62 protein-coding genes and 2 pseudogenes (1 of these 64 running past the window's edge) are annotated in these 115,343 nt (G+C 39.0%); 38 read left to right on the forward strand and 26 right to left on the reverse strand.

The features are described from left to right. The 3 genes from OLW01_RS14715 to OLW01_RS14725 all read left to right on the forward strand — a co-directional run. Nucleotides 1–175: the 3' end of an SLC5 family protein gene (locus OLW01_RS14715; RefSeq protein WP_268076689.1), read on the forward strand. 1,259 nt of this gene lie to the left of the window's left edge; 175 of the gene's 1,434 nt are visible here — the last part of the coding sequence; the start codon falls outside the window, past its left edge; the stop codon is at nucleotides 173–175. Between the two features lie 1,209 nt (nucleotides 176–1,384). Next, on the forward strand, nucleotides 1,385–2,509 hold the full coding sequence (locus tag OLW01_RS14720) for an ABC transporter ATP-binding protein (RefSeq protein WP_268076690.1): 1,125 nt from the start codon (nucleotides 1,385–1,387) through the stop codon (nucleotides 2,507–2,509). Nucleotides 2,510–2,660: 151 nt separating this feature from the next. Further along, the gene (locus tag OLW01_RS14725) at nucleotides 2,661–4,064 is read left to right on the forward strand and encodes an MFS transporter (RefSeq protein ID WP_268076691.1); all 1,404 of its coding nucleotides are present in this window, start codon (nucleotides 2,661–2,663) and stop codon (nucleotides 4,062–4,064) included. 685 nt (nucleotides 4,065–4,749) lie between these two features. On the opposite strand, the gene OLW01_RS14730 is transcribed toward OLW01_RS14725, so the two are convergent. Beyond that, a complete protein-coding gene (locus tag OLW01_RS14730) occupies nucleotides 4,750–5,700 on the reverse strand; it encodes a carbohydrate kinase family protein (protein ID WP_268076692.1) in 951 nt (316 codons plus the stop codon). 135 nt (nucleotides 5,701–5,835) lie between these two features. Continuing rightward, a complete protein-coding gene (locus OLW01_RS14735; protein ID WP_268076693.1) occupies nucleotides 5,836–6,843 on the reverse strand; it encodes a LacI family DNA-binding transcriptional regulator in 1,008 nt (335 codons plus the stop codon). 172 nt (nucleotides 6,844–7,015) lie between these two features. Here OLW01_RS14735 and OLW01_RS14740 point away from each other — a divergent pair, with 172 nt between their 5' ends. The 10 genes from OLW01_RS14740 (at nucleotide 7,016) to OLW01_RS14785 (ending at nucleotide 26,244) form a co-directional block, all read left to right on the forward strand. Continuing rightward, on the forward strand, nucleotides 7,016–8,257 hold the full coding sequence (locus OLW01_RS14740) for an extracellular solute-binding protein (RefSeq protein WP_268076694.1): 1,242 nt from the start codon (nucleotides 7,016–7,018) through the stop codon (nucleotides 8,255–8,257). 105 nt (nucleotides 8,258–8,362) lie between these two features. After that, nucleotides 8,363–9,364 (forward strand): carbohydrate ABC transporter permease, encoded by a 1,002-nt coding sequence (locus OLW01_RS14745; RefSeq protein WP_268076695.1) that lies wholly within the window; start codon nucleotides 8,363–8,365, stop codon nucleotides 9,362–9,364. Nucleotides 9,365–9,392: 28 nt separating this feature from the next. Beyond that, nucleotides 9,393–10,223, forward strand: coding sequence for a carbohydrate ABC transporter permease (locus OLW01_RS14750; protein ID WP_268076696.1), 831 nt, complete (start codon nucleotides 9,393–9,395; stop codon nucleotides 10,221–10,223). A 217-nt stretch (nucleotides 10,224–10,440) separates the two neighbouring features. Then, nucleotides 10,441–13,269, forward strand: coding sequence for a glycoside hydrolase family protein (locus tag OLW01_RS14755; RefSeq protein ID WP_268076697.1), 2,829 nt, complete (start codon nucleotides 10,441–10,443; stop codon nucleotides 13,267–13,269). A 184-nt stretch (nucleotides 13,270–13,453) separates the two neighbouring features. After that, nucleotides 13,454–15,505 (forward strand): glycoside hydrolase family 32 protein, encoded by a 2,052-nt coding sequence (locus OLW01_RS14760; protein WP_268076698.1) that lies wholly within the window; start codon nucleotides 13,454–13,456, stop codon nucleotides 15,503–15,505. Between the two features lie 204 nt (nucleotides 15,506–15,709). Continuing rightward, nucleotides 15,710–16,720: a LacI family DNA-binding transcriptional regulator gene (locus OLW01_RS14765; protein ID WP_268076699.1), complete on the forward strand. Its 1,011-nt coding sequence runs from the start codon at nucleotides 15,710–15,712 to the stop codon at nucleotides 16,718–16,720. Nucleotides 16,721–17,097: 377 nt separating this feature from the next. Continuing rightward, entirely contained in the window at nucleotides 17,098–19,185 is a 2,088-nt protein-coding gene (locus tag OLW01_RS14770; protein WP_326498607.1) for a glycoside hydrolase family 32 protein, read from the forward strand. A 155-nt stretch (nucleotides 19,186–19,340) separates the two neighbouring features. Then, nucleotides 19,341–22,304, forward strand: coding sequence for a SusC/RagA family TonB-linked outer membrane protein (locus OLW01_RS14775; protein WP_268076700.1), 2,964 nt, complete (start codon nucleotides 19,341–19,343; stop codon nucleotides 22,302–22,304). A gap of 61 nt (nucleotides 22,305–22,365) precedes the next feature. Then, nucleotides 22,366–24,129 carry a RagB/SusD family nutrient uptake outer membrane protein gene (locus tag OLW01_RS14780; protein WP_268076701.1) on the forward strand — a complete coding sequence of 588 codons (1,764 nt, stop codon included), beginning with the start codon at nucleotides 22,366–22,368 and terminating at the stop codon, nucleotides 24,127–24,129. 156 nt (nucleotides 24,130–24,285) lie between these two features. Then, nucleotides 24,286–26,244 carry a hypothetical protein gene (locus tag OLW01_RS14785; RefSeq protein WP_268076702.1) on the forward strand — a complete coding sequence of 653 codons (1,959 nt, stop codon included), beginning with the start codon at nucleotides 24,286–24,288 and terminating at the stop codon, nucleotides 26,242–26,244. Between the two features lie 354 nt (nucleotides 26,245–26,598). Here the strand turns inward: OLW01_RS14785 and OLW01_RS14790 are convergent, their stop codons facing one another. Both OLW01_RS14790 and OLW01_RS14795 read right to left on the reverse strand, forming a co-directional pair. Further along, the gene (locus tag OLW01_RS14790) at nucleotides 26,599–28,956 is read right to left on the reverse strand and encodes a P-loop NTPase fold protein (RefSeq protein ID WP_268076703.1); all 2,358 of its coding nucleotides are present in this window, start codon (nucleotides 28,954–28,956) and stop codon (nucleotides 26,599–26,601) included. A gap of 604 nt (nucleotides 28,957–29,560) precedes the next feature. After that, nucleotides 29,561–29,692, reverse strand: coding sequence for a hypothetical protein (locus OLW01_RS14795; protein WP_268076704.1), 132 nt, complete (start codon nucleotides 29,690–29,692; stop codon nucleotides 29,561–29,563). Between the two features lie 324 nt (nucleotides 29,693–30,016). Between OLW01_RS14795 and OLW01_RS14800 the strand changes: the two genes are divergently transcribed. Next, a complete protein-coding gene (locus tag OLW01_RS14800; RefSeq protein ID WP_268076705.1) occupies nucleotides 30,017–32,998 on the forward strand; it encodes an alpha-L-rhamnosidase-related protein in 2,982 nt (993 codons plus the stop codon). Between the two features lie 458 nt (nucleotides 32,999–33,456). Further along, complete coding sequence (locus OLW01_RS14805) at nucleotides 33,457–33,663, forward strand: hypothetical protein (RefSeq protein WP_268076706.1); 207 nt, start codon at nucleotides 33,457–33,459, stop codon at nucleotides 33,661–33,663. Between the two features lie 147 nt (nucleotides 33,664–33,810). On the opposite strand, the gene OLW01_RS14810 is transcribed toward OLW01_RS14805, so the two are convergent. After that, entirely contained in the window at nucleotides 33,811–38,457 is a 4,647-nt protein-coding gene (locus tag OLW01_RS14810) for a GH32 C-terminal domain-containing protein (protein WP_268076707.1), read from the reverse strand. A gap of 259 nt (nucleotides 38,458–38,716) precedes the next feature. Between OLW01_RS14810 and OLW01_RS14815 the strand changes: the two genes are divergently transcribed. Both OLW01_RS14815 and OLW01_RS14820 read left to right on the forward strand, forming a co-directional pair. Further along, on the forward strand, nucleotides 38,717–43,504 hold the full coding sequence (locus OLW01_RS14815) for a GH32 C-terminal domain-containing protein (protein WP_268076708.1): 4,788 nt from the start codon (nucleotides 38,717–38,719) through the stop codon (nucleotides 43,502–43,504). Nucleotides 43,505–43,663: 159 nt separating this feature from the next. Then, entirely contained in the window at nucleotides 43,664–43,876 is a 213-nt protein-coding gene (locus OLW01_RS14820; RefSeq protein ID WP_268076709.1) for a GH32 C-terminal domain-containing protein, read from the forward strand. 286 nt (nucleotides 43,877–44,162) lie between these two features. On the opposite strand, the gene OLW01_RS14825 is transcribed toward OLW01_RS14820, so the two are convergent. The 5 genes from OLW01_RS14825 to OLW01_RS14845 form a co-directional block, all read right to left on the reverse strand. Beyond that, nucleotides 44,163–46,532 carry an AAA family ATPase gene (locus OLW01_RS14825; protein ID WP_268076710.1) on the reverse strand — a complete coding sequence of 790 codons (2,370 nt, stop codon included), beginning with the start codon at nucleotides 46,530–46,532 and terminating at the stop codon, nucleotides 44,163–44,165. Beyond that, complete coding sequence (locus OLW01_RS14830) at nucleotides 46,525–47,211, reverse strand: ABC-three component system middle component 1 (protein WP_268076711.1); 687 nt, start codon at nucleotides 47,209–47,211, stop codon at nucleotides 46,525–46,527. The genes OLW01_RS14825 and OLW01_RS14830 overlap by 8 nt, the downstream gene beginning before the upstream one ends. Further along, complete coding sequence (locus OLW01_RS14835; RefSeq protein WP_326498609.1) at nucleotides 47,204–48,556, reverse strand: ABC-three component system protein; 1,353 nt, start codon at nucleotides 48,554–48,556, stop codon at nucleotides 47,204–47,206. The genes OLW01_RS14830 and OLW01_RS14835 overlap by 8 nt, the downstream gene beginning before the upstream one ends. 414 nt (nucleotides 48,557–48,970) lie before the next feature. Next, the gene (locus OLW01_RS14840) at nucleotides 48,971–52,210 is read right to left on the reverse strand and encodes a glycoside hydrolase family protein (RefSeq protein ID WP_268076713.1); all 3,240 of its coding nucleotides are present in this window, start codon (nucleotides 52,208–52,210) and stop codon (nucleotides 48,971–48,973) included. Between the two features lie 65 nt (nucleotides 52,211–52,275). Further along, on the reverse strand, nucleotides 52,276–55,638 hold the full coding sequence (locus OLW01_RS14845) for a glycoside hydrolase family protein (protein ID WP_268076714.1): 3,363 nt from the start codon (nucleotides 55,636–55,638) through the stop codon (nucleotides 52,276–52,278). A 721-nt stretch (nucleotides 55,639–56,359) separates the two neighbouring features. Here OLW01_RS14845 and OLW01_RS14850 point away from each other — a divergent pair. From OLW01_RS14850 to OLW01_RS14865, 4 genes are all read left to right on the forward strand, one after another. Beyond that, the gene (locus OLW01_RS14850; RefSeq protein WP_268076715.1) at nucleotides 56,360–57,301 is read left to right on the forward strand and encodes an ABC transporter substrate-binding protein; all 942 of its coding nucleotides are present in this window, start codon (nucleotides 56,360–56,362) and stop codon (nucleotides 57,299–57,301) included. Nucleotides 57,302–57,306: 5 nt separating this feature from the next. Further along, a complete protein-coding gene (locus tag OLW01_RS18440; protein WP_326498608.1) occupies nucleotides 57,307–59,292 on the forward strand; it encodes a methyl-accepting chemotaxis protein in 1,986 nt (661 codons plus the stop codon). A gap of 232 nt (nucleotides 59,293–59,524) precedes the next feature. Then, nucleotides 59,525–59,914 (forward strand): MbcA/ParS/Xre antitoxin family protein, encoded by a 390-nt coding sequence (locus OLW01_RS14860; protein WP_268076716.1) that lies wholly within the window; start codon nucleotides 59,525–59,527, stop codon nucleotides 59,912–59,914. Further along, a complete protein-coding gene (locus OLW01_RS14865) occupies nucleotides 59,898–60,581 on the forward strand; it encodes an RES family NAD+ phosphorylase (RefSeq protein WP_268076717.1) in 684 nt (227 codons plus the stop codon). The genes OLW01_RS14860 and OLW01_RS14865 overlap by 17 nt, the downstream gene beginning before the upstream one ends. A gap of 187 nt (nucleotides 60,582–60,768) precedes the next feature. Here OLW01_RS14865 and OLW01_RS14870 read toward each other — a convergent pair. The 7 genes and pseudogenes from OLW01_RS14870 to OLW01_RS14900 all read right to left on the reverse strand — a co-directional run. Further along, nucleotides 60,769–60,957, reverse strand: a pseudogene (locus OLW01_RS14870) (IS3 family transposase); the annotation flags it as partial. 18 nt (nucleotides 60,958–60,975) lie between these two features. Beyond that, nucleotides 60,976–61,824: a transposase gene (locus OLW01_RS14875; RefSeq protein ID WP_268076718.1), complete on the reverse strand. Its 849-nt coding sequence runs from the start codon at nucleotides 61,822–61,824 to the stop codon at nucleotides 60,976–60,978. Nucleotides 61,825–61,826: 2 nt separating this feature from the next. Beyond that, a protein-coding gene (locus OLW01_RS14880) for an IS3 family transposase (protein ID WP_268074538.1) occupies nucleotides 61,827–62,938 on the reverse strand; the annotation gives its coding sequence in 2 pieces (ribosomal slippage) (nucleotides 61,827–62,677 and nucleotides 62,677–62,938; 1,113 coding nt in all). 56 nt (nucleotides 62,939–62,994) lie between these two features. Next, entirely contained in the window at nucleotides 62,995–63,231 is a 237-nt protein-coding gene (locus OLW01_RS14885; RefSeq protein ID WP_268076719.1) for an IS110 family transposase, read from the reverse strand. Between the two features lie 192 nt (nucleotides 63,232–63,423). Beyond that, nucleotides 63,424–64,388, reverse strand: a pseudogene (locus OLW01_RS14890) (IS3 family transposase); the annotation flags it as partial. Between the two features lie 445 nt (nucleotides 64,389–64,833). After that, nucleotides 64,834–66,579 (reverse strand): sulfatase family protein, encoded by a 1,746-nt coding sequence (locus OLW01_RS14895; protein WP_268076720.1) that lies wholly within the window; start codon nucleotides 66,577–66,579, stop codon nucleotides 64,834–64,836. A 93-nt stretch (nucleotides 66,580–66,672) separates the two neighbouring features. After that, nucleotides 66,673–68,142 carry a sulfatase family protein gene (locus OLW01_RS14900; protein WP_268076721.1) on the reverse strand — a complete coding sequence of 490 codons (1,470 nt, stop codon included), beginning with the start codon at nucleotides 68,140–68,142 and terminating at the stop codon, nucleotides 66,673–66,675. A gap of 661 nt (nucleotides 68,143–68,803) precedes the next feature. Here OLW01_RS14900 and OLW01_RS14905 point away from each other — a divergent pair. The 3 genes from OLW01_RS14905 to OLW01_RS14915 all read left to right on the forward strand — a co-directional run bounded on the left by OLW01_RS14905 (nucleotide 68,804) and on the right by OLW01_RS14915 (nucleotide 74,143). Next, entirely contained in the window at nucleotides 68,804–70,174 is a 1,371-nt protein-coding gene (locus tag OLW01_RS14905) for a sulfatase-like hydrolase/transferase (protein ID WP_268076748.1), read from the forward strand. 184 nt (nucleotides 70,175–70,358) lie between these two features. After that, complete coding sequence (locus tag OLW01_RS14910) at nucleotides 70,359–71,606, forward strand: glycoside hydrolase family 88/105 protein (RefSeq protein WP_268076722.1); 1,248 nt, start codon at nucleotides 70,359–70,361, stop codon at nucleotides 71,604–71,606. Between the two features lie 152 nt (nucleotides 71,607–71,758). After that, complete coding sequence (locus OLW01_RS14915) at nucleotides 71,759–74,143, forward strand: PVC-type heme-binding CxxCH protein (RefSeq protein ID WP_268076723.1); 2,385 nt, start codon at nucleotides 71,759–71,761, stop codon at nucleotides 74,141–74,143. 277 nt (nucleotides 74,144–74,420) lie between these two features. On the opposite strand, the gene OLW01_RS14920 is transcribed toward OLW01_RS14915, so the two are convergent. Further along, on the reverse strand, nucleotides 74,421–76,031 hold the full coding sequence (locus OLW01_RS14920) for an IS1634 family transposase (protein WP_428980204.1): 1,611 nt from the start codon (nucleotides 76,029–76,031) through the stop codon (nucleotides 74,421–74,423). A gap of 355 nt (nucleotides 76,032–76,386) precedes the next feature. Between OLW01_RS14920 and OLW01_RS14925 the strand changes: the two genes are divergently transcribed. From OLW01_RS14925 to OLW01_RS14950, 6 genes are all read left to right on the forward strand, one after another. Next, nucleotides 76,387–77,886, forward strand: a complete 1,500-nt coding sequence (locus OLW01_RS14925) for a sugar ABC transporter ATP-binding protein (protein WP_268076749.1) — start codon at nucleotides 76,387–76,389, stop codon at nucleotides 77,884–77,886. Nucleotide 77,887: 1 nt separating this feature from the next. Continuing rightward, a complete protein-coding gene (locus OLW01_RS14930; protein ID WP_268076725.1) occupies nucleotides 77,888–78,871 on the forward strand; it encodes an ABC transporter permease in 984 nt (327 codons plus the stop codon). Further along, the gene (locus tag OLW01_RS14935) at nucleotides 78,868–79,833 is read left to right on the forward strand and encodes a sugar ABC transporter substrate-binding protein (protein ID WP_268076726.1); all 966 of its coding nucleotides are present in this window, start codon (nucleotides 78,868–78,870) and stop codon (nucleotides 79,831–79,833) included. Before OLW01_RS14930 ends, OLW01_RS14935 begins: the two co-directional genes overlap by 4 nt. A 10-nt stretch (nucleotides 79,834–79,843) precedes the next feature. Further along, on the forward strand, nucleotides 79,844–80,785 hold the full coding sequence (locus OLW01_RS14940) for an ABC transporter permease (protein WP_268076727.1): 942 nt from the start codon (nucleotides 79,844–79,846) through the stop codon (nucleotides 80,783–80,785). A 22-nt stretch (nucleotides 80,786–80,807) separates the two neighbouring features. After that, on the forward strand, nucleotides 80,808–81,929 hold the full coding sequence (locus OLW01_RS14945; RefSeq protein WP_268076728.1) for an aldose epimerase family protein: 1,122 nt from the start codon (nucleotides 80,808–80,810) through the stop codon (nucleotides 81,927–81,929). A 313-nt stretch (nucleotides 81,930–82,242) separates the two neighbouring features. Then, a complete protein-coding gene (locus tag OLW01_RS14950) occupies nucleotides 82,243–84,042 on the forward strand; it encodes an alpha-amylase family glycosyl hydrolase (protein WP_268076729.1) in 1,800 nt (599 codons plus the stop codon). Nucleotides 84,043–84,220: 178 nt separating this feature from the next. Here the strand turns inward: OLW01_RS14950 and OLW01_RS14955 are convergent, their stop codons facing one another. The 6 genes from OLW01_RS14955 to OLW01_RS14980 form a co-directional block, all read right to left on the reverse strand. Next, entirely contained in the window at nucleotides 84,221–85,174 is a 954-nt protein-coding gene (locus tag OLW01_RS14955; RefSeq protein ID WP_268076730.1) for a class 1 fructose-bisphosphatase, read from the reverse strand. Between the two features lie 3 nt (nucleotides 85,175–85,177). Beyond that, nucleotides 85,178–86,260, reverse strand: a complete 1,083-nt coding sequence (gene fbaA, locus OLW01_RS14960) for a class II fructose-bisphosphate aldolase (RefSeq protein ID WP_268076731.1) — start codon at nucleotides 86,258–86,260, stop codon at nucleotides 85,178–85,180. A 527-nt stretch (nucleotides 86,261–86,787) separates the two neighbouring features. Continuing rightward, nucleotides 86,788–87,051, reverse strand: a complete 264-nt coding sequence (locus OLW01_RS14965; protein ID WP_268076732.1) for a hypothetical protein — start codon at nucleotides 87,049–87,051, stop codon at nucleotides 86,788–86,790. Between the two features lie 175 nt (nucleotides 87,052–87,226). Continuing rightward, nucleotides 87,227–89,218: a glycoside hydrolase family 88 protein gene (locus OLW01_RS14970; RefSeq protein WP_268076733.1), complete on the reverse strand. Its 1,992-nt coding sequence runs from the start codon at nucleotides 89,216–89,218 to the stop codon at nucleotides 87,227–87,229. Between the two features lie 106 nt (nucleotides 89,219–89,324). Next, nucleotides 89,325–92,330, reverse strand: coding sequence for a TonB-dependent receptor (locus OLW01_RS14975; protein ID WP_268076734.1), 3,006 nt, complete (start codon nucleotides 92,328–92,330; stop codon nucleotides 89,325–89,327). An 823-nt stretch (nucleotides 92,331–93,153) separates the two neighbouring features. Next, nucleotides 93,154–94,098 carry a LysR family transcriptional regulator gene (locus OLW01_RS14980; protein ID WP_268076735.1) on the reverse strand — a complete coding sequence of 315 codons (945 nt, stop codon included), beginning with the start codon at nucleotides 94,096–94,098 and terminating at the stop codon, nucleotides 93,154–93,156. A 132-nt stretch (nucleotides 94,099–94,230) separates the two neighbouring features. Between OLW01_RS14980 and OLW01_RS14985 the strand changes: the two genes are divergently transcribed. Together OLW01_RS14985 and oadA are read left to right on the forward strand one after the other, a co-directional pair. Next, nucleotides 94,231–95,646: an acetyl-CoA carboxylase biotin carboxylase subunit gene (locus OLW01_RS14985; RefSeq protein WP_268076736.1), complete on the forward strand. Its 1,416-nt coding sequence runs from the start codon at nucleotides 94,231–94,233 to the stop codon at nucleotides 95,644–95,646. A 53-nt stretch (nucleotides 95,647–95,699) separates the two neighbouring features. Further along, entirely contained in the window at nucleotides 95,700–97,514 is a 1,815-nt protein-coding gene (gene oadA, locus OLW01_RS14990) for a sodium-extruding oxaloacetate decarboxylase subunit alpha (protein WP_268076737.1), read from the forward strand. Between the two features lie 75 nt (nucleotides 97,515–97,589). On the opposite strand, the gene OLW01_RS14995 is transcribed toward oadA, so the two are convergent. Further along, nucleotides 97,590–99,368: a glycoside hydrolase family 43 protein gene (locus tag OLW01_RS14995; RefSeq protein WP_268076738.1), complete on the reverse strand. Its 1,779-nt coding sequence runs from the start codon at nucleotides 99,366–99,368 to the stop codon at nucleotides 97,590–97,592. Between the two features lie 305 nt (nucleotides 99,369–99,673). Here OLW01_RS14995 and OLW01_RS15000 point away from each other — a divergent pair, with 305 nt between their 5' ends. From OLW01_RS15000 to OLW01_RS15010, 3 genes are all read left to right on the forward strand, one after another. After that, nucleotides 99,674–103,264 (forward strand): glycosyl hydrolase, encoded by a 3,591-nt coding sequence (locus OLW01_RS15000; RefSeq protein WP_268076739.1) that lies wholly within the window; start codon nucleotides 99,674–99,676, stop codon nucleotides 103,262–103,264. A 10-nt stretch (nucleotides 103,265–103,274) separates the two neighbouring features. Beyond that, the gene (locus OLW01_RS15005; protein WP_268076740.1) at nucleotides 103,275–104,546 is read left to right on the forward strand and encodes an alginate lyase family protein; all 1,272 of its coding nucleotides are present in this window, start codon (nucleotides 103,275–103,277) and stop codon (nucleotides 104,544–104,546) included. A 588-nt stretch (nucleotides 104,547–105,134) separates the two neighbouring features. Then, on the forward strand, nucleotides 105,135–107,024 hold the full coding sequence (locus OLW01_RS15010; RefSeq protein ID WP_268076741.1) for a putative bifunctional diguanylate cyclase/phosphodiesterase: 1,890 nt from the start codon (nucleotides 105,135–105,137) through the stop codon (nucleotides 107,022–107,024). A gap of 377 nt (nucleotides 107,025–107,401) precedes the next feature. Here OLW01_RS15010 and OLW01_RS15015 read toward each other — a convergent pair whose 3' ends face one another. Next, the gene (locus OLW01_RS15015) at nucleotides 107,402–108,397 is read right to left on the reverse strand and encodes a zinc-dependent alcohol dehydrogenase family protein (RefSeq protein WP_268076313.1); all 996 of its coding nucleotides are present in this window, start codon (nucleotides 108,395–108,397) and stop codon (nucleotides 107,402–107,404) included. A 177-nt stretch (nucleotides 108,398–108,574) separates the two neighbouring features. Here OLW01_RS15015 and OLW01_RS15020 point away from each other — a divergent pair, with 177 nt between their 5' ends. The 3 genes from OLW01_RS15020 (at nucleotide 108,575) to OLW01_RS15030 (ending at nucleotide 115,201) form a co-directional block, all read left to right on the forward strand. After that, entirely contained in the window at nucleotides 108,575–109,504 is a 930-nt protein-coding gene (locus tag OLW01_RS15020; RefSeq protein WP_268076315.1) for a LysR family transcriptional regulator, read from the forward strand. Between the two features lie 695 nt (nucleotides 109,505–110,199). Continuing rightward, nucleotides 110,200–113,532 carry a TonB-dependent receptor gene (locus tag OLW01_RS15025; protein WP_268076316.1) on the forward strand — a complete coding sequence of 1,111 codons (3,333 nt, stop codon included), beginning with the start codon at nucleotides 110,200–110,202 and terminating at the stop codon, nucleotides 113,530–113,532. Between the two features lie 130 nt (nucleotides 113,533–113,662). After that, the gene (locus OLW01_RS15030; protein ID WP_268076317.1) at nucleotides 113,663–115,201 is read left to right on the forward strand and encodes a VCBS domain-containing protein; all 1,539 of its coding nucleotides are present in this window, start codon (nucleotides 113,663–113,665) and stop codon (nucleotides 115,199–115,201) included. Nucleotides 115,202–115,343 lie beyond the last annotated feature (142 nt).

Consider the following 115,343-nt stretch of genomic DNA (forward strand, 5'->3'; position numbering starts at 1 on the left):
TGCGGTTGTATCTGGTACTTTGTTGTATGCTGCATTTGTATTTGGGCTTGATGATAAACCTTTCCATTACATCCATATGATGTTTATCACGCTAATATTTTCGGTTACGATTTCTCTTTTCGTCAATCGTTTTGTTTTTGGTAAGCGAGCAATTTTAATTTTTAAAGAACATTAAAAAATCAGTTAGACGCAAATTAAAGGAACAGGCTTCACCAGTTTCTTTAATTTGGATAAGTAACCTTGACTCGGTTTAATGAAAATAAATATGTTTCGAACGACCTTTTTTCACGGTGACTGCGTCAAATTACTTTACATACAATCCTATGGAAGGGGGAAGTAGAGCAGCGTTGGAACTCAAGCCTAGCTATTGGCGCGTGAATATACCTTATTTACGCAAAAAAATTTTCGTTAGAAACCATGAAGAGCTATAAGTTAAAATAATTCAATTAGTTAGAATACCTCTTAGCGCAAGGTTAAGTACTAAATTAGCAAGGATGCTGCCTTCAAAACCACTAATATAAGCTTTATGTAAACTCCAAAAAAGTAAAAATACCCACTTAAATTAGGTGTGTTTTTGTTTAAAATAGAGAATAGAGTCGAGTTTGATAAGGTCTAAAAAATAATTTTGTTTTTTAATGCCGCTTCTTATGCAGTTTTGACAACTCAAATATCTCTAATTTATATCGTCACAGCATTTGTTTGGATCATTTCTTGAACTTCAGCCTCGGCATGCATTGCTAAAGCAAAATCGACAGAACGATTCACCCCCAATAGTAAAAAAGGGCTTTTTTGTGAAAATTGAATCTATGAGAGTGAATAAACTTACTTTGTGTTAAATGAAAGATGGGTACCGAGTAATTAATATCCAAATTTAGTGTAAAGGGGGACAAAAAACGGTATTGGGGAAACATAAACGATATTCTTAAGTATAAATGTTAGATTTTCTGGTTTTATATTCGCTTAAACACCTATTTGTATGTTTTTTACTCTATTTTGCTTTATATACCGAAAAAATTCGCTTTTGTTTCCACCTTGATTAAGCATACGTTCAATATTAAGTTTTTTTGCTTTCTAGGTACGAAACACAAAATAAATAATTATATAATTTTATCACAAGCGATAGTTATAGCTTGCTTTGTTCGCATTTTTTAAATTAATCCCAACACGCAATATTGTTTGAAATGTAAGTATTTACTTAACGATTAATTATAATCTCAGATAATCTAAATTATTCTTTTATCAAGAATATCGGGTTCATTTATCGTTAGCCTTTGTGACCATATTTGAAAAGAAATTTGCTTATTGAGTGCCGAAGAGATAAATTCTGGAACATAAAACAACATTGTTTCAGGACTTTTCATGCATACACAAATTTTAAATAACGATGACTGCTATTAAATTAAATCAAGTAACCAAAACATTTCCTTCCAATACCTTAATTTTAAATGAGATTAATTTATTAATTGAATCTGGAGAACTAGTTGTATTTATTGGTTCTTCTGGTTGTGGGAAATCAACATTACTCAGACTAATTGCGGGGTTGGATACCCAATCGGGCGGTGATATTTGGTTTGATGATCACCTGATGAACGAAGTCCCCCCTGGTAAACGTGAAGTTGGTATGGTTTTTCAGTCGTATGCTTTGTATCCTCATATGACTGTTAAAGAAAACTTATCTTTTGGTCTGAAACAAAAAAAAATATCCAAACTAATCATTGAAGAAAAGATTAATCAAGTCGCACAAACGCTTGAAATTGACGGATTACTCGATTTGAAACCAGACGCTCTATCTGGCGGTCAACAGCAAAGAGTCGCGATAGGTCGATGCATAGTTCAAACCCCAAAATTATTTTTATTTGATGAGCCTTTATCAAATTTAGATGCTGAGTTAAGAGTAAAAACGCGAAGAGAGATCAGAGGCCTACACAAAAAATTAAACGCCACTATGATTTACGTCACGCATGATCAAGTCGAGGCAATGACGCTTGCTGATAAAATAGCTGTATTTGCACCATTATCTGAGTATAACTCGGTAAATTTGCAACAATTTGGATCGCCTTTGGAGCTTTACAACCAACCTGCTAATAAGTTTGTTGCAGGCTTTTTAGGAACGCCAAAGATAAATTTTATTTTAGCTACAATAAGCCAAATAACAGCATCAGCATTTGAAATTAAGCTGCAAAATAGTGAGTTTTTAATTGTTAAAGCAAGAAATGAAATAAATACCGATGAATTGGAAATTGGGCAAACGGTGGAATTAGCAATTCGACCAGAGCATTTATTTTTAGATTCTAACCAAGGTGATACTTCAATAAATGCAGATTATGAAACAAGGGAGCTATTAGGTGCGGAAACGCTTATCTACTTTAATTTTGGTGGGACGTCTATCGCGATAAAGTGTCCTGACCAAATTGTTGAATTAAACCCTAACAATAAAGAAGTAGCACTCTACTTCAATTTAATAAATTGTTTTGTTTTTGATCAAATATCAGGCAAGCGGCTAGTATAACTCTTTTTTATACGGATAATTATTTACTTGTTGAAACAGCTTATCTATAAAATTTTAACTTGCATTTAAAGACAACGTTGTTATTATATCTTTATCGGATTTAAAATCTAAGCATATTTTCATGCTTTATTGATAAATTAAGAGATAAGTTATGTCGAAATTATTGTTATGGTCAGTTACGGTTGCTGTGGCTGGCTTTTTATTCGGTTTTGATACTGCGGTAATATCGGGGGCAGAGCAAAAAATTCAAAATCTTTGGCGATTATCACCATTTGAGCATGGTACATTTATTGTATCATCGGCTTTATGGGGGACGGTAATAGGTGCGTTAACCGGGAGTATCCCATGTGATAGATTAGGTCGAAAAACAACTTTGATTATCATTGGTGTTCTATACGCATTGTCGGCTTTGGGTTCAGCGTTCGCCACAAACGAGTATATTTTTGCGATATTACGATTTGTCGGAGGGGTAGGTGTTGGTATGTCATCAATAGCTGTGCCCGCTTATATTTCGGAAGTTGCGCCAGCTAAACATAGAGGACGTCTAGTTGCACTCTATCAATTTCAAATTGTCTTTGGGATTTTAATTGCATTTGTTTCAAATTACTTTATTTCAGGGTTTGCAGATTGGGATTGGCGATTAATGCTAGGCATAGAAACTCTGCCGGCCTTAGTTTATTTGCTTATGGTATTTCGAGTACCGGAAAGCCCTAGATGGTTGATTTTGCATAAAAATGATGTGCAAACTAGTCGAAAAATTTTATTGGATATTGGTGAAGAAAACATTGATAAAGTGATTGATGAGATTAAACAAAGTAAGACATCTACTTCCGATATTGTTAAAACTAAACAGGTTCTGGAGCAGGTTGAATTACACAATGTTGAACACGAAGTTAAGGATATAATTGAAGAAAAAAAGGAAAATTCAGGTAACCGTTTATTTAAGAAAAAGTATTCATTTCCAATTATGTTGGCTTTTTTACTCGCGTTTTTTAATCAATTATCGGGCATTAATTTTATTTTGTATTATGCACCGAGAGTATTTGAAATGGCGGGTTTAGACGCTAGCGCATCACTACTATCTAGTACAGGAATTGGATTGACCAACTTAATTTTTACTATGGCCGGGCTTTATCTAATTGATATGGTAGGGCGTAAAACCTTGATGCTGATTGGTTCTATTGGTTATATTTTGTCATTAGGGATTGTGGCTTGGGCATTTGCAGGTGGGCACGGAGGATTAATTGTCGTGTTAGCTATATTTGCATTCATTGCATCACATGCTATTGGGCAAGGCGCAGTCATTTGGGTCTTTATTGCTGAGATATTTCCCAATTCAGTTAGGGCTAAAGGTCAGGCGCTAGGTTCAGGAACACACTGGGTATTTGCAGCCTTAATTAGTTTGCTGATGCCAGTGGCATTGAGTGCATTTAGCGCTAGTACCATATTTGTATTTTTTGCCGGAATGATGGTTCTACAATTGTTATATGTACTATTGCTAATGCCTGAAACTAAGGGTAAAAGCCTAGAGGACATAGCGCACGAATATAAATAACATCTAGATTTAGGTTAATATAATACAAGCGGCCTTGGAGACAATCTAAGGCCGCTTTTTTTTACAGTATTAGTATTCCCTCACCGATAAATTTATCGGGTCTGTGTGTATTTAAATGTCAGGAGAAGTGTTTGGGATCTGAAATTATAATTGTTTTAGCTGAAGCTGAGTCGTTAGCAACTTCATCACTCAGTTGTAGCGAATTGATTTGGGGTAATGGGCTTAGTATATAAACACCTCTGATATACTAATGTTAAAGCATGTTTTAACATTAGATTTAAACGATATATTAAAAATTGCCTGCTTGAACTAAGGTATGTGGTCCATCATGTAATTCATTGTGGTCGATAAATCGCCTTAGGTGGGTCAATTTTACTCCGGCGTTTTAAGCGTAAAGTGGGGCAATTTTAAAACGGCGTAGACAAAATAAACTATAGCCAGTGGTATGATTAGGTTTTTTAATTTCGAAATAAAATCATTTAAATAAAACACTGACAGCTGAACATATGCATAGCTAACTACAACGAAATAAGTCTAATCCCTTTTATTTAAAAATAAAAAGTGAATTTTTAAGTTATTCAAATAAGCTTTTAGTCAAATTTACAGAGAATAAAGTATCTCGCAAGTGTTTAGGTTCTTGAATGAATCAAAGCACTCACGAGATAGATAATTCTAGAGCGGTTAATTAAGCCTTTAACTTTCGCTCGGTATTACTAATGGTTTGATAATCGCTTAGTCCAGTCATTGGGCCATAGTGTTCACAAACTAAGCCGCTTACTTTATTCGCAAACTGAATATACTCAGCAATTTTTTGATAGTCTTGAGTTGGTTTTTGCGCCAACTGATAAAGAAGCGCACCAATAAATGAGTCACCAGCACCAGTGGTATCAATTGGCTTTATTTCATAGGCTGGGATGATAGACTTTTTCTCTTTGGTAGACAGATAACAACCCTTTGAACCTATGGTTACAGTCACTACCGTGACTCCTTGCTCGTGTAAAAGGTCACACCCCATTTGGAGATCACTATGCTTGGTTAGCAGCTCTAGCTCTTCTTCACTGACCTTAACGATATCTGCCATCTGGATAAACTCCAAACTTTTTTCAATAAACTCATCGAGTCTACCTGGCCACAAATCAACTCTGTAATTTGGATCAAAACTAATGAGCTGGCCTTTTCGTTTGGCTGTTTTAGCGGTTTGCAAATAGGTATCATAAAGTTTACCACCTAATAGCGCGGTAGCTGCTCCTAAATGCAAAATAGCATTATTTAGCATTTCGTCTATTTCTGGTTCAATTAAACTATAATCACCGTCTGCACCACGGTTAAAAACAAACTCTCGCTCTCCATCAGCCATTAACGAAATAAATGCGAGCGTTGTTGGCTTGACACTGCGTTTTAAAAAAGTCGTTTGTACACCATATTGCTGTAGTTCATTTTCTAAACTGTCACCAAAAGGGTCTTGACCAACAGCGCCTGCAAACAGGCTTGAACCGCCTAATTTTGAAACGCAGGCGGCAACATTTGCAGGTGCGCCGCCAGATTTTTTTATAAAATGAGTTGAATCAGCCATGCTGGTTTGCTCATCCGTACAGACAAAGTCGATTAGGGTTTCACCCATACAAACAACATTCATCGTTTTACTCCTGCGATATAATTAACTAGGTTATTAAAGATGATAGATGATTATGCATCATATTTACATCTTAGACAACGTTGTTATTTGTAAATTGAATATATATTAATTAAAATAAGCTTGTTTTTAATTAACCTAGAATGATTTTCTGTCACAAAGCAAACAGGAAACTTTATGGAGTGTTTGGGTAGTAAAGGAAGATGTTTGCTTCATGGTTAATAATTGACTAACTGCTAATCGCCCCATTTCATAATAGGGTAATGCCATTGTCGATAGTTGAGGGTCTAAAATTTCAGGAATGTCGTGCCAATTGTCGAAACTCGCAACTCCAATATCTTTACCTACTTTGAAACCGAGCCTTTCAATGGCAAAATATAGATTAATTGCAGCTAAATCTTTACCACATAAAACAGCATCAGGTTTAAAAGTTTTTAGCACGTCTTCGGCTACTTCTCGCGTAATATTAATGGTTTTGTCGTCAACTACCTTTTCAATTGTCGCAATATGGTAATCAGAATTGTTCAAGCCAAATTCAGTTAGTGCCTTTAAAAAACCACGTTGTCGCTGCTGAGCGGCAATAATATTTGGATTTAAATTTAAAAACGCGATACGGCGATAACCCTTGTATAAAAGCTGTTTGGTAACATAGTAACCCGCTTGTTCATCATCGGGCACAATAGATAAAAAGTCATCTGCTGTGCTAATGCAGTTAACTAAAACAGTAGGTAATGACTTAAATATATCTGAAAAGGTAACTGCTTGGTGATACATAGCGCCATATATAATGCCTTCAGCCCTATGTTGTAGACACTCTTCATAAAGTTTATCTTTGTTTGGTTTTTTGGGATCAAGATTAAAAACCATTAAGGTTTTTCCTTTCTCCCATGCCATATCTTGTGCGCCTTTTAGTATAGCAACCGAAGCTGGTGTTGTTGAAATTTCGTCTGAAATAAACCCTATAATGTTGGTTTGCTTTTTTCTGACCAAACTAGCAGCTCGATTGGGGCGATAACCCAATTTTTTGATTGCTTTTTCAACCTTGGCAACATTTTGGGGTTTAACACCTGGTTCTTTATTCACCACACGTGAAACCGTTTTAAACGAAACTCCGGCAATTTCCGCTACTTGTTTTATTGTGACCATTGAGTTGGCTAATGAATGAGTAATATTAGTGCATTAAATACTAAATTAAATAACGTTGTCAAATTAACTGATTTGAGAGTGACATTTTTCCTCTGTCATGCGAGTATGTTGGGTATTTTAATGATTTGTGTTTTTATTGTAAATGAATAAGGTACTACTCAGTATACTGGTTATGACTTTTGCTTCTTTTAAAGCGGTTGCAAAGCCAATAGAGATCTGGCGCACTTTGACTGCTCCAGATGAAATGAAAGTATTTGAACAACAAGTAAAACGATATAACCAGCGTAATCCCAACTCAAAAATTAGTATTGAGTACATTCCTCATGGAAGCTACCGCGATTCTGTTATTGGAGGCGCGTTAGCTAAAGACTTACCTTGTATTCTTGCTGTCGATCAACCTGATGTGGCAAATTATGCTTGGGCTGGGCTGATTCGGCCACTCTATAGACAAACTGAAGGTGAATCTCAAAGCCAAAATTCTCTAATAAAAAAAGAAACAATAGATAGGATCAATCCTAGTGGGGTTGGCTCATACAAACAGGCTGTTTATTCGCTTGGGCCATTTGACATTTCGTTGGCGATATTTAGTCGTAAATCTCTTTTTAAACAATTAGATGTCAGAATACCTAGTGTTGAACAACCGTGGTCAGTCAAAGAGTTTAATCAGGTTTTAGCAAAGTTACGAAGCCTGAATACTTACAAGTATATTTTAGATTTAAATTTGTTAGGTGTAGGTGAATGGCCTGCCTATGCGTTTCTGCCTATGCTATATAGTAGTGGAGCTGATTTAATTGAACGTACTGACTATCTTAAAGCTGAAGGAGTATTAAATAGTCCGTCTGCAATTCAGTGGGGGAATTGGCTTCAAGGTTTAATAGAAAAAAATTTAGCATTCGTTCGGGTCGGTGAGCATGCACTATTTGAGCGGGGGTTACTGGCTCTTGATTACAACGGCAGTTGGGTGTTTGACCGCTATAAAAAAGCCATAGGTGACGATTTACTTATTTTACCGACCATTGATTTTGGTCGGGGGGCCTATATTGGTGGGGGGAGTTGGCATTATTCGATAAGTCACCAGTGTCTTCAGCCAAAGTCGGCAGCGAATTTTATCGAATTTATTATGTCAGATCATGAAATCCAATATTTTAGTGAAAAAACGGGCTTCATTCCGACTTCGAAAACGGCGGCTGAAAATACAATTTTATATCGTCCAGGAGGCGAACTCTTTCCACTTTATAAGATGTCAGCTAATCATGTCGTGATGAGACCTGCAACGCCTGCATATCCGGCTATTTCTAGTATTTTCTCGCAAGCACTTAGGAGAATAGTTGATGGAGAGAATGTTGAACAAGCATTGGATCGCGCGGTTGATGAAATTGAGCAAAACATAAGTGATAACCGAGGGTATAGGTAATAGGCAAACATGACTAAATATGAACAGCAGATAAAGCATGAGTTTGCATATACAGGTATTGCAAAAGAGAAATTAAAAGCTCAGCTGCTAGCTTTGCCAGCGTTAGTGTTATTATTTGTATTTTTGATATTACCCTTTTTGGTGGCTGTAACGACTTCATTTACGGATAAGCGACTTTTGTCACCAAATCAGGTTGAGTTTATTGGTTTTGATAATTACGCAAGATTATTGAGTGTTAAAACCTTGTCTTTCCCTTTAAATAGGCAAAGTTCGTCCGATTTTGAGTTAACTTATGATGGTAAAATTTATTTGAAATTAAGAGATTTATTACGAGATAACGCTGAATTTGAAGGTTATTCTATACTTTATCAATATCAAATATTTGAACAACAAAAATATATATTAGCGAAAGACCCACTGTTTATAAAATCTTTGTTTAACACATTTAAATTTGTTTTCATGGTTGTACCAATCCAGGTATTACTTGCGCTGATGCTTGCACTAGTGCTACAAGGAAAGGGTAAACTAAAGGTTGCTTTTAGGATGCTATTTTTTGCACCAGTTGTGACTTCTATGGTTGTTGTTTGTGTTGTCTGGAGTATGTTATATCAACAGGATGGAGGATTATTTAATCAAGTCATTGCTAAATTTTTTGATGATTATCAGGCTATCAACTGGTTAAGAGATCCACAATGGGCGTTATTTTCAATTGTTTTACTATCTGCGTGGCAAGGGGTTGGTATTCAGATGCTGATCTTGCTTTCTGGTTTAAAAAGTATCCCTCACAGTTTATATGAAGCATCAGTTTTGGATGGTGCCAATAAATGGTCGCAATTCAGATACATCACACTCCCAAGTCTTAAAAATACGTTGATCGTTGTGATTATATCCACCTCAATTTTTGCATTTTCTTTGTTTGTTCAAGTCGACGTAATGACTCAGGGTGGACCAAATGATTCAACATCTACCGTTTTATTTTACGCAATTGAAAAAGGATTTCGCCAACAGCAAATTGCTTACGGAGCTGCCATTTGTATTTTTTATTTTGTTTTGATCGTGTTTTTTACGGTTTTGCAAAAAAGGCTTATTAGTAATGAACAAACTTAATGTTAAGCTTTGGCTTAAATGGAGCCTGATGAGTAGCCTGGGCCTTATATTTATCTGTCCACTGCTATTTATGGTATTTGCGTCATTTAAAAGCGATAGTCAAATTTTTTCTCAACAAAGTATCTTGCATACATTCAATCCGTTTAACGGTGTGGGTTTTAAAAACTATCAAGATGTGCTTGGTGCCACTCCCTTTGTCAATTATTTAACTAATTCGCTAGTTGTCACCTTTTGCTCAGTTATCTTTTCTGTGTTGATTAACAGTATGGCTGCTTATGCGTTGTTAAGGTTTCCTTGGCGCCATAAGCAAGTTATTTTCACCTTCTTGTTGGCGTTGCTCGTTATCCCATTCGAAGCGATTATATTACCCTTAGTATTTATCGTGACCAATTTACCTTGGCTTACGTTTGAAAGTGGTCAGCTTAATTTAACCATGTCTTGGTTTAATAGCTTACATGTACAAATTATTCCTGAGTTGGCCAATCCGTTTTTTATCTATCTCATTTACGCATATTTAAAAAGTTTACCCAAAGATTATGAAGAAGCGGCGTTACTGGAGGGCGCTTCAATTTGGAAAATCTATTTCTTTATTGTGGTCCCTATGGCTAAACCTATGCTAGCAACCGTTGCCATCTTAACTTTCTTACGTAGCTGGAATGCTTATTTGTTACCGATACTGGTCGCTCAATCTGAAGCTGTACGACCGCTCATGCCGGGCATGCAGCAATTTTTTGGTCATAGCACTAGTTGGGGCAGTATTATGGCTTATGCCACGTTAATTACTGTACCGATTTTAGTTGTGTTCTGTATTTTGCAAAAATATTTTGTTTCTGGGATTAAAATAGGAATTAAGCATTAATAACAGGGTTTTACGGCTTCAATCGGAATAATTTTTCAGGAGTTTTGTTAAACTTTTTATATATTTTGTAAATATTATTTGATCGTTAACCTATATTAATGCTATAAATAGACAACGTTGTAAATTATAAGTTGAGTTTTCATCGTTTATTTAGGTTTTTTTTAAACCCTAAAGACAACGTTGTAAAAAATAAAAACAGACACACGAGGCTAATAAAATGCTGAATCGCTTTAAATTAAACAAAATCATGATCCACTGCGCACTGTTAACTAGTGTCAGTGTGTTAACTGCATGTGGTACAGGCTCTGCTGATCCTAAAGGTCAAAATAATCACAATAAAGATGTTGAGGTTATTGTTCTGGAAGAAGGACAGACAGTTGATGATGTCTTAAACCCAGATGATGGTGGCGATGAGCCGGATGACGGGGGCGATGATACACAAGTTGAATTAACTACAGATCCGGCCAATGAAGGAGCCAGTTTATTTATTCGCAGTGAAGACCCTAATCAGAATATCGCTGGATTTGAATTTTGCTGTGGTGGGTTTGATAGCTATCAGGAACATGGATTTACTCATGCAACCGGTGATTTTGTAAAATTAGACGGCGGATTCTGGGGCGCTGATGTGGGCGGTCATATTGATGAGCGCGTATTCTCAAGTTATGGTGACGGTTTTGATAATGATGCTGATACCTCTGCAGCGCAGGTGGGGCCGGGTGCTACCGGGTCAATTCGTTCGCCTGAATTTACGGTTGAAAACGACTATATCAACTTTTTAGTTGGCGGTGGCAGCAATGGCTATGGCAGTGCTAATTCAACTGCACTCACTCTGGTTGTGGATGAGCAGGTGGTTCGTCAGGCCAGTGGCACAAATGAACATAATAATATGAACTGGCAAACCTGGGATGTAAAAGAATATCAGGGCAAAACCGCGTTTGTTGAGTTTATTGATATGCATGCAAATGATAACTCAGATTCGAGTCTGGCTTATATCGTCGCTGACCAGTTTCGCGCTGCAGATAAAGCTGCGGTCATGCCGGATAGCTCAACTGAGGTGTCAACAACAGCAAGTCTGACTAGTTCGCCTGATTCGGCCGGTATGTCTGCATTTGTTCGTCAGGCTGATTTAAATAAGAATATTGCCGGATTCGAATTCTGCTGTGGTAAATATAATACCTATCAGGCACACAGTTTCCGCGCAACTGGCGATATGATCTTTTTAGACGGTGGTTGGTGGGCAGCCGATGTAGTCAATCATGTTGGTGACAGGGTTTTTTCAAGCCGAGCCGATGGCTTTGAGGCCGATGGTGCAGCACTCGGCTGGATAGGTGATTCAGCAACTGGCAGTTTAATCAGTCCTGAATTTCAAATTGAAAATAACTACCTTAACTTTTTGATTGGTGGTGGCACCAATGCTTACCATTTCGAAAAAGCAACGGCCGTAGTATTGCGTGTGAATGGCAAAATCGTTCGTCATGCAAGCGGAAATGGTGAAGAAAATAAAGTCGACTGGCAATCGTGGGATGTCTCCTCTCTAATTGGCGAAACAGCCGTATTTGAAATTATTGATCAGCATGATGCAGCCGAAGATGATGGTTCACTCGCTTTTATTTTGGTCGATGAGATCCGACAGGCAGACAGAGCTGCTAACCAGCCGTCAGCTTCATCTGTGGTCACTTCTGATGTGGGTCATCGCCAAGAGCTAGTATTAGATTTAGGTGATCCGAATCCGTTTTACGATAATGGCGAATACTATATTTATTACCTTGAAAACTATGGTTTTCATTCATGGGCGGTTGCAAAAACATCTGATTTACTCACATCCAGCTTTCCGCAAACTGTACTGCCAGCTTCTGGTGATGCTGCTAAAGCTGATCAGTGGATAGGTTCAGGCAGTGTGATTAAAGCGCAAGATGGCAGTTATCATTTATTTTACACAGGCCATAACCAGAATTTATCTCCGGTAGAAACCGTGATGCATGCAACCGCAGATGACAATACGTTAACTAACTGGACCCCAGTTGAAGCTGATACATTCACAGGTTCAAATGGTTACAGCGATTATGATTTTAGAGATCCGCTCGTTTTCTGGAATGAATCAGAAAGCCAATACTGGATGCTGATTACCACACGTTTTGATAACAAAGCGGCTATTGGTTTATATACATCAGAAAATTTATCAAGCTGGACTGCGCAAGATCCGCTCTATACTGAAGTATCTAATTTGAACTTAGAAGTAGCTGATTACTTTGAACTAGATGGCAAACCTTTTATTGTGTATTCAGACCAGCGAGACAATTCTCGTCAGGTTAAATATTTAACCAAAGACGGTGATAACTGGGTGACAGCGAATAATGATGCATTAGATGGCCGTGCCTATTATGCAGCACGAACGGCTGGTGCTGCAGATGAACGTTTATTATTTGGCTGGGTTGCACATAACTTTGGTCGAAAAGACGGCAATAATCCGGATTGGGGCGGTGATTTAATGATCCACCAGGTTAAACTTAACAATGGTGAGCTGGCCGTTGAACTGCCGGAAAAAATCCGCACAGGTTTAATGCAGTCTATGCCAGTTGAGTCTGTTTTCACTGAGGGTGGTGCCACAGCAACGGCAAATGGCTTTAGCCTGCCGGCTCAAAGCGCGGTCACTTTAGCGGCTTCTTCCGTTAAAAATCGTTGGGCTTTCAGTGTCGACAGTGCGAGCGCGAATGCTGAATTTGGCTTGTTGTTTAGAAAACCACTTGAAGACGACGCAGACAAACGCGCACATTTAGAAGTGGATGCGGCTAACAATCAGGCAACTTTTTATTTTGCAGGCGATGAAGATAATCAGTTTAATCCGGTTGTCACTATCCCACTGGATGCATCTACCGGGATTGATTTTGAACTGATAGCCGACCCTAAAGCTGGAGTTGGAGCTCTGTATATCAATAATACCCGCGCGTTGAGTTTTAGATTATACGAAATTGCAGACTATGAAATTGGTTTTTATAGTCAGTCAGACGCGATTAACATAAATGAATTATCGCGTTATTCAAAATAATGAATAACGCGTAACAGTTTATCTGATCCCCTTCTATTTCAGAAGTTCAGATAAGGCGTTATCGGAGAGTGCCGACTCTGGTAACGCCATTTACTTTACCTTTGAACTCGCGTGAATAAAATTGTTTTTGATATCACGTATCAATAAACCGCCTGAGTGCAAGCAAGTTGAATAGCAGGTTAAAATGAAATTGAAACACTTAAGCCAGATAGTTATTTTATGTGGGCTGGTTGGATTGCCAGTATTTGCACAAAATTCAAATTCTGAAAATGAACATGAAAAATGGGTTGATTACCAGCAGCATCACAGGCCACAGTTGCATTTTTCGCCAAAGCAAGGTTGGATGAATGATCCAAATGGCATGGTTTATCACAATGGTGAATACCATTTGTTTTTCCAGCATTATCCGGATGGCACGCAATGGAACACCATGCATTGGGGCCATGCAGTTTCTAAAGATTTAACGCATTGGCAGGAACTGCCAATTGCGCTTCATCCCGATGAAAAAGGTTGGATTTATTCTGGCAGCGCCGTGCTAGATAAGGATAATACTTCAGGCTTAGGCACCACAAATAATCCGCCTCTGGTTGCAATTTTTACCTACCATGACAAAAAAGCTGAAGCTGTTCGGGGCGATAATGTTCAAACTCAAGCGTTGGCTTACAGTTTGGATAATGGCCGTAGTTGGCAAAAATATCACGGCAATCCTGTATTAGAAGGCGGTAACATAGCAGACTTTCGCGATCCCAAAGTATTCTGGCACGAGGAATCAGAGCAGTGGGTGATGGCGTTAGCTGTACAAAACCGAATTGGCTTTTATGGTTCAGAAAACTTAAAAAATTGGCAGCATTTAAGCGATTTTGGTGCTGAATTTGGCGCACATGGTGGTTATTGGGAATGTCCTGATCTGATTAAAATGCAGGTTGAAGGCAGTGACGAAGAAAAATATGTATTGCTAGTTAGCTTAAATCCGGGCGGGCCTAACGGCGGTTCGGGTACTCAGTATTTTGTTGGCGACTTTGACGGTAAAGTTTTTACATTGGACACCGAGTTTGAAAAAAGTGTGACAAAAATTCCGGCTCGTTTTCCGCAAGATACGATTTTTGAGAATTTTGAATCTGACTTGAGTCAGTGGCAAAAACAAGGCAATGCGTTTAATCAGTCGCCTGTTGTCGCTGATGAAAATCAGTTCATAGGTAAATTTGGTGCTAAGTTAGCCAACTCATTTAATACAGGTGACGACTCAACTGGGAAACTCATCAGTCAACCATTTACAATTGAGCAAGCCTTTATTAACTTTGTGATTGCTGGCGGCAAATATGCTGACGATGCAGCGATTAATTTGATCGTGGATGAAAAAACCGTTGCATCAGCAACCGGTAATAATTCAGGCGCTATGGTGATAAAAAGCTGGAATGTTAGCCAGTGGCAAGGTCAGACTGCACATTTAGAAATTGTTGATAATGCAACCGGCCCTTGGGGGCATATCTCGGTTGATCAAATTGTGTTTTCCGATACTCAGGCTAAACCAGCAACCGAGCCTGCCGTTTGGCTGGATTATGGAGCGGATAATTATGCCGGTGTTACCTGGTCGGGTATTGAAGACGACCGCCATTTATTTATTGGATGGATGAATAACTGGGCTTATGCTAATGAAGTGCCGACTGATCAGTGGCGCGGTGCTATGACTTTGCCAAGAGAACTCAAACTGGCTAAAACACCCTCCGGATACAGGGTTAAATCTTTACCCCTAAATGAACTAAAACAGGTTGCCAAACAGTCTGCTGAGGGGAAAAATTTAAAATTAAATAACGCGGTTTCACTCAATCAACTGGCTAATATGCAAGCTGAGTTATTTGAACTAGATTTGACCATAGAGATGCGCTCAGCCACTCAATTCAGACTAGAGATTGGCAATCAACTTAATGAAAAAGTGATACTGTTATTGGATACTGATAAACAGACAGTATCGCTTGACCGACGTTTTGCCGGCCAGCATAGGTTTGATGAAGATTTTGCTATGGTACAGTCAGCGCCGCTTGCTATTGAAAATCAGTACCAGATTAAACTGATACAGGATGTGGCATCTACCGAGATATTTATTAATCAGGGCGAAGTCACCCTGACTTCGTTGGTTTTTCCGAATAAACCTTTAAGCTTGATTAAACTAGAATCTGATAAAGAGAGTTTGATAACACAGTGGAAGTTGACTGAGTTGTCCTCTATTTGGCGCTAACGCATCATAATAAAGTCTAACCAAGCTAAATTTAGCTTGGTTAGACTAAACCGAAAAGCTTAAAAGTCATTCTTTATAGAATCGTTTTGTTTTTTTAACTTGTCAGCTCTGGATGAATTATAGATAATCCACAACCCGTTTAAATTAAAGCTAAATTTAGTTGAATGTTTTGTGAGTTGAGCACAAACATTTAAAAGGATATTCATGGTTACAATAAAGCAGGTTGCACAGAGAGCTGGCGTTTCGTTTAAAACGGTTTCGCGTGTAGTAAATAATGATCCCACAGTCAAACCCGAAAACCGTGATAAAATTCTAGCGGCTATTGAAGAGTTGGGTTATCAGCCAAATATTGCAGCACGAATGATCCGCAAGAAAAACTCAGATATTATTGGTTTTATTTCAGATGAAATCTCAACCACACCATCGTCTGTTGATATTATCCGAGGCGCTCAGGATATGGCCTGGGAAAAAGGTAAAACCTTAATGGTTTTTAACCTGAATCAAAAAGATGCTAACCCGGCTCAGCTCTTTGATGAGTGTACTCAACACAGAGCCGAAGGCGTAATTTATGGCGCTATGTATCACCAACCCGTTAGTTTACCTAAATCTTTTGAAAAACTGCCGACCGTAATGGTTAACTGTTTTGATCCTGGGCAAAAATACCCAGCGATTGTACCGGATGACGAGCAGGCCGCTTATTATGTAACCCGTCAGTTATTAGCAAAAGGTTACCGGCGGATAGCCTTTTTAAATCTAAATCCGGATATTATCGCGGCTCAGTTGCGATTAGCAGGTTTTGAGCAAGCATTAACCGAATACGGGATCACAGAAGATAATTATATTGTAAAAACCATAGAGCAGGTTAAAGGCGACAAAGTTATTGACGTTACGCGAGATATGACGCTGGATGTGCTTGATAACTTTAAACCGGATGCGATTTTATGCGGTAAAGATTTAGTCGCAGTGCGCGTTTATTTTGTATTGGAGTCACTTAAAATTAAAGTGGCTGAAGATATAGGCGTAGCAAGTTTTGATAACTGGGATGCTATTCCAGATATTTTAGTTCCGGGTCTGTCGACCATGAGCTTACCTTATTATGAAATGGGTCGCCGGGCGGTGCAAAAAGTAATAGAGACTAGCGAACACAAACGTAATACTCAGTCTGGGGAACCCGAGAAAATTACGTGTTTGTTGGCAAGCAGGGAATCATTTTAACGACTTAAGCTTTAACCAGTGTGAACTAGATAAAATGATCGCGTTTTTCGCAATAAAAATATGACAACCATTTAAGTCTTCCTTTGCCGTCTGTAACAAAAACAGGTAAGTGGCTTACTTAACACTATGTATTTCGATAAAGTGTTAAGTTTTCTTTAGCAGAGTTTTATTGTCTTTGCTTATTAATCAATTTTATTTTCAGAAGATCTCACTCGGCAATACTCATTTGTTTGCCAAGATCTTCAAACAAATGAATGTTACCAATAAAACTATTTGTTTTTTTTTTGTAAAAAATATTGAAAACAACGTTGTTTAAGTCTATAGTTTAGACAACGTTGTTAAGGTGAGTTATCTCACAATCAAAGGTACTTAAAATTATGAAAGGTTTGATTTCAATTCTGGCGGTGGGGTGTTTATCAGCTTGCAGTCAATTTAATTCGAATACGCAAGCACTAGGGACAAGTTTAGGAGGCGAGAAAGTGGATATGGCGCAACATCATTATCAAGAACATCACAGGCCGCAGTATCATTTTACGCCTCGGGCAAACTGGATGAATGACCCGAATGGTATGGTGTATTTGGATGGTGAATATCACCTATTTTATCAATATTATCCAGATGACAATGTATGGGGACCAATGCATTGGGGGCACGCGATTTCAACCGATATGGTGAATTGGGAGCATTATCCAGTTGCATTATTTCCGGATGAACATGGTTGGATTTTTTCGGGCAGTGCGGTATTTGATAAAAATAACACATCTGGCTTAGGGACTAAAAATAACCCGCCTTTAATCGCAATTTATACTTATCATAATGACAAAAAAGCTAGAGCAGGTTCTAAAAACTTTCAAACCCAAGGTATAGCTTATAGCTTGGATAAAGGACGAACTTGGACACCTTATGAAAATAACCCAGTTTTGATCGGCCCAGATATCCCTGATTTCCGTGATCCTAAGGTAAGTTGGTATGAGCCTGAGCAAAAATGGGTAATGGCATTAGCAATTGATGATCATATTGGTTTTTATTCTTCTAAAAATTTAATTGATTGGAAATTTGAAAGTAACTTTGGCATTGATGCAGGCACACATGCCGGTGTGTGGGAATGCCCTGATTTAATTAAAATGCAGGTAGAAGGCTCTAATGAAGAAAAGTATGTCTTATTAGTTAGTATTAATCCGGGTGGGCCTAATGGTGGTAGTGCGACTCAGTATTTTGTAGGTGACTTTAATGGAAGTGAATTTATTTTAGACGAAAAAATGGAACAACAAGTGTCTAAAATTCCGGCTGAATTTCCACAAGGGCATGTGTTTGCAGATTTTGAAAGTGATTTTTCTGGATGGACAGTAGAGGGCGATGCTTTTGCACTTGGCCCTGTTACAGGCAACATTCAAGGTCAGAGTGGAGTATCAAACTTTGTTGGTAAACGATTAGTTAACTCTTTTAATAAAGGCGATGCAACTACTGGTGAAATAACATCGCAATCGTTCACAATTGATCGCGACTTCATCAATTTTTATATTGGTGGTGGCCAGCATCCCGGCAAAACGGGTATCCAGTTAATGATTAATAACAAAGTTGTGCGTAGCGAAACCGGTCATAACTCTGAAAAACTGGATGTGGCAAGCTGGGACGTTTCCGAGTTCATTGGTCAAACCGCGCAATTAAAGATTGTAGATCACGTAACTAGCGGTTGGGGACATATCAATGTTGATCAAATTGTATTTTCTAACAAACCGGCATTACCTGTGCGTGAACCCGCGATTTGGTTAGATTATGGTACAGATAATTATGCTGGTGTAACTTGGTCGAACGTACCTGAGTCGGATGGTCGCCATTTATTTATCGGTTGGATGAGTAACTGGCTATACGCTAATGATGTGCCTACTGATGAATGGCGCAGCGCAATGACCATTCCAAGAACATTAACTTTGAATAAAACTGATATGGGTCTTCGAGTTTTTTCAAACCCAGTGAATGAGTTACAAAGCTTACGCGTTGAATCAAATCAGCGCCATCAGGATACAGTAACAGAACGTATTAATTTAAATCAGTTGGCTGGGATTCGTGCAGCACAGTTTGAATTGGATTTGACCGTCACCGCAAATCAGGCTAAATCGTTTACGATTGAAATTAGCAATGATATCAATGAAAAAGTGAGCCTTATATTCAACCGAGCAGATAATCAGCTGGTATTAGATAGAACTCACGCAGGCAAAAGCCGATTCCATGATACGTTCGCCACTGAGCAAGTAGCGCCTTTGAACGGCGATGCCGAGTCGTATCGAATCCAAGTATTTCAAGACGCGTCATCAACCGAGTTGTTTGTCAATCAAGGTGAAGTGGTGATGACAGCCCTGGTTTTTCCAAATCAAGATTTATCCAAGATAGATTTAATCGCTGAGAGCGATATCGAGCTCAGCCAATGGAGCTTACATAAATTAGCATCTATATGGCAGCAGTAACTGGCAAGTATATTTAGTCGGGTTAGGAACAGTCGACTATTTTGAATATATCAATGATTCAGATAAAAGGAATTTAATCTGAATCATCATTAAAAAACACACACTTAAAACAACGTTGTAATTTTAGGTGTGATAAAAGTTATGGGGACACACGAATGAAGCAATTCAAGTTAAATCCATTTAGTACATCAGCCAGATTGCCGATCGTCTGCAGCTCATTATTTTTGCTGCTACCGACTATGGTTCAGGCTGCTGAATCCGAAGCCGAAAATACAGACAAGCCAGAAGTTGAAGAAACCATCATTGTGACTGGTTATAGCACACAAAGAAAAGAAGACTTAACTGGTGCAGTAACTGTGGTTGAGCTGGAAGATCTTGAAGATCAACCAGCCGGTAATATTATGCGTAATTTGCAAGGTCGCATTCCAGGTTTATCGATTACCACTGATGGCAACCCAGGGCAGGGAGCGACTGTGCGTATTCGTGGACAGGGCTTAGGTGGATTGGGTAATAACGACCCTTTATATATTGTAGATGGCGTGCCAACTAAATTGAGTTTGCATCAGCTTAACTCGCGGGATTTTGAATCCATTCAGGTATTAAAAGATGCGGCTGCAGCCAGTATTTATGGTGCACGTGCTGCCAATGGCGTGATTGTTATCACCACTAAAAAAGGTAAAAAGGGCAGTGTTCAGTTTAATGTTTCATACAATGAAACAATTGAAGACTTTGACTATGATTTACGTCCGCTGAATACTCAGGAGCGGGCTCAGGTTGTGTGGCAAGCTGCGATTAATGACGGTACAAATCCTAATAATGCCAGCCCGCTTTATTCTTATGACTGGAACGGTGACTATGACAACCCGGTACTTAATAAAATTGTATTCCCAAACAAATTAGATGCAAATGGGACAACATCGCCGGCTATCCCAGGTACAAACTGGTTTGACGAAGTAACCCAGCAAGCTAAAACCCGTGATCTTAATTTCTCAGTTAGCGGTGGCTCAGACAGAGCAACTGGTTTTATGTCACTTGGTTTTTTTGAAGCCGAAGGGATTGTCAAAGAATCACATTTTGAGCGTATATCTTTTCGCGCTAATTCTTCATTTGAAGTCATTGAAGATAAATTAACAATTGGTGAAAACTTGACCATTTCGCGCCAATCGTCAAATCAAGTTAATGGCGAAGCGGGTAATATTTTGGGGTTAGCACTAGAGCAACAATCTATTGTGCCTGTATATACGGATGATGGTTCTAAATTTGCTGGCCCGGCAGCTGGTATTACGGACCGTGATAACCCATTTATGCTGATTGAACAAAATAAAGATAGCGAAGATATGTTTACGCGTCTTATGGGGAATATTTTTGTTGAATACAAACCCATTGAAACCATCAAACTCAGATCGAATGTCGCGCTGGACTATGGTAATTTTTATTACCGCCGTTTGGTTCGCACCGTTGATGCGGGTACTCAGCAACGTGAAGCTGAACTGTTTAATGCCAACGCTTGGACTCAAAATTTAACTTTCTCTAATACAGCCGAATACTCAGACACTTTTAACGATAAACATAATTTAGTCGTGTTGGTGGGTACTGAAACCATTGATTATGAAGCTGAAGATTTTAATGTCCTAAGTACAGGTATCGCTGTTGAAGACTATGATTTTGCATTTCAGGGAACAACCACAGGTGAAGTATTAAAAGGTGGTTTAGGAGATGAATGGTCTTTGAATTCTTATTTTGCCAAAGTCGATTACAACTTTGATGACAAATACTTAGTCTCGGGTACGATTCGTCGTGATGGCTCATCTCGTTTTGGTGCAAATAATCAATATGGTAATTTCCCAGCTGTTTCAGCCGGCTGGAATGTCAGCAATGAAGATTTCTTCGATGTCCCTTTAGTATCAACGTTAAAATTAAGGGCGAGCTGGGGTAAAACCGGTAATCAAGAAATTGACTCTCGCGCTAAACAAGATATTTTTGAACCTTTATATGCGACTCAATCATTGTTTACCAACGAGCAGGATAACGGGACAGCCTATGATATCGGTGGTAATGACACAGGGACTTTGCCTTCGGGTTTTAGAAAAAACCTGACCGGTAACCCGGATTTAAAATGGGAAACCTCAACTTCCGTTAACTTTGGTGTGGATTATAGCCTGTATTACGGCACGATTTATGGCACCTTTGACTGGTATAAAAAGAAAACCTCAGACATTTTGACAGTCACCACACCACTGGCAACCCTTGGTGAAGGCGCTGCTCAGTGGGTTAACGGTGGTGATATTGAAAACTCCGGGCTTGAATTCAGTGTTACTTATGACGACTACATCGAAATAGACGGCATTGGCGAATTTCAATTTGACATTACCGCCAATATTTCAAGCTCTAAAAATGAAGTGGTTGCCTTACCAGACAATGTGAAAAATTCATTTGGCGGTAATGGTGCAGACAAGACCATTTTAGGTCGTTCGGTGAATTCAATTTATGGTTTGGTGGCGGATGGTTTATTCCAGAGTCAAGAAGAAGTTGATGCACATGCCGAGCAAACGGGCGCTGCCCCGGGCCGCATTCGCTTTGCAGATACTAACGGCGACGGCTCGATTTCAGATGCGGATAAAGTGTTTTTCACTGAACGCGATCCGGACTTTGAATATGGTTTAAATATTAATATCGCATACGAAAACTGGGATTTCAATATGTTCTGGCAGGGTGTTGAAGGTGGTCAGAACGATAATTATTTCCGTCGTTTCACTGATTTTACTTCACTTAATGTGGGCTCTAACTATGGCAGCCGCACTTTGCATGCATGGACACCTGACAATACCGATTCAGACGTGCCTGCTTTAAGTCGACTTGATAATAATGGCGAAGGTCAACTTTCTAGCTTTTATTTTGAAGATGCATCTTATTTAAAACTAAGAAATGTGTCTTTGGGCTATAGCCCAAATTCAAAGGTATTAGGCGACTGGGGCATTGAGAGTTTGCGTTTTTATGTACAGGCCCAGAACCTGATTACAATTACGCCAGACGGTACGTTAAGTCAGGATCCGGAAGCGCCGAATAATGCTTTCCCAATTCCAAGACGTTTCACTCTGGGCTTCGATTTAGGTTTCTAACTTGAGTGACACAGCGAAAACGTATTGACTGAATTTAACCAGAATTATTGAGAGTAGAGAAATGAAAAAATTAACAAGCTTATTAACAGCATCAGCACTGGCAGTTGGCCTTTCAGGGTGTGGTGATTTAGATAAAAATCCCAAAGGGGCGCTAACCGAAGAACAGGTCACAGCACCTGAGCAAATCGACCAATTGGTTATCGCTTCTTATGCATTTTTAGGTAATGACCATTACACCATTCCGCATTCTTTCTGGGCGACCGGTAACTTACGTTCCGGTGATGCGCACAAAGGCGGCAATGGCCCAGGCGATATCTTTTATTATCACGCACTATCCATGTTTACCCCGCTGATCCCGGATATGGCGTCTTATCCGCCTGATTTTGCCGATATTAACGGCAATATGTGGGAACGTTTTTACGCTGCAATCTCACGAACCAACGCGGCATTGAATGCGGTTTCTGAAGCTGAGTTAAGTAACAAAGCACAGGTACAATCTGAGCTCAGATTTGTCCGCGGGATATTCTATTTTTGGCTAAAAATCCATTACAAGCATATTCCATATATTGATGAGACTGTCAGTGTGGATGAAATTATGCAAATCAGTAATGCTGATTTAACCGATCAAGAGTTGTGGGAAAAAATAGCAGGGGACTTTGAGTTTGCAGCGGCTAATTTACCTGAACAACAAGACGATGTGGGTCGAGCTAATAAATATTCTGCGCAGGCGTTTTTAGCCAAAGTGCGTTTATTTCAGGCTTATGAGCAAAACGATCAGAACGAAGTCGTCAATATTAATAAAGAGTTATTGAGTCAAGTTGTTGAGTTAGTTGATTCAATTGAAGCATCCGGTCAGTATGAGCTCAATGACGATTATGCGAAAAACTTTTTACATGAGTTTGAAAACAGTAAAGAATCTGTTTTTGCGATTCAGCGTTCAACAGATGACGGTACGCCGGATGGTAAAGGTAACTTTGCGTTTGCGTTAAATGGCCCGCAAATCAATATGGATGTGTATTATGGCTGTTGTGGGTTTCATATTCCAACTGATAATTTAGTTAACGCATTTAAAGTTGATTTAAACGGCTTGCCGCAATTTGATACTTTTAATGATGAGCTTTATCAAAAAAATAGCGATATAGTAGATCCGCGTTTAGACAGCACTGTTGGTATGCCTGAGAAACCGTTTAAATACGATCCTAACTTAGTCGTTGATTTAGATTGGGCAAGGGATGCCAATAACTATGGCACCTATGTTTCAATGAAAGAATTAGAGACTCCAGACTGTAACTGTTTAAGCAAAAACGGCCCGTTTACGATTTCGTCTTTAAATACAGACTTAATTCGCTACTCAGACGTTTTATTATGGAAAGCCGAAGCCTTGATTCAACTTGATCGCTGGGATGAAGCTTTGCCTATTATCAATAAAATCAGAAAACGAGCTCAAGACAGTATTGCTAAATTTCAAAATGCAAACGGCAGCAAAACAGATATTGGCGCTAGTGCTGAATACCGAGTCGGTTTATATGACGCTTTTGCTAATAAAGACGAAGCATTTGAAGCACTTCGCTGGGAACGCCGACTTGAATTTGCAATGGAAGGTTTCCGCTTTTTTGATTTAGTTCGCTGGGGTGTTGCAGCTGAAACTCTCAATGGGTATCTAGCCGTTGAAAAAACACGTAAACCTTATTTAGCCGGTGACCCGGAAAAAGAAAGTGATGATGCGTTTTTTGTTAAAGGCAAACACGAATTTATGCCGATTCCGCAAGAGCAGATTAATTTAAGTCAGCAAGGTGCGGTATATATTCAAAACGCAGGTTATTAAAACCTGACACATGTAAACAGCAAAACCAAAGCGAAGTTTTGGTTTTGCTTCCATCCGGTTGAATGAGTTTAGGTCGGCACACTTAAACTCTGTTTTTTCGACAAAAAAAATTTACTCGACATAAACAACGTTGTTTATGTGGGAAGGGGATTAGATATGAATAAAAATATGATTTATTTAGCTTGTTTATCGGCTTTATCTTTTACGATTTCTGGCTGTAAAACAGAACCGGAGTCGCCTAAAGGTGAATACAGTATTGCGATTTCATCTGATTTTTCGACAGAAATTGAGCCGCCACCAGAGCCGCCAAAAGCATCTTATCAGGAGACAAACCTTGATCAGACAGTGAGTAATGTTAATGTGGCGCCTGATGCGTTTACTCAAGTGATTGGCAGTTTCGACAATGCGACTGCAACTTTAGATGCCGGTTGGAAAGCTAGTGGTGCCTTTGATAACCCGGCAAGCGCTGCAAGCTGGGCGTTTTTACCGGACAACCAAATTGATAATGAATCAGAGCCAACTGCATTTGTTGGTTTACATGGCGTGTCTACCTGTGAAATTAATGAGAACGCAGAGGGCTGTGATGCCCCTACAGGCACATTATTGTCACCCTTTTTTAAAGTAGACTCAGCCAGACCTTACTTACGCCTACTATTATCAGGCGGTAATGCTGAAGCCTCAAATGATGTAGGTATTCGGGTTTTGAACGAAAGCGGTAACGAAATCACCCGGCTTAATCCGGGTAACTGTGGCGGTGCTTGGAACAAAGGAAACGATGACTGGCAAACGATAGATTTATCCGCGAATGCGGGTGAGTATGTTCAAGTTGAAATGTATGACAATGAATCCGAAGGCTGTGGTTTTCTTGCATTTGATCATTTGCATATGAGTGCATTTGCTTCATTGGTAACCGATTATTCAGAAACAGATGTTGATCAGTCTTTATTGAATGTTAGCGTATCGAACGACTCATTTAGCCAAGTTATCGGTAGTTTTGATGATGCACAGGCTATGTTAGAAAACGGCTGGAGTGCTACGGGCGCCTTTGCATCACCTGCCAGTGCAACCAGTTGGTCTTTTTTACCGGATAAATTTATGCAAGGAGAAGAGGTTATCGCCGGTGTTGTTGGGTTACACGCCGCTTCGACCTGTGAAATCAATGAAAATGAAGCTGGCTGTGATGCGCCAACAGGCGCACTAACATCGCCGCTATTTTTAGTGAACGAAGCACGTCCTGTGTTAAATATGTTGTTATCCGGCGGCAACGCGGAAGGCAGTAATGACGTTGGCATGAAAATATTAGCGGCAGACGGCAGTGAAATTGCCAGTTACAACCCTGGAACTTGTAGTGATGCATTTGTAAAAGGTGATCACAACTGGGTATCTCACGATTTAACCGATTTTATTGGCCAGAATGTTAGAGTTGAAATTTACGATAATGAAGACGCTGGTTGTGGTTTTATTGCCTTTGACCATTTACATATGAGCGCCTCAGCAGGGCCGGCAAATGATTATAAAGAGGTAAATCCTGATCAAAGCGTTGCTAATGTTACTGTGGCAGACGATAGTTTTGCCCAGGTTATTGCCAGTTTTGACAACCCAGCAGCAATGATAGCCAATGGCTGGCAGGCAACAGGTGATTTGATCCCGGCTGAAGGCACATCAGGCTGGACTTTTTTACCGGATAATCACTCAGGTGATAATGGAGAAAAAAATGCTCAGGTTATAGGTTTATCAGCCGGTTCAACTTGTGAAATAAACGACAACGCGAGTGGTTGCGATGCACCTACTGGTACACTCACGTCACCACAATTTGTGGTAAACGCAGAACGTCCTTATTTAAATGTTAATTTAGGCGGTGGCGATGCAGGCAAAGCAGTTGGCTTAAAAGTGTTAAATGCCAATGGTGAAGAGGTAGCTATTACCCAGCCGCAAACTTGCAACCAAGCTTGGTTAGGCGCAGGTGGGGTAGTGGACACCAACTGGCATACATTGGACTTGTCTGACTATATTGACCAAAGCGTACAAGTTGAGCTATTTGATAACGAATCGGGCGGATGTGGTTTCCTTTCATTTGACCACATTCATATGAGTGCAACTCAGCTCGCGCAGTAGTACACCTCAGCACGGGACCAAATTGTGTTCCGTGCTTTTAATAATAGTGGGCCTAGCCCGCTTTGTTTAAAACCTATCTTTTTACAATTCTGTTGTTTAATTAAACGATTTTAAAAGTGGGCGTGGCCCACTCAGAATTAGCTTTCAGCGAAAACCAATTCTTTATTCTATGTAAGTATGGCGCAGCACACCTAACATTTTTTAATTCCAGTCTGCATTCTTTGGCTGCTTTGAGCGAATTGCGGAAGTTCATTCAAACACGTTTTTGGACAGAAACAATTTAGAGTCGAAGGACGGCTTTGTGCTGCCAATAGCGGTCGTTGGCTCGGCTAAAGAACAGCAACGCTGATTCCATTAATTTAGCTCATTTGTTCTCATTATGCTTTCAACAAATGATATGGCTTTTTGTTTACTGGTTCTGAAACTGATATCGATATCTTCTCTAATATTATTTTGATTAATCATCATTAAGCGTTCATAATCATGGCGATAACGATCATCACCTAACTCAATGTCCTTAAGTGTATTTAAAAGTAAATACAAAGTATTTTTTTCAAGTAAGAAAGCAGTTTCTTCAGGTTTAAAAGTACAAAAGATAAGTAAATTGAGATGACCTTGTCTATCACTATTTATAAAACGTTTTACGATCAAATTTAGATACTTTTCAACTGGTGCTGGTTCAGCATTGTTATAACTAAAGTAAACACTGAAAATTTTAAAAAAGGTATCAAATTTAAAATTTGACCTTAGGCTAAAAAGATCCTCTACAGCAGCCTCCGAAAATAGATAACTTCTTAAACCACTATTGGGGTTATTAGATAAATTTTCTCTTATTTTCAAATTATCAAGTAGACAACGAGAACCTTCTTTTGAATCCAGACTAATTGCACGATGAACTAAAGATTTAGCTGTATTAACACCTTCGATTTGATTATGTAATATAGCCCAGCCGTATGAATTTAGTGAGCCAATCCAAAACTGTCGATTTCCTTCATCTTCAAACCCGTTGCATAAAGTTCCCAAAGCACTCTCATTGCCTTGTACAACTTGAGAGATAATCTCGTACACCATAACTTGCTTAGGTTCTTTACCATTAATAAAACCAGAAAATAGAATACTTTGAATTCGTTCGTTATTTAGAGAGAACAGATGATTATCAATGTTTTGTAAAGAAATAACTCTACCTAGTGTTTCATTTTGGTCATCTGGGATTCCAAATAACTCGATAAAATTAAAGTGCTCAAGTGTATCCTTTACAATCGTTTCCATTGGTAGGTTAGAATTAGGAAAATACCTATCGATGAATGCATTAAATCTTATTTCTTTTTCTTTCTTGAGTATGTCGCCATTTAACATCTGATATAAAACGTCATAAAGTTTTGGCTGATTATTTTTTAAAGCCTGAATTAATATAAAGTCAGAGAGTAACACTTCACCTTTGATATTTTCCCATGAGGATTCGATTTGGTGTTTTAAGGTCTGAAAGTCTCTATAAGAAGGCAGAAGCTTATTAACTAATTCTGCTGGGCACTCTTTTGGCTTATAATCTAACAGCACATCTTGATAATACTTTTTTAAATCTTGATCAATTAACTCACCTACCAAATTGATTACATCATCTGTGAAATTTGGTATTGGGAAATCTAACCTTCTAGGACAAATACGAAGTAATGTATCGGAAAATTGAGGGGTGTTTTCACCTGCAAAAATATAATCAATTCCTTTAAATTCTTCCAGCCTATCAAGGAGGTCAGCTAGCGCAACAAGGCTCGCTGAAGCCTCTTTATTTCGATCGAGATCTTGTATTGTTACTAATAGCCTCAAATTAGCAGCGTTAATTACATTACTTATACTTTTTAAAATCACATCTGGTGAAGTTGGCTTATGTATAAATGCAGCAATTACTTTAGATGACGTGTTACCAGCATTCATGGCTGAAATATAATGCGAAGGCAAAGACCTAAACTTGCACATATCTATTTCTTTACCTAGCGCAATTAACACTTCATCAAGAACATACTGAATAATAGACTCCGTCTCAACGCCCCATAACTCGACGTTACAATGAACTAACTTTGGGCGCTCTTTTTTAGATTTTATTGTTTCGATAGCCGAGTTTATAGCGGTTGTTTTACCCACACCAAACGGCCCACACACGGCAATACGTATGCTTTTTCCTAATTTGTTATTTAAAGCAGAGGCAATCTCATCAGAGATATCTTTTGTCGAGCTATGGAGTTGGGGGACATGTTCATCCGAGCTTTGACGTAGATTTTTGAGAAGGTTTTGAACAAACGCAAGAAAAGGCATGCATATTAACCCCAGTAGTAGAGGAAAATATGTGAGCATTAGTTCGTAACTTAACACTCTATAATTAGACATAAGATCATGAACTAGCCAAATTGAGATACTGCAAATTACAGATAGCATCAACGATGGGTAGCGCCAATTAAATTGCCAATACCTTGCCTGATCATAAACAGAAAAATTTTCTGCAATTTTATTTACTGTTAGACCACCTAAAAACAAAAATACAGCGTAACTATGAAAGTTCGCTAAGTTTGAACTAATTAATGTTTTTTGAAGAAGGTTAGACCAACCCAGCCAAAGTGTTTGGATACTCGTTACCGATGAAAAAATTGAAAATATAAAATAGGTTATGAAACCATATAAAAACAATGTCGCATAACGAGAAAAAGTTACTGTAATCATCCATATACTCAAAAATCACTTTTTTGTATGCTAACACGGTCACGTAAACTAGAACACATTACGCATACATAAGAAAACGATAATTATTCATTAGTAACAAACAATCGGCTTAAAAAACACGATAAAAACCAAATAGAGGTAAAACGCTTCACATCATAAAAATTATTGACTGTACGCTTCACACCCTGAGACATTCGCCTAAACCCGTTTTGGGGCATAAACGATTTAGCACCACAGTTCGCCATTGGCACATTTAAGCAAGTAATCTTTGGTATATCAGGCTAGATGTTGTATTACGTGGCGACAACCAAAATCGCCTCATTTTAGAACCTCTATTGATTTCAGCACTCGCAAAATAAGTTGCTGGGGGATTGCCATCACAACCTACCGCATGTGCAAAATTTTAGTCATATAAACGGCTGCTTGGCACCGGATAGCCGACGTTCAAATTTGATAAACTAATTTTTTCAACAGGCATAAAACAGAGTACCAGCTTTGATTGCGCGTTAAATTGTTAATGCCATATATGTTTTGCGGCTTTTACTAAAAAACCGCAGCACTGGGCTGCGGTTTTGGTTACCTATAAAACCTTTACTTGGCTAATCTATTCAACTGGAATCAATATATGGTCAATATTCAGGTGACCCCATCCGCCGGTTGCATTGTCGACAACTTTTAAATAAAGGTTCTGGCCTATGTAGTCATAGTCACTGCCATCTCTTATTTTCGCTGTCACATTAGTTATCTGTATGACGCGCAGCAATTTGCAAATAATAAGTCATTCTATAAGCTAACTAAAACCTGCTATTATGCGGGTGAAAGGCAATTTATATACATCCTGAATGCTCACCACGCCAGGGTTAAGGGACCACTGGGCTTTACATCGCTAAAACTACACTGTTAAAAGCTTGTGTAAATTTATTTAATGCCACTGGTGCTGTATATACACCAGAAAAACTCAATTTGATTAAGTTAATTTCACTTAACAAGTGCATTGCAAAATACTTACAATCTATATATGATAACAAACTTAATCGTTTAAGATGGGGGTTGGTGTAAGATGAGTCCAGTAATAAAATTTTGTCCAATGGCCGTTGTAATAAGTGGTCTGATGCTAGGAACAGTTGGCTGTGGCCCTGAGCTAAAGCAGAAACATGAAGAGCAAAATAGAACCCAAATTAAAGTATCTGAGCCGTTATATTTACGAGGATCTTTTAATAGTTGGGGAACCACAGCACCACTTAAAAAAGTTTCTGACAAGCAATACATAACTCAAGTGGATTTAGGTTTAGGTGTGCATAGCTTTAAAATTGCTTCTCAGGATTGGGCATCACAGTGGGCACTGGATTCAATAAAAATGGTGGAGTTCGAGCTGTCGAAAAAGTTAGAGCAGCCACTAGCTCTGACACAGAATTCAACTTCTAAAGAAGTACGTATGTTAGTAGAGCAGCCGGGTGAATATGAGTTTACTCTAAAATGGCAAAAAGGCTCACCTGTAGTGATGTTAAAACGCATTGTCTCAGAAAAGCTAGCTCAGCAAGCGCCGCTTGGCGATCCAGAACAAACTCAAAAGCTGATTTATCAAAGCTATGATAAACAACCTTTAACGGCTAGTTTTTCGGTAACAGACGAACAAAATGGTTTGCGTACCTATGTACACCAAACCACACAGAAATTACGTGACCCTGTCCCTCAGTTTTCAGTTTATGCCGAAGATGAAGCTTTTCCTCAGGTGCGCTCGGGCAGTATTGCGTTTGATGCCTTGTTTGCCTTGGCGGTTGACGAATTTAAATTAGACTCGGTCGAAAAAATTAGAGATTCAAGTTATAACAAGGGGCAAGCCATAGATTGTGCATGTTTTGAAACGGGGGAAAAATGGCATTATGTATGGACTCGTGATTTAGCATACGCTGCACATTTAGGTTTAGCATTGCTCGATCCTGAGCGAGTGAAAAACTCATTAGAGTTTAAGTTATCTGGCTATCGCGAGGGTATTGATAAACCTAAATATGCGGCTGGTAGTATGAGTGGTTTACAAGTGATTCAAGATACTGGCAGTGGTGGAAGTTGGCCAATTAGTACTGATCGAGTGACATGGGCGTTTGGTGCCGATGCGGCAATCAATATGCTTTCTAGCGATTCTCGCCGTGAGTTCTCTGGGCAAGCATTTGAAGCATTAGCTAACACAATAGAGAATGACAGATTAGCAACCTACAATGCCCAAACAGGCTTATACGGTGGCGAGCAGTCATTTCTAGATTGGCGTGAGCAAAGTTATGCTGCTTGGATTGCAGATGACTTAACTTCCATGGCTAGTAGTCAATCGCTTTCAACCAATGTTGCACATTATCAGGCGATACGCTTAGCGGCTGATTTGGCGGATGAGCTTAAACAGAATGAATTAACAAATAAATATAAAAATTGGGCAAAAGCGCTTAAACAGGCGATTAATGAACGTTTTTGGTTGGCCGAAAAAGGCTTATATTCCAGTTTAACCGCAGGTCATTTTGACACAGTTGCGATGGCGAAATTTGACTGGTTAGGACAATCTTTAGCCATTATCACTGGCATTGCGGACAAGCAAAAAGCACAGCAAATTTTAGCCAATTATCCGCATGGTCCAATGGGGGCGCCTGTAATATTTCCGCAACAGTCTGGGATCCCGGTTTATCATAATCGGGCGATCTGGCCATTTGTAACCGCCTACGGCTTAAAAGCTGCGATTGTAGGTGACAACTATCGGGTTGCCGATGCCGCTTATCAAACCTTAATTCGCAGTGCTGCCCTTAACTTATCTAATATGGAAAATTTAGAATGGTTGTCAGCTCAGTCGGTTTGGTTAGAAAAAGCGAACCCAGAGCTGTCTGGACCTGTCATTAACTCTAAGCGTCAATTATGGTCGGTAGCGGCTTATTTAAATATGGTGGTTGAAGGTATTTTTGGTGTTCAAGTGAATAAAGGTAAGCTTGGGGTAAAACCCTATATTACAACCGAACTGGCAAACCAGTTTTTCACTGATACTAAAAACATTGAGCTATCTAACCTGACATGGCGCGGTAAAAAGATTACGGTAAATATTGAAGGTCCGCTGACAAAAGATAATAAACAAGGTGTTTATCAGCTGGCTGAAATTAAATTGAACGGACAACAGTTAGATAATTCTGTAATTGAAGAAGGCCAATTGACCAAGCAAAATAAAATACTCATTAAGTTGATGGCACCAGCGCACCAAGTACGTGAGATTAACCTAGTGGATTCGATGCCAGGTGTCAATGATCCCAATGTCTTTGCGCCGTATGAACCTACTCTGAGTTTAATCAGTACAGACGCAGGTGTTAAGATAACCATTATTGATGATAAAAACGGTGCTGATGTTAGTTATCAAATTTTTAGAAATGGTGAGCAATTAATTGATGCTTTACCGCAAAAAAGTTGGTTTGACGCAACTGCGCCTGAATATCAAGCCTGTTATTCGGTCGCTGCTATTTATAACCGCTCGGGCCATGCGTCGCATCATAGCCCTGTTGTTTGTACGCAGCAAGGTTATGTAATTACTGTCGAAAACCAACAAGTTAGTAGTAATAAACCGATTGTTAAAACTGATCTGGGAGCCAGTTTAAAAAATTGGGGAGCGCCGGAAGACAGTTTAATAATTAAAGATATTGAGGTTGAGCAAAGTGGTAAGTACGCATTGCAATTCAAATATACTAATCACCAGCATGATATTAATACTGGTATTACCAACGGCGTTAAATGGCTGCGTGTAATGGATAACAATAAGCAAGTTATACATGAGGGCGTGGTTCAATTACCTCACACAAAAGTTGCCAATGGTTTAGCCTATTCTACGCCGGTTGAGGTTACTTTAGCACAAGGTACTTATGTTGTGAGTCTGCATGATTTTTATAATATGAGCTATTTAACCAACAACCAGACCTATATAGCAGCGGGCGGTACTAATGGGCCGGTTAATCAGTTTGATTTGTATGGCTTGAAAGTGATGCCTACAGGGAGCGCAGATACAAGCAGTCATCAATACTGATTAGGTTTTCATACATCAGAGTTAAGCGTAATGTAGCCAAAATTAACGCTTATTTAATGGAATCTCATGAGCTTTTATCATAAGCAAACTTTGTAGCGATGACATACGTTTATATTTTGCTGGTTTGGATATCACGGTGTTTTTTTAATCAAGATAATAAGAAGAAGTGTTAAGCCATTGGGAGCATTTAAACGTGAAAGAAAATAAAAAATATCAAGCATTACGCTTTTCTTTGCTCGCTAGCTCAGAAGGGATGTGGGAGATGCAAATTTTTGAGCTAGTTAAGCTCCTTAAAAAATTCCTTGTGGTAGTGCGTCAATGTTTCAAATGAAAGAAAACCTCCTTCGAGCTGCCAGGAGTGACAAATCTTTACAAAACGATGGTATTGTTATTGCCAACGCAAAAAATGAGAGTGATTCAGTTTATGCTGTGGCTAATCAAAAAACGTTTAGTGACTTTTGTCTCGAATTTTTTATAAAATAAGGCCAAGAGTAAATGAGCGCTTTTGTTCTTATCTAACTACTGAAGCTAAAAAGCGGTTTAATGCTAAGCAGTTAGATAGCTTTACTGATGATTTCAATGCTTTTTGGAAAGATATGGATAAATACGATGCTAAAGGTCATAGCTGGGATCGTCAAAATACAGTCAATGCTTGTCGACGATAATACCGTTTTAACTAAACCTTAAGTCGCCGTTTAATATTGACTACAATGCCGAGCTTACTGAGCATCATATCGGCAATGTTTTAACAATAAAAAACCGCAGCACAGGGCTGCGGTTTTGGTTACTTATAAAACCTTTACTTGGCTAATCTATTCAACTGGAATCAATATATGGTCAATATTCAGGTGACCCCATCCGCCGGTTGCATTGTCGACAACTTTTAAATAAAGGTTCTGGCCTATGTAGTCGCTGCCATCTATTACTTTTCGCTGGTAAGCTTCACTGTTATTGCCAGTTACTTTTGCCAGTTCTTGCCCGCTAGAGGCGTCAACTAAAGCAACATAGGTTTGCTCAGCTAAATCACCACCACTAATCAGCAATGGAATTTGGCCGTTACCACTTAATTTGAATGTTTGAGATTGCATAGTACCAGTTTGGCTATCACCACCGTCTTTAAATCCCCATAAATGTTGATTTCCGTGATGATTAAACGCATAACATTCAGTCCAATAACATGTTTCTGTGGCCAAATCGGCTATAGAAAAAGCATTGCCGGTAATTGACCAATCAGACAAGTCTGCACCTTCAAAGTAGTACACTATAGGTTGTGGTATGACATACAGGGGGATGCGCACATCATCAATGTTGATATGTCCAAAACCACCTGTTTCGTTATCAACAACTTGTAGGTATAGCGTTTCGCCAATGTAGCTTGTGGCGTCAAATACAGTTTCTATATATCCTTCAATGTTGCTACCCGTTGCTTTGTACAAAATGGCATCGTCAGAACTGCGTACTAAAGCAACATATAAGTTGTTGATGTTATCGCCACCGCCAACTTTAAACCTAACTTGACCATCACCACCTAAGACAAAATCATTGGTGCGCATACTACCGGTTTGGCTGTCACCACCGTCTTGGAACGACCACATATGATAGGTTCCTTGATGATTAAATTGCTCAGTGCCCCAGTAGGTTGTTGCCGTAGATATATCTGCAGTTGAAAACGCTAAACCTGTGGTTGTCCAACCGCTCAAATCACCTGTTTCAAAATCTAGCACTAACTCTGTCGGTGCAGTAGAGACTGAAGACGTTACAACTATTGAATCTGAAAGCGCGCCATCGAATGTACTTGCGGTAATGGTTGCAGTGCCAGCGCTTAAAGCAGTCATAACACCATTTTTATTTACGCTTACAATGTGCGGCGCACTCGATATCCAATTAACGGTTGCATCACAAGTGTTTGTTGGCAGCACACTCGCGGTAAGGTTGAGTGATTCACCGACAGTTAATGCAGTTGAACTCGTGTTTAGTGCAATGCTGGTTGGTGGATTGCCTGGCCCCGCAGATGGGAATTGTCCAGACAAGTTATCGGCAACTGGCACGCGAACATAGTCAAGGTTGATGTGTCCCCAACCGCCGGTACTGCTGTCAACCAATTTTAAATAAACTGATTGGCCAATATATGCAGATGCATCCATCACTTTTTCTTCATAGGTTTCTCTGTTTGCCCCTGTTGCCCACAATAATTCAGTGTCTGTATTTGCATCGACCAATGCTAAATATAAATTGCTGAGGTCGCGGCCACCCGAAATTAAGAATTGTATTTGGCCGTCACCTTCCAATACAAAATTGCCGGTACGCATTTCGCCTACATCGCTATCGCCACCGTCAAAAAAGCTCCATAGGTGATAAAACCCATGTAAATTAAATTGCCCTGCAAACCAGTGGGTCGCTGTTGAAACATCTTCGTCTTTAAAAGCACTACCTTGTACCACGCACCAATTGGTTAAGTAGCCTGTTTCAAAGTCGTAATTTAATACACCATTTGTTGCGCTAAATTCAACGCCGCTGCTGGTGTATACGGATGAACCGAACAGTTCAGGGTCAGTGTATAACAATGCTGCTGGGTCAATATCGACTGTTAGATCATTGATATCTACATCGTAATCTGATGCATTACCAGTTAGCGTAATTACCGCGGTTTGGCTGTTTTGAATGGTTATTTGGTAACCCACTCCTGCAGGCAAGTTGGAGATTGTCCACTCAGTTGCATTAAATGTATCAAAGCTATTATTTAGCAAAGAAACGGTAATTACTTCACCATTTTCGCTTCCTTCGGTTATTTGACCATCATAGCTTAACGATATTTGTGTCACCGGCTCTATGCTAGCGGTAAATTCAATACCTTTAGCATTTACCACTTCTGGCAGTTGGCTGTTGACTAGCTGATTACCGTTTACGCTTAATGTGGCGTTTATGATGTTGGCGTCGTAGTCGCCTGTTGTATTGCCCGACAATGTTATATCCACTTGGCTGTCAGAAACACGCGTTATGCTGCCAATGGTCACGCCAACGGGTAAACCACTAAAATTCCATTGGTTACTATCTAATACAGATTTGAATTGATTGTTTTGCAGGGTCGCAGTAATGACTTCTCCATTTTCAGCTTGTTCGAGTATTTCGCCGTCAAATGACAATTCTATAATACTATGCTCAGCAACATTAATATCGCCAAGTTGGTAAACATCGACTTGATTAAAATCAGTTGTACCGCCATTTGAATATAGATATAAATCTACGCTATCTGCTTTTGACGGGTATATTCTGTTTTCAAATACAGCTTTATCGTTGATAAAAACGGCAATCGCTGAGTGATCAACAAATACTTGAAACTTACTCGGTTTTCCAAAGGCGATTTCATCGTATCTGTCTTTATAAACGCCTGTTTCTTCCATGCCGGCGGTCAGTGTGGTTTTGGTTTTGTCTATGACTATGTCTTCACCATCATAGTAGATTTTGGTTAGCTCCGATTTATCAGCAGAAGTGCTGATATAAAAACCATATTCATCTGCTGTGTTGTTTGCATCAACCTCTATGAGCATTTCTATTTGGTTGCCACTGGCGGCAAGTTTGTATTCGTTAGCGACCGATATATTGTTTTCAGTTACCAGTGAGCTAGTAATACGTAAATCTTTGAGATTTTCGGCAGGGGTTTGACCAATGGTTAATCCATCTTCAAGTAAACGCCATTCTCTGGGTAAGCTAAATACATGTGCCCAACCTAAATCATTTTGCATTTGTGAGTTTGTACGCTCGTCAATTATGCCGATTGAGGTGAGTTTGCCTTGGTTATCACGAACCACAGTGGGGGAGAGGTGCCCGTGGATCACATCTAAATTTTTGGGGGCTGAAAAGTCAGGTATAAATTGCCCTGCATTTCCGTTTACATTTTCTTGCCAAGTGCCAATCCAATAAACGCTTCTAACATAAGGCGCAACCGTTTTATTCATTGCACCGCCAATAGGGGCAACAACCAGTGCGTATTTATCTATGCCGTTGTGTTTGCCAATAAATTCGAACACTGGCATTTCCCATATGCCGGCGCCAATGCCCATTTGTCCATAAGGAATGGATGAAAAGCTATGTGGTGCACGTTGCCAGTTGCCAGTTGTGATATCGTTACTTGTATAATATTCTACAGCGCCGCTAGAACCCGTACCTGCACCAACTAGCATGTGCCAAGTATTGCCAGTTCTAAAAATGTAAGGGTCTCTAAAATCAGCAATTCCACCCGGGTTTGGGTCGTTTTTATCTATTATGCCGCCATGCAGTGTCCAGTTTTCTAATTTAGCATCAGTACTGGTCGCCCACGCAACGCCTGGATTGTAGTCGCCATTGTAATTAACAGTTGTATAAAAAGCATGAGCCGTACCGAAGTCGTCTACGACAACATCGCCAGACCAAATACCTTTAGAGCCTAGGCCATTTATAGCGCCAATATTTTGCCTTGGGTAGAATGCGTCTTTCAAATTTTCCCAAACGAGCAAATTGTCACTGGCCATATTGCCCCAATGCATCATGGTTTTATAAGGCCCATTAGGCGTACGTTGGTAAAACATATGAAATTTACCATTGTACTCAACCAAACCATGCGGTTCATTTGTCCAGTTGGCGGGCGGCATTGCATGATACCTGGGTTTTAAGTCGTCATCTGCAAAACGAGTGTCCGGCACGGCTAACGAGGGTTGCCATGGTGTGTTTTTGCCCGCGTCATATGCGCCAACAAATGCACTGTCAGCTATCGCTACATCATGGATTTTTGTTTCATCGTACGCGGCGTTAATCGCATTAATTTCAAAGACACCATCAATTTGCGGAGTGTAACTGCGGCCAATTACCATATCTGTAGTGGGTGCTAAAATCGCATCGCCAGTTTGGGTAAATTGTTCAGCAACCTTTTGCCCGTTAACAAACAGTTTTATCAGACCGTTATCTATGGTTGCTGCTAAATGTGTCCAATCATATAACGGAAAGCTATCAGGTGCGGTGACACTGTATTCTTGGCCGTTAATATTGATGGTAAACCACCAAGTCCCGTAGGTGTTTATGCCAAAATTAAAACCATTTATGCCACTTTTCTGGTGCCAGAGTGAAGAAGGCATATGGTTATTTTCATGTGTAGAGGGGTAGCTTTCTAACGCAATCCAAGTTTCAAATGTTAACGCGTTGACTTGTGTTGAATTGAATGGCCCTGTCATCCAAGTTGAGTAACCGTCAGTACGTAGTGCATTGCCATATATACCTGGTGTGCGTTCTGGCGGGTTATTGGTGTAGTGTGTTGAGAATGTCGTGGCATTTATAACATCTTGAGTATTTTGCGTTCCATTTGTTTCGTCATAAAGCAATGCAAAGAGTGGTGCTGCGCTCACTGTGTTAGATAGCAATAGACCTGCGGCTAGGCAAGCTTTGATACAGTTTGTTGTGATTTGATTATTGTTGTTATCTTTTTTCATTGTGACACCTTTGTCTTTTTAGTCGTTATTAAAATATTAAACAACGTTGTTTATTCTAGGGTGTGTAGTAATTATTGCAAATATAATTTACATTTATTTAACAAGTTATTGGTTTTAATGATTTTATTAGATTAATATTTGAGATGTTTACTAGAAGAAACCCAAAATTCTCAGAATAACAGTTAATTTCTTGTAATTTTTTTGCTTTCAATGTAAATTTAAACAACGTTGTTTTATTTGGCATAAATTAGGTAACATCATGACTGTACAAAATGTATGTAAGCTGAGTGCGCTCGCACTGGCAATCTCGTCCCTCTCTGGCTGTTTAGTTGATGGTAGTGGGCAAATTAACCCTGACGAATTTAAGCCTGACCAGGTTAAAGATGATCAAGGTGACAACACTGACCAAAGTGAACCTATAGAATTGCAGGAGCTGGTTCATTTAGAATTTGATGAGGTATCAGGTGTTACGGAAACAATAAATCAATTTGATCAAACTCAGTTTAATATTTCAAATGCGTTTACAAATCCGGAACGAGTGCCGGGTATCGAAGGCAATGCTCTGCGAACCGATGGTTTTTCTACTTGGGTGACGGGTAATCCCGATTTAGCTAATTTATCTGAAATGACCATAGAGAGTTGGGTTGCGTTAGAAAGCTACCCGAGTGATCATGAAACTGGACACGCAAATTTGTCTCCAGCCTCGTTTATTTCAAAAATGAAAGATGGCAAAGGGTTTAGTATTGATATTAATACCTTTGGTCAATGGCAATTTAATGTATCAATCAATGGTACTATGTATAATTTACAAGCGCCTGACGTTTTCCCTTTGTATAGCTGGAACCATATTGCTGCAGTAGTTGATGGTTTTAACGGTAATATTAAACTGTATTTAAATGGTGTAGAAGTCGCGACTACGGATACTAACCCTATTGGCGGCAAAATAGACAAGGTTGATTCTGATTTGCTCATTGCAAAAAGTCATGCAACGACATCTTCAGGGCCATTTTCTGTCATTAATGGATTAAATGGCGCGTTTGATGAAGTTAAGATTTACCAAGGTAGTAAATCGGCAGATGCGTTTACCACAAACACTCAGATAAAAGATGACGCTCATCCGTTAGGTACTATCTCACTTGAAACACCAGAGAGCCGTTTTATTGATGATCCGCTCCGGCCTATTTTTCATGCTATGCCACCTGCCAACTGGGCAAATGAACCACATGGTTTGGTTGAGTTTAAAGGCCAGTATCATATGTTTTACCAGCGCACACCAAATGGCCCGTTTAAAACCCAAATGCATTGGGGTCATATGAAGTCAGATAATTTTGCTAACTGGACACATATGCAAGATGCGCTCTGGCCAGAGGTAGAGCAGGGCGGTACTAACGGCTTTGATATGAAGGGCATATGGTCGGGTGATGTCGTTGTTGAAGGTGATACAGCCTATGCGTTTTACACGAATGTGAATCATACAGGGCCGTTTAATCCGGGCGTGGCAGTTGCAATCAGTTCGGATGCTGATTTACAAAATTGGACAAAATTAGGCCCGATTATTGACCGCACTGGGGTTGATGATATGCGTGATCCGTATTTATGGAAAGACGGCGACACGTGGCACATGATAGTCGGTGCAATAAAGGGTGGTCATGGCGCACTGTTGCACTTATCAACTACGGATATTACGGACGGAAATAGCTGGCAATCTAGCGACTTTATGGCCGATTTCTCGGCGCTAACAGCACCAGATGGCTCAAAAGACGGACTCACCAATGTTTTATGGGAAATGCCGGTATTCGACAAAATTTCAGACGATAAATATATATTGCTCGTTAACCCTGTCGGTGATGGATACAAACCCAGAGGTTTGTACTGGATTGGCAGTTGGACAAATGGCCAATTCGTACCGGACGATACCCAAGCTAAATATTTAGATTTAATTGTCGGCCATATATCACCAACGGTTGCGCGCAATGCGGACGGATTATTAACTGCGATTGGTATAGTCGATGAAAGACGTTCTTCTGAAGCTCAGTTAGCTGCAGGCTGGACACAAACCTTTTCAGCACCCCGCGTTTGGTCGTTAGCTGCAGACGGCGCGACTATTCAGCAAGCACCCGCTGCTCAGTTAAGTGATTTACGTTTGAACAACAGTTTACGCCAGCAATCTAACTTGGTTGTTAATGGCGAAACGCTGTTAGATGCGAAAGGACGCCGAGTAGAAATTATCGCTGAACTAGATGCAACGGATACAGCGAACAAATACGGTGTGGTTATTGCTGCGTCTGCTGACGGCGAAGAAAAAACCGTTATTTATTACGATGCAGTGAATAAAAACATTGTTTTGGATAAAACAAAATCAACCACTTCAGACAGTGCGTTTGAGCTCACCGAACAAGCCGGCAGTTATGACGAAACGGCATTTGGTAAACCAGAAAAATTCCATATATTTGTTGATGGTTCAGTAGTAGATGTATTTATCAACGACAAAGCGGCCTTTTCTTTTAGGGTTTATCCAACAAAAGATGACAGCAATCACATCGCGCTTTATTCGCAAGCAGCGGATACTGAGTTTACCGAGGTTCAGGTATATCAATTGGCGGATATGCAGAATCGACGAACTTTTATTTCAGCAACAGCAGACACGGATGGCATTATTGAAGAAAAAGAAGACGGCGAAGTTATTACAGTTAGCGTGACTAATAATACATTTGCACAAACTCTAGATATTAATAACTGGCAAGCTATCAATTTACCAAATGGCGTCAGTTTAGGCAGTGTTAACCGTATTGACGACACGACAGCTGAAATAACGCTATCTGGCAATTCGAGTGATGACTTTGATGTCAATATTTCTAATATCGAGTTGAGTATTGCGGCAGATCAGTTTGTCTCTATGCCTGTTCCGGCAGACGTTAGGGGATTCGGCCCAACTATTAACGCAGAAGTTGAAGCGGTAACGTCTGCAGCGTTAACCATAGATGGTGATGCGCAAGCGACTATCAGCGAAGGTTCTGAAAGTGGTCAGACTATTTCAGTTGCTTTAACCAATAACACTTTTGTTGATCTGGTTGATAAATCACATTGGACAGCGCAAAACTTACCGACAGGTTTAGATTTCACCTTGACTCGAGTCGCCAACAATCAAGTCGATATTCAAATTACCGGTACTGCTGAAAGCTATGGAAACCAAGATAAGTTGGTGACCTTCAGGATCGCAGCTGATGCCTTCAGCCAAGCCGATCCTGAATTGTTTGGCCAAGCGGCTATGTCGACTTCTATTTTGTTTAAAGCCAACAAAGTATTTAACGCAACTTTGCCAGTTGATGGGCAAAGCAATGCCTTAGTTATTGGGCGATTTGATGGCGCTCAGGCCACGCTAGCACAAGGCTGGTCAGCTTCTGGTGATTTTGCAAACCCCGCTACTGAAGGCGCTTGGCGGGGGACAACAACAAATAGTGCATCAGCGCAAATAGGTGATGCAGCAGTCAGTACCTGTGAAATGAACGGCAATGCCAAAGGATGTGACCAAAGCACTGGTCGTTTAACCTCGCCAATATTCACCTTAACGAAAGACAACTTATATACCTTGCTCGCCGGTGGTGAAAACAATAGCAAGGCTGTTGGTATTCGAGTACTCGATACTGCAGGTAATTTATTACATAACTATTCACCAGCGAGTTGTGGCCCTGCAAATATTGATGGTGATGATGATTGGACAGTTATTCAGGCCAGTGCATTAAAAGGCGCAAATATTCGAGCACAATTTTATGACGAAGAATCAGGCGGCTGCGGGTTTGTTAGTTTTGATCACTTGTTCCAAAGTGATGCAGCTAAAAGTGACACTATGCTTGATGGTGGCACGGTAACCTTAACGGCAGAGCAAAGTGCCAATTTAACATACGGTGTAAGCTTGCCATATCAAGATTCTGATTCAAATGTCATTGGTTCATTTGATGATGCGCAAGCAATGATTTCAGATGGTTGGGTTGCTACCGGTGATTTTGCTAACCCTGGATCAGCCACTGCATGGCACGGTTTAACCACAAATGCGGCTGATTCAGCCAGAGTGGGTGCGGGTGGTACAACAAGTTGTGAGTTAAATGGTAATCCTTGTGATGCCAGTACGGGGACATTGACCTCGCCTTTATTTGATGTAACTGCCGAGCAGTCAATGTTGGCATTGCTTATTTCTGGTGGTAACGCAGAAATGACAAATGATGTCGGTATTCGAGTGTTGGATGCCTCAGATGCTGAGTTAACGCGTTTGAACCCGGGTACGTGCGGCGATGCTTACGTAAAAAATGATAGTCATTGGAAAACCATTGATTTATCTGCTTATGTTGGTCAACAAGTTAAAGTAGAGGTGTTTGATAATGAAACCGGCGGCTGTGGGTTTATTAGTGTTGATCATATTCATTTAACGTCTGGTGAAGCAATTGATCCAAACTATGTTGATTTTAACTTTGTTGCAACGGATTACGCTGAAGCCAACCCAGATCAAACACTTACCAATATCACTGTGAATGCTGATTCTTTTACACAGGTTATCGGCAGTTTTGACAGCCCAACTGCAATGTTAGCAGATGGTTGGTCTGTAACAGGGGATTTTGCAAACCCAGCAGATGACACGGCTTGGGCTGGCACGACCAGTTTTAATGATGCGGCTAAAGTGGGCACAAATGCGGTGAGTACCTGTGAATTAAACAACAATGCGAATGGTTGTGATCAGCCAGTGGGTACATTAACTTCTCCGACATTTAAAATAGATGCAGCTAGACCGCACTTGAACTTTTTAATGTCAGGGGGCAATGGCAGTGCGCCTGTTGGCTTAAAAGTCATCAATCCAGCAAACGATGCAGTAATCGCACAATATACACCAAATTCCTGCGCTGACTCTCGGGTACTGGGTGATCAGCATTGGCAAACAATCGACTTAAGTGATTATGTTGAGCAATTTGTGCAAGTGGTTGTGTTTGATGAAGAACCAGGCGGCTGCGGCTTTGTCAGCTTTGATCATCTGCATTTAAGCAGTAGCTCAAAATAGTCGAGTTAAATTTGTTCGTTTACATGGCTAACGCTCAAAGATGAGCGTTAGCTTTTTTCATTTTAAGTGCTACAGGAAGAGAATCACAACAAATAGTAAAACAGGCAGTTTGTCGGTTGTTAGAATCCAAGCGGGCAAAGGTTTGACGAAGACTTTCCGATGGTACAAGTTGCAGCTATTTCAACTAAACAGAATTATTCAGTTCGAATTGTTCAAGATGATTCGTCAATAGAAGTATTTGTTGAAGACGGTAAATCGATCATTACTTCGTTGGTTTTTCCTAACAAACCTTTTAACCAAATTCACTTACAATCTGAGCAAAGCAGCCTAGTGACAAATTGGCAAATCAGTCAGTTAAAATCTATTTGGTAGATCCATCCTAATAAAATACCTATTCGGCGCGGTTATCATAATCGCGCTGAATGGAGTGTTTTGTCTTAATTACATCTTTCATAAAATAAGCCAAATCGTAAATTAAATAGTTGAGCCCAATAAAACGAAATTCTGCTTTGAGCGAGGAGTAGAAATTCGTTCAAATTCATTTTTGGACAGAAATGAGTCAGCGAATGCCGAAACACTAATTGAGCAAGTTGTAAGATGCTCGCTTCGTTTCGAGTGTGCATCATGCGTATTCAAATGATTCAATTTGAAATCAAAGTTAGTTGTTTTCACGAATTTGCTGCATAAAATTAATTCTACCGCGCTCTAAACCAGCTTTTAAAAACTTATATCTAAAATAAGCTGATGTGTGATCTTCATGAGTTGAAATTAATATTTGCCTGTCTTTAAACTCGTACCTAAGCAAATCGATAAAAGCAGACATGTTTATTTCATCCATTGTTTGAACGGGATCATCAATAAGCATTAGATTGTTTTGAGCGTATTTATGATTTAAAGCAAGGGTAAATGCAATGGAAAGAGCAGATAGCTGACCAGAACTCATAGAGAAGAGCGCATCAATGTCTGAACTAGATTGCTCTTTAAACGATATTGAGTCTCCAGTGTGGTCAATGAACAATCCCAGACCTTGGCTATAGTTTTGTAGAAGTCTACCTGTATAGATATGGAATAAAATTTCGATTCCTTGTGATACATCTGTAATGTATTTTTTTATAGAGCTTGTATAAACATTTTTCAGTTTTTTTAATTGTTCGTAGTGGGTATTAACAGAAGCCAACTTTTTCTTCTGTAGCTCTAACTCTTTTTCTTTTACTTGCAAGTTCTTGTATTGCGATAACAAGTAGCAGTATCTGATATAGGAATTTTTCAACTCTAGGTCATGTAAGGTTATTTCATCTAAGGCTTGTTCACTGTTGGATAAAACTTCTTGAAACAAATAATCAAAGTCTTGTTCAATTAAGTCGTAATCAATATCTCGCATCAATCTATTAACTGTTTTCTTGAGTTGGCTGAGATTGTCAGATACATCAAGTTGAAAATCCTCAACGGCATATTCAGTAATATCGATATCGTATTGTTTATATTTGTTAACTAGCTGATGTAAATAAGAAATTTGGTTGTCTTCCAATGCACAAATTTCTTCTATATATGCTTTTCTATCTTTAAATGATTCAATAAAATTTAGCAGATTAGACTTAATTGGTTGAATATAATTATTGTTAATGGCATCGAGCTTTTTAGAGAAGTCTCCGCTTATTTTATTTAATTCATCACTTATTTTGATCTGTTGCTTTTCAAATTGTAAAATTAGTTCTTTATGAGATTCCCAAGGGTGACCACAAGTAGGACAAACTTCACCTTCTTTATTCGTTTGTTCGATCAATACCTTGTGCTCTTTTGTTAACTCCAAATGTAAACTTTTAATAGAATTAAGAGTTTTTTCTAGTTGAGTGCTTGAGCTGTTTAAAGTCGATAGTGTTTGAATTTCAACTTTAAAGCTTTCTAAGCTAATTTTTGGTAGAAACTCCACGAATAATTTCTCATTTGGAATTGCTTTGTTGTTCTCTATTGCTTGAATAACGCCAGAACTAATGCTGACCAGATAGTTTTCTGCCAGCGCCAATAAATTTAGCTGCTCTCTTAGGGAAGGTATTAGATGCAAACGATGACTAAATTGCAAAAGAGGTGACAATGCTCGATCTGTATCACCGCCTTGTTTTTTGTTATAAATAGCTAATTCAGTTTTAAGCTTTAAATTGTATCTATAGTCTTTAAATGTTTGTTTTCTAGCTATTAAATATCTTAATCGTGATAGTTCACTATCTTCTGTTAACCAAGACCGTAAAATACTAACGTTATCTGAAAGCTGCTCGCTATCCCAAGGAAGCTCCTTTATATTAATTAACCTTTTATATTCAACAGGTTCTGGTAGTGAGGACAGCTGTTGTTTTTCCTTGATTATTTGATTTTCTAGATTGTTAATATTATCATCGACCCTTCTTCCCCTAAGCTTACTCAGTAGTCTCATGGCTGAAGCAATTTTGTCTTCCTTTGCTTGAAACTCAGCGACATTAAATAAATGGTTAATTTTGTCTTGTTTATCGGTGTGGTTAGATTTCAGTATTAAGGTATTATCTTCTTGCTGGATATAGTGCATGACCGCATAGTTTTTTAGAAAATTATCTCCAAATATATTTTCAATAAACTGTTTATTATTTTCGACTAATTTCCAGCCATTAGTGCTTTTTTTGTATAAGTCAAACTGACCATCTGAAACTCTCCTATTGCTGTTTAGAGCAGCGGCAGAAGCTTCCCTCTTAATTATTATTGTTTCGGAACTATTTGTTAGTTCCACTTCAACAGTTAGACTTTCGTTACTTTTTGCATCTTTAAAAAGTAGTGGGTGCCGACCAAAGTTCTTTCTTTGATTTTCAACTGTTCGATCCCAACGAATATAGCGCTCTACTTTTCCTGTTAGTAGTAATTCTAAAGCATCAAAAAATGTTGTTTTTCCAAAGCCATTCGGCCCGTCCAATAAAGATAAATTATCACTTTCAATATTGACTGTTTTTGTTCTGAAAGCTTTGAAGTTACTTAACGTCACTCTACGTAACTTGAACTTATTCATGTGGAACTGCTTTTTCCAATATATTAAGAAGCTCGTCTGGATCTAAATTATCAATATCTTTAATTTGCTTAAGCATATTTTCGTATTTGTTCAAAGTTTGATTGGCAACTTCCCCCTCAATCATCTCACTTAAATTGGTAAGCTGTTCATTCTCGGTTTGACTTAACGTAATAAAAGTCAACTTGATGCATATTCGATACAGTAGAGCTTGCCACCCCTCGTTGAAAAAGTCAGATAAGCTTTTATAACTTTCAAAAAAATCAGGTTTTAATGGTAGCTCACGAAAAGTGGAATTAATGCCAAGCATTTTTATTTGCTGGTATAACTCGTTCATTTCATTATGTGTATAGTACAGTATGTACTTTTTAAAGAAGTACAAATCTTCTTCAACTAGGTGTGCTGTCTTGATGTTTTCTTCAGTAAAGTTGTGGCACTCCCATAAACAAAGTAAGTTAATGTTTTTATCAAGAGCGTCGTCTGCGCATAAACGTTTTGAATTCTTAAGTAAGTTAGACTGTATACCTTCTTCTAATAGCGAATCAGGTGAGCCTTGGTACACAAGCCAATAATCTTCAATTTTTTGAGATTTATATAGAATTGACTCAAAACGAATTTTGATTTCATTTTCTACTGGTTTGTAGTCAAATAACTCAAAAATCTTTGAAACTATTTCATTCATCTAGCAATTCCTTAGCTTTGTCTCTGGATATTAAAGAAATTTTTTTGAAATTTAGAATTTTGTGTTGAGGGGATTGTTCATCGTCTAAAGCTGTATATTTAGAGCTTATGGATGGAGATAGAATATTTGGACGATCAATGAATTGATTGACCAAAAAGTCTCGCTCAAAAAATTGGTCTTCTTCTTGCGCCATACATGCTTCTAAAATTTCTTTGCATACATCGTCGCCGTAATCCTCATTCTCAAAGATAGCGGTAGGATAATATTTAACTTCACCTTGAAGCCAATAATTTCTGCCGCTATCACCGTATACAATGTCATCATTGTTAATGCTCTTTAGTAAATTAAAAAAGCCACGTTTTAAATCGAGTTTATCGAAAGTACCGTTTTTATAATTGAGCATACTGGTATTAGTGGTAGATATTTTTTTGTGCGGAACTATAGAAGAACTAAAACTGAGAATTTGTTGGTCATCGAGTAAGTTAATTTTACAAGCTAAATATGCTAGTTTTTCTAGTTTAGAGATGCTCAATTGAGGCTCTTGGTCTTGGCAAAACTCATTTAAACACTCCCCAAACTCAGCTTTCAGTAAAAACGTCCAATATTTAGAGCTTTGATTCACTGATTCTTGAATATCTTGGTTTAACGCCTCTAGAAGTACAGCAAAGGCTACTCTTTTGTCATAGGCTGTTTGGTTCTGTGGTAACCCTTTTTCTTGTATGTCACTATGAATAGCAATTACTAGAGTGCAGATGATTTCTTCTAAGTATGTACGGTTTAATTCTAAGTACCTTGGTTCCAGTTTATATTCGTCTGCATTAAGTGTAGATAAGGCTTTCTTTAGCATCACTTCTATAAGTTGATTTATTTCACTTAAAGGGCAATGTGCTTTTTCGCTATTATCGTCATATATGTATTTGTAGATTTGGCTATCAGGATAGTCATCACTAAATGTTTCAGGAATACTTCTCAATGGAGTTGAAACATGAAAGTAAGCCTGACTTCCCTGACATTCAACAAGTTTGTTTTTTTGTTTGTCAAAGTCTTCTTTGTAACTAGAGAAAAGGTCGTCTCGTTTTGCTTTAACTTGATGAAGAGATACAACAAGATCATTTCTGAGTATTGCAAAGTCATCTAAACTATCTATTTGAAGCTCATAATTTTGTACGTCAGTTACATTGTCAGCGATTAGCTTTAAACAGTGTAAAAGTGCGACTTTTCCTTGATATATAAAACCGCTGTAGCTTGAGATCGCTGAGTGTGGCGCAGTGTTAGAAATAATGTGTACTTCCTTGTATAGCTCTAATTGATATATAGTTATAAATAAGTGGAGGTATGTCAACACCAATGGTTATGCCTCACTATTTTTGAACTACTGAGCTGGATAAATGACTTTTATTGATTTTGGCCGCCCTTAGGATATTTACGTTAACACTTAATGGGGCAGAGGCGAGTCAGAAAATTGGGGGCCGGTCTTGCTTGTTGCTTCTATTGAATTAGCTTTGTCTAAATATTGTTTGGATAGGTGGAGCCAAACGAATATCCTAATAATTATATAAAATATGCACAAATGTTGGGTGCGCCTCCGGCTTACCACAACCTACCAAAGATGCAAAATTTGAGCTGGTTAAAGGTCTGTTTAACACCTGCCAACTGACATTGTAAATTAATGAGCTAATTTCCGTTTCTGGCACATACGTCAACATCACTCACTAAACAAGGTAGCCAAAACTGGCTACCTTGTTTGTTTTTACAATAGCTATAAAGCGATTCGGGATAGTTCGCTAACTTCTAACATGCCTTTTTTCGCCTTTATACCGACTGTGTAATCTTTGAGTTGATATAAACGAAATGTGAGCGCTTTATCTTCATTTATATAGAGCGAGCCGATGCCATTAACTGGATCAGAATAAAGTTGCAGTTTAATACCGTTTCTAGGGTTTAGGTTAACTTTAACATCCGCTAAAACCGTACGTACGCTGTTAATCTTTTGTATTAAAGTAACTGTGTTTTTACGACTGTTTAAAAGCAGCTTATAGGTACTTTTCTCGCTTTTATTACGCAGTAAAATCGCGAGTTTTGCATTCGGGTTTTTACTTTTGCTCGAGAATTCCAATAAGTTTTTATTGGCATGGGCAGCGAAAAACGTTTTTTGTTTAGGTCGCAATTTTAAGTTGGAATCACTTTGACCCTTCAACGGCAAGGTATTTTTGAACTGCGCCTTCAATCTATCCGGAAATTTAACCGCTAATTCACCATTTGGTTTTTTATGCAGTTGGTGCATGATTAAATCGCCACCCCATTGCGCTGCGGCGCCATCATTGCGGCCATCTGTATGTGGTACCCAACCAAACAATAGGCGCTCGTTTTCAGGCCCAGCTGAACGGGCTGCATAAAAATAGCGGCCATCGAGTGCATCCCAATCTGGTTTAACCCATTGGTTATTTTGCTTAATTAAATATTTAACAACAGGTGATTCACTGCGTTGGTCGGAATAAACCACAAATGGCGTATCAGCAAGCTCAAAGTACTCTGGTACTTCTAAATTTAATGGCGAGTTTTCGGTATATAGAGGTGCTTGCGCAGTCCAGCTGGCTAAGTCGGTTGAAGTATATAAACCAATCGCAGCTTGGTTGTTGTAGCGTGAAGTGATCAGCATCCAATAACGTTGCTCGTCTTCATTCCAAAATACAAATGGGTCACGGAAATCATAATCGCTATAGCCATTTGAACCTGTGAATGTATGTTCATTAATGGTTTGCCAATTTTTCAATGTATTGTCAGTCGCAACGGCATGCATCACAGCTTCAACCGGATAGTGGTTTTTATTGTGGCCGGTATAAAATAAATGATATTGACCGTTTTGGTCTTTCATTACACTGCCTGAACCAGTCCATTGATCTTGCACGGTATGGTCGCCCGATGCGGCTAAAACTTCCTCAGTAAACGTACCCGTTAGTAAATCATCTGTTTTAGATAAATACCAAGAATGATAAGCCGAGTTTTGCAAGTAGTAGATATAAAACTCTCCGTTTTCATAATACGGATTCGCATCCCCCATGTTCAGTTGCAATGCTACTTTATGGCCGTCAATTTGGCTGACAATAGATGAGGTGAGTGGGGCAACCGCGGCTTTATCGGCTTGACGAATTTCATCGACTAAAATAAAGGGTAAACTACCATCGTTTACTGTATTGTCATGTTGGTCAATAATTTCAATCACAGCTTGTTGACCGAATAATCCGCTTGTATCCCACGAAGTCCAATTTAGCTCTGTTTCTAAGCCGTTACCGGTAGCATGGCGAACAATTTTGCCGTTGACTCTAAGCACAACTGCGGTTGCATTGTCAGACGCAAACGTATTTGTACCGCCTGCGGTTAATAGATTAATGTAAGGTTGTGTAATGGTGAATTCGGGCGAAATTAATTGTCCTGTCGCTTCGCCACCGTACCAAGTGCCTGTCGTATCGGCGTTGTTTGCATAACCTTGGCCATAACTGGCAAAAATGCGATCACCCACATGGTTAGCGATACCGTCTGCCCATAAACCACCGTCAAAACGGATGAAATCACCTGTCGCTAGAAAGTTATGTTGATGATAGGCATCATACCCACCACAACAAAATTCAAAACCGGCGATATGTTGTTGCGGGTGGTTTAAGCGCGAGAAGGCTGCTTCACCTGCAAGCTCTGGCGATTCGTAAATCAATTCAGCGGCTAGGTTAACGACACTGTCTGCATCGGGGGTTACAACTGGGCTATCTGCTGCACGGAAGTCATCAGCTAAAAGATACGGTAGAGTATTATCTGATTTGTCATCAGGGTGGATATCGATAAATCTAAGTTGTGCGGTGTTACCGAAAAATTCGCTGACGTCCCAACTGGCCCAACTGAGTTTGTTTGCTTGGTTATTCCCACTGGCGTGTCGAACTATTGCGCCATCCACTAAAAGTACAACAGAGGTTGCGTTAGCCGCGTCAAACCGGTTGCTGCCACCGCCTACTAAAAAATTAATAAAATTATGATTAATGGTAAATTCAGGGCTATCTAATGTGCCGGTTGCTTCGCCACCAAGTTGTGCAATATTACCCTGCTCATCAATTGCACCGTCACCGTAACTTGAAAATATCCGCTGGCCAATTGCTCCACTTATGTCAGCAGCCCAAAAACCACCATCTAATTTGTTAAAGTCAGCTGTTGCATTGGTAAAACCATGAGCTGCATATGTACCGGCACCTGCACAACAAAATTCGAAATCAGCTAAATTATCGGGCGTGAACAGTGCTACGCCGGCATTAGCTGGGTTAACCCAGTTAGCGATAGAAGGTTCTACGGCTGCCGCGTTATCAGCCCTAAATTCGTCTGCCAGTAAATACGCAAGTGAGGTATCAGAACCATCGGCAGGATGCATATCTAAAAATAAGATGTATGCATTTTGGTCAATAAATTCGCTAACGTCCCACGTTTGCCAATCTAACTGGTTTTCAATGTTTTGGCCGCTGGCATGGCGCTCCCATTCTCCATTAACGACTAATACAACTGAGGTTGCATTGATGTGGTCAAAGCGGTTGCTGCCGCCGCCTACTTTAAAGTTAATGTAGTTTTGTTCTATTGTGAATTCTGGGCTTCTTATTGAACCCGTTGCATGCCAACCGATATGCTCTGGTGTGTTGTCCCATTCACCTTCGTAGCCATCACCATAACTGACGAATGCTCTGTCTCCGATTGAGCCTGCAATGCCAGCTGCCCATTGACCGCCATCGAGTTTGACAAAATCACCGCTTGCTTGGCTGAAGCCATGTTTTTGGTAAGAATCGAACCCACCACAGCAAAATTCAAAGCCAGAAATGTTTTGCCAAGGTTCGGCAGGTCTAAAAAACAGGTTAGTGCCTGATTGCTCCGGATTTTCCGTTATAGGTATCTCGGCTAATGCAGCTGTTGAGTATAAGCTGCTGCTAAAAAGAATACCCATTAATAAGTGAGTGTTGTTTTTTTTCATGCTTGTTTCCGTTTTGTGAATTAGGAGATTAGGTGATGGGACACCTAATCTCCCTTTAGGAGGGGTTAATCGTTAAAGCGAGTAAAACCGCTAGCCGTGACATCACGGTTTTCGCTAAATAGACCAATTTGATATTGGGCTAAATCATATAGGCGAAAACTGAGCGCCCGATAGTGGTTTAAGTAGACAGCACCCACACCCGATTGTGGATTGAGCCATAAATCAACATGTACTCCAGACTGCATGTTGAAAGGGATAGTGACGCTCGGGTTGGCCGTGTTTTGTTCATCGCCCGCAAAATAAAACTTGGCTGTACTGCTAGTTGGGTCAAGTTTTAGGTATGCAAGTTTGTCCGCTTGTCCACTGACAGGTAATCTAAATTGAATGCCTGAAACTGCATCAGCTGAGGTGCTGGCAAGGTTAAACTGGATACGGTTAGGTTGCTCACTTGCCGCTAGGGTTAGTGCGCTATTTGCAGTTAAGGTTGCGGTGTTGTTTTGCAATTGCGCGTTACCTTGAGTCCAGCTTAAACTGAGTGGCATGCTGTTATCTAACTGGTTAATTAGTTTTTCTGGCATTTTTACAGCAAGTTCACCACTTGGGTGTTTATGCAACTGATGCACTAATAAATCACCACCCCAGCTTGGCGCTGCACCATCGTTTCGGCCGTCTGTGTGTGGTACCCAACCAAACAATAAACGCTCACTTTCAGGCCCAGCTGAACGGGCTGCATAAAAATAGCGGCCGTCTAGTGCATCAAAGTTTGGTTTAACCCATTGGTTATTTTGCTTAATTAAATATTTAACTACTGGCGACTCATTGCGTTGGTCGGAATAAACCACAAATGGCGTATCAGCAAATTCAAAATACTCTGGTACTTCTAAGTTTAATGGCGAAGTTTCAGCAAACAGTGGTGGTTGAGCGGTCCAACTGGCTAAGTCGGTTGAAGTATATAAACCAATAGCCGCTTGGTTGTTATAGCGTGAAGTAATCAGCATCCAATAACGTTGCTCGTCTTCATTCCAAAATACAAATGGGTCGCGGAAATCATAATCGCTATAGCCATTTGAACCTGTGAATGTATGTTCATCAATGGTTTGCCAATTTTTCAAGGTATTGTCAGTTGCAACGGCATGCATCACCGCTTCAACCGGATAGTGGTCTTTATTGTGGCCGGTATAAAATAAGTGATATTGACCGTTTTGGTCTTTCATTACACTACCAGAGCCAATCCATCTATCTTGTGCAGTACTGTCGCCAGACGCTGGGATAATTTCTTCGGAGAAAGTGCCTGTTAATAAATCGTCTGTTTTAGACAAATACCAAGAATGGTAAGCTGAGTTTTGCAAGTAGTAGATATAAAATTCGCCATTTTCATAATACGGATTCGCATCCCCCATATTCAGTTGCAATGCTACTTTATGGCCGTCAATTTGGCTGACAATAGACGAGGTGAGTGGGGCAACCGCGGCTTTATCGGCTTGACGAATTTCATCGACTAAAATAAAGGGTAAACTACCATCGCTTACTGTATTGTCATGTTGGTCGATAATTTCAATCATAGCTTGTTGACCGATTAAAGAAGTTGTATCCCAAGAAACCCATTCAAGTTCAGTTTCTAAGCCATTACCCGTAGATTGGCGAACAACTTTGCCGTTTACACGTAAAACAATTGCAGTTGCGTTGTCAGACTCAAAGGTATTTGTACCGCCTGCGGTTAATAGATTAATGTAAGGTTTTTCGATAGTAAATTTAGGAGATAATAGACGACCAGTCGCCTCCCAACCATACCAAGTGCCTGCCGTATCGGCGTTGTTTGCATAACCTTGGCCATAACTGGCAAAAATGCGATCACCCACATTGTTAGCGATGCCGTCTGCCCACTGGCCGCCGTTAAACCTTACAAAATCACCATAGGCTAAAAAGTTAAAAGCATGGTATGTGTCATAGTTGAAACAGCAGTTCTCAAAACCTGCAATATGAGTCGTTGGAAATTTACTTGAGCTAAAGGCTGCTTGTCCTTCACTTGCGGGAGAGCTTGCGATTGGTGCGGCCGAATAATCTATTTCGCCTGATATATTTTGTGTGGCAGGAATATCTGCTGCGCGAAATTGATCGGCAAGTAAGTATGGAATGCTTGCATCTGAATTATCAGCAGGGTGGTAGTCTAATAAACGAACGCGTGCTGTTTGACCGATAAATTCGTCAACATCCCAGCTATGCCAAACTAAGTCTGTTGAGTTGTCGCCACTGGCCTGGCGGACGACTTGATTATTTATAATCAACAGAGCAGAGGTTGGATTGGCCGCATCAAACAGGTTGCTGCCGCCCCCTAATAAAAAGTTAATGTAGGATTTGTTAATTACAAATTCTGGTGAATCTAGGCTACCAGTGGCTTGCTCGCCTATAGGCTCAATACTGGTATCGTAGATATCTTGATACCCATCACCTGCACTGGAAAATACCCTGTCACCAATTGCGCCGTTGTAGTTAGCCGCCCATTGACCACCATCTAAGTTAGCCAGATCGCTTACAACGTTGTCAAAATTGTGTTGGGAAAAACTATCATAACCTGCACAGCAAAACTCAAATCCGGCAATATCTTGTGTTGTATTATTGGCATTAACAAACAAAGCTTCGCCCACGAGTTCAGGTTGCACGTAATCTTGTGTGGTTGGCATTGCAGCAGCGAGATTTGCAGTTCTAAACTCATCCGCGAGTAAATAGGGAAGCACGTTGTCGACGCCATTATCAGAATGATTGTCAATTAAACGTATTGACGCTGTTTGGCCTTGTAGGTCGCTAACATCCCAAGTGTGCCATGCAATTGCATTGTCACGGTTTTGCCCGGTCGCATGGCGCACAACTTGTCCGTTTAACAGCAATACAGCGGCTGTGGCGTTAGCGGTTGTGTAATTGTTATTGCCACCGCCAATTTTAAAATTGATGTAATCATTAATGATAGTGAATGTTGGGCTATCGATACTACCGGTTGCGTCATAACCAAAGTAGCTGCTATTTCCGCCTTCTGAAAAATATCCCGAACCAAAGCTTGCGAATAAACGATCGCCTACAACACCTGCAAAACTGTCTTTCCAATGGCCGCCATCTAAATACAAAAAAGCGCCTGTTGCGTTTGTAAATGTATGTTCTTGGTAGGTATTGTATTGGCCGCAACAAAACTCAAATCCGGCAATCTTTTGTGTGGGAGAATTACTATTTACAAAGAGCGCAGAGCCCTCTGTTTCTGGTTGTTGTGTAAGTTGTGGTGCTGCTAGTGCTGAGTTTATCCCAGCTAAAGCGAGTGATAGAAGTCCTGTTCTAGTCATAATTTTTGTGTGTATTACTAAATTCATATCAGACTCTCTTATTTTTAAGATTTGCCAACGACTACAGGCAGATAAATGTTGTGTTTCGCCTAACTTCATTCCCTCCTTTGATTTATTATAATAGTTTTATTTACAACGTTGTCAAAAATAATACACAAATAACAAAACTTTAACAACTGATCATTTAACCAGTTTGATGATGGCAACATCATCAATGCTTTGCTTTATATAATTCGAAATGAAATAAGTGAAATACCAAATTCATTGCTCTGAAGTTGCTTATAAGGTTTTATTATTCGTTACGCAAAAAGCTAAACTTGAAGAAGCTTAGCCGAACTGTTTGCACCTGAATCGACTCAACTTTTGCTTTGACCTCGGCGTATCTAAGCTGTTCACACAAACCAAAACCATCAAGATTAGCTTTGCTTCTAGTACGCGCGAAAATTGGGGTGCTAATACCAGTTGAAAAACGCTAATAGCTGGTGGCTGGGTGAGTTTAGCCTGTATTAGCAAGGTAATCTTTTAGCTGGACTAAAACCTGTTTTACCAGGTTTTCGCCTGACCAACTAAGTTGAATTAAATAATCAAGCTTTACTATGTTGCCCTGATAAATCGAACAATGAACGAATTATAAAGGTGCTTGTTTATCGTCAAAATAATCTGGTAATTTATGGTTTAAACATTATTCAGTTCTAACAGTCTGGTTTAAGTGACAATTCTTTATATTTCGTTATTTTTCAAAATTAACAATGACAACGTTGTTTCCCTCATCTATACTGATTGTACATTTTATTTACAAATTCTCATGCATGGGTAAATTATGCGGTATAAAAGGTTAGGTATACATTTAGTACTGATTGTGGGCATGTTTATTTTAACATTCAGTCAAAAAGCACAAGCAGAGTTAACAGTTGGTGTCGCGATTAACGATTTGAATAACCCGTTTTTTCTGCAAATAGTAAAAGGTGCAAAACGAAAAGCGGATCAACTGACCAATGGTAAAGTCGATATCATGGTTGTATCCAGTGACTACTCAGTAAATAGACAAAGTAAGCAATTAAACCAACTGGTTGAGCGAAAGGCAGATATTGTTGTCATTACGGCGGCCGAACAACAAGCGTTAGCGAAAGATATACGCAAGGCTATTGTCAAAGGCACGCAAGTTATTGCGGTAGATGTTTCAGCAGAAGGTGCCGTTGCAACCGTAGCGACAGATAATGTTAAAGCCGGTTTTTTGGCATGCGAATATTTAGTCAAACAATTATCGGGTAATGGTCAGGTTGCGATTATCAACGGACCAAATGTGTCAGCTGTTGTCGATAGAGTGACAGGGTGTCAACAAGCTTTGGCTGCGGCACCGGGTATTCAATTAGCAGAAATTGAAGCGCAAGGGCAGGGCAGTCAAGTGGGTGGAGAGCAAGCGATGAAATCTATTTTATCGCGTTACCCACAAATCAGTGGTGTATTTGCAATTAATGACCCAAGTGCAATTGGTGCTGAACTTGAAGCACAAAATCAGGGTAAGCGAAACATTGTTATCACTTCAGTGGATGGTGCGCCAATAATGCAAGAAGCGTTAAAAAACTACAATGCGCTGGTAAGTGCTACGGCTGCACAGTATCCGGATTTGATGGCTGAAAAAGCGGTAGAGCTTGGCTATCAGCTTAAAAATGGTAAGAAACTTTCTCAAAAAGTGTTTTTGATTGATCCAAGTTTGGTCAATAAAACAAATGTGAAGCAATACAAAGGTTGGACGGAGTAAATACGATGACACTACAGTTTAAGATTTCAGCCGTTTTTAGCTTTTTAGCCCTTGTGATTATTGTTGTTATAGCGGCGGGTGTGCAAAATAGCCAGAGTATCAGTTATCGCTTTAATCAGTTTTCAGAACATGCAACCGAGTTGCTACTTAATCTGTCGGATATGCGAGAGACGTTCCAAAAAGTGGACAACAAAGTCCTCCAGCACTACCTCACACGTTCAAAACATGAACAGACAGGACTAGAAGAACAACTAAAAAAAGAGGATGAACAGCTCGAACAACTGACGGGCAAACTTATTAAAAATGTTGGTCTGTTATTTACAAATAGTGATATGCAGTTAAGCGATGTAAAGCCGGATTTCACCGCTCAAAAAACACTTATATCGGCAAATCAAAAAGTACTGAGCTTAGATTTACAATTGCAGGACAAACAAATCGATTTTTTAACTCAATGGCATCAGGTTAATGAATTGATAGAACTAAAATTAAAAGATTTGAATAGCGAAAGTTTTATCTGGTTATCGTCATTAATGGCGATTAAAGATGGATTAGACCGCATTCGGGCTTTGACAGAAATGGTTGCGGTTACTCAAGATCCTGACGTTTATCCAACGTTGATACCCACAGCCTCTGATACCATGACGACGTTAAAAACCAATCTAGAAATATTAACGTATCAAACCATGTTTCCGATTGAGGATCTCTCTGGGTTAATCGAGAAAATGGAAAAGTCGTTATTAAACCAAAGTGGTATGTTACCAACTGCGGTGAGTTACCTAATGGCCCGTGATGTTCAGGTTACACGGTTAGCAGAATATCGCGATAGCTGGACGCAAGATCTGGCAAAAATCGATAAATTTGCGGGTTGGATAAACCAAAAAACCATGCAAAACGCAAGACAAAGTAAACAAGATAATGAAGCGGCAACTCAGTGGCTGATAGTGGCGGGTGTCATTTCAGTGATTATCACCGCAGTGATTAGTTTTGTGATGATTTTAGGGATACGACGGCCAATTAAACGACTGACACAATTTAGCCAAAAAGTCAGTAGCGGAGATTTAACTGAGAACATCTCAAATGCAGGCTCGGATGAATTTGGTACGATAGGCAAGATGTTAAATAGCATTACTGAGCATTTAAACGCATTGGTTATTGAAGTGATTCAAACTAGCCAAAGTGTCAATCATGCCAGCGATAATTTGCTGAGCAATAATCAACGCAGTTTAGATAGAGTGTTTAAAATCAGTAGTGATATTGAAACTTTATCGGCAGCGCTGCAAGAGCTTGGGACATCTGCAGTACATATTGAAGAGCGCACAATTAACACCCAAAAAGAAGTGGATAATATCGATCGTTTAATCGTTCAAAGTCGAGATTTGTCCAAGCAGAATGCGGAAAAATTAGCCGACCTTGGCACTCAAATGAAAGACGCATCGAACATTGTGCGATCTTTGCGTCAAAGCAGTGAAGATATTAGTAGTGTGGTGGCAATTATTCGCGCGGTTGCTGAGCAAACTAATTTATTGGCTTTAAATGCAGCAATTGAGGCGGCGAGAGCGGGTGAAGATGGACGCGGTTTTGCGGTGGTTGCAGATGAAGTGAGAGAGTTGGCTGCGCGTACGCAAAAATCAACTGAAGAAATTGAAAGTATCGTCAGCCGATTGCAGGAAGAGAGCCAAAAAGCTGAAAGTATGGTAGACGTTGGTGCGGAAGTAACTTTGGCCCGAATTGATGATGCGAACGATTTGTCCAAAGACATGCGTTTAATTGGCGATGCAGCTTCAATTATTAAAGAGATGAGCGCTTCTATCTCAACATCGGCGACCGAGCAGGGCACCGTCATTCAGGAAATTGCACAAAACATTGTTGAATTAGCAGCGCAAATTAACGAAAACAAAACCGAGTTTAATGACAATGTAAAACAAACAGAGGACTTAGTCGACAGAGCGCATACATTGCAAGGATTAACTGCTAAGTTTGCGACTCGATAGCCCCCAAATCTATCATGTGATCTAGCTGTTAACATTATAATGAATTTATTGGTATACGAAGATGGGTGTATGTACTTTCGTTGATACAGCACCCAAATTTAATAATACAATCGTTTGACAAAAAAGGTGAGTTATTTTTGCTCTATAAAAAAACTCCATAAAAAATCAATATTTGAAATAACTCTATATTTGGAGTAACCTTATAAAGGTAGCCAGTTAGGAGAGTGAGAAAATGTCGGCATTAAATCAAGTTGTATTAGATCAAAATCCAGATAAAACAGCTCAAGTTGCTCTGTCTGTATTTTTTAATATCATGAACGCATGGCATGTTAAAAATAAAGAACAGATAATTTTGCTTGGTAAACCTGCTGAATCAACTTTTTATAATTGGAAAAAAGGCAAGGTTTCAAGTTTGTCGGTTGATACACTTGAACGTATTTCTTACATTATGGGTATTTATAAGGCTCTGGGTGTGTTGTTTCCGACAAGATCTCAAGCTGATGCTTGGCCTCAAAAACCGAATAAAGCATTTAATAATGTAACGGCCTTAGAGTTTATGTTAAAAGGCAGCATTATTCATTTAAGTGATATGCGGAGATACCTTGATGCCCAACGAGGTTAAAACCCTGTTGCCTAATTGGAAAAAGCTACATCGACTTGTACCTAGTCATTTCCCACCTATAGATTTATTTGAAAACGTTGCCAATCCTGAAGATCTTGAAATTGTTTGGGCGTTGGAGTCGTTAACGAATGATCGGTTAAAAGAGCAAGCTGGCGATTTGGCATTGGTTCCAGTTGCTGAAAGAATCTGTGGTCCAGGATCTTCTCCTGTTATGGCCGCTTTTACTCACATATCTTCAGCAACTAGATTTACCGATGGTACTGAATATGGCATTTATTATGGTGCGAAAGATTTAAATACCGCATTTGCTGAAACAATTTATCATCGCGAAAAATTTTTATCAGCCACTAATGAGCCAGATACCGAATTAACAATGCGTTGTTATATTAATAAAGTAGCGATGGCGTTGCATGATATACGAGGCGAAGCGTTTTCGTATTTGCATGGCGATGATTATTCAATCTCGCAACAGTTTGCAAAAAATTTAAGATCGGCTGGTAGTCATGGTTTACTTTATAATAGTGTTCGAGATAAAGGCGGTGAATGTGTTGCTGCATTTAAACCCAAAGCTGTGACTATACCGGTCCAAGCCGGCCATTATAAATATATATGGAGCGGCAAAAAACAAAAAATAGAGCATATTTTAAAGTTAAGTCAAATAAAATAAATTTTCCGACATGAGCTGAACGATAATGAATGACCATTAGTACCTTGTGCCGTTATTAATCAGGGGATTAAGCCATTAGCTGTCGTATTTGGCATATTTGCATTTATTGCAGCTTTTAACTTATCTATTGGCCCTATTATGTGGGTAATTTTCTCTGTGATCTGAACCATTAAAAGTGGACACTTCATTAAGCTACGTTTAATAGTTCATAATTTTCTGGGCTGAGATAGCCAAGAGCACTATGCCTTCTCTTCTTGTTGTAATCAACTTCAATATATTCAAAAACCTGTTGGCGCATGGCTTCACGGTTCATTATTGGTTCATATTGAATCGCTTCAACCTTCAGTGAATGAAAGAAGCTTTCCACACAAGCGTTGACGCTCCTATGTCAAGGTTAAGTTAATTTTGATAAATCAGATACAATAATTGGATACAATTCTCTCGCTATATAACGTTTTAAACAACGCTGAATTTCTTTATTTGATTTACCTTCTGACGATCGTTTTTCTACATATTTTCTCGTTCTAAAATCATTACGCATACGAATTAAGGCTACAGTCCAAAGTGCATTATTTGCATCTCTTGCCCCACCTCTGTTTAATCTATGTCGCTGCTTTTTCCCTGAAGATGCGTCCAAAGGACTGACTCCACATAAAGCCGCAAATGATGCTTCTTTTTTTAGGCGCTCAGGGTTGTCACCAGCAGCAACAAGTAATGTGGCTGCAACATAACTTCCAACACCGTATTGTTCTAGTAAGGTCGAAGCTGCTGAACTGGTTAGCGCTTTAAGTTGCTTGTCTATTAATTTTAGCTCCTGAGACAACATCTCCCACCGTTTTGATAACAGGTGTAGCATTGATATTAATGTTTCTTCAAGTAAGTTACCTGGGCTCGCTTCTAACTCCCTGCAAGCTAAAACACATTGATAGCTAGAAGGAACATAGCATTTTTGACGAACATGCTCCGGCGCTGTCACAAGTAAAGCTCGAATTTGATTCATTGCTTGTGTCTTAGATTTTACTGAACTTTTCCTTGCGACAACTAAAAACCTCATCGCTTCAACTATGCCATCATGAGATTTCGGGATGGCAGTAGATTCATTAGCTAATACGGAACGAGCTGCATTTTCAGCATCCGTTGGGTCTGATTTTCCCCTTAACCTTCTCACAGCCCTATTAGGCCGATTAACTTCAAAAACAGTAGTTTCTTTCTCTTGCAAGAACTTGCATGGTAATACACCCATTTTTAATTGACGCTAAAAGTAGAAGGTTGCGTTATTAAAGCCTGTTTGTATTTCGGTGGTATGCCACCAATTGCCTTGTTTGGTCGTTCATTGTTGTAAAACCATAGCCATTCTGTCGCATGATCTTGCACTTCGGCAATACTGCTGAATAAATACTGGTTCAGCCATTCGTAGCGAACGGTGCGGTTATACCGCTCCACATAAGCATTTTGCTGTGGGTTGCCTGGTTGGATAAATTTTAGTTCAACATCATGTTTTTCAGCCCACTCAGCCAATAACGCACTGATATATTCCGGGCCATTGTCACTGCGGATTTGCCTGGGCTTTCCACGCCATTCAATAACTTGATTGAGAGTGCGGACAACACGTTCAGCTGGCAGCGAGAAGTCTACTTCAATCGCCAGACCCTCACGATTAAAATCGTCAATGATATTGAGTAGCCTGAAGCTGCGGCCATCAACAAGCTGGTCATGCATAAAATCCATAGACCAACACTGGTTTATCGACTCAGGCACAGCAAGTGCTTCAGGTTTATCCCGTTTTAAGCGCTTCTTAGGCTTTATGCGCAGATTAAGCTCCAGCTCCCGATAAATCCTCAACACCCGCTTATGGTTCCAGCCAAAACGTTTCACATTACGTAAAAAGTAAAAACACATACCAAAGCCCCAACTGCGGTGAGTTGTCGTTAGCCAAAGCAGCCAGTCAGCAACTAGCGCGTTCTCGTCACTCAGTTTGGCCTGATAGCGATAACAGGTTTCGCTAATCCCAAACAAGGAACACGCTAACTTGATGGCAATGGAATGGTTTTGCACCGCCTTTTGCGCCAACTCCCGTCGGCGCGACGGCTTTACCACTTTTTTTCGATGGCCTCTTTGAGGATTTCAGCCTTTAGTCGCTCCTCGGCATACATCTTTTTAAGCCGTGCATTTTCGGTTTCCAGCTCTTTTAATCGGGCCATCATGGACGCATCCATGCCGCCAAACTTGGCGCGCCATTTATAAAAGGTAGCCGAACTCATGCCATGCTCGCGGCATAGCTCCGGAACCGGCGCACCGGCTTCCGCTTGTTTTAAAATTGCCAGGATTTGGCTGTCGCTAAATTTTGATGTTTTCATGCAGAATCTCCTGCGTTTATGTTACGAGAAAATTCTACTTTTGACGTCAGTTATTTTTAGGGTGTATTACCGCATAAGCCAGCACCATAAGTGCCTGTCCCTTCTAATCCTGCCTGATTAACGGTACCAAATGACTTGCACCATTTATACAGTTGACTATAGCCGTTTGAATTAACGGTAAATTCTTGAGTATCGATAACTTGGCCGATGTTGTTAACAAGTACAGCAACATGGTTATCTAAATGAGTATCAACGCCTAATGTTAAATTATTAGAAATATCGTAGTGGTTCATATCCTCAGCCCTCACAGTTTCAGTATCAGGGCTGGACACAGATGATGCAACACAATGCTCCTATTAGGTCACTGGCACTGAATGTTATGGAATTACTGACTAATGAAGATCGACAGGTCAACACAAAGATACTTGCTCAATCCCAGCACGGGTCAAACCTTCACTGTCAGTATGACTAAGTATATAATCTATATCCCAACAGTTTCCTTTGCGACTCATGCTTTGAATTAAACTGTGTTGGTTAATCAATTCTCGGTAGGCGTGAGAGCAATACTGACTCCCTCTATCGCTATGGACGATCACATTATTTAGCTTCCCTCTACGCCATAATGCCAGTTGTAATGCGTCACAGACTAAGCCTGATGTCATTCGGTTACTCATCGACCAACCTATGACAGCACGAGAATACAAATCAATAATTACAGCTAAATAAAGCCAACCCTCACTGGTCATAAGATACGTAATGTCACCAGCCCACTTTTGATTTGGCTCGTCAGCTGTAAAATTCTGCTCAAGCAAATTAGGTGCAACAGGTAATGAGTGTTTGCTATCCGTTGTCACTTTGAATTTTCGTGCAGCTTTAGCGACTAAGTTTTGCCTGTCCATGCTGTTAATTATAGTTTTAACATCATGCTTATAGCCTTGCTCTTCTAGTTCTACCTGAATTCGTCTTGCGCCATCTCGCTCTTTGCTGTTTTCGAAAGCAACTTTGATTTTTTCATCTCTAACTTGCTGAGCTTTTTGGCGCTCACTTGGCTGTTGACTTGCTTTTAACCATGCATAATACCCACTTGGCGAAACGCCCAGAACACACGCCAATCGGACAATATGAAACGATTTACGGTGCTCGTGCATAAATTCAAAACGTGCTATTTTTGATTTTTCGCGAAGTAGGTTGCCGCCTTTTTTAGGATTTCTAGCTCCTCGGCTTGTTCAGCCAGTTGGCGTTTTAACCTAGCATTTTCTGCTGATAAGGTGATTTCTCTGTCTGAAGTAGAAGCTTTCTTCTGAGCTGCACTGCGCCAATAGTATAATTGGGATTCATATAAGCCTAACTCTCTGGCAGCTTGTGCTACACCTACTTTGCTTGCTAATTTTAAAGCTTCTTCTTTAAATTCGATTGAATAGGTTTTTCTTTCTTTTTTTACTTTTGTCATTTTTCACCTCTGTGAGTTATTCTACTCACTTAATGAGGTGTCCAAAACTATTGGATCAGATCATTGAGCTAAAAGACAATATACCACAAATAATAAAAGCCCAAGCTATAGCCCTAACAAATGGGTTTATTCGTTCTCCACTCCATAAGCTTTTCACCATATTGCCCTTTAAATTTCATGCTTTATTAACTAGGTATATTGATAAGTTATTTATTCGCTTAATGGATGTAATTTAAATCTATGTTCCATTTTTTGCAATTTTATTTAATAATTTACTTTTTTTACGACGTTAATTTGTTATAGCGCGTTGTTAGATAATTACAAACATTAGATTCAATTTACACTCAGTTCATTCTATATTTGGACTGACTATTTATCTAAAGCTCCAAGTTAATTCACCCATAACGCGCTCTAAAACTCGCTACATTGTACAAAATAGGACAAGTTAAAAGGTTATCTGTGTGATATCACTTTGTTCGTAACCTATGCGGTGTGCAAACATTTTAATCATTGACCCTTTTTTCAAAGCTGTTCTTAAATCAATCGGGTTTTGATAAATAGACCAGCTGTTGGGCTCGTAACCATTATTAATAATTTTATAACCTATTTGGGCACCAGGCGTTTTGCTGAAAATGCTCAGTGTATGTTTGCTCGTTTTAGTCATAGGTGCTGCTGTTTTGGGTTTGCTATCTTTTCCATCCCATAACTTTTTAACTAGCTTAGCTTCTGATAAAGTCGGTTGATCGTCTATCTCGGTTAGCCATCTATCCATTTCCTGTCTAAGCTCTGCTAAAACGCTTTTATACTTAGGGTCATCAGCTAAATTATGCAGTTCATGCGGGTCTTTTATTGTGTCAAATAGTTCTTCTTTAGGTTTTGATGTTCTAAACCATTGTGCTTGAGCCGGAGTTAATTCACCTGCTTTTTTAAGTCGTAGCAACTCTTGCATAGTCGGAATTTTTTCACGGTATTCAACCGGTAAATAATAACCCTGCTCAGGCCGATAATTTCGAATATATTTGAAACGTTTATTTTTAACGGCTCTAATCTTATCGGTAAATCCATCAAAACGATCCGCTGCAGCATGTATATATTGTCGCTGTGGTTGTGCGTCATTTAAAAAGTCTTGTCCGTGCATGTGTTCCGGCACTTTCATACCAGCTAAGCCAAGCGTAGTTGGTGCAAAATCGATAAAACTAATTAACTGATCATCACGCTGGCCTGCGCGCTGTTCACCCGGAAAACGGATAATTAAAGGTACTTTAAGACCACTATCATAAATTAAACGTTTTTGACGTGGCAGGGGGCCACCATGATCTGAATAAAAAACAATAATCGTATTGTCATATAAACCATCGTCTTTTAATTGTTGAATGACAGACGCCATTTGTCGGTCAGCTTCAATTAAATTATTGTACATTTTCCACATGTCACGGCGTACTAAAGGCGTATCCGGTAAATATGGCGGAATATTAAATTTAGTATCTTTAGGTAAATGAACCGGCGTTTCACTCTCTTTGGTTTTATTCATCGGGTGAGTGGGTAGCTGCTCAATACGTTCTATATCATCTGAAAAATAATGACGGGACTCTATATGTCGAAAGCCATAAGGTTCAAATAATCCAGATTCGTGGGTTGTAGTAAAGTTAAATACTGCAAAAAAGGGTTGGTTTTTATCACGGTTACGCCAGTGAGCATATTTACCGCTTTCGTCCCACGCCATTTTAGGGTGTTTAAACTGATAATCTGTTTTTAAATTATTAGTTGTATAATAGCCGTGTTCACGCAAATACTGACTTAACATTTTAGCTTCAGGCGGTGGTACAGCGCCATATTTTGGTAAACCGGTCACTTCTGTATAAGATGTAGTGCGCATATTATTGGCCCCAATTGCAGTTGGGTACATACCCAAAGCCAGTGCCGCACGACTGGGTGAACAAACCCCGGATGGCGAATATACATTAGTATAAGCCACCCCTTGCTTTGCTAACCGACTAATAGTTGGAGTTTTTGCTGTTTCATCACCATAAGGTTCAATAATCGGACTCATATCTTCTAAAACAAGCCATAAAATATTAGGTTTGTCAGCTAATTTGAGCTTTTCAGGATTTGGTTTGGCGATGACTGCTGAAGGGTTAAAAATAAGGGTGGACGTTAAGATTAGTGTTTTAAAACTGAGTAGTTTAAGCATGACTTTCCTTTCCATCAAAGGGATACAAATATGATGCTAATGCTTGTTAAACAAATAAGCCGCATAGTCGCGGCTTATTTGTTTTATGCGTAATTACTGGTGTTCGGGGCTGCTATTATGAAAAGAGCCACGCTGTTTAACTTCTTCGCTGCGCTCTGTTTCATACTGGTTAATATATTGTTCAGTACGGGCTTTAAGCGCTTGTAACTTTGCTTGATAAGCCGGTGAGTAAGCTAAATTGTGCTCTTCTTCAGGATCTTTTCGTAAATCATAAAGTTGCTGAAAATCATTTTTATAAAAATTAATATACTTCCATGATTCAGTTCTAAGGCCCACTGTTGGAGGTATAGAAACTCGCTTAGGTTGATACATATGTTCAAAGAAAAACTCATTACGCCAATCATCAGGAACTTGCCCATTTAAAATTGGTTTTAAGCTTTTACCTTGGTAATATTTAGGCGTTTGTACACCTGCTAAATTTAAAATAGTGGGTGCGATATCGATATTTAATGCCATAGCGCTAGGTTCTTTACCCGATAACGCTTTATTGCGTGGGTCATAAATTATAAGGGGTACCCTTAAATCTTCTTCCCAGCCAAACCATTTACCAGCTAATTGCCGTTCATTAATATTATAACCATTGTCGCCAGTGTAAATAATGACTGTGTTATCAGCTACACCAACATCTTCAAGCTTTTTAACAATTTTACCAACGGCTTTGTCAACGGCGCTAATAGCTCGATAATGACGCTTAACCATTTTTTGATAAATTTCTTCGCTGCCATATCTATATTCCCAGCGAACCCGACCAATCGACTGTTGTAAAAACTCAGGCAAATTATTAAAGGCTTTGTCTGTAGAAAACTTAGCAGGCGGAATAGTTACATCTTGGTAATAATTTTCAAATTCCGCTGGATAGTGATATTGATCTTCAGTATCTCTATCATGTGCATGTGGATTCCAAAAATTGACAGACATAGTCCATGGCTTGTTGGCAGTTTTAGATTGCTCAATAAAATCCATTGCTAATTCAGCAATATAATAACTTTGAGGAATTGACTTACCTTCATATTCATTTATTTTTGCTTGTAACAGAGGCTTGAAATAATCAAAACGATCTGTGCTTTCACCTGATAATTTGATTTCATATTTACCAACAAAAGCAGATAAATAACCATTTTGTTTTAGTATTTGTGGATACACGTGTTGTGATTCAAATTGACCAGTTTTAGGTTGACCAAACGTAAAGTCGTGGGTGCGCTCTGTTAAGCCTGTCAAAATGCTGACTCGACTGGATGCACAAATAGGGGTGGTTACAAAGGTGTTTTTAAAAAAAGCGCCTTCATTAGCTAGCTCATCTAAATTGGGCGTTTTTATGATCGGGTGATATTTTCCAATGAGATCCCAGCGATGATCATCCGCCAAAATAAATAAAATATTTGGTTGTTTTGTGGCGTTTGAATTGGGCGTTTGTGCTACGGCTTGGCTACTAATTGCAGCAGATAAACTTAAAATAGCCGAGGTGACACTGCACTTTATTAAACTTTTAAATGCTGTAGACATTTTAATTGAAGTCTCTTTATTTAAGGTTTTAAGGTTATTTTTGTGATTGTAAGCTAAAACGGCTACGTCGACGAAAAAGCTTTAACACAAAACACTTATTATTTACATTTATACAGTCAAACTAAAACGATTTCAATTAATTATTGATTTGATATGAGTTAAAATGGTTGTTGTGGGGTAACTTAGGTTAAATTAAAGTCGATATTTTTAGAATCTATTATTAAATAATAGACGTTTCTTGTTGTTTTTATATTGAATAATCGAATGAAAATGTTGATATATGTTTGAATATAATCTAACCACCCATGCTTCTTAAAAAATTAAGTTTATGATATTAATGATCTTATTCTAACGTTGTTTATATTTTGTATTTTTTTTATAAATCATGCACTATAATTATAATCATTATAGGTCATGATTTGTCTTTTTGTTTCTGAGGTAGTCTGGTACAATCATTTTCTTTGCTCCATATTTGCTTTATTTTAACAAGCGCAATGAATATTAACTGGGGTGTGATGTATTTGTTGTATTAATGTTTTTTGCTCAGTTTGTAAGAAATATTTAGATAGATAAATTAGACAACAGTTGATAGATTTTAGTTAATAGGATTGATGAAATGAAAATAAAAAATAAGCTATTTTTAGGGTTGTTAGGTGGCTTAATGCTAAACCTTGGAGCTGCGCCATTAAGTTATGCAGCAGAAAAACCTAATATTATTTTTATTCTAACAGATGATTTAGGCTTTAATCAGGTAGGCGCTTATGGCGATACACCTATTAAAACCCCTAATTTAGATAAATTAGCCGAAAATGGTATTCGTTTTGATCAAGCTTATTCAGGTAGCACGGTTTGCTCTCCGTCACGTGTTTCTTTATTTACTGGTCGTGATGGTCGTTATATGACCAACAATTCAAACACAGTTCAATTAGAAGAAATCGACATTACCATGGCACATGTTTTAAAACATGCAGACTATGATACAACTCTAATTGGTAAATATTCTATTGGTTCAAAAATGGGTGTAACCGATCCGCTAGCAATGGGATTTGATACTTGGTATGGAATGTATTCTATTTTAGAAGGTCATCGCCAGTATCCACATATTTTATGGCGTGATGGTCAAAAAATTCGCATCAAAGAAAATGAAGGTGGTCGAAAAGGAGCTTACGCTCAAGAATTATTTACCAAAGAAGCAATTGATTACATTGAAACGCCTCGTGATAACCCATTCTTTATCATGTTAACTTACTCTTCGCCTCATGCGGAGTTAGCCGTTCCGGAAAAATATAGCAAGCAATACAATTTAAAAGAAACGCCTTATACCGGTATGAAAAATGGTGTACCAGCAGATAAATATGCGGCTTATTACCCAGAACCCGTTGAAAATCCAAATGCGACACTCGCTGGTATGGTATCTGCTTTAGATGACTACATTGGTAAAATTGTTTCAGTATTAGAGAAAAACGGCCAGTTAGATAATACATTAATTGTATTTACCTCTGATAATGGTCCTCATGACGAAGGTGGTGCTGATCCTGAATATTTAAAAGCAGCAAAACCTTACAAAGGTCAGAAGCGTGATTTATACGATGGCGGTATCCACGTGCCTATGATAGTACATTGGCCAGCTAAAATTAAACAACCTCGAGTAGATGATACCCCTTGGTTATTTGCTGACGTACTACCCACTCTGGCCGATATTACGGATGTTAACTTAAATTTAGTGCCTAGAGTACGTACTAACGGCGTTTCAATTGCGGGCTTATTGCAAGACTCACCGGTGCAAATGCCAGAGCGTACTTTATATTGGGAGTTTTCAAAACAAGTAGGGGATCCCAACTCAGGTGTTATTGGTGACACTTACCAAGCTGCACGTAAAGGTGAGTGGAAAGCAGTTCGTTATGGGTTTGATGCACCATTAGAACTTTACAATATTATTGAAGATCCATCTGAATCAAATAACTTAGTGAAGCAAGAAGCACGAATTGCAGACAACTTCATGGATTTATTTGAAAAGTATAGAAAGCAATAAATAACAATGCACCCAAAGAATTAAAACGCTTTGGGTGTGAATTTGGGATGGTGATATTAAACAACGCAATGTAAACCCAGTTTGTTTAATCATATGGACTCGGATTTAAGTTGCCAGCCGCAAAATATGATGATCAATTTTACTATTTAAACTCAAGCTACCTAAATTCATATTAGGATTTATTATGTACCAAAAAAACGTTAAATTAGCCCTAATGCCACTAACTTTAAGCTTATTATTAGCAGGTTGTGGTAAAGAGTCAGCTCCAACTACTGAAGCTGCCAAGCCAATTCCAGCTCAAACGCAAGTACAAGATAATAGCAGCGAAACTGCAAAAAGCATTCAAGTATCGGCACGAGATATTGCTAACCGAGCCGCTAACTGGCAATTGTCTCAGTTAGACGATTTATACTATATTCCAGAATCACACAAAGCTAAATCAGAAAACGCTAAATTTTGGATTCAAGCTTCTTTTTATATTGGTTTAACCCGATGGGCAGAAGCGACTGATAACAAAGCCTATTTAGCCTTTATTGAAAAAATGGCGAAAGCTGAAGACTATGGGTTATTAACTGACCGCCCATATCATGCTGATGACCACACTATCGCACAAACTTATATTTGGCTTGCCGAGCAAACCGGCAATAAAGCAGCCTATGGTCCAACTCAAACTCATTTTGATTGGATTTTATCGAATAAGCCAGATGTGGGTTTAGAAATGCTAGATTCAACGGCATCGGGTCATGGTGAAGTTCATCACGAAGGTAATTGTCAACTTAGATGGTGTTGGGCAGATGCCTTATATATGGCGCCTAGAGCTTGGCTGCAACTGTCAAATGTAACTGGCGATCCTAAATATTTTGAGTATGCAGACAAAGAGTTTTGGGCCAGCGCCGATTATTTATTTTCAGATGAATATGGGTTGTTTTTCAGGGACAGTCGATACTTTGATATGAAAAGTGATAATGGCGAGCCTGTATTTTGGGGTCGTGGCAACGGTTGGGTATTTGCGGCCATTCCTATGATTATTGATGAGCTACCAAAAGATCATCCTTCACGTGAAAGATATATCGAACTTTATAAGAAAAATGCAGCTGGTTTAATGAAATTGCAACGAGAAAATGGCTACTGGCCTGCATCTTTAATGGATCCTGATAAAGTCAAAACACCAGAAGTGAGCGCGACAGGTTTTATTACGTTTGGTTTAGCTTGGGGTGTTAACCAAGGCATTTTGACTGATGAAAAATCAAAAGAAATTGTTGAAAAAGGCTGGCATGCATTAAAAGATTCAGTGGAGCCTAATGGCCGAGTAAATTGGGTTCAGCATGTTGGTAAATCACCTGATCCAGTTAAAAAGACTGACTCTCAGCTGTATGGTGTAGGCGCTGTTTTATTGGCCGCATCAGAAATGCTTAAATGGCAAGAAAACTAAACTCTGCTGAGCAAATAGCATATCAGTTATCAAACGAGCTTTTCTTTTAAAAGCTCTTTTTTTTGTATCTAAAGCAAAGCATTTCCCCAAGGCGAGTTGGCCTTATAATAAAACAAAAATTCACTCGCCCTAACACAATTAAGGTTTTTGTAATGGAGTTAAGTACTCGCAAAATAATAACGTTATTCAGTTTTTCTTTGGTGGCGTTTGGTTACCTGAGCACGCCATTGAGCCATGCGGCTGATGCCGAGGTATCTAAAAAACAACTTGAAATAAAATCAAATCCGGGTGACAAAAAAGGTCACGGTATGTCAGAGGTGGTGCCACGTGAGTTAATACCTAAAGCACCAATTCTAAATACCAAACAGGCTATGTCTTCATTTAAAGTTCATCCAGATTTTGAACTTGAGCCTATTGTTCATGAGCCTTTAATATTTGATCCCGTGGTGATTCAATATGATGCAGCGGGTCGAATTTGGGCTTTAGAAATGACAACTTTTATGCCTAATACTCAAGCTGACGGCGAAATGAAGCATGAAAGTCAGATTGTGGTGCTTTTTGATACAGATAAAGACGGAAAAATGGATAAACGCCAGGTCGTGGTTGAAAAAATATTGTTGCCGCGAGCATTAGCCTTTGTTCAAGGTGGTATCTTGTGGGCAGATATGACTAAACTGTATTTTACGAAAATAGCCGAAGCTAACGGTACATTCACCGCAATAAGAACAGATGTTGTAGACCCTGAATATGCAAAAGGTGGGAATCTCGAGCATAAGCCCAATGGCTTATTATTTAATTTAGACAACTGGTATTACAATGCAAAATCGGATAAAAGATATCGTCCATATCCGCTAGATACTCAGTTACCTAAAGGCACTCATGAAATTTATCGTAACGAACATTGGAAAATGGCTATCGGCCAAACAGAATTTAGAGGTCAGTGGGGTTTAACAAACGACGATTATGGCCGTTTGTATTTTAATATCAATTGGACGCCACTACGCACCACTTCGTTTTTACCGAATGTGGCTAACCGCAACCCTAAACATCAGTTTTCTGAGGAAGTCTTACAACAGGCAGTAGGCACCACAGATGTATACCCAATTAGAGTTACCCCAGGTATTAATCGAGGCTACCAGCAAAGTAATTACAATGAAGGTTATAAGTTGAAACAACACACGGCTGCTTGCGGTCCAGTTATTTATCGTGGTAATCAGTTCCCTGAACAATATTACGGCATTGGGTTAGTACAAGAACCTGCTGCTAATTTGATTAAAGCAACAAAATTGACTGAAAAAAATGGCGTGGTTAGTGGCAAAAATTTATTTAAGCAACAAGAAATTGTCGCTTCAACAGATGAGCGCTTTCGGCCCGTTAACGCCTATAATGCACCCGATGGAACCATTACTATCGTTGATTTTTATCAAGGTATTTTACAACATAAAACCTTTTTAACGAGCTATTTAGCTAATCAAATTAAAATGCGTGATTTAGCACGAAATAAACATATTGGTCGGTTATATCAACTAAAACATAAAAATTCAGCTGTGCCTAAAGTGGATTATTTGAATGGGTTAACACCAGCGCAATTAGTGAAGTATTTAAATCATGAAAATGGTTGGCACCGTGATATGGCGCAACAATTACTGGTTATGAAACAAGATAAATCAGCGGTAGATGGGCTTAAAAATTTAGCTTTAACTACTGTTAATCCGATAGCCAAAATAAAAGCTTTATGGACGTTGGAAGGATTAGGTGTCATTGATTTTGAATTAATAAAACAAGTATCAGTGTCAGCTAACAGCAAAGTAAAGCGCAGTTTGTATCGCTTAGTTGAACTTGTACCAACCAACGAAAAAATTAAACATTGGTTGCAAAGTCAAGTGAAAACGGCGAATGCAGAAACTGCACCTATTTTGAGTTTAGCATTAGGCACTCATCAAGTCTGGTCTGCGTTTAGTCAATTGATTGAACAGTTTGGTATGAATGATTTTACCTTCGCCGCTTTGGCAAATCATGAAGCCGACTATTTAGCGAGTCAGTCGTCTCAGATTTCTTCGGAAAACAAAGCGAAAATAACTGCCGTTTTAAACTACGTTAAAACGAGTGAAACTAAATTAGAACTGACATTAGCTGAGCGTCAAAGTGTTGAGCGAGGTCGAGGATTATTTAACGGTGAAGCCGGTTGTTTTGGTTGTCATGGAACAAATGGTGAAGGCAACGCAATGATCCCACCACTTAATAATAGTGAATGGGTTACCGAGTCACAAAATCGTTTAGCTGCGATTATGTTGCATGGTTTTTCTGGGCCGATTGAAGTTAATGGTAAAAACTTCTCTTCACCTATGACAATGCCGGGCTTGGCTCAAAACTCAGCAATGACCAACGAGCATTTAGCAGATATTGCAAGTTATATACGACAAGCATGGGATAATAACGCCAAGCCAGTTACGGCTGATACCTTTAAAACAGTGAGAGAGAATACGAAGGGTCAAGGTTCGCCTTACACCCTAGAAACGATCAAACAAGTAAAATAATAATTTGAGCATATTATGGCCACTTAGTTTGCTAAGTGGCCATGTTTAGCCTCAGTCATATTAATTTGAAAATTTGTCTGTTGAATCCAAAAAGTTTTAATCCACTCAAAAAAAGCCAGTAACTCCAAAACATACCTTACTTGAGCCTGCTGTGAAATTAGTAAGCCTTAAACTTAGCCAATAAATAGATTCTATTCACTATTTAGCTTTGTATTACGAGAGAAATATTACGACAAAAATATTTTATTAGTCTTTTATCCGATCTTCCGCACCACTTTTAGGAATAAATTTTCTGGTAATGATAACCTAAGCAATCAATGATCGTGTGATTGCGATCCTCAAGATTAGCAACGATCTCAGTGTCTTGGTTGATATACATGATGGTGATCCCTTGAAAGCATTGGAACACCCAGCGAGCGGTGGGTTTCTGATGGGGTTTGTATTTCATATCCGGGAAGTACTGCTCTTGCTCTACAAGTTGTTTGCGGATCTGATGCTCCAAGGCTGCATATACCATTAAACAGACCGTCATCACCATTAATAATGCTTCTATTCGTTCTGGCTTTTTCAAGAAAATGGCGTTGGTTAAAAAGTCTGGGCTCTTCAGAAAGCGGAAGCCTTTTTCTACTGATTGCTGTGATTTATACGTGCTGAGCATTTTATCCATGGTTAACGCTTCACTCATGTCATTGGTGGCAATGATAAACAACCCCAATTGTTCCAGTGCCGCTTGGCGTCGAGCCAGCGGGGTAAATAAACGCCCTGTAATTTGGTAATCAATCCGTATCGGGTTTTCATTTTTTTTAGGTCGCCCTTTTCCGGCAAATGCGGGGACTTGCTCAACTTGCCCTTCAACATCACAGAGTATTTGTTTCTTTTTCCATTCCTCCAATGACTTTTGTGCATCACCTTCGCAAGCAAATATTTTTTGACTGAGTTGTTTAAAGCTTTTACGTGCTTGCTCTGCTTGTTTGTGCATGCGCTTACTTAACGTATGTGTTTCGCGTTTAGCAGCTTGCTCACTGCGTACTAGCAACCACTTTTGCTTTACGCCACCATATTCACATTCATGAAACACGCCTTCGTAGCCTGAAGATAAAGGCGTAAAACTTAAAGTCGGAGCTAATTTGATGAGCGTTTTAGCTTCTTTGAGTGTTTGAGGGACACGCGTGATAAATAGTTGATTGATTTGCTGTAAATGAGAAAGGGATTCTTGAACATATAAAGCAGCATCCCCCACCAAGTAGCGACAGCGTTGTGCTGCCTTTAAGCTATTCACATGGGCTTTAACTATCTTTTTAAACCCATCCATATCATTGCAGTTGCCACTGGCGGGTTTCATATAAACCGGAATGCCGGATTGATTTTCACAGATGAGGTTTAAAACCACTTGGTTTAAGTCGGGGCGGTGGTCGCGAGAATACCCTTTGGCAATGTGGATAGTATTAACATCATCATCCACATCGTTTGATTGACCATCATAATGGAAGCTAGTGGAGTCTAAATGTAGTGATTCTCCGCCCAGACCAAGGTGACTAACAACCGTTTCGCCGAGATCTTGGTATAAACTGGATACACCAAATTCATACAGCTTGTCTAAACATCGACCTAACGCATCATCATTGATTTGCTCAGCCTTGACGCCTTCACCAATTAAGCGCTCAAGTGGCTTATCTTTAAAGTACTCACTGTACATGTGTAGCGTTCGGCCAGTAAACCCCAAGCCATTTATCACCATAGCCAAAACCAGTTGGCCAAAGCTTAAAGTACGATCGTTTGATTGACCGAGTTTACGGTCAATTAAGTCGACCAATTGGATTTCATGACAAAAACCAGCCACCAAGCCGTGATGTTCAAGTGTTTTAGTAAAAGGGTTAGGCATTGTGATCACCACTCTCAAAAGAGAGTAATAGATCAAGATCTGGGATCTAGGTCAAGTCTTTTTTTAAATAATACGATCAACTGAATAAAAAAACACCAAGATTAATTAAAAACTAGGTGCGGAATGACGGTTTTATTCAGCGATCTAGTTAATAAGTAAATCAGCTACTTAGATGACGACTATTATTTTCTATTGATAACAGCTTTTACCAATCAGTTATTAAAAATATTCCTAATATATTTGTATTCTGTTACTTTAATGGTTTTTTGTAAACAAAATACAAATAACAGTTTAACCTTGGGTTTTATTTTGCCATAATTAAACTGTATATTTTATTAATACAAAAGGTAAATTATCAGTGATGATGTCTGAGTCGGTTTTGTCGGTTAAAGACCTACAAAAAGCTTTTAATGGAAAAACAGTTGTAAAAGGTCTTACATTTGATCTACGTGGTGGTGAAATACTGGCGTTAGTTGGCGAAAATGGCGCAGGTAAGTCGACCAGCAAAAATATGTTATGTGGGCTTTTAAAGCCGACTAAAGGTGACATTTTTGTTGCTGGTAAAAAAGTAGAGCAAGTTAAAGGGAGTGAACATGGGATATCCGCAGTTCATCAAGAGCTTAGCCTGTTTAAAAGTCTGACTGTAGCTGAAAACCTTTGTATTAATGAATTACCCGGCCACAGCTGTAAAGTTAATTGGCAACAAGCACAGCAGATTGCTAGACAGCAACTCGACTTTTTAGGTGTTCACATTGATCCCCAAGCTTTATTGAGTACTTTAGGTGCCGGAAAACAGCAAATTGTTGAAATTGCAAAGGCTTTACTGCATGCCGATAAAGTACTTATTTTAGATGAACCCACTACCTCGTTAACCAAACCTGAACGCGAAAAATTATTCGCTGTTATGCAAAAATTAAAAGCCCGTGGCGTCGCTATGATTTTCATCTCTCACTTTATGGATGAAGTGTATCAAATGGCTGATAAATACGTAGTGCTGCGAGATGGGCTGCAAGTCGATACGGGGTATTTGCTCGATACGCCTCGAGCTGAACTAGAAGCTAAGATGGTGGGACGAGAAATGGCCAATAGTCAAATTCAACTGGCTGACCCACAGGCCCAAGTCAGTTTGACGGTTAAAAATTTTACCTCATGCGATTTTAATAATATTTCACTATCCCTGCACAAAGGCGAAATATTGGGTATTGGTGGGTTAATGGGCGCTGGACGTACCGAATTAGCAGAAGCTATTAGTGGAATACGCCCAGCAAGCGGCAAAATTTATATTAATGGACAGTACATTGAAAAGCCGACGCTGGACAAAATGTTGAAACTAAAATTATGTTATATCACAGAGGATCGCCGCGGATTAGGGCTTTTCCCGCAGCGAAGTGTGAAAGAAAATACGACAGCAGCCAATATTAGTCATTTTGTTAAACGAATTATTAAAGGCGTAGGGTTTAAAGGAGAGCAAAAATCTGCGCAAAAAACAGTTGAAAAAATGAACGTTGTTTTACCTCATATTGATAGTGCCGTTAGTCATTTAAGTGGCGGCAATCAACAAAAAGTATTGTTGGGTCGTTGGTTAGCTTGTGAGCCAAATATCTTGATTTTAGATGAACCGACCAAAGGCGTCGATATAGGCGCTAAATTAGACATCCATAAACAAATTTCAGCACTTGCAGCCAAAGGTGTGGCGGTATTATTAGTGTCATCTGACTTACAAGAGTTACTCGATTTGAGTCATCGAATCATGGTGATGAGAACGGGTGAACAAGTAGCTGAGTTTACCCGTGAAAACTTTAACCCTACACAAATAATAGCGGCGGCTGCCAGTTCAGTTCACGACAAAGAGGCTTGTTAAGATGGTGTTTGAAAATTTAGCTAAGCAAAAATGGCTACCCATCGCATTAGCAACATTCCTAATGTCGATTGTACTTAGTTTTGTGTCTCCCGTGTTTTTAACTTTAACTAACTTTGAATCCGTCTTGGTACAAGCCAGTGTCACTGCCATCATGTCTATTGGCATGACATTTATTATTATTTTGGCGGGCATTGATATATCGGTAGGCGCGATATTATTTTTTGTTTCTTCGTTATTTGCGCAAACACTAAATCAGACAGGCTCAGTATGGCTTGCATTTTCGGCAGCATTGTTATCCGGATGCGTGTTGGGCTTAGTAAACGGCTTGTTAATTGTCAGATTTAAAGTAACTCCCCTGATTACCACTTTAGCAACTTATACGATATACCGAGGGTTGGCGTTACATTTAACCGGTGCGCAAAATATTCCAGTACCAAGAGAGATGGGGTGGATGGGCAACGGCAATGTTTTTGGTATACCCGTACCTATTATATTCATGTTGTTATTTTTATTAGTCGGTATTTATCTACTAATGCATACCCGCTTTGGTTTGTATTGCAAAGCAATTGGCAGTTCAGCTCAATCGGCTACTGAATCTGGTTTGCCAATAAACAAAGTTAATTTACTAGCCTACTGCCTGGGTGGAATATGTGCCGCTACCGCAGCTTTAATTTTAATTGCCCGAGTAGGGGGATTACAGTCTGGAATTGGTATTGGACTTGAATTTACTGTTATTGCAGCCGTTATTCTTGGTGGTACTAAATTATCCGGTGGTTCAGGCTCTGTTGCTGGTAGTGTGATTGGCGCGATATTTTTAGTACTGATCGATAATGGACTTAATCTGTTTAATGCCTCTCCTTATATTTATGACATTGTTCGCGGTGTTGTCTTAATTATTGCTGTATTTGTAGACCGAGTTTCGGTGCTTAAAAGCCAACCGAATGCCCTTAAATTTAACGCCTCAACAGAGGGAAATTCAAAATGAAATTATTTAAAAAATTTAAATCTTGCTGTTTATTATTAAGCATCAGCTTATTTACCTTAACTGCTTACGCTAAAGAGGTTCGTGTAGGATTAGCTGTAGATCAATTATTTGAAAGTCGAGTCGCGGAAAATAATGCGATTAAAGCAGCCGCAAAAAAGCGAGGCTTTCAAATAATAGAAGTTGTTGCCGATGGTGATGCTCAAACTCAAAATGCACAAATTCAGTCTTTAATTAGTCAGCGAGTAGATGCTATTTTAGTTTGTGCAGTGGATCAAAATACAATCAATGGGGCTTTAATGCGTGCTCAGCGTGCGGGTATTCCAGTGATAGCTTATGATCGTAAATTGCCTAATGAACGCTTTTATCAAGCGTACGTCGGTCCAGATTCTGTTCAAGATGGTTTCATGGCGGGCCAGCATATGGCTAAAAAACTTAAAAACGAAACTGGACAAGTTTTGGTGTTAGAGCTTTTAGGTGCGTTGAATGATCAAAATGGCATTGACCGAAGCAAAGGGTTTAAAGAAGCATTAAAAGTTTTACCTAATGTTAAAATTATTTCAGTGCCAACGGATTGGGATTCAGCTAAAGCTTTATCAGCAACCCAAAATGCATTTCAAGCAAATCCATCTATTAAAGCCGTTTTTGCAGCGACTGATACACAAATTCCCAGTATAGAAACCGTTTTGATAGGCTTAGATAAAGCCCATCCTGTTGGTCATCCAGAGCACATAGTTATCACAGGCGTGAATGGTAGCAATGACGGTTACCAAGCGACTAAAAAAGGGTTTGCCGATGGTATTGTGGTGATGAATTTAGATGAAATTGGTGAAAGGAGTATCTCGCTGGCAGAAAAACTAATTAAACGGCAAAAAGTTAGCAAAAACCATGTGGTCGCTGGGGATTTTTATAGCTCGGAAAATATTGCTGATAACAAAAGCAAAATTTGGGGCGCAAGCGAATAAGGACTAAACCTTGAATACTACTTTTTTTACTCCGTTAAAAAATAATCCAGCGCTACCTTTGTTAGTCGCGTTGACGGTTTTGTTTTCATCTTTATCTCCGTATTTTTTTGACGTCATTAACTTGGAATCGATAGCGGCCAATAACGCTGTCATATTAATTGCAGCTGTGGGTATGACGTTAGTGTTTTTAACTGGCGGTATCGATTTATCAATTGCAACTGTCATCAGCGTTAGTGCCGTCGCCGCCGGTGTTATTATGAATAACACCGAAAGTGTATTCTTAGGGATATCGACTGCGGTGTTAGTTGGTTCTGTTTTTGGTTTGATTAATGGTTTTTTAATTGGCTTTTTAGGCTTAAGTCCTTTTATTACTACCATGGGTACTCAGTTAATCGCGCGTGGGATTGCTTTTAGTGTATCCGAAGGTATAGCAGTACAAGGTACGCCAATGTCAGTAATGGATTTTGGTTTTGACGTATTCATGGGTGTACCTAAAATAACGCTCGTTAGCTTGGTCGTACTAATGGTCGTCGGTTTTTTAGTTTCGATGACCACATGGGGACGTCAAATTATGTTGCTTGGCAGCAATCCTCAGGCGGCTCGATATTGTGGTTTAAAAACTCGATGGTTGGAGCTAAGTGTTTACTTAGCTTCAGGCGTTTTAGGTGGTATTGCCGGTTTTATCAGTATTGCAAATTTAGGTAATGCGTTACCCGGAGTAGGCGATACTTTATTACTCATTATTATTGGTGCAGTCGTTTTGGGCGGTACTAGCATGAATGGCGGTGAGGGTTCACTTACTAAGACTTTGATGGGCGTTGCGGTATTAGCTGTATTAACCAATGGATTAAATTTAATGGGCATACCATTTTACGACCAGCTGATAATTCAAGGCGCTTTAATATTTATTGGTTATAGCATTGCGATGCGCCTTAACCAAACACGCCGTTAATTCAACTGACAGAGGCAAATGAATGAAACTTATTAACCCGATAAAAACTTGTTTTATAATTTCAGCTTTTTTTACTGCTCAAGTACTGGCCGAAATTAGCATAGTTCAAACAAAATTTGGCACCTATAAGGGAGCGGATGTTACTCAGTATCAGATGCAAAATAGTCAGGGGATGCAGCTTAAAATAATGAATTATGGCGCTACGTTAACTTCGCTAAAAATACCGGATAAAACGGGTAATATTGACCAGATTAGCACTGGTTTTAACCAGTTTAAAAGCTATTTTAGCGACGAATATAATGATAATAATCCTTATTTTGGCGGCGTGGTTGGGCGTTATGCCTCGTTTTTAAAAAATGGACGTTTTAGTCGAGAAGATCAAACTTATCAATTGTCAAAAAATGCCGGTGAACATCATTTACATGGTGGTCAACAGGGGCTTGATAAACGTATGTGGCAGCTTAAAAAGTTTTATAAAACACAAGATGCAGCGATATTGCAGCTTCGTATTTACAGCCCTGAAGGGCAAGAAGGTTATCCTGGCAATCTATCGGTAGTGGTTGAATATCAGCTAACACAAAGTAATGAAATCCGCGTTCGTTATTTAGCAACAACAGATAAAACTACACCTTTATCTTTAACCCACCATGCATATTTTAATTTAAATGGGTTTACAGATAAGGTACTGGATCATCAGGTGCAGATTAATAGTAGTGCGTATTTACAACCAAACGCTGAGAATATTGTTGATGGTACCTTAGCAAAAGTTAAAGGGACAGCTGCAGATTTTAATCAGCCCACAATGTTAAAGGACGCTTTTAAAACACTTAAATCTGGCTTTGAACATTATTATGTGTTTGATAACCCCAAAGGCGATTTAAAACCCGTAGCCACTATTAGTCATCAAAATAGCGGCCGTTCACTACAAGTTTTAACGACTGAGCCAGGGGGCCTATTGTATACGGGCCGATATACATCAGATAAGCTAGCTCGTGAAGACGGCACGCAATATGGTCAATATAAAGCGTTTTGTTTTGAAACTTCAAAATATCCTAATGGCCCTAATATTAAAAATTCACCAAGAACCTATTTAACCCCTGGTGAAATTTATGATGAAACCACGGTATTTCGTTTCGCGTGGTAATAGGTTCACCCCGAATAAAAATTTAAATACATAATTACCATTTTATCGAGCCACCGTAGCTAGTTAGCTACGGCGTGCATTTAATTATGTATTCGCGTACAACTTAAACTTACCTTTTTCTTATTTTGTTTTAGCAATATTTACCAAATTTGCGTAAAAATTACTTCCCGCGTTTTTATTTATAAGTGATCACTTTTATTCAAGCTACTGTATACCTAATAAATTAATTTTTATTAAAGGTTGGCATAAATTAAGCTTGTTTAATTTTGGTGTAGTGAAATCAACTTCAATTATAAATGGTTAAGGAAAGGAAATGTCTTTAAACAACGATGCAAATTTAGGTTTAATTAAATTAGACAAAGGTTATTCGGTTAGAGTTTGGGCACCTAATGCCGCCGCTGTTGCAATTCGTGGACAATTTAATGACTGGGACGAGGAAGGGGTTGAATTGAATAAAACCTCAAACGGTATTTGGTATGTGGACTTAGAAGCGCTTAAAAATGGAGAACAGTATCAATTTGTTATTACCACTGAAGGTGGTGACAAACTCAATAGAAACGATCCGCGCAGTCGGTTTTTAACCAATAGTGTCGGGGCATCCATTGTATACGACGATATTTATCAATGGCCTGAAACTCAATTTAAATTAGAAACATGGAATAAACTAGTAATTTATGAATTGCACATAGGAACATTTAATCAACCTGAATCTGAGAATGCACCCGGTACGTTTGAATCAGCCATTGAAAAACTAGATTATTTGGCAGAGTTGGGCGTTAATTGCATTGAAATAATGCCCGTTAATGAATTTGCAGGCGATTACAGTTGGGGGTATAACCCAGCTTATCCATTTGCTGTGGAAGAAGCTTACGGCGGACCCGATGGTTTAAAACATTTTGTACAAGCAGCCCATGAACGCAATATAGGCGTTATTTTAGACGTGGTATACAATCATTTTGGACCAAGCGATTTACATTTATGGCAATTCGATGGCTGGTCAGAAAACGATAAAGGCGGTATTTATTTTTATAATGATTGGCGCAGCAGCACGCCATGGGGAGATACGCGGCCTGATTATGGGCGAAAAGAAGTTCGACAATATATTTTTGATAATGCCATGATGTGGTTAGATGAATTTAGATTGGATGGTCTTCGAATGGATATGATCCCGTTTATGCGTTCAGTTTCAGGGAGTGAAACACCTGACGATATGATAAACGAAGCTTACGATTTACTTCGTTGGATCAATCGCGAAACAAACAATCGATTTCCTAATAAATTAATAATAGCTGAAGATTTACATGGGAATGATTTTGTAACTGATTCGATTGATAACGGCGGTTTAGGCTATGGTGCGCAATGGGATGCTGATTTTGTTCATCCTATCAGAGACATATTAACGCAACCAGACGACGAGTCACGAGATTTAGATAAAGTCGCGGGCGCGTTAACTCGTCGTTATAACGATCAAACTTTTAATCGAATTATATATGTTGAATCGCATGACGAAATTGCTAACGGACAGGCTCGTTTAGCGGAAGAAATAGCGCCAGGAAATGTCGATGATGATTTTTTTGCGCGTCAGCGTTCAGTCATTGGCGCGGCATTAACATTAACAGCACCAGGTATTCCAATGCTATTTCAAGGTCAAGAGTTATTAGAAGATCTCTGGTTTGACGATAATGATCCCATAGATTGGTCAAGGTTAGATCAATTTCCACAATTGAATAAAGCGTATCAAACCTTAATTAATTTAAGAAAAAATAAGCAAGGTTTGTCGGCTGGTTTATGTTCAGAGCAATTAGAATTTGTACATATCGATCAGGTGAATAAAGTGATTGCTTATCGCCGAAACGCAGACACCCAAGAAACTGGTAATGTACTGGTTTTTATCAATTTAAAAAATGAACAGCATAAAGAATATACAGTAGATAATTTAGGTGCTGACGATTGGAAATGTATATTTGATTGGCATGCTGGCTTTCACAAACCAGAGAAATTTAAATTTGATCAACCACGTCGCAAAGGTAATGATGAAAAAAACACGGTTCAAACATTTAAGTTTACGTTAGAGGCTTATCAGGTTTTATTGTTTAGCGACAAATTAGATTAATTTATAATATCCTTGTCAATTAGTGGTATTTATCTAACCACTAGGTAACAAAAAACGATGGGGTAAGAAAAAAATTAGCTAACGTTTTCATTCACGAGCGTTAGCTAATTAGATTTTTCGTAACGGAGTATCAATCATTAGCCCCGGAATGGTTTAACGTTATCCGGAGCTAATTTATCTACTGAATTGCCGCTTGAACGAGTTCTGCATCACCCATAATCACTGGCACACGCTGGTGCAGTTCTGTTAGGGTTAAATCTAGTATTCTGCCAGATTCGGTACAAGCTTGGCCCTTTGCATTTTCAACTAACAATGCCATTGGAAATGCTTCGTATAACAGCCTAAGCTTAGCTGGCTGGTCAGGTTTCTTTGTATCCGTAGGATACAAAAATATGCCACCACGACTTAATACTCGGTGTACATCACCTACCATAGCGCCGTTCCATCGCATATTAAAAGGTTCATCAATAAGCTCTGGGTTGATTAAGCTTTGGATATGAGTTTGCATATATCCAGGCCAAAAATAAAAGTTCGACATATTGATTGAAAACTCTTTACGACCTGGCGGCAATATCAAGTTATTAGTGGTTTTGAAAAAGTCTGATTTTTCTCTATCTAATGTAAACTCGTGCACTTGGCCATTTATGGCAAGCATTAATATACTTGATGGTCCATATAGCACATAACCAGCACATAATTGTTGGTGACCTGATTGTAAAAACTGCTCTTGTGCATCTGCTCGCAAGTTATCTTGCGCTGGCAAAATAGTAAAAATGGTACCAATTTGGCCATTGATATCTATGTTTGAACTGCCGTCTAGTGGATCAAACGCAACTAAAAATGCGCCTTTTTCATGGCAACTCACAGGCAGATCTTCTTCTTCAGAAGCAGCGGCTCTGACATGCTGGTTTTTACTCAAATTATCTAACAAAATTTGGTTTGAGATAACATCTAGCTTTTTTTGAGTTTCGCCTTGCACGTTTTCGTTTTCAGTTGAGCCTAATACACCAGACATTGCCCCCATACCCACTTGAAAAGCAATTTCTTTAGATGCGCTTAAAATTGAATGAATAACTTGCTGAAGTTTTTCGTCAACTTGTTGGTCAGTTAAAAACTCTGCTATTGATTGCATAATTTAACCTTTTAACCTGTTGGTGCAATTAAGCGCTTCAAAACATTGAGTTAAACGCTCTACCATGGAAACCTCGGCATGACGTAACCAATTTCTTGGGTCATAGTATTTTTTATTAGGACTATATTCGCCTTCTGGGTTACCGAGTTGCGTTTTTAGGTAGGCTGAATTTTTTTGATGAAACTGTTCCACACCATGCCAAAATGCCCATTGGGTATCTGTGTCAATATTCATTTTAATAACCCCATATCCAATAGCTTCACGGATTTCTTCAAGTGAAGAGCCTGAACCACCATGAAATACAAAGTCTAGCGCGTTAGTCGGTAGGTTAAACTTTTCACAAGTATAATTTTGCGAGTCGCGTAAAATAACAGGCGTTAATTGCACATTACCCGGATTATATACGCCATGCACATTACCAAAAGAAGCAGCTATGGTAAATTGCTCGCTAATTGCAGATAGTTTTTCGTATGCATACGCGACATCTTCAGGTTGAGTATATAGTGCTGATTTATCTAAATGGCTATTATCAACACCATCTTCTTCACCGCCAGTACACCCTAGCTCAATTTCAAGAGTCATACCCATTTTTTGCATTCGGCTTAAATAGTCTGCACAAGTAGCAATATTTTGTTCAAGTGGCTCTTCAGATAAATCAATCATGTGCGAGCTATATAATGGTTTACCCGTTTTTTCAAAATGGTCTTGCGATGCATCAAGTAAACCATCAATCCAAGGTAATAATTTTCGTGCTGCGTGATCCGTATGTAAAATAACGGGTACTTGATACAAACAGCTCATTTGATGAATATAATGCGCTGCCGCAATACCGCCTGCAATAGCACCTTGAAATTTATCGGTAGCAGGTAAACCTTTACCGGCGAAAAAAGTAGCTCCGCCATTTGAAAGCTGAATAATAATAGGTGAATTTAGTTTATGCGCCGTTTCTAATGCTGCATTAACTGAATGTGTGCCTATTACATTAACAGCAGGTAAAGCGTAGTTGTTTTCTTTAGCATGTTTAAATATTTCTTGAACATCCGAACCTGTTACAACACCAGGTTGAATATTGGAGATATTGGCCATGGTTTTTCCTAAATATGTTAATTTTTTATCGCTAAATACGGCATATAGCTTGGTACTTAGCTGCTTTGAATACACAGTTCCAAACAACAGGGTTTATAGATTCAAATGCTATAAAACTTATCTGAATGTATGATGACGACAGTATTCATGTTCTTTATTGTCATTATGATTAAAAATGACTGCATCTGATTATATTAACTTAAAGGTGATTTCACTTCAATGTTTTTGGTTCGTTTATGTGGCGTAGCGCAAATGTTGCACAGTTTATTTTTTCACGACAGATAATCGGAAAAAATATCAACAAAATTAATAAGTAATAGTAAAATAAAATGAGGATTTGAGTTATTTTGAAGCTTTAAATATGAGTGTCTATATTAGACACACCGCTATTTAGCTTAATTTTTTAGGATTATTTAGAAAATGAGCAATTTTTTAGTTCAGCAGATATTAATTGTTCTATTTTGAATGAATTTTCTGATTAATCTGCTGAACTAAAATATTTTTACGGGTAGTGGGGTATTTATGGTTTATAGCGCCAAAACTTTACATACATATAAATAATTAAATTCTGAAATTTCATGCTTAGATGTGATTTTTGCTTTGAAGGGCGGTTTGCTGCCTGATTTTAAGTGTAGGAGACTATCAACGTCTAAGTCTGCCAAACTAACAAAATTAATTTCAGCATCTGAAAAATCATTAATTAATGCAGCATAAATTTTGTCATTTTGTTCTATTGTTAAAATCGAGGACACATTATGGTCGGTATTTTGTGAATCAGTTGAATCTTGCATTGAGTCCTGTTTAAGTTTGAATACTGGAATTTATGATCCCTTATTTTACATGGCTTAACGCTGAATCAAAGCTTTATTTTATGCCAATTTTGAATATTTAGTTAAAATGCCGCCTATTTTAAGTAAGCGGCATTTCTGAAGAAAAACAAAAGCCTATTATTTTAAATATACGCTGTTATTGTTTGTTTTCCGATTTTATTAGTTTATACATTTCTGTACCGGCTGCTAAAAATGCACCTACTCCATAAACTTCAGTGCTATCAGGGAAAGAATCACCTGGCGCTGCACCTACAGGTTGAACAAACCCTAACATGCCTTCGTCATTCACTGATTTTCTTAGTGCTTGCCATGCTTTCATTAAAATAGGGCGATAAGTTGCTTCATCCAAATAACCTTGGTTGATGCCCCATGCTAAGCCAAAGGTGAAAAATGAGGTACCACTAGTTTCTTTAATTGGATAACCTTCTGTCCCACCTAATAAGCCCATTGACCAAGTGCCATCTTCACGTTGAATGGTTTTTAAACGAACGGCCATTTTTTTGAATAAATCAATATAAAATTCACGATGTTGCCAGTCTGATGGTAGGTCCGGAATCATTAACGCTAAGCCGCCAAATACCCAGCCATTACCACGTGCCCAAAAGATATCTTCGCCATTTTGTTCTTTTTGATCAAAATAGCTTGAATCACGCCAGAATAATTGATCTTTTTCGCTCCATAACAAGTCGTATGTGGCTTTATATTCCTGATGCATGAACTCTAAATATTTTTGTTCACCTGTTATTTTAGCTAGTTGTGCCCAAACCGGTGGCGCCATAAATAAAGCATCACACCAACCCCAACGGTAATGGGCGTGAGTGTTTTCTGCTTTCCATTCTAAAGTACCGGTTTTTGGGTTTGCTAAAATCCAGTCAAATTGCTTACGGGTTGGTTCAAGCATTTTTTCTTGCTTAAACTCTTCATACAAGTCTAAATAAAATTGGCCTACGGTATGATCGTCTGCATGATAAGGTCTTTTATGCAGTTTCCAGTCATTGCGTTCACCAATGGCTTTTAACCACTGTGTATATTTGTCATTATCAGCAATTTTGCGCCATTCATTCATACCCGCGTATAAAGCGCCTAGTTGCCATTGTAAATCGTGGTAACGGTCTCGGCTCATCCAGTCTGGCTTGATGCGTGGAATTGAACGGTATTTACCTTGTTCTTCATGGTGTTCAATTTGCCAATCAGCAACTTTTTTGGTTAGCGATTTAACTGATTTAGGCGTAACTTTTGCATTTTTATCACTTTTATCTAAATAGCTGTCAGCATATTTCTGCCATTGCTTAAAGCTGGTGATCTCACCGGCTTTAGTCCAGGCAAACCCTGCATAATAAGTGATTTTACCTGCTTTATCGGTTTTAGTGACCAAAACGGCGTGTGATCTGTCTTTTACATCACTTTTTTGCTCAACAAAATGGGTATGCGTAAATTTTGGCAAGGCGACCGCGGTGCCAACGTGACTGCCATCAATGGTTTCCCAAGTGGTTAGTGTATCGCCTTCAGAGTTAACTTTAGCTTTGGCTTTGCCATCATGAGTGGTAACACCCACAGCAACATCTAATTGAACGGGTTGGCCATTTTTAGTGAACTGGCTTTCAGCTTTGTAAAGCTGATTGCCTTTTTCCAGCGTGATGCGTTTAACTTCTTGTATATTAAGTTCTTCATACTGATATTTAAGTTCAAATACGACTTTGTTAGCAGTTTTGCTAATAACTTCATAACTGGTATATACATTAGGTTGAATTAATTTATCGCCTGAAGCTGATTTATCCCACAGTGCGATACTGCCGCATCCTAGTGAATTACCTACATGGTAAGGGTCATAACCTTCGCCATGATCTTCATGGTATGAAATACCTTCAGTATGACCTTTATACCATTTATCAACAATTGGATAATCAACCCGTTTAAACCAACAATCCGTACCATTGTTTTCTTTTGAAGCTTGCAATGCCGGACCATATACCCGAAAAGCGACTTTATCGTTTTCAAATGCAAAATCATCTTTACGCTCGGGCACAAACCTGGCTTGAACATAACCTTCTTCTTGTGGCTGCATTGCACAACCAGCAGCCACACTCACCAGAGTACCAGCTAAAATATATTTAAATATTTGATTCATTTAGTTTTTCTCCAAAAAAACTGATAGATTTATTGGTATTTATAATAAATAAAAACTCCGACGATAAGCCGGAGTTTTTGAATTGTTAATAAAGCATTAACTTAAATTACATTTTTGCTGTGATACCAAAGGTAATTCGACGGTCAGCAATGTCTTGCTCACACAATAAAGCACCTTCATTGAAGCACCATTTTGTGCTGTCTTCACGTGTTAAGTTGACCCCTTCAATACCAACAGTAAAGGTTTCGTTTATGTCGTAACTTAGACTTGCGTTTAACTGACCACGTTCGCCAATTATAGGTGGAATATTAAATCTCATTACACCTGAAGTTGGTGGAATATAAGCGCTTCGATGCGTATAACGTAAACGAACGTTTAAGTCGTATTTGTCATAAAATAACGTAAAGTTATAAGCATTTTTGGATAAATTGGATAGTTGTGAACGCTCAGTTACCACGTCATCAGCTAATGTTTCCGTACTATTATCAACATCAGTTCGACCTAAAATAGTATTAATTGGATCAGTAGGGTTTGTTTCAGCATATAAATCTAGAGTATTACTATAATCCTGCCAAGTGTAGTTTGCAATTACACCAAAACCTGAAGCCCAGCCAAGATCGTCTTCAAATTCGCTGAGATCATATTGAGCAGCAATTTCAATCCCTTTTTGTTTCTCTGAACCTGCATTTAATTTAGTTTGGCGAGCTACACAGATACCATAAGTGTCCGTACGACTCGATTCAACATTATAATTTTCTGGCGGAACATTTGGATTAAATACCCCACCACCTTCACATGGAGCAACTACATCTCGCTCTAGTACCCCAGAATCTGGGTTAATGGTTTTAACGGGTTCATCTTGAAGAGTGACATGAACATCATCTCTATCTTTAAGAAAAACGCCAAGACTCACCATGCTGCTAGTTGATAAGTAGTATTCAAGCGCTAAATCATAAGACCAAACTTGTTCAGGTTCTAATTCAGGGTTGCCAACAGAGACTGCTGCATAAGGCGAGTTAGCGTAATTAACTGATGGTGATAAATCATCAAAATCAGGTCGACGAATATCTTTACCAACGCCAGCTCTTACAAATAAGCCATCCGATAATTCAGCAGATAAATTCAAGCGTGGTAACACAAAGTCATAGCTACTAGATTCTGTAACATTTTCTACATCATCATTTACTATATTCACACCTTTGGAATTTAGGTCAGTTGTAACATAACGAACACCTAAATTACCGCGTAAAAATGTATCACCAATTTCGGTTTCAAAATCGCCTTGCACATATAACGCAAGTGTTTCTTCTGAAATATCGAAAAATGATGCAGTATTAACGGTAGGCTCACCTACTAAACTATTATTAGCATCCGTATTTGCGTTATTCGTGGTAATTGCTTCATTGATAGTGGTGATTACTCTATCTGGATTTCCAAATGCAATCTCATTATCAATCATTAAGTAATCGGCTATAAATAGGTCTCGATCGCCTGCAGCATCAAAGTTATTCGGGCCAGCAACAACTATGTCTGAGAACAAATTGGCTCGTGGTCTATCCCAATTTGCAAACGTAAAGTTTTCATTACTATTATTTCGTGTTGATGAGGTTTCATTCCAGCGTACACCTGCGTTAACATCAACAAAAATAGTATCCAAATCTGTTACATCATATTTTATATCGACCCTGGCTGCCGTCTCGTCACCTTCACTAGTATTGTAAGTTCTTGCGATCTTATTTAAAGCATAATTATCAGGGGAAAGTAAATCAGCAGAAGAAGGTGTTTCAGGCAAGTCCGGTGCAATACCAAACTCAAATGTGCCTCCTTCAATATTGAAAATAGCCGGGGTGCCATTATCTGCACTAGTTCCTGGAGCAGGTTGTTGAGCGTTTGGATTGATAAAATCAAGTGTTGAATTCAAGCCCGGAGATTTCGTGTCTGAGTCTGAATAAGAAACCTCAGCATTAAGTTTTAACTTTTCTGCAGTCCATTCACCACCTAGCGCAAAAACATGGCTCTTAGTTAATCGTGAATTTGTGTTTCCGTCTACACGTAAATTTGGATCTTGTTTGCCATCTGCAGTACCGACACCAATTACACCGCTTTTCACAGCTAATACTTCACCTAAATCTAATGTTCCGTATTTGCCATTAACAGAACCTAAATCAATTGTCACAAATTCATCGTAATCATGTTCTGGAAGGACATAGCCATTACCTGTACCTGAAAAATATGCACGTGAACCTCTACCTGAACGTTCTTGATCATTTAAAGTGGCATCAAAATAAAATTTTAAGTTGTCAGTAGGCGCTAATTCGATTGATGTAGTAAAGTTTTTTGTTTCGTAGTCCGTACCACGAATTGGCTGATCTAAAAATTGGGTTCTTAAATATGCTTCACCAGTTTCTGGTTGTAATACACGGTCTCGGTCAAATCTGGGGTTAATAGAAGCTACATCTTGTTCAGCATAGCTACCAGTCACTACCACGCCTAATTTACCAAAATCAGTTTCCCAACTATCGCCATAGGTGCCTGATATTTTTGGTGTTGTTGAATCAGCTAAATCACTATGCTCACCTTGCACTTTAAATTGGAGCAATCTTTCACTTAAACTTGTACCACGTAAGGTACGCAAATTAACAGTACCACCCACTGAACCTTCAACTGTTTTTGCTGTTGGTGCTTTAGTTACCTCTACTGCAGCAATTAAAGCGGCCGGTAAATCATCAAAACTAATACCTGTACGACCACTTCCTGAACCAACGGTTGAAACCCCATTTATTTCAACTCGGTTAGAATCTGTACCTCTAATTTGAACACCAGTACCTACACCAGCTGTACGAGTTATTTGAACGCCTGTAACATTTTCTAAAACTTCTGCTAAGTTATTATCAGGTAATTTACCAATATCTTCTGCTTTAATGATTTCAGCAATATTAGTTTTATCTCGTTTCTCATTTAATGCACTGGCAAGCGAACTACGAATACCTGTTACATTTATAGTTTCTGTTTCTTCTGCATTATCCTGTGCCAATGCTGAACCGGTAAATCCACTAAGCGCGGTTGCGACTGCTGCAGCCACAATTGATTTATTTTTAATACTGTAAATCATTTTATTATGCTCCGTATAGTTAATGCTTTGCTCTACTCACCTTAATCTAAGCGTTAATGTAAGCATAAAATAAAACATAATCAAGCATATTTGACTAATATAACTCACAAAGGTTGCTTTTAAGTTAATTAAATCTAGTCATTTATGTTAATGGTGATTTATTTTGATTTTAATATGGGTTGTGTGATTGTTTTTTTGTGATGCAGCAACGGACGGGGAGTTATCAATTTAATTGCAGGACGTAGCGAGAAATATTTGTATTTTACGTATATTAACCTTATAGCTCAGCAATATTTCTAATGAGAATTTTTTGCGTGGGCAAGGCAAATTTACGCGTAGTGGGCTACATAAATTAGCTATAAAGACTTTATGCTCCTGCAAAGTCACCTTACCCCACATCCATGTGGGGCAACACAGTAGAAATGCTAAACAAACGCTGCCCTTCGGGTTCGCCCTAAACGCTTTTTGCTCTTTGTTGCCTGCATGGATGCAGGTACTTAGCGTGAGGCAGGATGCGGTAGCTGTGCTCGATATTGACATAGAAGAACTATGCTACATATCTTGCGTCGCGATCAAAAAGCGTTTAGTTAGAACAAAATTTGTACTCCAAACGTCAACAGACCCTAGCCTTGGGTTTGGTTTCAACGTCGCTTTATCTTCCTCTATCCATGGAGTTGCATGCTAGGGTGTTTAACGCTGTTCCCACGAAAAAAAGACCGTTTGAAATATATTCATTAAACCAAGTTAAAGTCGTCTTAACGAAAGGTAATATTTAAGAGCCTTATTTTTTCACAATCATATTATTAATATAAAATAAAAAATGTCATAAGCCGCCAATTATTGATTTTGTAAAATTGTGTTTATGTTGCTCAATAAACTCCAAAAAAACTTGCATTGAAAGTGTTAAGTGTTTTGCTTTTGGGTAAACAACTGACCAGCTTTGTTTTAGTGGAAAATTTTCTACTTTAACCATATTTAATTTTCCTAACTCAAGCTCCAGCAAAACACTAAATTTTGGTAAAACGGCAACGCCTAAACCTGCCATTACGGCATGCTTAATTGCTTCATTTGAACCCAGCTCCATTGCAGGTATGATTTTCAATTTATGTTGCTGGCAATGCTTTTCAAGCGCAAGCCGACTTCCTGAGCCTGTTTCACGAATGAGTAAGTCCTGAGTTAAAAATTCGTCTGCTTTAACGTTATTTTTTGCAAGTAAAGGATGTCCACTTGGCGAAACTGGAACGAGTTCATTATCTAAAAAAGGAAGCGCAGCATAAGGTTTGGTGTGTGGCACCATCCCCATAATCACGAGATCATCACTATTACTATTAAGCCTTTGTAACGCAGTTGCTCGATTCACCACAGTCATGCTGACCGCAATTTGAGGGTACAAATATCGAAATTCTCTTAATAAATGAGGTACTACATATTGTGCGGTGCTAACAGCCAGGAGTTTAAGTTCTCCTGAAATATTACCGTCAAGGGCGGCAAAATCACTCTTTAATAATTTAAGCTCAGTAAAAATAGTTTCTACACTTTGAGCTAAACGCTCGCCCGCTAAAGTACAGAACAACCGTCGACCAACGTATTCAAACAGAGGTTGACCAAGTGCTTGTTCTAATTGCCGAATTTGGCTACTAACTGCAGGCTGAGTTAAGCCAAGTAAATCACCTGCTTTGGTATAACTTTGCAGTTTGAATACGGCATTAAATACCTGTAATTGACGAAAACTTAATCGTGAAATAACACTCTGAATCGTTAATGGCATAATTTATAAAAAAGAAACTATCTATAAGGTATAGCTTATACATAACCTAGAAAACATCAATTTTTATTTATCCCATCTATCTTTTAATATGCGCTCATTACGATTTGCCATGCATGACATGGAGGAGAAACTATGCTCAAAAAAATTCTGATTGCGAACCGTGGGGAAATCGCTGTACGCATTATAAGAGCCTGTGCCGAATTAAATATTCGCTCAGTAGCTATTTATACCGAACCAGATAGATACGGTTTGCATGTGAAACGCGCAGATGAGTCTTATTCTGTTGGCGACGATCCATTAACTGGCTATCTCGACCCATTGGGGATTGTGAACTTAGCATTACAGACAGGCTGTGATGCTATCCATCCAGGTTATGGTTTTTTATCGGAGAATGCTGAATTTGCTCGAATATGTGAGCAAAAAGGAATTACTTTTATTGGTCCCAGTGCTGACGTCATTCATCGTATGGGTGACAAAACGCAAGCGCGTAATGCAATGCGAGCCGCAGGTGTCCCCGTTACGCCAGGCTCAGAAGATAATTTAAAAGATTTGGATGAAGCAGTTGAACTGGCAAATCAAATTGGCTACCCAGTTATGGTTAAAGCGACCTCTGGTGGTGGCGGCCGTGGGATTCGCCGATGTGATTCAGAACAAGAATTAAAACAGCAGTTTCCGAGAGTAATATCAGAAGCGACTAAAGCATTTGGTAGTGCAGAAGTATTTTTAGAAAAATGTATTGTTAATCCTCGCCATATCGAAGTTCAAATATTAGCTGATGGTGAAGGCAATGTAATTCATTTATTTGAACGTGATTGTTCAATTCAACGCCGTAACCAAAAGTTGATTGAAATTGCGCCAAGTCCTCAATTAACTGAATCGCTTAGAAATTATATGGGCAGTTTAGCGGTAAAAGCTGCACAAGCCGTTGCTTATAAAAATGCGGGCACGGTTGAATTTTTACTCAGCGGTGATGACGTTTATTTTATGGAAATGAATACACGTGTTCAGGTTGAACACACCATTACTGAGCAAATTACGGGTGTAGATATTGTCAAAGAACAAATCTTAATTGCATCTGATCAGACTTTAAGTTATCGCCAGCAAGATATTAGTTATCGGGGTTATGCACTGCAATTTAGAGTGAACGCCGAAGACCCTAAAAATGAATTTTTGCCCAGTTTTGGTCGAATTTCGCATTACTATGCGCCGGGCGGCCCAGGGGTTCGTGTTGATACGGCTATTTATACCGGGTATGAAATTCCACCTTATTACGATTCTATGTGTTTGAAATTAATTGTATGGGCTTTGACTTGGGAAGACGCAGTTTCTCGAGGTCAACGTGCCTTGGATGATATGCGTTTACACGGCATTAAGACCACAGCGGCTTACTACAAGCAAATTTTGCAGCACCCTGATTTTCAGCAAGGCAATTTTAATACCAGTTTTGTGCCAGACAATATGCAATTGTTACAGTATTCAGACAAACGTCACCCTAGTGAATTGGCCTTAGCTATAGCCGCCGCTATCGCTGCATATTCAGCTGCCTAACCAACCCATTTATTGCTGCAGCTTACGGCGCTGTAGTTTAAGAGGATAGTAAGATGACCGAAAACAAAAAAATTGAAATCACAGACTTAATTTTACGTGACGCGCACCAATCACTTATCGCAACCCGCATGCGCACCGAAGACATGTTACCTATTTGCGAGAAGTTAGACCAAGTTGGTTACTGGTCGCTTGAAGTGTGGGGCGGGGCCACTTTTGATGCTTGCGTGCGTTTTTTAAAAGAAGATCCATGGGAAAGGCTTCGCCAATTACGCGCAGCTTTACCCAATACGCGCTTACAAATGTTATTACGTGGACAAAATTTATTAGGATACCGTCATTATGCAGATGATGTCGTAAAAGCCTTTGTTGAAAAAAGCGCTGATAATGGAATTGATGTTTTTCGGATATTTGATGCACTAAATGATATCCGTAATATTGAAACCGCAATGAAAGCCGTGAAGCAGACGGGTAAGCATGCTCAAGGTACGTTATGTTACACCACAAGCCCTGTACACACGCCAACGCTTTTTGTTGAACAAGCTTTAAGAATGCGCGATATGGGTGCAGATTCTATTGCAATAAAAGATATGGCAGGTTTATTAACCCCGTTTGCAACTTATGATTTAGTTAAAGCGCTTAAATCAAAAGTCGATTTGCCAATTGTTTTACATAGTCATGCAACAGCAGGGTTGGCTGAAATGTGCCAATTAAAAGCAGTAGAAGCAGGTGCCGATCGCATCGATACTGCGATTTCAGCGTTTGCAAGTGGCACTAGCCATCCAGCGACTGAAGCCCAAGTTGCCGCATTAAAAGATTCTCCATTTGATACCCAGCTTGATTTATCTCTATTGGCTGAAATTTCTGATTATTTTAGAGAAATTCGGAAAAAATATCACCAATTTGAAAGTGAATTTACTCGCGAAGATGTTTCTGTTCAAATTAATCAAGTACCCGGCGGCATGATGTCTAATCTAGCAAATCAATTAAAAGAACAAAATGCGTTGGATAAAATCCAAGAAGTATTTGCAGAAATTCCTAGGGTGCGTAAAGATTTAGGTTATCCGCCACTAGTCACACCTACTTCTCAAATAGTGGGCACGCAAGCGGTTTATAATGTTTTATCTGGTAAGCGTTATCAAACTATAACGAACGAAGTAAAACGATATTTACAAGGGGGTTATGGAGCCGCGCCGGGTGAAGTAAATATTGAGCTGCAAAAGCAAGCTATTGGTAACGAGCCAGTTGAACATAACCGTCCAGCTGATGCGATTAAACCTGAATTAGCTAAGTTACGTAACGATATTGGTGATTTAGCAAACACCGAAGAAGATGTTTTAACCTTTGCTATGTTTCCAGATTTGGGGCGAGAATTTTTACAACAACGCCTTGACGGTACGCTTAAGCCAGAAACCTTGCGCCCAATTGATTCAAATCAAGCCAGTAAACTAGCTAAAGCCGGAGCTTCTGAATTTAAAATTACGGTGCATGGTGAAACTTACGATATTGCCGTCACCGGTATAGGCGAAAATGGCGCAGATAAACGCAAAATTTACTTGTCATTAGATGGTATGCCTGAAGAAATCGTGTTTGAATCTTTAAACGAATTAACTGGCGATGGCAATTCAGTAGCGCGGCAACGAGTCAGTTCTCCTGGCCATGTGGCAACTGCAATGCCGGGAAATGTGGTTGATGTATTGGTTAAAGAGGGTGATAAAGTTAGTGCTGGCCAAGCCGTACTGGTAGCAGAAGCTATGAAAATGGAAACTGAGATTAATACAAAAGTGGATGGCGTTGTTAAAGCTATTTATGTTGCTAAAGGCGATAGAATCACCCCAGGTGAATTGCTAATTGAAATCGCTGACGAGTAAATACCCTAAAATGTCAGTTGGTATAAATAAAGAGGCTAAAAATCTAGCCTCTTTCATTAATTAAATTGATGCTACTTACTTGGCCGCTTTTGGGCCATCGTAATCATAAGTGAACCAGTCGACATCAATATAACCAGCATCTTTTTCTTCATTCCAAGAGAAAAAGCCTAATCTGTCACCCGTCCATTTGCCAAACGCAATGGTAAACGTTGGACCAAATGCTTTAAAGGCTTTACCATCAAAGCTATATTCGTAGGTTGCTTTATTACGAGCATTAGAAGTACGAACATAAAGATCGTTAGTGGTTAACTTAGGACCAAGCGTTTTATTACCCATTTTATCCATGTAAAATAGATGTTTATTGCCACTTTCATCCATTTGAACGCCTAGCAAGTTGAATACACCACCATAACGCACAAAACCTGCTAGCTGGTTAGGAGCCATGCCTGAAATATCAAACTTAGCCACTGCTGTACCTGTAGTAATGCCCATCATACGTTGGCTTAAGGTATTTGGCGCGCGCCAAAAATCAGAGTCTGAGCCATCGTTATTAGTCCATTCATTTATTTTAGGGCCATGATTACTATTATTTGGCAGTACTTTACTGGCTTTTAATCGTAACCATCCTGGTCTTTCGGTTAACGACCAGTGACTATCTCTAGGGTTATGGTTCCATTCCCATTGAAAACCTAGTTTATCTGATGAAAAGTCATCGTCTGAACTAGGCGCCGCAATAGGGTAACCATTGATTGGTTTTTTATAACGTTTAACAGGCTCGCCTATGCCGTCATTATCTTCATCTACCCCAATAATCGGCCAGCCATCAATCCAAGTAACAGGATCTAAAACTTGAGGTCTGCCTTGAAATGGAATGTCGTCATTTTGAATCAGTTGATGCATATACCACCAAGACTTATCCGCTGCTTGTACTAACGCACCTTGGCTAGCACTACGGTTATTAAATTCGGTGCCTTTTTCAAGCACAGTTTTAACTTCGTACGGGCCATAAATGCTATCGTCCGAGCGCAATACTAATTGTTTTCGGTCATTTTTCGGATTTTTAACACCTGGTTTGGTTGATTTATCACCCATAGTCCACTGAGCCATAAAAATGTACCAAGTGCCGTCTATTTTATAAATTTTTGCGGCTTCAGCGCCCATGCCGGTATAAACTAACTTACCTTCATCTAAAATTTTGGTGCCGTCCCAGCTCATTTCATAAATACGATTTTCGTTGCCTTCAATTTTATTATCTGGGCTTTTTTGTTTTTTCCCTGTATTTATAATCATATAAGCTTTTTTGGTTTCTTTATCCCAGTATACTGCAGGATCATCTAGCACATCCGCTTTTGGCAACATCATGATTGGTTCGCTCCACGGACCTTCGATATTATCAGCGGTGGTTACCATCAAACCATTTTGATAGTCAATTTGGTACACATACCATTTACCTTCATGATAGGCGATATCACCGGCCCAAGTACCAAATGAATAGCCATTCATTCTGTCCCAATTATATTCAGGTGCCCATGATAGTTTAGGGAATGCGTGGCCAACATTGGTCCAGTTAACCAAATCTTTAGATTTTAAAATTGGCATCCCAGGTGACATATGCTGTTTTGAGGTGATCATATAATAGGTGTCACCAACTTGTTCTATGTCTGAATCTGGGTAATCCGCATTTAAAATAGGGTTGATGTAAGTGCCATCACCCTGATCGCCAAAGCTACCCGTTTGTGCAGCTGTTACATGATTTGAATTTGGCTTTTGTTGGGTTTCTACTGTTGTTTGTGCGCTACAGCCGGCTAAAGCAAATAGCACAGAAATACTGATGAGTTTTTTTGATAACAGCATAATAAATATTCCGTATGTTAAAAAGATGCTAAACTCTATCGCAATTAATTTATTTTGTATAGTTATGATTTTTATAGACCTGTTATGATTTTTATTGAATTTACTTAGATTAAGTGGCCAGAGAATATTTAAAGTAATTAATCAGCTAATTATCATGAGGTTATTAAATTTTATCCTTTTTATTTAACACCCAAATGATAAAAGTCTATAAATCAGTTTATGTTGGTGATTGTTAATGATTGAATCATAAGTTAATTTGACTTGTCAGATTGGTGTACATTTATAACAGGTTGAGAGAAAGCAGGATGATGATATTAAAGCGCAAAAAATACAAAATATTCACGTTATGTGTAAATAAGGCTCAATCGGATAAATCGAAAAAATTAAAACTTTCTAATTTTTATGTTGCCTCGCTTATCAGTTTATTGGCGCTATTGTTAACGCCAGTAGTAATAGGGGAGGAGGCGGTAGAAATTGAACAAAATCTTCGAACACAGCAGTCAATTAGAGAAATGCAGCAAGCATTTTTATCGCCTTCAAAACGCTATTACCCAGAAACTTGGTTTCATTTAAATGGTAAAAATATTAGCAAGGCGGGCTTAACAGCCGATTTAGAAGCGATTGAATATTCGGGTATGCAAGGCATTCAGCTGTTTAATAAAAAAGGACCAGCTTACCCTGATGTTGAGCAAATCAGCATTTTATCTGATGAGTGGGAAGACGTAATAGGGCATGTTGCAGACGAAACTGAGCGATTAGGGTTGAATTTAACCTTTCAAAATTGCCCTGGTTGGTCGATGGCCGGCGGCCCTTGGGTACCTGCCGAAGAGGCTCAACGCGAGTTAGTTCACCATGAGTTTCAGTTTACCGGCGGGCAAAAGATTAATCAGTCTTTAGCTATAGCGCCTGAATACCAAAGCAAAGATCGTAACTATCAAGATGTGCAAGTGATCGCTTTTAAAACGCCACTTGATCATCATCAATTAGATTTAACCCCAGATAAGATAAACTCAAATAATAAATTGATTCCATGGCAGTCTATCTTTGATAAAACACAGCGATTTTCATATCAATATCATCCAAGAGTATTACCAGAGCAAGCGCCGTTTAAGCAGTATCAATTAAATGGCATTCACCCCGTTGAAGGTGAACCAACTTGGGTAGAGACAAGTTTTAATAAAGCTGTCACCATCCGCACAATAGAGTTGCCGCCTGTTAGAACCATTTTCACGAATAGACAATACCCTAAAACTAATATTGAAATACTGGTAGAAGCTAAATTACAGGGCAACTGGCAAAAGGTGACAAGTTTACAAGTACCATCGACGAATTGGTACGATTTGCAATATGGTACAACACTCGCCATTCCAACAACCAAAAGCGAGCAATTTCGGTTTACCTTTAAAAAAGATCCGCTGTTTTTAGCTTATCTAAAATTACACAGCCGATCAGCTTTGCATAACCATGAAGCTAAAGCGTCGAAAACCTCACGCAACTTACAACAAGATATTGAGCAACAGGTTTCAAAACAAGCGATTATTCAGAGCCAAGATATTGTAGATATAACGGCTCATTTAACTAATAAAGGTGAACTAAATTGGCAAGCGCCTGCCGGCAATTGGACCGTTATACGTTTTGGCCATGTCAATATGCTTAGAACCAACCGCCCAGCAGAACCGGAAGCAACAGGGTGGGAAGCCAGTAAGCTGGATAAAGAAGCCATTGAAAATCATTTGCGTAACGGCATGATGGGGCATTTAATGCGCTCTGGTGGACCACTTGACGGACACAAAATTCACGGCATGTTGATTGACAGTTGGGAAAGTTATGTGCCCACTTGGACAATGAAAAAAGAGCGACTGGCTCAAGAATTTTTTCAACGCCGAGGTTACGATATGATGCCATATTTACCTGCCACTTTAGGTTATGTTGTTGATTCGGTTGAAATTAGTAATAAATTTTTACGTGATTTACGCCACACGATGGACGACTTATACGTTGAAAACTTTTTTGACCATTTTAAAACTGTTGCTCATGATATGGGTTCCAAAGTGTATACCGAAGGCGCCGTAGGCGAAACTTTACCCGGTGATCCTATGCGTTACTATGGGGTGAGTGATTTTCCGATGACGGAGTTTTGGTATCCTAAAGCGCCATCAAATCAAAAAGAAGCTAAACCTGTTTATGCGGCGGCTTCTGCTTATCATCTTTATAATAAACCTTTTTTAGCAGCTGAAGCGGCTACTCAACTGTTTGTTAAATGGAATGAAACACCAGACAGTATCAATTATTTAATCAATGAAAATTTTGCTAAAGGCATCAATCATTTAGTATTTCATACGTTTTCACATACCCCGCAATTAGACGTAGTGCCCGGTTCAAGCTTTGGCGGCACCATTGGTTTTCCAATGTTACGAACCCAAACTTGGTGGCGTCATACCCCTGAATGGATGAAGCAACTGGCACGTAGTCAATACATGCTACAACAAGGCGAATTTGTTGCCGATGTGCTGTGGTATTTAGGCGATGAGCTAGCTCCGCATCCTTACGATACTGCCCCTTTTCCTGATGGCTATAAATTTGATTATTTAAATCAAGAAATTTTGCATAACAAAGTGAAAGTAATTGATGGCCAATTACATGTGGTTGATGCCGGAAATTATCAATTAATACGATTACGTGATTCAGAGCGAATGCTGTTATCAACCGCTAAAAAATTGAAAAGTTTAGTGGAGCAGGGCGCTGTTATATTAGGCAACAAACCCCAAACGTCACCGAGTTTAATGGATAATAAACAAGATTTAAATTTACTTAAAAATATTGCTGATACACTTTGGGGTAACGAAAAACAAGGCGTAAAAAGCACAGGAAAAGGCAAAGTTTACTGGGGTTATTCACTTGAAACGGTATTAAAAAAAGAGCAAATTAAACCCGATATAGCAATGCCTGAAACGGCAAATATCCGTTGGTTACATAGACAAACGGCCAATGCAGATATTTATTTTGTGAGTAATCAACAGGATCATGCAATTGATGCAAATTTACAATTTAGAGTAACGGGAGAATCGCCTCAACTATGGGATCCAAAAACAGGCAATATTCAAACCGCAAAAATTTGGACAACAGATGAGCAAAATAAGTTGACTAACCTTGTGGTGAGTTTGGCCCCTCATAGCAGTCAATTTATTGTATTCAGTAAAAGCAAGCTTAAAAATCAAGCAACAGGTTTTAAGCAATTAACCCAAAATAACGAGGTTTTATTAGCAGCTCAACCTGGTTGGGTTCAGCATTATCCAGATCAAGGACAGCCAGCAAGGCTTATTAATAACCAATGGATTTTACGAGAGCCAGGGCGTTATCAACTACACGCAAGCAATGGTGAAATCACAGAATTTGGCGCAACAATACAAACCCAAGTGATTGATCAGCCATGGACATTAGCATTTGAATCCGGTTGGGATACTCCTAACAGATTAATCCTCAAGCAATTAAAACCGTTACAACAACTCAAGAGCGATGCAGTAAAACATTATTCAGGGTCGATTACTTATTCCACTCGTTTTAATTACCAAACAACTGAAAGCCAAAATACTAAGATATTAGATCTGGGGCAAGTACATAATATTGCTCAGCTCAAACTCAATGGCAAAGTTATTGGTACCCGATTTGCCCCGCCGTTTGAGTTTGATGTATCAAACGCGCTGCTTAATGGCGAGAATCACTTAGAAATTGTGGTGACCAATACTTGGCGTAATCAACTTATTTTTGACAAAAAACGATCACCAGGCCAGAAAAAAACTTGGACAACCAATCCACCTAAATCGCACGAAACGCAACTAGAACCATCAGGTTTAATTGGACCTGTAAAAATTAGAACTCAAGTCAATAAGAATTAAGGCGAACTAAATGAACAGAAAAACAATGACAGTGATAACAAGTTTAACTTTTTTAGGCGCCTGTAGTATAGCTGAACCTTTATTAAGCGAAACCAGCGTAGCCGACAATAAGTCAGCTGAACAAGTTCAGTCGTTTGTATTGACTTATATTGATGTTAGTCAAATTGAATTAAATAAACAAAAAATGCTACAAACTAATAGTATTTACCATGACGCGCTTAAATATACTTTAGCAAGAGCAGATAAAGCCCTAAAGCGAGCTCCCAATCCTGTAACGAATAAGCCTAACGCAGGGCCGAGTGGCAATTTACATGACTATTTAAGCATTGGACCATATTGGTGGCCCGATCCAACAAAAGTAGACGGTTTACCTTGGATTAGGAAAGACGGTGAAGTTAATCCTTTAACACGAGGCAATAACACAGATCAAACTCGTGCGAGTACATTTTTAAATGACTTAGGCGCATTAAATTTAGCCTATTTATATGCAACTAAAGCTACAACTAAATCGGCGTATCTTAAAAAATCTCAGCAATTAATTAAGCTATGGTTAATTGATTCAAATACTAAAATGAATCCACATTTAAATTTTGCGCAAGGCGTACCGGGTAAAAGCACAGGGCGTCCTTTTGGTATTATTGAATGGGAAAAAATATCTAATATTATTACCAGCATTGAGCTGCTAACACACAGCAATAGCGTTCATCAAACCTTTATTCAACAAGCAAATAGCTGGCTAACTGAATATTTAAACTGGCTGCTAACCAGTAAAATAGGCATGCAAGAAGCTGCCACTAAAAATAATCATGCAAATTGGTATGACTATCAAGTCCTAGGGTTAATGATCCACCTTGGGCAAACGGAACAAGCCATTCATTATAGTCAGACACTTAAACATAAAAGAATTAATAGCCAAATTAATGCTGATGGCGCACAGCCATACGAACTTGCACGAACTAAATCAATTAATTATAGCAGTATGAATTTAATGGCATTTTTAAAAGTTGCGGAACTTGCAGACAAGTTAGGCGTTGATTTACTTAATCATCAGGGACCTGAGGGGCAAAGTATAAAACTAGCTGTAGAATATTTACTGCCTTATGTTCAAGGAAAAAAAGAATGGCAATATAAACAACTGGGCGGTATACAAAAAGCATTTGAACAAAAAGCTTATTCAACACTTTATGTCGCTAATAAAGTATTGAAGGATACCACCGTACCTAATGTGTTGCTTAAAAACAATATTCAGCACGTCAAACCAGAGCTAATTTTAAGTTATTAAATGAGTTAGAATCGGAGTGGAAACGCTCATTTAGCACCCTTTATATTGAGTACTTTATTTCTAAAGCATAGCTCTGCCACTAAAGTAGGGTGTGGTAGCAGAATAATTTAGCCCCCTGATTAGAGGTGTTATGAATCAATCATAGCAAGATTAGGTAACAAAATGACAGTCAACTACTGAAAACAATTAAACCCGTTAGCCTGAACTGTGCATAAGAAAATAAACTAAATGCCCTTGTAGTGATTAGATCTTTCGACCAAGAAAAATATTGATAACCAAGGAGCAGGGCATGATTGAATTAGACGCAATTTATGTATATATTGATGTTTTTATTTACTATTCGAACGTCAATGGAAAACTCATCTGATCGAAACAGGTGAAAAATAGCAACATAATTGATATTAATTAATCCAATGATAGAATATAACTTGTAACATTTTACGTTTGACTATATGACTAAATAAACACGCCAAAGCTATATCGTCTAATCTATTCACATTTAGTGCAAAAGCTACTTTTTTAATTACAATTACAAGTATCATGGAGTGAGTTCAGCTTAATCTATGCCTTAGGAAATTATCGGTTCAAATGACTTATATACGAGAAAACATAGCTGACCAGCAAGAAATGCAGGCAGTACGACACCATCGGCGTTATACACTTTGTCAGGTTTTGACCATACTGGGCGTTTTGTTCCTTTTTACCTTCGGTAGTTTAAGCTTTGGTAATGGTGCTTATTTTTTAGGCTCAACATTAATACTCAACGCTTGTGTGGGTTTAGTAAACCTTTATCTTTTAAAGCGCAGCGGCAACGTTGAGCGAGCCGCTAGAATACTCAGTTGCATTCTGTTCGTCTTATCAATGAGTTTATTAATTACAGGCGGTAAGGATAATACTGGGATGTTATGGATTTACCCCATTGTTGCTATCAACCTATTTATCAATCGCTTTTGGCCTGCTGTTTTTGTGTTTGGTATTTTCAGCATCGCGAGTTGTCTGCTGTTATTTACACCGATAACAGCTTTATTAATGACTAGCTACTCACTCACTGAAGCTTTACGTTTTATGCTAACAATGTTAGCACTAAATGCTATTTGTTTAGCTGCTTTGCGTTCTGAGGAACAGGCCTACAAAACGATAATGCAACTACATGCCGAGGATATCCATCAACTGGCTTATTATGACACGCTTACAGGTCTACCTAATCGTTGGAGCTTTAAAACTAACCTAGCCCGTATGCTAACCCGTGCAGAGAAGGACAAACAGCGTATTGGTTTGTTGTATATTGACCTCGATAATTTTAAGCAGGTCAACGACCAACATGGTCATGAAGCGGGCGACCGACTTTTACTCACCTTTAGTGAGAAACTTTGGGAAGTAATCCGACCAAATGACCAGGTTTTCAAACTGCAAAGAGAAAGTTTAGCAAGACTAGCCGGTGACGAGTTTGTTGTGCTTTTACCTAACATCAAAGATCCGCTTGATGCCAGCTCCGTCGCAACAAGAATATTAAATATTTTCAAAGGTGGTTTTAAGGTCGATGATGTGGTTCATCTGGTTTATGCTAGTATTGGCATTGCCGTGTATCCTGATGATTCCACCACTCCCTCTGATTTACTCCACCACGCCGATGCTGCGATGTATGATGCTAAAAATAACGGTCGCAATTGCTTTAGGTTTTTTACCCAAGAAATAGCCGACAGACTTAGCCAACGGCAGCTGATTGAAAAATGTTTAAGGCAGGCCTTGAGTGAAGCACATTTCTCTTTGGTTTATATGCCTATATTTGACTGTAAAGATAACAAGATTGTTGCTGTTGAAGTACTGCTCCGGTGTCAACACCCCGGATTAGATGGATTTGGTCCTGACCACTTTATACCAGTAGCGGAAGCAACTGGTTTGATCAAAGAGATAGATTTATGGGTCATCGACAATGCTTTGCAAGCGCTAGGAATCTTACAAAAAGAACACCATTTTGATGGGAAAGTCTGTATTAACATTTCAGGTGTAGAGCTACACAATGAACTATTTCCAGTACAGGTAAAAAATCTACTGGGTTATCATAAAATTAAACCTGAAAGTGTTGAGCTTGAAGTTACTGAAACGGCATTCGTTGCCAACGATGTAACTTGTCTTAAAAATTTAAACGCATTAAGTCAACTTGGGGTCTCTTTGGCATTAGATGATTTTGGAACGGGCTACACGGCATTTAATCAATTAATCCATTACCCTGCGGATTGCTTAAAAATAGATAGGTCATTTGTAAATGATCTCTTTTCAGAACGTGAGGCGCGCCACAAAATGGTGACCATTATTCAAAATTTGGCTAAATTGTACGATCTTCGCGTGATTGCAGAGGGGGTTGAAACCGAAGCACAGTTGACATATCTAAAAGAGCTAGGCTGTGACTGGGCACAAGGTTACTATTTATCGCGTCCACTGCAATGGGATGACTTACTTAAGTTATTTAAAGTTTAAATGTTCATCAACTATAGTGCTGAATTTAGATTAGAAGCGATTAAATTAGTAATCGGTCAAGGCTATATTCATTTCAAGCGCTGAGTAATTTATTGATATCAAAAAATTATCAAAAGTGGTGGGCTGAGGTTTATTCAATAAAACTAAGCCTTCATGTATCTGAAGGCATTAGAATCGGCAAGTGTAGAGCAAAATATTACCCTTTTTACAAAGTTTTTAACTTCGTTACTGTCGCCATAATTTTTTTGAAAAAAGAACTTTTGTAGATACCATACCAGTGGTGGCCTAGTTATTTGGCCACCACACATTCGCATTTTTTGTAATCTAGTTCCCAATACATTTTTAATACGTAAGTAACATACAAAAGTGATTGGCTTTTAACCTTTAACTACGATTTTACCAAAATGCTTAGCGGATTTTTGGTATTGATAAGCTTCATCAGCTTGTTCGAATTCAAATGTTTTATCTATAATTGGCTTGATGTTATGGTCTGCCAATGCTTGATGAAAACGGGTCTGCATTGCTTTACTGGCAACATAAATACCGAATACACGCAAGCTTTTAGTTAAAATTGGAAAAGGATTAATTTTACCTTCCACGCCAGTTAAAATACCGATTAAACTAACGACACCGTTAACCTTGAGTGCATTGAGCGATTTTTCTAACGTACCAGCACCACCGACTTCTACAACAATATCCACGCCTTCGCCTTGGGTTAAATCTAGCGCGGCTTTATCCCAGTGTTCAGTTGTTTTGTAATTAATGGTGTGAGTTGCGCCCAGCTTTTTAGCTTTTGCTAATTTTTCATCAGAGCTGGATATCACAATACTCTTTAAACCAAAAGCATTAGCTAATTGTATTGCGAATACAGACACACCACCTGTGCCTTGAATTAAAACAGTTTGTCCTTTTTTCGCGGGTTGCGGCGTTTCAAATAAAGCATGCCAAGCCGTTACACCTGCACAGGGTAGAGTGGCGGCTTGTTCATAGGTTAAATGTTCTGGAAATCGAATAAAGCTAGATGCTTTCCCCGATATTTGCTGACTCAACATACCGTCGCATTTACCTGCGCCTCTGGAGTTTTTAAACAGGTCAGCGGTCAATGGCCCATCCATCCATTGTGGAAAAAATAAACCAATGACTTTATCTCCAACTTTAAAGTCAGTTACTTTACTCCCTATTTCAACCACTTCACCGGCACCATCTGAAAATGGAACCACTTCTTGTTTGGTTACCTGCCGAGTTATGATATCTCGATAATTTATTGAAGCCGCTTTTAATTGAATTTTTATTTCATCTTCCGCCAACGCCACAGCATCTAGTTCAATTTGTTTAATGGCATCTTTACCTGGTTGTATTTGATATTGCTTCATCTTGCTCTCCTTTTTTGTTAAGCATTTTGTAAAACGACTGCAGCCAACGCATTTTAAATATTATTTACGCGGTTATTAAATGAGTCGTCACTATATAATTACAACTATAAAGCTTGATTTAAAATCAATAAACAGGCTAAAGTTTGAATTATTATCAAATAACTTTTGAAAATAATTGTGCTTATACAAGATTTATACGTGGTATTAAAAGTTGCAGAATTTAAAAATATTACTTTAGCTGCAATCAGTTTAGACATGAGCAGTGCAACCGCAAGCGCTGCGGTTAAACGAGTTGAAAAATCGTTAGGTGCAGAGTTATTTGTGCGTACGACTCGACATTTAAGATTATCTGCTGCCGGCGAGCGGTATGTATCGCAGTGTGAACAAGCATTAAATTTGTTAGATCTGGCTAAACAAAATATTCAGACAGACGCCCAGAGTGTAGAGGGTGAATTGCGAGTTGCTTTATCTTCAGATTTAGGCCGGAACATAGTGTTGCCTTGGCTCGATGAATTTATGCATAAGCATCCTAAAATCAGTTTGAAAGTAAACATTAGTGACAGCAACACTGACTTTTACCGAGATGCCGTAGATGTAGCATTGCGATATGGTTATCCAAAAGATTCAAATCTATACGGGTTTAAAATTTGTGATGCGCCAGGTGTTTTATGTGCATCACCAAGTTATCTAAAAAATAATAAAACGCCTACACATCCAAATGAATTAACAGGTCACAATGGCTTGTTTTATCAGCTACACGATGTCATCCATAATCATTGGGTATTTCATAAGGAAAATCAAGAGTTTAAAATAAGAATGAAAGGTGACAGAGCTTCAAATGACGGAGATTTGGTAAGGCGTTGGTGTGTGAGTGGTAAGGGTGTTGCCGTTAAATCTTATCTTGATATGTCGCAAGACTTGTTAAAAGGCAATGTTGTTCCGCTAATGTCCGATTATACACCCAGAATAACCGAGCTTTGGTTAATTTGCCCATCGCGCCAAACCATTACACCAGCCGTTAGGTTGTTAAGAGATATGCTAAAACAAAAAACTCGAGCAGTCTTTAATGATCTTAAATCGGCTGGAATTGATATCAGAGATATTTAAATTTTTTAATTACAGTATTGGTTTCGTATTGCATTATTATTTTTAGGCACAGCATTTATAGTATAAATGCCATTAATGATAAAAGTGTTAGGAGTTAATTAAGTGTAAGTTTTTATTTTTCTTGATTTAATTAGTCGATCTATCTACGCAGTTCCTTATCGCCTTGCTATAAAAGCCTATAATATATCTTATGTTAAATAGTGGCTTGAATTAATTTTTATAATCAATATAGTCAAACGCAATCAATGCCAGCTAACCTTTGAATCTACATCATGGCGGATTGGTCAATATTTAAGTAATATTGATTGTGAAACATACCTTTATTTTTTGTCCCCCTTTCTTTAATTAAAAATAGTAGCGATTATTTAAAGCCATTTAATTTTGGCACACTGATGTCTAATTAAAAGTTAGAATCCACCTCTACTAAAACCTTAAATTTAACGAACCCAATAAAAATAACAAAAAAAATACAAGCAATCACGAGTGACTGTTAATGATTAATAGTGTGTTTTTATGTGTCATTTTAATGATGTTTTTAGTTAATATGCTGCCTATAAAAGAAAGAACTTGACTGCTTATGATATATTTGGTGTTATATATGTGTACTGGATGTTGGCAATAAGTTAACGATACAAGTTAACACGATAAGTTAACGCCATAGAAAGAAGAAACTTCCAAATATAGGCGAGATGGTCATGAGAAATACCAGAAAACATATAAAAAATGAAAATCGACAAAAGGCACGACTAATTGGTGGCTCCACAGGCATCTTAATGACCCTGTTTACTCCATCCATATTGGCGGCAGAAGTGAGCTCCGCACTAGAGCAAGAAGAAACCGAAACCATTGAAGTGACGGGTGTTCGTAGCTCACTAGAAGACGCACTTAACGTTAAACGTGAAGCTCCCTCAATTGTGGATGCGATTTCAGCTAAAGATATGGATGCGTTACCTGCACTTAATTTAGGTGAAGCATTACAAGCACTACCCGGTATTCAATTGAATACCGATGATGGGCAGCGAAATTCAGAAATCAATTTGCGTGGCTTATCAGGTGGTTTTGTAAAAACAACGGCTGAAGGTCAAAGTTTTGCTACGCCAAGCCGAAGTACTGGCGCCGTTGGTGGTTCAAACCCATTTGGTTCGTTTGAAGGTGGCGTATTTGATGGGGTAACGGTTGTTAAGTCCCCTACTGCTGATATGCAAGAAGGTGGTATTGCCGGTATCGTTGATAAAAAACTTCAACGAGCTTTAGGTAAACAAGATGGTCAGTATTCTTTAAACATTGGTACTCGTTATGAAGAGTTATCTGATAGTTTTGATAATCAATGGTCATTTTCAGGTTCAAAACATCTAATTAAAGATAGATTGGCGGTCGCGTGGAAAGTTGCCGGTTCAGAGCAAAACTTTCGACGTGATACGGTAAACTTCTCAAACTACAATTCATTGAATACGATAGAAAATAACTTTAGTGAATCAAATAATTTTATCTCTGAACAAGCTTTGCAGGACTATAAAGATCTTCATGGTATTACCCATCCTAATGCCATTATTAAAACTATCGGTTCTTTTAGGCAAGTAACTGAGAACTCAAGTGGTGATCGCTTTTCAGGTACGGGTAACATCGAATTTAAAGTAACAGATTCATTAAAAATTGGGGCCAATTTTTTATATACTAAGCGCGAACTTGGTGACAGTACCATGGAAGACTTTAACTTAAGTATGGCGTCTAGCGATAATAACGGTAAGAATTTTGATCATCGTGTGACGTTATCGGATGATCCATCACACACACCAATTAAATTAAGCGATAATCAAAATAATTCTTACGACCCAGCAATACATCATCCTGATTTGGCGACCGTCCCTGTTTATGCAGCAACAGTTGCCGATATTACAAACCTTAACTTTACACCGGCAACACGATTAATGTCTTATACGGAAGAAGCCAAAGGTATTTTCTTATACGCAAATTACACAACTGATGATTGGGTAATAGATGGGACAGTCAGTAAGTCAAGCTCTAGTAATGAATTTCAACAAGAAGCGCTAGATATTCGTCACCAAAATAAATCTCATGTTTCTTATACTGATTTAGATACTGGTGATAGTCTTAAATATGCGCCTACAGGTATTACTGGCAGTTTTAACACCGGTAAAGGTAACTTGGATGTGGCACAAGTCAGTATGTCGGGCTGGGATAATTTCACTTATGCTGACTCTGTAGAAAATCCAATACTACCTTCACTTGATCCAGAAGATCAGTGGAAACGCAATAGTAACGGTTGGGCTAGCATTCCGCTAACTTCTCATTCAACTATTTTAGACCCTAAACTTAACCCTTATAATGTTGAAGACAACCTTAATAATTTATCACCGAATTTTTTATCTGAAGACTTAACACCTGAAGAACGTCAAGAAAAAATTGATGCTATAGGTGGCAAAAGGGTTGAATTTTACTCTCATGGTCGTGTACATCGTCCAGAAAGGGAATATGAGTCTGGTGAGCTTAATTTTGAACGTTATCTGGATTTAGGTAACGATGAGTTTAGAATAACATCGACTAAATTTGGTGTCCGTCACTCAAGAGAGTTGCTAGATACATACGATGTAACAGTAGGCGGCGGCGGTTTAGATACTAGCGTGCTGAACGGCGATGTTTTGTATGCAGAAGATTTCGCATCAGCAGGTCAAGCCGAATTTTATAATGGTGATTTCGCCAACCATATAAATAACGAGACAGGCTGGTTACGACTTAACTCTGCAGAATTAAAAACATTATTACAAGGTGATGGTCTTAAACCTTATGATGAAAACGGAGAACTTGTTGAAGAGTTTGATATAGCCCACCCAACAGGCTATGCGGTCAAACTTGACAATAGAAGCACTGAACCAACCTACCTTTTAAACCAAAGATTCCGTGATAACTTTTCGGCCGACCAAGTTATCAATGCAGCTTATTTAATGGGCGAGTTTGTAGGGGAAATCGGTGACATATACTACTCTGGTAATTTAGGGGTTCGTTATGTTGAAACCACAAACGATGTGATCGGTCAAGGCTTTAACGAAGACGATGAACCAATTGCAGTATTAACTGAAAATGATTATGACCATACGTTACCGGTATTTAACCTTTCTGTTGAATTAACCGATGATATTGTGCTTCGTACTGCTTATTCAGAAGGCATGGTTCGCCCTAACCTATTAGCTCAATCCCCGAGTCCGCGTTATGACAATAGCGGTGGAACAGTCAGACTGGAAAATTCAAAAGCAGAAGTATTACCTTATACCTCACAAAACTACGACCTTTCTTTAGCTTGGTATAACCGAGAAGGTTCTGCAATTGCAATCGGAATGTTTGTAAAAGAAATCGAAGGTAAAATTCAAACGGCCACAATTTGTCCAGTAGGTGATGAAGAAAAATGGGACGTGGGACCGCTTCAAGAAATCGATGTAGGCGGTTCAATACCAGAATGTCGAGAAATTGGCACCTTTGAATCTGAAACGGGTGAAATTTATGAAAACCGTAAAGTCAATATTAAATCAACTTATAATAGTGATATACCAATTACTGTAAACGGTTTTGAATTATCTGTTCAACAAAAATTAGATTTTCTACCTTATCCATTCGATGGTTTCGGGGGGGTATTTAACTTCACTAAAATCGATTTAGATGAGGGTGGTGGTCAGCCGATGACTCGAATCGCGCCTAATTCATATAATTTAATTGGTTACTATGAAAATGATGGCCTTAGTATTCGTTTATCATACAACTGGCAAGATGAGAAATTGCTGAGTTCTGGCGGAACCACTTCTTTCTTAGGTTCTGATGCGCGAACCCAAACAGCGGGTGGTCGTTTAGATTTATCATCATCTTATAGGTTGACGAGTAATTTAAAGCTGAATCTTCGTGCATATAACTTAAATGATCGTCAAGAATTCGAATTTATAGGGGGTAATGAAGATGCAATTTCACGTATTCGTTACTCAGGCCGAACTTATTCTGCAAGTTTATCTTATCGATTTTAAGTAAACATATTGATTTAAATATTAGGTACCACTACTGGGCACTAACATTTTATATAAATGTTTAAGCTATATAGCTCCCCGCTCACTAATGGTACTTACAGAATAAAATATAAATTTTTGGAACAATACAATGAAGAAAACAATACTAGCTTTATCTATTCTTACTACATTGTCAGGATGTGAAATCGATAACAGTGGCGCAAAGAAGCTACCCGCTGTTTTTAATGCTGAATTTGTAACTGACGTCGGATTTGACGGAACTAGAGGTGAAGGTCTAGAAGTGCCTTTAACCTACGGTCACGGCAATGCGTCTGGTGAAATAGGCGTAACCGATGTTAATTTTGGTGAGGCTGAAATTGACTTCACCAAAATGCCAGAAGCACAATATGGCACCTTTACGATGCTAAAATTCGAAGGGACTGATAATTACAGTGGTGAATGGACTTATGATCTGGACGAAACTAACCCTTCAGTTCAAGCACTTGACGGAAATCCGACTGCTACCGTAACAGAGTCACTGACATTTACTTCTCTTGATGGTACCCAAGATACGCTTGATTTTGTGATAGAAGGCGTAGCCGAAGAGGTTGAACCTGAATTTAGAGGTGCATTTACTGCTAATGTCTCTTTAAAAGAAACATTAGGTTTTGGTAGAGCCGAAATTTATGATGAAAATTTTGATGAGAGTAGCTTTCAAAACAAAGGTGAATCTAAATACGGCACTTTTAAAATGAATCCAGATGGCACTTGGGAATATGAGCTAAATAATCGCCACCCAGACCTACAAGATTTAATTGAGCCCACAGACTCAACCTCAGAAACATTTACGGTTTATGCAAAAGATGGTACAGAAACTGAGTTTAAGGTGAACATTACAGGTGCACCATTAAACTTTGCCGCTAATATTCCAAGCACAATTGATGAAACCAGTGTATTTGCGATTGACTTTCTGAATGACGGAATAGTCAAAGAAGACCTTAGCAATGGCAAGTTATTGTTTAGCGTAAAAGGTACAGAAGACTTAGCGGTTAGTGGCGGTTTTGGTATCACTTGTGATGATTGGAATGGTAATAATGACGGCGGTGGTGATAATAGACGCATGGGTCATTTTTATGTCAAGCCTGACGGCACCTTTGAAATGAGAAGCCATGAAATTATTCCGGGCTCTTCCCCACAAGACGCAGCGGCTGACAAATTTGCTAAGGACGATTCAAATAAATACATTAATGAAAATGTAATTTTTGACCAAATGTTGATACCAGGCGAATGGACTCATTTTGTGCTGACGTGGGACATGCGTGATGGCTTAACTTACCCAGAAATGACACTTTCAATAAACGACGAAGCAGCAAGCTCGGATCATTTAGCGATTCCTGCCGATCCGAACGAGCCATTTGTTGCTCAAACGGTCGCGGGTAGTCGGCTTTATAACTGTCTTGACGAAATGCGATTCATTGTCAGAAAAAATGAAGATGAAGGTGGCCTAGGCGCTATGTTAGTTGACGATATTAAGTTATATACAAACATTGATGCGGACGTCAAATTCGATACGCCTGACTTTATTGAAGAATTTGCTAATAGCTCAGCCGGCGACAACGTTTTAGATGCAGACAGACCTCATTATAAGGCGATAACAACCGACAATATTACTATTATACGCGACCTTTAATTAAGTCTAAAAGCTAACAGGTAGGGTTTGACAACTCTACTGCTTAAATTAATGTTGCTTTATTGATATACCTATTAAAGCAACATCATAAAATAGCTAAGTCATTGATAATAAAATTTAAATATGTATGTGTTTGGTAATA

The organism is Catenovulum adriaticum, from assembly GCF_026725475.1.
Taxonomy (GTDB): Bacteria; Pseudomonadota; Gammaproteobacteria; order Enterobacterales; family Alteromonadaceae; genus Catenovulum; species Catenovulum adriaticum.

Coding starts and splice junctions, on each gene's coding strand:
- OLW01_RS14820 (WP_268076709.1), top strand. CDS start 43,664: ATGGTACAAGTTGCAGCTATTTCAACTAAACAGAATTATTCAGTTCGA.
- OLW01_RS14925 (WP_268076749.1), top strand. CDS start 76,387: ATGATGTCTGAGTCGGTTTTGTCGGTTAAAGACCTACAAAAAGCTTTT.
- fbaA (WP_268076731.1), bottom strand. CDS start 86,260: ATGGCCAATATCTCCAATATTCAACCTGGTGTTGTAACAGGTTCGGAT.
- OLW01_RS14995 (WP_268076738.1), bottom strand. CDS start 99,368: ATGCTGTTATCAAAAAAACTCATCAGTATTTCTGTGCTATTTGCTTTA.
- OLW01_RS14860 (WP_268076716.1), top strand. CDS start 59,525: ATGTCGGCATTAAATCAAGTTGTATTAGATCAAAATCCAGATAAAACA.
- OLW01_RS14850 (WP_268076715.1), top strand. CDS start 56,360: ATGCGGTATAAAAGGTTAGGTATACATTTAGTACTGATTGTGGGCATG.
- OLW01_RS14945 (WP_268076728.1), top strand. CDS start 80,808: ATGAAACTTATTAACCCGATAAAAACTTGTTTTATAATTTCAGCTTTT.
- OLW01_RS14755 (WP_268076697.1), top strand. CDS start 10,441: ATGCTGAATCGCTTTAAATTAAACAAAATCATGATCCACTGCGCACTG.
- OLW01_RS14935 (WP_268076726.1), top strand. CDS start 78,868: ATGAAATTATTTAAAAAATTTAAATCTTGCTGTTTATTATTAAGCATC.
- OLW01_RS14785 (WP_268076702.1), top strand. CDS start 24,286: ATGAATAAAAATATGATTTATTTAGCTTGTTTATCGGCTTTATCTTTT.
- OLW01_RS14865 (WP_268076717.1), top strand. CDS start 59,898: ATGCCCAACGAGGTTAAAACCCTGTTGCCTAATTGGAAAAAGCTACAT.
- OLW01_RS14730 (WP_268076692.1), bottom strand. CDS start 5,700: ATGAATGTTGTTTGTATGGGTGAAACCCTAATCGACTTTGTCTGTACG.
- OLW01_RS14800 (WP_268076705.1), top strand. CDS start 30,017: ATGAGTCCAGTAATAAAATTTTGTCCAATGGCCGTTGTAATAAGTGGT.
- OLW01_RS14760 (WP_268076698.1), top strand. CDS start 13,454: ATGAAATTGAAACACTTAAGCCAGATAGTTATTTTATGTGGGCTGGTT.
- OLW01_RS14810 (WP_268076707.1), bottom strand. CDS start 38,457: ATGAAAAAAGATAACAACAATAATCAAATCACAACAAACTGTATCAAA.
- OLW01_RS14840 (WP_268076713.1), bottom strand. CDS start 52,210: ATGAAAAAAAACAACACTCACTTATTAATGGGTATTCTTTTTAGCAGC.
- OLW01_RS14845 (WP_268076714.1), bottom strand. CDS start 55,638: ATGAAGTTAGGCGAAACACAACATTTATCTGCCTGTAGTCGTTGGCAA.
- OLW01_RS14950 (WP_268076729.1), top strand. CDS start 82,243: ATGTCTTTAAACAACGATGCAAATTTAGGTTTAATTAAATTAGACAAA.
- OLW01_RS14770 (WP_326498607.1), top strand. CDS start 17,098: ATGAAAGGTTTGATTTCAATTCTGGCGGTGGGGTGTTTATCAGCTTGC.
- OLW01_RS14780 (WP_268076701.1), top strand. CDS start 22,366: ATGAAAAAATTAACAAGCTTATTAACAGCATCAGCACTGGCAGTTGGC.
- OLW01_RS14830 (WP_268076711.1), bottom strand. CDS start 47,211: ATGAATGAAATAGTTTCAAAGATTTTTGAGTTATTTGACTACAAACCA.
- OLW01_RS14875 (WP_268076718.1), bottom strand. CDS start 61,824: ATGGGTGTATTACCATGCAAGTTCTTGCAAGAGAAAGAAACTACTGTT.
- OLW01_RS15000 (WP_268076739.1), top strand. CDS start 99,674: ATGATGATATTAAAGCGCAAAAAATACAAAATATTCACGTTATGTGTA.
- OLW01_RS14815 (WP_268076708.1), top strand. CDS start 38,717: ATGACTGTACAAAATGTATGTAAGCTGAGTGCGCTCGCACTGGCAATC.
- OLW01_RS14975 (WP_268076734.1), bottom strand. CDS start 92,330: ATGATTTACAGTATTAAAAATAAATCAATTGTGGCTGCAGCAGTCGCA.
- OLW01_RS15025 (WP_268076316.1), top strand. CDS start 110,200: ATGAGAAATACCAGAAAACATATAAAAAATGAAAATCGACAAAAGGCA.
- OLW01_RS14740 (WP_268076694.1), top strand. CDS start 7,016: ATGACTTTTGCTTCTTTTAAAGCGGTTGCAAAGCCAATAGAGATCTGG.
- OLW01_RS14765 (WP_268076699.1), top strand. CDS start 15,710: ATGGTTACAATAAAGCAGGTTGCACAGAGAGCTGGCGTTTCGTTTAAA.
- OLW01_RS15030 (WP_268076317.1), top strand. CDS start 113,663: ATGAAGAAAACAATACTAGCTTTATCTATTCTTACTACATTGTCAGGA.
- OLW01_RS14735 (WP_268076693.1), bottom strand. CDS start 6,843: ATGGTCACAATAAAACAAGTAGCGGAAATTGCCGGAGTTTCGTTTAAA.
- OLW01_RS15010 (WP_268076741.1), top strand. CDS start 105,135: ATGACTTATATACGAGAAAACATAGCTGACCAGCAAGAAATGCAGGCA.
- OLW01_RS18440 (WP_326498608.1), top strand. CDS start 57,307: ATGACACTACAGTTTAAGATTTCAGCCGTTTTTAGCTTTTTAGCCCTT.
- OLW01_RS14900 (WP_268076721.1), bottom strand. CDS start 68,142: ATGTCTACAGCATTTAAAAGTTTAATAAAGTGCAGTGTCACCTCGGCT.
- OLW01_RS14930 (WP_268076725.1), top strand. CDS start 77,888: ATGGTGTTTGAAAATTTAGCTAAGCAAAAATGGCTACCCATCGCATTA.
- OLW01_RS14825 (WP_268076710.1), bottom strand. CDS start 46,532: ATGAATAAGTTCAAGTTACGTAGAGTGACGTTAAGTAACTTCAAAGCT.
- OLW01_RS15005 (WP_268076740.1), top strand. CDS start 103,275: ATGAACAGAAAAACAATGACAGTGATAACAAGTTTAACTTTTTTAGGC.
- OLW01_RS14750 (WP_268076696.1), top strand. CDS start 9,393: ATGAGTAGCCTGGGCCTTATATTTATCTGTCCACTGCTATTTATGGTA.
- OLW01_RS14970 (WP_268076733.1), bottom strand. CDS start 89,218: ATGAATCAAATATTTAAATATATTTTAGCTGGTACTCTGGTGAGTGTG.
- OLW01_RS14980 (WP_268076735.1), bottom strand. CDS start 94,098: ATGCCATTAACGATTCAGAGTGTTATTTCACGATTAAGTTTTCGTCAA.
- OLW01_RS14720 (WP_268076690.1), top strand. CDS start 1,385: ATGACTGCTATTAAATTAAATCAAGTAACCAAAACATTTCCTTCCAAT.
- OLW01_RS14725 (WP_268076691.1), top strand. CDS start 2,661: ATGTCGAAATTATTGTTATGGTCAGTTACGGTTGCTGTGGCTGGCTTT.
- OLW01_RS14790 (WP_268076703.1), bottom strand. CDS start 28,956: ATGATTACAGTAACTTTTTCTCGTTATGCGACATTGTTTTTATATGGT.
- oadA (WP_268076737.1), top strand. CDS start 95,700: ATGACCGAAAACAAAAAAATTGAAATCACAGACTTAATTTTACGTGAC.
- OLW01_RS14895 (WP_268076720.1), bottom strand. CDS start 66,579: ATGCTTAAACTACTCAGTTTTAAAACACTAATCTTAACGTCCACCCTT.
- OLW01_RS14965 (WP_268076732.1), bottom strand. CDS start 87,051: ATGCAAGATTCAACTGATTCACAAAATACCGACCATAATGTGTCCTCG.
- OLW01_RS14955 (WP_268076730.1), bottom strand. CDS start 85,174: ATGCAATCAATAGCAGAGTTTTTAACTGACCAACAAGTTGACGAAAAA.
- OLW01_RS14915 (WP_268076723.1), top strand. CDS start 71,759: ATGGAGTTAAGTACTCGCAAAATAATAACGTTATTCAGTTTTTCTTTG.
- OLW01_RS14775 (WP_268076700.1), top strand. CDS start 19,341: ATGAAGCAATTCAAGTTAAATCCATTTAGTACATCAGCCAGATTGCCG.
- OLW01_RS15015 (WP_268076313.1), bottom strand. CDS start 108,397: ATGAAGCAATATCAAATACAACCAGGTAAAGATGCCATTAAACAAATT.
- OLW01_RS14885 (WP_268076719.1), bottom strand. CDS start 63,231: ATGAACCACTACGATATTTCTAATAATTTAACATTAGGCGTTGATACT.
- OLW01_RS14910 (WP_268076722.1), top strand. CDS start 70,359: ATGTACCAAAAAAACGTTAAATTAGCCCTAATGCCACTAACTTTAAGC.
- OLW01_RS14905 (WP_268076748.1), top strand. CDS start 68,804: ATGCTAAACCTTGGAGCTGCGCCATTAAGTTATGCAGCAGAAAAACCT.
- OLW01_RS14985 (WP_268076736.1), top strand. CDS start 94,231: ATGCTCAAAAAAATTCTGATTGCGAACCGTGGGGAAATCGCTGTACGC.